Origin of the sequence: Nitrospira lenta, from assembly GCF_900403705.1 — a bacterium.
Classification (GTDB): Bacteria; Nitrospirota; Nitrospiria; order Nitrospirales; family Nitrospiraceae; genus Nitrospira_D; species Nitrospira_D lenta.
The window spans coordinates 402323-517665 of the sequence record NZ_OUNR01000012.1 but is presented as its reverse complement, the minus strand read 5'-3'; the positions used below and the strand labels follow the sequence as shown (position 1 = coordinate 517665).

The 115343-nt window shown below is 57.6% G+C and carries 114 protein-coding genes and 1 tRNA gene (2 of these 115 running past the window's edge); 32 read left to right on the top strand and 83 right to left on the bottom strand.

The features are described 5' to 3' along the window. On the top strand, positions 1–721 hold the end of the coding sequence (locus NITLEN_RS08815; protein ID WP_121989222.1) for an ArnT family glycosyltransferase. Its footprint begins 1103 nt before the window's first position; the window shows 721 of its 1824 coding nt (coding positions 1104–1824); its start codon lies beyond the left edge, outside the window; its stop codon occupies positions 719–721. Positions 722–775: 54 nt separating this feature from the next. Here the strand turns inward: NITLEN_RS08815 and NITLEN_RS08810 are convergent, their stop codons facing one another. The 20 genes from NITLEN_RS08810 to NITLEN_RS08715 all read right to left on the bottom strand — a co-directional run bounded on the left by NITLEN_RS08810 (position 776) and on the right by NITLEN_RS08715 (position 24011). Then, positions 776–1873, bottom strand: coding sequence for a phosphatase PAP2 family protein (locus NITLEN_RS08810; RefSeq protein ID WP_121989221.1), 1098 nt, complete (start codon positions 1871–1873; stop codon positions 776–778). Positions 1874–1903: 30 nt separating this feature from the next. Beyond that, complete coding sequence (locus NITLEN_RS08805; protein WP_342776538.1) at positions 1904–3046, bottom strand: hypothetical protein; 1143 nt, start codon at positions 3044–3046, stop codon at positions 1904–1906. Then, positions 3033–5255, bottom strand: a complete 2223-nt coding sequence (locus NITLEN_RS08800; protein WP_121989220.1) for a M1 family metallopeptidase — start codon at positions 5253–5255, stop codon at positions 3033–3035. Before NITLEN_RS08800 ends, NITLEN_RS08805 begins: the two co-directional genes overlap by 14 nt. 10 nt (positions 5256–5265) lie before the next feature. After that, positions 5266–6051 carry a response regulator gene (locus NITLEN_RS08795; protein ID WP_121989219.1) on the bottom strand — a complete coding sequence of 262 codons (786 nt, stop codon included), beginning with the start codon at positions 6049–6051 and terminating at the stop codon, positions 5266–5268. Positions 6052–6157: 106 nt separating this feature from the next. Next, entirely contained in the window at positions 6158–7093 is a 936-nt protein-coding gene (gene ftsY, locus NITLEN_RS08790) for a signal recognition particle-docking protein FtsY (RefSeq protein ID WP_121989218.1), read from the bottom strand. Between the two features lie 2 nt (positions 7094–7095). Beyond that, positions 7096–7596, bottom strand: a complete 501-nt coding sequence (ybeY, locus tag NITLEN_RS08785) for an rRNA maturation RNase YbeY (protein WP_121989217.1) — start codon at positions 7594–7596, stop codon at positions 7096–7098. Positions 7597–7664: 68 nt separating this feature from the next. Then, positions 7665–8729: a PhoH family protein gene (locus tag NITLEN_RS08780; RefSeq protein WP_121989216.1), complete on the bottom strand. Its 1065-nt coding sequence runs from the start codon at positions 8727–8729 to the stop codon at positions 7665–7667. 84 nt (positions 8730–8813) lie between these two features. Next, positions 8814–9782: an Ig domain-containing protein gene (locus NITLEN_RS08775; protein WP_121989215.1), complete on the bottom strand. Its 969-nt coding sequence runs from the start codon at positions 9780–9782 to the stop codon at positions 8814–8816. Positions 9783–9851: 69 nt separating this feature from the next. Continuing rightward, positions 9852–14186 (bottom strand): pilus assembly protein, encoded by a 4335-nt coding sequence (locus tag NITLEN_RS08770; protein ID WP_181416740.1) that lies wholly within the window; start codon positions 14184–14186, stop codon positions 9852–9854. A gap of 59 nt (positions 14187–14245) precedes the next feature. After that, positions 14246–14605, bottom strand: coding sequence for a hypothetical protein (locus NITLEN_RS08765; protein ID WP_146216146.1), 360 nt, complete (start codon positions 14603–14605; stop codon positions 14246–14248). A gap of 62 nt (positions 14606–14667) precedes the next feature. Next, the gene (locus tag NITLEN_RS08760) at positions 14668–15279 is read right to left on the bottom strand and encodes a pilus assembly PilX N-terminal domain-containing protein (protein ID WP_121989212.1); all 612 of its coding nucleotides are present in this window, start codon (positions 15277–15279) and stop codon (positions 14668–14670) included. Positions 15280–15281: 2 nt separating this feature from the next. Beyond that, positions 15282–16436 carry a PilW family protein gene (locus tag NITLEN_RS08755; protein WP_181416739.1) on the bottom strand — a complete coding sequence of 385 codons (1155 nt, stop codon included), beginning with the start codon at positions 16434–16436 and terminating at the stop codon, positions 15282–15284. Between the two features lie 117 nt (positions 16437–16553). Then, the gene (pilV, locus tag NITLEN_RS08750) at positions 16554–17078 is read right to left on the bottom strand and encodes a type IV pilus modification protein PilV (RefSeq protein WP_181416738.1); all 525 of its coding nucleotides are present in this window, start codon (positions 17076–17078) and stop codon (positions 16554–16556) included. 23 nt (positions 17079–17101) lie between these two features. After that, entirely contained in the window at positions 17102–17617 is a 516-nt protein-coding gene (locus tag NITLEN_RS18545) for a pilus assembly FimT family protein (protein ID WP_121989209.1), read from the bottom strand. Positions 17618–17975: 358 nt separating this feature from the next. Next, positions 17976–19823: a GspE/PulE family protein gene (locus NITLEN_RS08740; protein ID WP_245924418.1), complete on the bottom strand. Its 1848-nt coding sequence runs from the start codon at positions 19821–19823 to the stop codon at positions 17976–17978. After that, positions 19816–21288 (bottom strand): hypothetical protein, encoded by a 1473-nt coding sequence (locus NITLEN_RS08735; RefSeq protein ID WP_121989208.1) that lies wholly within the window; start codon positions 21286–21288, stop codon positions 19816–19818. Before NITLEN_RS08735 ends, NITLEN_RS08740 begins: the two co-directional genes overlap by 8 nt. 27 nt (positions 21289–21315) lie before the next feature. Further along, positions 21316–22056: a PilW family protein gene (locus NITLEN_RS08730; RefSeq protein WP_121989207.1), complete on the bottom strand. Its 741-nt coding sequence runs from the start codon at positions 22054–22056 to the stop codon at positions 21316–21318. After that, a complete protein-coding gene (locus NITLEN_RS08725) occupies positions 22053–22532 on the bottom strand; it encodes a type IV pilus modification PilV family protein (protein WP_121989206.1) in 480 nt (159 codons plus the stop codon). Before NITLEN_RS08725 ends, NITLEN_RS08730 begins: the two co-directional genes overlap by 4 nt. Beyond that, positions 22529–22963, bottom strand: a complete 435-nt coding sequence (locus NITLEN_RS08720; protein ID WP_181416736.1) for a GspH/FimT family pseudopilin — start codon at positions 22961–22963, stop codon at positions 22529–22531. The genes NITLEN_RS08725 and NITLEN_RS08720 overlap by 4 nt, the downstream gene beginning before the upstream one ends. Before the next feature lie 277 nt (positions 22964–23240). Next, positions 23241–24011: a prepilin peptidase gene (locus tag NITLEN_RS08715; protein WP_121989205.1), complete on the bottom strand. Its 771-nt coding sequence runs from the start codon at positions 24009–24011 to the stop codon at positions 23241–23243. Positions 24012–24232: 221 nt separating this feature from the next. Here NITLEN_RS08715 and NITLEN_RS08710 point away from each other — a divergent pair, with 221 nt between their 5' ends. After that, positions 24233–24511, top strand: a complete 279-nt coding sequence (locus tag NITLEN_RS08710; protein ID WP_121989204.1) for a response regulator transcription factor — start codon at positions 24233–24235, stop codon at positions 24509–24511. Here the strand turns inward: NITLEN_RS08710 and rlmB are convergent. From rlmB to alaC, 14 genes are all read right to left on the bottom strand, one after another. Beyond that, on the bottom strand, positions 24508–25287 hold the full coding sequence (rlmB, locus tag NITLEN_RS08705; RefSeq protein ID WP_121989203.1) for a 23S rRNA (guanosine(2251)-2'-O)-methyltransferase RlmB: 780 nt from the start codon (positions 25285–25287) through the stop codon (positions 24508–24510). The genes NITLEN_RS08710 and rlmB overlap by 4 nt on opposite strands. Next, positions 25262–26695 (bottom strand): cysteine--tRNA ligase, encoded by a 1434-nt coding sequence (cysS, locus tag NITLEN_RS08700; RefSeq protein ID WP_121989202.1) that lies wholly within the window; start codon positions 26693–26695, stop codon positions 25262–25264. Before cysS ends, rlmB begins: the two co-directional genes overlap by 26 nt. Positions 26696–26704: 9 nt before the next feature. Further along, positions 26705–27343, bottom strand: coding sequence for a DedA family protein (locus tag NITLEN_RS08695; RefSeq protein ID WP_121989201.1), 639 nt, complete (start codon positions 27341–27343; stop codon positions 26705–26707). A 3-nt stretch (positions 27344–27346) separates the two neighbouring features. Further along, a complete protein-coding gene (surE, locus tag NITLEN_RS08690; protein ID WP_121989200.1) occupies positions 27347–28150 on the bottom strand; it encodes a 5'/3'-nucleotidase SurE in 804 nt (267 codons plus the stop codon). A gap of 120 nt (positions 28151–28270) precedes the next feature. After that, positions 28271–28347 (bottom strand) — tRNA-Pro (locus NITLEN_RS08685). 79 nt (positions 28348–28426) lie between these two features. Next, positions 28427–28777, bottom strand: coding sequence for a MerR family transcriptional regulator (locus NITLEN_RS08680; RefSeq protein WP_121989199.1), 351 nt, complete (start codon positions 28775–28777; stop codon positions 28427–28429). A 43-nt stretch (positions 28778–28820) separates the two neighbouring features. Beyond that, positions 28821–29096, bottom strand: coding sequence for an integration host factor subunit alpha (locus tag NITLEN_RS08675; protein ID WP_121989198.1), 276 nt, complete (start codon positions 29094–29096; stop codon positions 28821–28823). 142 nt (positions 29097–29238) lie between these two features. Beyond that, positions 29239–30888, bottom strand: a complete 1650-nt coding sequence (gene cimA / locus NITLEN_RS08670; protein ID WP_121989197.1) for a citramalate synthase — start codon at positions 30886–30888, stop codon at positions 29239–29241. 64 nt (positions 30889–30952) lie between these two features. Beyond that, entirely contained in the window at positions 30953–32194 is a 1242-nt protein-coding gene (locus NITLEN_RS08665) for an aspartate kinase (protein WP_121989196.1), read from the bottom strand. A gap of 4 nt (positions 32195–32198) precedes the next feature. Further along, a complete protein-coding gene (locus NITLEN_RS18105) occupies positions 32199–32336 on the bottom strand; it encodes a hypothetical protein (RefSeq protein WP_181416735.1) in 138 nt (45 codons plus the stop codon). Between the two features lie 4 nt (positions 32337–32340). After that, a complete protein-coding gene (apgM, locus tag NITLEN_RS08660; protein WP_181416734.1) occupies positions 32341–33552 on the bottom strand; it encodes a 2,3-bisphosphoglycerate-independent phosphoglycerate mutase in 1212 nt (403 codons plus the stop codon). A gap of 13 nt (positions 33553–33565) precedes the next feature. Next, positions 33566–34627, bottom strand: a complete 1062-nt coding sequence (thrC, locus tag NITLEN_RS08655) for a threonine synthase (RefSeq protein WP_121989194.1) — start codon at positions 34625–34627, stop codon at positions 33566–33568. 4 nt (positions 34628–34631) lie between these two features. Continuing rightward, on the bottom strand, positions 34632–35945 hold the full coding sequence (locus tag NITLEN_RS08650; RefSeq protein WP_121989193.1) for a homoserine dehydrogenase: 1314 nt from the start codon (positions 35943–35945) through the stop codon (positions 34632–34634). Further along, the gene (gene alaC / locus NITLEN_RS08645) at positions 35942–37138 is read right to left on the bottom strand and encodes an alanine transaminase (protein ID WP_121989192.1); all 1197 of its coding nucleotides are present in this window, start codon (positions 37136–37138) and stop codon (positions 35942–35944) included. The genes NITLEN_RS08650 and alaC overlap by 4 nt, the downstream gene beginning before the upstream one ends. Before the next feature lie 281 nt (positions 37139–37419). On the opposite strand from alaC, the gene NITLEN_RS08640 reads away from it, so the two are divergent. The 5 genes from NITLEN_RS08640 (at position 37420) to mutS (ending at position 43409) form a co-directional block, all read left to right on the top strand. Then, positions 37420–38133 carry a pyridoxine 5'-phosphate synthase gene (locus tag NITLEN_RS08640; RefSeq protein WP_121989191.1) on the top strand — a complete coding sequence of 238 codons (714 nt, stop codon included), beginning with the start codon at positions 37420–37422 and terminating at the stop codon, positions 38131–38133. A 118-nt stretch (positions 38134–38251) separates the two neighbouring features. Beyond that, on the top strand, positions 38252–39823 hold the full coding sequence (locus tag NITLEN_RS08635) for an NAD(P)H-hydrate dehydratase (RefSeq protein ID WP_245924415.1): 1572 nt from the start codon (positions 38252–38254) through the stop codon (positions 39821–39823). A gap of 55 nt (positions 39824–39878) precedes the next feature. Continuing rightward, positions 39879–40430, top strand: coding sequence for a tRNA (adenosine(37)-N6)-threonylcarbamoyltransferase complex ATPase subunit type 1 TsaE (tsaE, locus tag NITLEN_RS08630; protein ID WP_181416733.1), 552 nt, complete (start codon positions 39879–39881; stop codon positions 40428–40430). After that, a complete protein-coding gene (locus NITLEN_RS08625; protein WP_121989188.1) occupies positions 40427–40765 on the top strand; it encodes a LapA family protein in 339 nt (112 codons plus the stop codon). Before tsaE ends, NITLEN_RS08625 begins: the two co-directional genes overlap by 4 nt. Then, the gene (mutS, locus tag NITLEN_RS08620; RefSeq protein WP_121989187.1) at positions 40758–43409 is read left to right on the top strand and encodes a DNA mismatch repair protein MutS; all 2652 of its coding nucleotides are present in this window, start codon (positions 40758–40760) and stop codon (positions 43407–43409) included. The genes NITLEN_RS08625 and mutS overlap by 8 nt, the downstream gene beginning before the upstream one ends. A 205-nt stretch (positions 43410–43614) precedes the next feature. Here the strand turns inward: mutS and NITLEN_RS08615 are convergent, their stop codons facing one another. From NITLEN_RS08615 to NITLEN_RS08545, 15 genes are all read right to left on the bottom strand, one after another. Next, positions 43615–44286, bottom strand: a complete 672-nt coding sequence (locus tag NITLEN_RS08615; protein ID WP_121989186.1) for a hypothetical protein — start codon at positions 44284–44286, stop codon at positions 43615–43617. 50 nt (positions 44287–44336) lie between these two features. Then, complete coding sequence (locus tag NITLEN_RS08610; RefSeq protein ID WP_121989185.1) at positions 44337–44846, bottom strand: hypothetical protein; 510 nt, start codon at positions 44844–44846, stop codon at positions 44337–44339. A 339-nt stretch (positions 44847–45185) separates the two neighbouring features. Continuing rightward, on the bottom strand, positions 45186–46436 hold the full coding sequence (locus NITLEN_RS08605; RefSeq protein WP_121989184.1) for a M16 family metallopeptidase: 1251 nt from the start codon (positions 46434–46436) through the stop codon (positions 45186–45188). A gap of 5 nt (positions 46437–46441) precedes the next feature. Beyond that, positions 46442–48556 (bottom strand): polyribonucleotide nucleotidyltransferase, encoded by a 2115-nt coding sequence (pnp, locus tag NITLEN_RS08600; RefSeq protein ID WP_121989183.1) that lies wholly within the window; start codon positions 48554–48556, stop codon positions 46442–46444. A 145-nt stretch (positions 48557–48701) separates the two neighbouring features. Continuing rightward, complete coding sequence (gene rpsO, locus NITLEN_RS08595) at positions 48702–48971, bottom strand: 30S ribosomal protein S15 (protein WP_121989182.1); 270 nt, start codon at positions 48969–48971, stop codon at positions 48702–48704. Positions 48972–48992: 21 nt separating this feature from the next. After that, positions 48993–49937 carry a tRNA pseudouridine(55) synthase TruB gene (gene truB, locus NITLEN_RS08590; protein ID WP_121989181.1) on the bottom strand — a complete coding sequence of 315 codons (945 nt, stop codon included), beginning with the start codon at positions 49935–49937 and terminating at the stop codon, positions 48993–48995. Next, the gene (rbfA, locus tag NITLEN_RS08585) at positions 49937–50362 is read right to left on the bottom strand and encodes a 30S ribosome-binding factor RbfA (protein WP_121989180.1); all 426 of its coding nucleotides are present in this window, start codon (positions 50360–50362) and stop codon (positions 49937–49939) included. The genes truB and rbfA overlap by 1 nt, the downstream gene beginning before the upstream one ends. A 62-nt stretch (positions 50363–50424) precedes the next feature. Next, positions 50425–50706 carry a DUF503 domain-containing protein gene (locus tag NITLEN_RS08580; protein ID WP_121989179.1) on the bottom strand — a complete coding sequence of 94 codons (282 nt, stop codon included), beginning with the start codon at positions 50704–50706 and terminating at the stop codon, positions 50425–50427. A gap of 36 nt (positions 50707–50742) precedes the next feature. Next, positions 50743–53316, bottom strand: a complete 2574-nt coding sequence (infB, locus tag NITLEN_RS08575) for a translation initiation factor IF-2 (RefSeq protein WP_121989178.1) — start codon at positions 53314–53316, stop codon at positions 50743–50745. Between the two features lie 24 nt (positions 53317–53340). Continuing rightward, the gene (nusA, locus tag NITLEN_RS08570) at positions 53341–54492 is read right to left on the bottom strand and encodes a transcription termination factor NusA (protein WP_121989177.1); all 1152 of its coding nucleotides are present in this window, start codon (positions 54490–54492) and stop codon (positions 53341–53343) included. 53 nt (positions 54493–54545) lie between these two features. After that, on the bottom strand, positions 54546–55037 hold the full coding sequence (locus tag NITLEN_RS08565; RefSeq protein ID WP_181416731.1) for a ribosome maturation factor RimP: 492 nt from the start codon (positions 55035–55037) through the stop codon (positions 54546–54548). 92 nt (positions 55038–55129) lie between these two features. Continuing rightward, positions 55130–55984: a D-amino-acid transaminase gene (gene dat, locus NITLEN_RS08560; RefSeq protein ID WP_181416730.1), complete on the bottom strand. Its 855-nt coding sequence runs from the start codon at positions 55982–55984 to the stop codon at positions 55130–55132. Positions 55985–55989: 5 nt separating this feature from the next. Further along, positions 55990–56313, bottom strand: a complete 324-nt coding sequence (locus NITLEN_RS08555; protein WP_181416729.1) for a protease inhibitor I42 family protein — start codon at positions 56311–56313, stop codon at positions 55990–55992. A 74-nt stretch (positions 56314–56387) separates the two neighbouring features. Beyond that, positions 56388–56705, bottom strand: a complete 318-nt coding sequence (locus NITLEN_RS08550) for a Rieske (2Fe-2S) protein (protein ID WP_121989174.1) — start codon at positions 56703–56705, stop codon at positions 56388–56390. A gap of 63 nt (positions 56706–56768) precedes the next feature. Further along, the gene (locus NITLEN_RS08545; RefSeq protein WP_181416728.1) at positions 56769–57269 is read right to left on the bottom strand and encodes a DUF192 domain-containing protein; all 501 of its coding nucleotides are present in this window, start codon (positions 57267–57269) and stop codon (positions 56769–56771) included. A gap of 219 nt (positions 57270–57488) precedes the next feature. Between NITLEN_RS08545 and NITLEN_RS08540 the strand changes: the two genes are divergently transcribed. Continuing rightward, positions 57489–57836 (top strand): 4Fe-4S dicluster domain-containing protein, encoded by a 348-nt coding sequence (locus tag NITLEN_RS08540; protein ID WP_121989172.1) that lies wholly within the window; start codon positions 57489–57491, stop codon positions 57834–57836. A 216-nt stretch (positions 57837–58052) separates the two neighbouring features. Then, complete coding sequence (locus NITLEN_RS08535; RefSeq protein ID WP_121989171.1) at positions 58053–58379, top strand: hypothetical protein; 327 nt, start codon at positions 58053–58055, stop codon at positions 58377–58379. Positions 58380–58463: 84 nt separating this feature from the next. Here the strand turns inward: NITLEN_RS08535 and NITLEN_RS08530 are convergent, their stop codons facing one another. From NITLEN_RS08530 to NITLEN_RS08520, 3 genes are all read right to left on the bottom strand, one after another. After that, entirely contained in the window at positions 58464–58940 is a 477-nt protein-coding gene (locus NITLEN_RS08530) for a hypothetical protein (RefSeq protein ID WP_121989170.1), read from the bottom strand. Between the two features lie 264 nt (positions 58941–59204). Beyond that, on the bottom strand, positions 59205–60752 hold the full coding sequence (locus NITLEN_RS08525) for a fused MFS/spermidine synthase (protein ID WP_121989169.1): 1548 nt from the start codon (positions 60750–60752) through the stop codon (positions 59205–59207). Between the two features lie 58 nt (positions 60753–60810). After that, entirely contained in the window at positions 60811–61215 is a 405-nt protein-coding gene (locus NITLEN_RS08520) for a CBS domain-containing protein (protein ID WP_146216145.1), read from the bottom strand. 182 nt (positions 61216–61397) lie between these two features. Between NITLEN_RS08520 and NITLEN_RS08515 the strand changes: the two genes are divergently transcribed. Then, positions 61398–62720 carry a UDP-glucose dehydrogenase family protein gene (locus NITLEN_RS08515; protein ID WP_121989167.1) on the top strand — a complete coding sequence of 441 codons (1323 nt, stop codon included), beginning with the start codon at positions 61398–61400 and terminating at the stop codon, positions 62718–62720. Between the two features lie 18 nt (positions 62721–62738). Here the strand turns inward: NITLEN_RS08515 and NITLEN_RS08510 are convergent, their stop codons facing one another. The 7 genes from NITLEN_RS08510 to NITLEN_RS08480 all read right to left on the bottom strand — a co-directional run bounded on the left by NITLEN_RS08510 (position 62739) and on the right by NITLEN_RS08480 (position 69528). Then, a complete protein-coding gene (locus tag NITLEN_RS08510; RefSeq protein ID WP_121989166.1) occupies positions 62739–63446 on the bottom strand; it encodes a HEAT repeat domain-containing protein in 708 nt (235 codons plus the stop codon). A 38-nt stretch (positions 63447–63484) separates the two neighbouring features. Beyond that, positions 63485–64249, bottom strand: coding sequence for a HEAT repeat domain-containing protein (locus NITLEN_RS08505; protein ID WP_121989165.1), 765 nt, complete (start codon positions 64247–64249; stop codon positions 63485–63487). Beyond that, complete coding sequence (locus NITLEN_RS08500; RefSeq protein WP_121989164.1) at positions 64242–65342, bottom strand: HEAT repeat domain-containing protein; 1101 nt, start codon at positions 65340–65342, stop codon at positions 64242–64244. The genes NITLEN_RS08505 and NITLEN_RS08500 overlap by 8 nt, the downstream gene beginning before the upstream one ends. Positions 65343–65474: 132 nt before the next feature. Beyond that, positions 65475–66557: a HEAT repeat domain-containing protein gene (locus NITLEN_RS08495; protein ID WP_146216144.1), complete on the bottom strand. Its 1083-nt coding sequence runs from the start codon at positions 66555–66557 to the stop codon at positions 65475–65477. Positions 66558–66672: 115 nt separating this feature from the next. Further along, positions 66673–68037, bottom strand: a complete 1365-nt coding sequence (locus NITLEN_RS08490) for a HEAT repeat domain-containing protein (protein ID WP_181416727.1) — start codon at positions 68035–68037, stop codon at positions 66673–66675. A gap of 5 nt (positions 68038–68042) precedes the next feature. Continuing rightward, positions 68043–68498, bottom strand: a complete 456-nt coding sequence (locus tag NITLEN_RS08485) for a hypothetical protein (RefSeq protein WP_146216143.1) — start codon at positions 68496–68498, stop codon at positions 68043–68045. Positions 68499–68505: 7 nt separating this feature from the next. After that, positions 68506–69528 carry an alkaline phosphatase family protein gene (locus NITLEN_RS08480; RefSeq protein WP_181416726.1) on the bottom strand — a complete coding sequence of 341 codons (1023 nt, stop codon included), beginning with the start codon at positions 69526–69528 and terminating at the stop codon, positions 68506–68508. Positions 69529–69599: 71 nt separating this feature from the next. On the opposite strand from NITLEN_RS08480, the gene NITLEN_RS08475 reads away from it, so the two are divergent. From NITLEN_RS08475 to NITLEN_RS08465, 3 genes are read left to right on the top strand one after another with little or no spacing between them, the layout of a single operon-like run. Beyond that, entirely contained in the window at positions 69600–70994 is a 1395-nt protein-coding gene (locus tag NITLEN_RS08475; RefSeq protein WP_146216142.1) for a hypothetical protein, read from the top strand. Between the two features lie 3 nt (positions 70995–70997). Then, complete coding sequence (locus tag NITLEN_RS08470; protein ID WP_121989158.1) at positions 70998–71564, top strand: hypothetical protein; 567 nt, start codon at positions 70998–71000, stop codon at positions 71562–71564. Positions 71565–71615: 51 nt separating this feature from the next. Continuing rightward, positions 71616–72893, top strand: a complete 1278-nt coding sequence (locus NITLEN_RS08465) for a hypothetical protein (RefSeq protein WP_121989157.1) — start codon at positions 71616–71618, stop codon at positions 72891–72893. Here the strand turns inward: NITLEN_RS08465 and NITLEN_RS08460 are convergent. The 3 genes from NITLEN_RS08460 to NITLEN_RS08450 all read right to left on the bottom strand — a co-directional run bounded on the left by NITLEN_RS08460 (position 72890) and on the right by NITLEN_RS08450 (position 75621). Beyond that, on the bottom strand, positions 72890–73756 hold the full coding sequence (locus NITLEN_RS08460) for a hypothetical protein (protein ID WP_121989156.1): 867 nt from the start codon (positions 73754–73756) through the stop codon (positions 72890–72892). The two genes, NITLEN_RS08465 and NITLEN_RS08460, sit on opposite strands and share 4 nt — an antisense overlap. Before the next feature lie 186 nt (positions 73757–73942). Next, on the bottom strand, positions 73943–74782 hold the full coding sequence (locus tag NITLEN_RS08455) for a uroporphyrinogen-III synthase (RefSeq protein WP_121989155.1): 840 nt from the start codon (positions 74780–74782) through the stop codon (positions 73943–73945). Positions 74783–74790: 8 nt separating this feature from the next. Then, positions 74791–75621, bottom strand: coding sequence for a formylglycine-generating enzyme family protein (locus NITLEN_RS08450; protein ID WP_121989154.1), 831 nt, complete (start codon positions 75619–75621; stop codon positions 74791–74793). A gap of 222 nt (positions 75622–75843) precedes the next feature. Between NITLEN_RS08450 and NITLEN_RS08445 the strand changes: the two genes are divergently transcribed. The 3 genes from NITLEN_RS08445 to NITLEN_RS08435 are packed head-to-tail and all read left to right on the top strand — an operon-like array spanning position 75844 to position 78978. Then, positions 75844–76281, top strand: a complete 438-nt coding sequence (locus tag NITLEN_RS08445) for a VOC family protein (protein ID WP_121989153.1) — start codon at positions 75844–75846, stop codon at positions 76279–76281. A 3-nt stretch (positions 76282–76284) separates the two neighbouring features. Next, positions 76285–77916 (top strand): MBL fold metallo-hydrolase, encoded by a 1632-nt coding sequence (locus NITLEN_RS08440; protein ID WP_121989152.1) that lies wholly within the window; start codon positions 76285–76287, stop codon positions 77914–77916. Between the two features lie 39 nt (positions 77917–77955). Next, the gene (locus NITLEN_RS08435) at positions 77956–78978 is read left to right on the top strand and encodes an NAD-dependent epimerase (protein ID WP_121989151.1); all 1023 of its coding nucleotides are present in this window, start codon (positions 77956–77958) and stop codon (positions 78976–78978) included. A 349-nt stretch (positions 78979–79327) separates the two neighbouring features. Here the strand turns inward: NITLEN_RS08435 and NITLEN_RS08425 are convergent, their stop codons facing one another. Together NITLEN_RS08425 and NITLEN_RS08420 are read right to left on the bottom strand one after the other, a co-directional pair. After that, the gene (locus NITLEN_RS08425; protein ID WP_121989149.1) at positions 79328–79879 is read right to left on the bottom strand and encodes a hypothetical protein; all 552 of its coding nucleotides are present in this window, start codon (positions 79877–79879) and stop codon (positions 79328–79330) included. A gap of 188 nt (positions 79880–80067) precedes the next feature. Then, complete coding sequence (locus NITLEN_RS08420; RefSeq protein WP_121989148.1) at positions 80068–80748, bottom strand: HAD family hydrolase; 681 nt, start codon at positions 80746–80748, stop codon at positions 80068–80070. Positions 80749–80940: 192 nt separating this feature from the next. Between NITLEN_RS08420 and NITLEN_RS08415 the strand changes: the two genes are divergently transcribed. Further along, positions 80941–82953, top strand: a complete 2013-nt coding sequence (locus tag NITLEN_RS08415; protein ID WP_121989147.1) for a monovalent cation:proton antiporter family protein — start codon at positions 80941–80943, stop codon at positions 82951–82953. A 71-nt stretch (positions 82954–83024) separates the two neighbouring features. On the opposite strand, the gene NITLEN_RS08410 is transcribed toward NITLEN_RS08415, so the two are convergent. Then, a complete protein-coding gene (locus tag NITLEN_RS08410; protein WP_121989146.1) occupies positions 83025–84113 on the bottom strand; it encodes an aromatic ring-hydroxylating oxygenase subunit alpha in 1089 nt (362 codons plus the stop codon). Between the two features lie 177 nt (positions 84114–84290). On the opposite strand from NITLEN_RS08410, the gene NITLEN_RS08405 reads away from it, so the two are divergent. The 5 genes from NITLEN_RS08405 to NITLEN_RS08385 all read left to right on the top strand — a co-directional run bounded on the left by NITLEN_RS08405 (position 84291) and on the right by NITLEN_RS08385 (position 87681). Further along, positions 84291–84833: a DsrE/DsrF/DrsH-like family protein gene (locus tag NITLEN_RS08405; protein ID WP_245924414.1), complete on the top strand. Its 543-nt coding sequence runs from the start codon at positions 84291–84293 to the stop codon at positions 84831–84833. A gap of 26 nt (positions 84834–84859) precedes the next feature. Further along, positions 84860–85102, top strand: coding sequence for a sulfurtransferase TusA family protein (locus NITLEN_RS08400; RefSeq protein WP_121989145.1), 243 nt, complete (start codon positions 84860–84862; stop codon positions 85100–85102). Between the two features lie 102 nt (positions 85103–85204). After that, entirely contained in the window at positions 85205–86698 is a 1494-nt protein-coding gene (gene ftcD / locus NITLEN_RS08395; RefSeq protein WP_121989144.1) for a glutamate formimidoyltransferase, read from the top strand. A gap of 50 nt (positions 86699–86748) precedes the next feature. Then, positions 86749–86943 (top strand): 30S ribosomal protein S21, encoded by a 195-nt coding sequence (gene rpsU / locus NITLEN_RS08390; protein ID WP_121989143.1) that lies wholly within the window; start codon positions 86749–86751, stop codon positions 86941–86943. A gap of 78 nt (positions 86944–87021) precedes the next feature. Continuing rightward, complete coding sequence (locus NITLEN_RS08385; protein WP_121989142.1) at positions 87022–87681, top strand: endonuclease III domain-containing protein; 660 nt, start codon at positions 87022–87024, stop codon at positions 87679–87681. On the opposite strand, the gene NITLEN_RS08380 is transcribed toward NITLEN_RS08385, so the two are convergent. Next, positions 87678–88097 carry a hypothetical protein gene (locus tag NITLEN_RS08380; protein ID WP_121989141.1) on the bottom strand — a complete coding sequence of 140 codons (420 nt, stop codon included), beginning with the start codon at positions 88095–88097 and terminating at the stop codon, positions 87678–87680. The genes NITLEN_RS08385 and NITLEN_RS08380 overlap by 4 nt on opposite strands. 7 nt (positions 88098–88104) lie before the next feature. After that, positions 88105–88464, bottom strand: a complete 360-nt coding sequence (locus NITLEN_RS08375; RefSeq protein ID WP_121989140.1) for a hypothetical protein — start codon at positions 88462–88464, stop codon at positions 88105–88107. Between the two features lie 119 nt (positions 88465–88583). Between NITLEN_RS08375 and NITLEN_RS08370 the strand changes: the two genes are divergently transcribed. The 4 genes from NITLEN_RS08370 to NITLEN_RS08355 all read left to right on the top strand — a co-directional run bounded on the left by NITLEN_RS08370 (position 88584) and on the right by NITLEN_RS08355 (position 96339). Further along, entirely contained in the window at positions 88584–89015 is a 432-nt protein-coding gene (locus NITLEN_RS08370) for a PGPGW domain-containing protein (RefSeq protein WP_121989139.1), read from the top strand. A 6-nt stretch (positions 89016–89021) separates the two neighbouring features. Continuing rightward, positions 89022–91676 carry a DNA polymerase I gene (polA, locus tag NITLEN_RS08365; protein WP_121989138.1) on the top strand — a complete coding sequence of 885 codons (2655 nt, stop codon included), beginning with the start codon at positions 89022–89024 and terminating at the stop codon, positions 91674–91676. A gap of 23 nt (positions 91677–91699) precedes the next feature. Next, positions 91700–91957: a hypothetical protein gene (locus NITLEN_RS08360; protein WP_121989137.1), complete on the top strand. Its 258-nt coding sequence runs from the start codon at positions 91700–91702 to the stop codon at positions 91955–91957. A 197-nt stretch (positions 91958–92154) separates the two neighbouring features. Next, entirely contained in the window at positions 92155–96339 is a 4185-nt protein-coding gene (locus tag NITLEN_RS08355; protein WP_146216141.1) for an NACHT domain-containing protein, read from the top strand. 21 nt (positions 96340–96360) lie between these two features. On the opposite strand, the gene NITLEN_RS08350 is transcribed toward NITLEN_RS08355, so the two are convergent. From NITLEN_RS08350 to NITLEN_RS08320, 8 genes are all read right to left on the bottom strand, one after another. Further along, a complete protein-coding gene (locus NITLEN_RS08350; RefSeq protein WP_121989135.1) occupies positions 96361–98223 on the bottom strand; it encodes a hypothetical protein in 1863 nt (620 codons plus the stop codon). After that, complete coding sequence (locus NITLEN_RS08345; RefSeq protein WP_121989134.1) at positions 98201–99703, bottom strand: hypothetical protein; 1503 nt, start codon at positions 99701–99703, stop codon at positions 98201–98203. Before NITLEN_RS08345 ends, NITLEN_RS08350 begins: the two co-directional genes overlap by 23 nt. 139 nt (positions 99704–99842) lie before the next feature. Next, positions 99843–100778, bottom strand: coding sequence for a formylglycine-generating enzyme family protein (locus NITLEN_RS08340; RefSeq protein ID WP_245924425.1), 936 nt, complete (start codon positions 100776–100778; stop codon positions 99843–99845). A gap of 28 nt (positions 100779–100806) precedes the next feature. After that, positions 100807–101397, bottom strand: a complete 591-nt coding sequence (locus tag NITLEN_RS08335; protein ID WP_121989133.1) for a hypothetical protein — start codon at positions 101395–101397, stop codon at positions 100807–100809. A gap of 50 nt (positions 101398–101447) precedes the next feature. Beyond that, on the bottom strand, positions 101448–101672 hold the full coding sequence (locus NITLEN_RS18865; protein ID WP_219999418.1) for an MDR/zinc-dependent alcohol dehydrogenase-like family protein: 225 nt from the start codon (positions 101670–101672) through the stop codon (positions 101448–101450). 87 nt (positions 101673–101759) lie between these two features. Further along, positions 101760–101912, bottom strand: coding sequence for a hypothetical protein (locus NITLEN_RS18860; protein WP_219999417.1), 153 nt, complete (start codon positions 101910–101912; stop codon positions 101760–101762). A gap of 85 nt (positions 101913–101997) precedes the next feature. Then, on the bottom strand, positions 101998–102609 hold the full coding sequence (locus tag NITLEN_RS08325) for a YceI family protein (protein WP_121989132.1): 612 nt from the start codon (positions 102607–102609) through the stop codon (positions 101998–102000). Between the two features lie 52 nt (positions 102610–102661). Next, a complete protein-coding gene (locus NITLEN_RS08320) occupies positions 102662–103651 on the bottom strand; it encodes an energy transducer TonB family protein (RefSeq protein ID WP_181416725.1) in 990 nt (329 codons plus the stop codon). A 91-nt stretch (positions 103652–103742) separates the two neighbouring features. On the opposite strand from NITLEN_RS08320, the gene tdh reads away from it, so the two are divergent. After that, the gene (tdh, locus tag NITLEN_RS08315) at positions 103743–104777 is read left to right on the top strand and encodes an L-threonine 3-dehydrogenase (RefSeq protein WP_121989130.1); all 1035 of its coding nucleotides are present in this window, start codon (positions 103743–103745) and stop codon (positions 104775–104777) included. A gap of 7 nt (positions 104778–104784) precedes the next feature. Next, positions 104785–105981 (top strand): glycine C-acetyltransferase, encoded by a 1197-nt coding sequence (locus tag NITLEN_RS08310; RefSeq protein WP_121989129.1) that lies wholly within the window; start codon positions 104785–104787, stop codon positions 105979–105981. On the opposite strand, the gene NITLEN_RS08305 is transcribed toward NITLEN_RS08310, so the two are convergent. From NITLEN_RS08305 to NITLEN_RS08280, 6 genes are all read right to left on the bottom strand, one after another. After that, positions 105965–106672, bottom strand: a complete 708-nt coding sequence (locus NITLEN_RS08305; protein WP_121989128.1) for a CBS domain-containing protein — start codon at positions 106670–106672, stop codon at positions 105965–105967. The two genes, NITLEN_RS08310 and NITLEN_RS08305, sit on opposite strands and share 17 nt — an antisense overlap. A 150-nt stretch (positions 106673–106822) precedes the next feature. Beyond that, entirely contained in the window at positions 106823–107728 is a 906-nt protein-coding gene (locus NITLEN_RS08300; protein ID WP_181416724.1) for an MlaA family lipoprotein, read from the bottom strand. 123 nt (positions 107729–107851) lie between these two features. Further along, positions 107852–108523 (bottom strand): alpha/beta hydrolase, encoded by a 672-nt coding sequence (locus NITLEN_RS08295; RefSeq protein ID WP_245924413.1) that lies wholly within the window; start codon positions 108521–108523, stop codon positions 107852–107854. Positions 108524–108646: 123 nt separating this feature from the next. Further along, complete coding sequence (locus NITLEN_RS08290) at positions 108647–109318, bottom strand: outer membrane protein (RefSeq protein ID WP_121989125.1); 672 nt, start codon at positions 109316–109318, stop codon at positions 108647–108649. A gap of 211 nt (positions 109319–109529) precedes the next feature. After that, a complete protein-coding gene (locus NITLEN_RS08285) occupies positions 109530–109856 on the bottom strand; it encodes a hypothetical protein (RefSeq protein ID WP_121989124.1) in 327 nt (108 codons plus the stop codon). 35 nt (positions 109857–109891) lie between these two features. After that, complete coding sequence (locus tag NITLEN_RS08280; protein ID WP_121989123.1) at positions 109892–110218, bottom strand: hypothetical protein; 327 nt, start codon at positions 110216–110218, stop codon at positions 109892–109894. Between the two features lie 220 nt (positions 110219–110438). Here NITLEN_RS08280 and NITLEN_RS08275 point away from each other — a divergent pair, with 220 nt between their 5' ends. The 4 genes from NITLEN_RS08275 to NITLEN_RS08260 all read left to right on the top strand — a co-directional run bounded on the left by NITLEN_RS08275 (position 110439) and on the right by NITLEN_RS08260 (position 114318). After that, positions 110439–111800 carry an NAD(P)/FAD-dependent oxidoreductase gene (locus NITLEN_RS08275; RefSeq protein WP_146216140.1) on the top strand — a complete coding sequence of 454 codons (1362 nt, stop codon included), beginning with the start codon at positions 110439–110441 and terminating at the stop codon, positions 111798–111800. A gap of 16 nt (positions 111801–111816) precedes the next feature. Continuing rightward, positions 111817–112863, top strand: coding sequence for a chorismate transformation FkbO/Hyg5 family protein (locus NITLEN_RS08270; protein ID WP_121989121.1), 1047 nt, complete (start codon positions 111817–111819; stop codon positions 112861–112863). Positions 112864–112936: 73 nt separating this feature from the next. Further along, on the top strand, positions 112937–113908 hold the full coding sequence (locus tag NITLEN_RS08265; protein WP_121989120.1) for a polysaccharide deacetylase family protein: 972 nt from the start codon (positions 112937–112939) through the stop codon (positions 113906–113908). Next, complete coding sequence (locus NITLEN_RS08260; RefSeq protein WP_121989119.1) at positions 113905–114318, top strand: hypothetical protein; 414 nt, start codon at positions 113905–113907, stop codon at positions 114316–114318. The genes NITLEN_RS08265 and NITLEN_RS08260 overlap by 4 nt, the downstream gene beginning before the upstream one ends. A 150-nt stretch (positions 114319–114468) precedes the next feature. On the opposite strand, the gene NITLEN_RS08255 is transcribed toward NITLEN_RS08260, so the two are convergent. Both NITLEN_RS08255 and fabG read right to left on the bottom strand, forming a co-directional pair. Further along, entirely contained in the window at positions 114469–115224 is a 756-nt protein-coding gene (locus NITLEN_RS08255; RefSeq protein WP_219999416.1) for a glycosyltransferase family 2 protein, read from the bottom strand. Further along, positions 115221–115343: the end of a 3-oxoacyl-ACP reductase FabG gene (gene fabG / locus NITLEN_RS08250; RefSeq protein WP_121989399.1), read on the bottom strand. It continues 603 nt past the right edge of the window; 123 of the gene's 726 nt are visible here — the last part of the coding sequence; the start codon falls outside the window, past its right edge; its stop codon occupies positions 115221–115223. Before fabG ends, NITLEN_RS08255 begins: the two co-directional genes overlap by 4 nt.

Here is a 115343-nt window from a genome sequence, read left to right as displayed (position 1 = left end):
GATGCTGACCGCCTCCTATTGGTCTCGTTGCGTGAGAGAACCGTCGACCAGAGGCGGCAATGCGTCCGTTCATGTCGTGATGTGGCTGGGATTTCTTCTGGCGGGAGCCATGGCCTGCCTGCCTTGGATTTACGACACGATACTGGCGGGCAAACTCACGAAAGAATACCCATTGGCCACGCAGCTCACTCTGGGCAGCGGACCCTATGTCGCCGCCACCGTCCTGCTGGTGGGCATGGGGCTGGTGGGATTGTTCGGTCTGTCTGAAACCAGGCGCGGCGCGGCCTTCTGGGCGGCCGGCGGATCGCTGTTCGGCGTGGTGCTCGTGTTGATGGTCTTCGTCCTGCCGGCGGCAAATCGCTATTTTGTCGCGCCGCAGCAAGAGCTGGCCTACGCGGCCGGATTGAACCTGGCGCCGGGCGAACAACTGATCGCTTACGGAGCAACGCGACCTTCAACAGCCTTTTATGCCAGACGCAAAGTACTCTTCGTGGGGTCGGGTGAAGAAGAGACCCTCCGCCGAGCCCTGGGCCAGCCGGGCCGCACGATGATTCTGCTGCCGGAATCGTTTGTGGACAAACTGCCGGGGGATCTCAAAAACTACCAGCCGATCTTAAAGCGCTACGGCTATCTGCTCTTAGCCAGTGAGCCGATGGTGAACATTCCAGAGGGTCTCCTTCCTCCACCGCCTGCGCTCGAACCCAAGATCTTCGGTCATTGAGAAGACGGAACGGGTGGAGAACACACACCTGCCCATCATTCATGGATCACGGTTTCACAACAGCGGCAGAACACCTCGACCCGCCACGAGGATGGCCAGACTCAGCAGGACCGCTCCGATCAACTCGCACTCTCTGAGCACGGGAATCCAGCAAGATTCTTCCATCGCATTCGGGGCCTGATCTCCGCGGAGCCAGAGCGCGACGCAGAGCAATCCGGTTGACGCCATGACAATGGGTGCCGTGGACATCAGCGATAAGCCAAGCGCCATCGCCAAGATCGGCCCTTGCGTTGAACTTGTTGTCAACGCCACGCGGCTCGGCCACCGCTTGCGGAGGTACGCCACGAAGCCGACCGCGACCAGCAAGGCACCGACCCCGATGAGAAACAGGCTCTCCGGCCCGGACTCGACCGGATACGTCAATGACCAGAAGAGTGCAAAGCCCCAGACCGTTCCGATTGCAGCATGATAGAGAGCGGATTCAACCGACCGAATCCAGTCCTTCCACGGAGCGGCCGCCACCATCCCGCTTACCGTTCCCAATACCCACCCGCCGAACACATCGCTGGGGAAATGCGATCCGCGCAACACACGGCTGAGCGCGACGAATGCCGCGACGCTCATGCACAGAACCGCCAGCGACGGAACGCGGCGGCTCAAGACCACCGCGAGCGCAACGGTCGCCGTCGTATGGCCGGACGGAAACGAGTCAAACCCGGAGGCCAGTGACGGCGCGATGGACCAATCTCCCGATGCAGAGAATTTCGGCCGTGGCCGACCGACAAGATGCTTCACCGTATGAACGAGCACCGTGGCCAGCCCATGCGCCCACAGCGTTTGTACACCGATCGCAAGCCCACGCGAAGCCGGCAACATCCATCCCACAGCCAGCAGGATCGCGCTGACGATCAGCAACTGCCGCCCATCTCCGATCCAGTTGCCGGCATGGCTCACGAACGCCATCCAGGGAACCGTCAGCGTCCCGCCGCCCTCCGGCGTGGTGATCGTACGCAGATAGCGCGCCGTCGGACCGTCGAGCTGGCGCAGGCCCCAAAAGACACAGGCTAGAGCCGCACAGAGACTGGCCAGAGACACGAGCGACGAGACTCGCGGCTCCTGACCCGCAGGAGGAACTGGATCAGCATTATCCATGAGACCGATCACTCGCCACGTATCGCTGCCTTACGGCACCCAATCTGCCAGGAAGACATTGAACTCGCCCGGCTGCTTCGCGTTGCGGTCGGATACCCACACCACGCGTTTGCCGTCCGGCGAGAACATCGGAAAGCTGTTGAACTGTCCGTCGAACGTCAGGCGTTCCAATCCGGCGCCGTCGTCGCCCACGAGATACAGATGAAAGCTGGGCCGGCCGCCCTCGCCGCGAGTTTCAACGTTGGAAGAGAAAATAATCCGCTTTCCGTCCGGGTGGAAAAACGGTGAGAAATTCGATGCGCCGTTCGACGTCACTTGGTACTTGCCGCTGCCGTCGGCATTCATGATGAACAGTTCCAGTTGGCCCGGCTCCACCAGCCGCTGCCCCAGCAACTCTTTGTAGTGCGCGATCTCGGCCGGATCCGTGGGATGGGACGCCCGATAGACAATGCGTTTGCTGTCCGGAGAAAAGAATGCTCCGCCGTCGTAACCGACATCGTCGGTCAAGCGGCGATGGTGAGACCCATCGAGGTCCATGACATAAATATCCAAATCGCCGTCTCTAACTGAGGTCCACACGATGCTCTTGCCGTCCGGCGAGACCGTGGCTTCCGCGTCGTAGCCGGGCGTATTGGTCAGCCGTTGCATCTCTTGCCCGTCGATGCGGGCGGCAAACAGATCATAGTCGTCGAGCGCCCAGCGATAGGGGCCTTCGCGCTTCGGTTTAGGCGGACAGTTCGGCCCGTGCAGATGGGTGGAGGAGTAGAGCACCCGCCGATCGCCCGGAAAGAAGTAGCCGCAGGTCGTGGCGCCCGACCCGGTGCTGACCAGGCGGACACTCTCGCTCTCCAGATCCATCACATACATCTGGTAGCAGCCAAGGGGGATGTCGCCCGGTTTCAGGGTGGCCGCGTAGGTGTCTTTCATCCAGTTGTTGGTCGACTGGAAAATGAGCTTATTCCCCGTGAAGGAAAAATAGGCTTCGGCATTTTGCCGGCCGAAGGTGAGCTGCTTCACATTCTTGAAATGCCGCTCGGCACTACTTGATCCTGACACGGCGGCCTTAGCGGCCGGCGCGCTTTTCGCTCGATCGGCAGTCAGTCCAAGCTGAGGCCACAAGACCATGGTGATCGCAACTACGATCAGACTGCGCATTCGATTACCGCTGTTCATCACGTCGAACCTCCTTCATTCCCTGAAACGCCTGCCACATATCTCGTTGTGTCACGGTGCCTTCGTCGAAGACCACCGCGCTCTGCCATCCATAAAAGAAGAGGAGCCGCGCCACCTTCGCCGCTGCCGCCGGATCCATCGCATACAACAGGGTCACAACCGAACCGGGTGCCTCTGGCCGATGGCAGGATAACAGCACCGCCATGCGCCGGCCTTCGTAGGCGGTTCCGGCAATGCGAAATCCGTCCGGTCCCACTGTCGCCAGATCTCCGCACGCCTTCGCGAGCAACGATTGCACCTGCGCGTGACGGTCTGCCGTCGCCACGACCAACACCGATCCTGACGGAGGCAAGGCCACGATGTCCATCGGCAAGATGGCGGTCGTGCGCTTGGTTGGATCCTGCGCATCTTGCGCCTTGATCCGCGCGACCAGTTCCTTGAACGGCGTTGCACTGTCAGGAAACAGCGGCAGCACCGCTTTTCGCTGATCAGTCACAAACAGATTCAGCACGGGGGCCATTTGCTCCCGCTTCAATCGTTGCAGACTCATGAACTCGGGATCGATCGACACATTCAGCGGCTCAGCCGGCACCACCAACTCGATGTCGCGTTGCTCGGCAGCCAAGGCCACCGGCACCGAGGTTGTCGATCCGTTCATCGCGATGGCCAGCGGTAGAATGAACCGGAACGCCCCGCCTTCCCGAGTGAGTCTGACGCGCAACGTGTACGCCCCTGGCTGCTGCTGACTGGGAGAGGCCGCCGCCTCGACAATGGCGACGGCGGGCGCGCCAGGCCGCTCGATCCATTGCTCAAAGAACCACCGCAACTCTCGTCCACTGGACTGGGTAAAGATCCGTTCGAGATCCCGCCAGTCGGCATGCCGCCCTGAATACTCTGCGATCAACTGCTTCACTGCGCGCCAGAATGCCTCATCGCCAATCTCCATGCGAAGCTGGTGAAACACCATCGCCGCCTTTTGGTAACCGATGGCGTTGTCTTTCTCATCGCTCTTCCGTTGAAACTCGGCGATGGGATAATCCTGCTGCGGAGTCACATAGAGACTGTAGCCTTGCAACATCAATCGCCGCTGCTCGCGCGCTTGCCGATCATCGTGGATTAGCTCATGCCAATAATAATTCGTCAGGTATGTCGTCAGCCCCTCGACCCAATTGCCACTCTCGGGACGATTCCACACCGCATTGCCGATCCAGGAATGGACGATCTCGTGCCCTAAGGCATAGGGCTGAGTATAGTGACGCTTGATGCTGCCGCTCCCCAGCAAGGTAAAGGATGGCATCCCCAAGCCGCTCGCAAAAAAGTTCTCCACCACGGCAAACTGCTCGAAGGGGAACGGCCCCAACAGCGGAACATAGGCGTCAAGATATTTGACGGTCGCATCCAAATATTCGTCCGCCAGCGCCGCATCGTCGGGAAACAGATAGGTCGCCAGCTGAACGGCTTGTCCAGTTGCGCTCTTCCAATCCCGCGTCTTCACCATGAACCGGTTGGCCACCAGCGTAAGCGCTTCGGTGACTCCCGACGTCCAGGTTTGCAGGCTGACGCACGAACCATCAGAGCGGGGCTGTGAGCAATCCTGCTCCGTACCTCCATGCCCCTGACTCACCGTGGTCCATCCACTTGGCATCTCAACCGTCAACGCATAGGATGCGAGCGAGCCGGTCAAATCGGGATACCAGCCTGTTTCGCTGCTCATGTAGACACCCTCCGGACCGATATGCCCGGACGTCTCACTCGGCGTCACGAATCGCAGATGCCGTGGTTCACGCGGCAGATCATCAATGGCTCCGCGATAGCGCCATTCCAGCGTGACCTCTTCATGTCTCTGGTCGGGCAGCGAGACCAGGAGGGAGCGGAGATGGGAATCAATTGCCGCATCGCCCAACGACGTCGGGACAGGTGTCAGGCGCTCTTCTGTCCCCACCCTGGTCACAAGCGCCACCGTCTCAAGACGCAACGATTTGGCTAAGGTGAAGTCCAGCGTCGGCTGAGAACCACCCACCCGCACGACCATCCGATCGATCACGGTCAGCTGGTGCTGGTCAGGGTCGATGCTCGCACGAAGTGCGTGCCGGACAATGGTAGACGGAGACGAAGGGAGTTCGCCGGCCCACCCCTGTGACAGGGGCAGGAACAGCGACAATCCGATGAGACAAGTGATGTAACTGAGGCGCGAGCTTCCGACTGGCATCGGAAGGGTTTTAGCACTCGCGACAGACGAGCACAAGCTGAATGGCGGTCAATAGGCGATCGAGAGCGATGGGCTTGCCCAGTACTTCTTGCGGACCCAGCGACCAGGCTTCTTCCAACATCTCTTCGTTGTGGCTCCCAGTCATGATGATCACGCCACCGGCATACTCTTTCTCCCGGAGCGTTTTCAGGACATCAATCCCGGACAGCCCGGGCATCACCATATCGAGCAACAGCAGATCCGGCGGCGCTTCTTCGACGACTCGCAACGCTTCATATCCATCCTTCACACCCAATGTCCGGTACCCGCGCAGACTGAGGAACTGTACGAGCAAATCGCGCACCAGCGGATCGTCATCGACGACCATCACCGACTCCGCTGTCTCTTGCCCGGCGAACGAGGGAATCGGGGAGACCGGCGTCGAATTGGCCTTGACCGGCATCTGAGACACCCGGTGCACCGCTTCGACCAAAATATCGAGCGACAGCCCGCGCCGGATAAAGTCGGTGACGCGCAGGGAACGGGCCTGATTCTCCTGCACTTCCGTGGCTCCGCCGCCGAGAATAATGACCGGCGCCTCGGGATCGATCGCCCGAATCTCTTTCAAGACCGTCAGTCCGTCTATCTCCGGCATGCGCAGATCGAGCAACGTAATGCGCGGGGTATGTTTGCGAAACAGATTCAGCCCTTCACGCCCGCTGGTCGTGGTGATCACTTGATACCCATGCCGCATGAACACGGCCTGCAGGAGATCACAGTTCATCTGGTCATCGTCGACGATTAAGATCTTGATCATTCGAAATCTCTGCCTCTGACACGGGTGAATGCTATTGGCAACAATATCCAGAGCGGTACGTCATCACCATAGCACAGGGGGTTCGGAGCGAAAAGAAAATGGCGGGTTATGACCGAGCAGCCGGTTGGCCGAATAACGCGGCAATGAAGGCTTCCTGATTGAAGTCCTGCAGATCTTCGACTGCCTCTCCCACACCGATCAAACGGACGGGAAGCTTCAGCTCGTCGGCAATGGCTACCACGATCCCACCGCGCGCCGTCCCATCGAGCTTGGTGAGAACCAGCCCCGTCACGCCGACGACTTCCTTGAACTGTCGCGCTTGCGCTAACGCGTTCTGTCCGACCGTCGCATCCAGCACCAGCAGAATTTCATGCGGCGCCCCTGGCAGCGCCTGGCCGATCACCCGAAGGATCTTCCGCAATTCTTCCATCAAATTAGATTTTGTATGCAGCCGACCGGCCGTATCGATGAGGACCACATCGGCCGCGCGCGCCTTGGCGGCCACGATGCCGTCGAACGCCACGGCCGCCGGATCCGCCCCATGGCGATGCCGGATCACGTCCACACCAACCCGATCCGCCCACACTTGCAACTGATCGATTGCCGCCGCACGAAAGGTATCGCCGGCGACGAGCAGAGGGCGGCGCCCCCCCTGCACCAATCGTTGCGCTATCTTGGCAATGGTCGTCGTTTTCCCGACGCCATTCACCCCGACCATCAACACCACAAAAGGCTTCGGCCCCTTCTCAATCAGCTGTTCCAGCGATGCCCCTTGCACCGGCGCCAGAACATCGTACAGGGTCCGGCTCAACACATTCTGCAAGGCCTCAGAGTTGGCTGCATCCGCTCCTCTGGCATGTTCCCGCACATGGGTCATTAACCGGTCGACCACCCGCACACCCAAGTCTGCCGTGAGCAACGCGGCCTCCAACTCCTCCAGCATCGCCGGATCAGGCGTACGCCCCAAGACTCGATCCAGTGATTGCCGAACGACCTGCCGCGTCTTGCTGAGACCATCACTCAGCCGCTGAAACCATCCCATCGCTACCGTCTCCTCGTCGTCGTTACGCCAGCACGAATCCGACTCACCAGCGGCACTGTCGCTAACGTCGGAATCGGCCGCAGGACTCGTAACACGGCTTGCTCCCGCCGCTTCATGCGGCGCGCCTCCGCGTCGCTCCGCTCATGATCGTAGCCGCAGAGGTGCAATACTCCATGAACCAGTAACCAGGCCAATTCCTCACTAAGAGATCGACCGCCTTCTTTCGCTTGTCGCTGCGCCGTCGGCACCGAGATCACGACATCGCCGAGCAGAGCCGACACCGGGCTGCCCGACTCGCGCATGGCAAACGCCAGGACATCGGTCGTGCGATCCTTCTTCCGATACTGGTGGTTCAACCGGCGCATCCGTGCATCGCCTACCAAATCGATACTGAGCTCTGACTGCTTTTCCCCGACCACGACAAGCACATGCTCTGCCAGACGCTTCAGTGCCGCCTGGCGTACCTTCACGCGAGTCAGCCGCACACGCAAATACACAGTCATTAGCGCAGACTCTTCATGAATGTTGTCGTGAAATAGTAACAATGGATAGACATGAAGAATTCGCGCGGCTAGTGGGATTGGCCTGAGGAGCCTCGAGGCGGTGAACCAGAGGAAGACCACTTATTGGGCCCGGACGGCGATACATGCGGCGCGGCCGGCCCCTTAGACAGCCTGGGATCGCCACCAGTTGCAGACTGATGTCGATCATAGGCCTTGACAATGTCCTGCACCAGTCGATGACGAACCACATCCTTCTCATCGAAATACACGAACGCGATCCCGTCGATATCTCGCAAGATTTCTTTCACTTCGATGAGACCGGACACCCGCTCGGACGGCAGATCGATCTGCGTAATATCTCCGGTCACAACCACCTTGGAATGAAACCCCAATCTGGTGAGGAACATTTTCATCTGTTCCGCCGTGGCATTCTGAGCTTCGTCCAAAATCACGAATGAGTCATTCAGGGTACGCCCACGCATAAACGCCAACGGTGCAATCTCGATATCCCCCCGTTCAATCATGCGATTGGCTCGCTCCATATCCATCATGTCGAACAACGCATCGTAGAGCGGGCGCAAATAGGGATTCACCTTCGCAAACATATCGCCGGGGAGAAAGCCGAGCTTCTCGCCGGCTTCGACTGCAGGCCGCGCCAGAATGATGCGGCTTACTTCTTTCTTCATCAAGGCACTGACCGCCATCGCCATGGCCAGATACGTCTTGCCCGTACCGGCAGGCCCGATCGCAATCACAATATCGTGTGTCTCGATCGCCTCAATGTAGGACTTTTGCGTGGGGGATTTGGGACCAACGAAGCGCTTCTTCGTGACGATCGTCGTGGCGTTGGTCAGCACCTCTTTAATGGAGGCATCCGGTGTCTGACGCAACGCCGTCAGTGCATGCGTCACATCGTCGACTTGAAGCACGAGTCCTTCGTTGGTGAGATTCGCGAGTTCGAAGAGGATTCGTTCAGCTTGGCGAGTCGCGTCTGGAAGACCATCGAGGGTGACTTCTTCACCGCGCGCGGACAGCCGCACGCCGAGATCCTCCTCAATAAGCTTGAGGTGCCGGTCGTGGTGACCAAAGAGGGCGGCAGTGTTAGTGCCTTCTCGTAGTTTTAGTTTACGCACGAATGCAGGGTCGTCTCCCTCCTAGGACATCAGCTAGGCTGATTCTAGCAGAGAGAGAAAAGACGAGACAAGCAGTTCAGTGAATCAGACGCCAGCAGGCTTGGCGGGGGCGGCTTCTCTTGCAAATGTTAAGTCAAATTCTTGATAAGCGACAGAGCCCTGCCCATCCTTTGCAAGCACCTTAACGTGAACAGCACCAACTTGCTCAGCCGATATTGCCCAGATGAGACGACCCGTCGTTTCATCGATGGTCATGCCTGCCGGCGCCTGCTCTAACTGAAATGAAATCTTATCACCGTCCTCATCAACAGCCTTAACAAGATATTCATACCCCCCTGCACCCGGAGGCGCAGGAGGAGTCGAAACGATTTGAGGAGGATGGTTGTTTAACAGAAGGGGCACGGAGCGAAGCGATTTCCCAGTTGCTTCTGAGTCCTGCGGGAGAACCTCTACAACTACAGGCACCCGTGGATTAAGACCCTTGATGGAGAGCGAAGGCTCTTCGCCTTCCTTGATGACCTTATCCTCCTGAAACCATCTATAGGTGAGATCTATCCGATCATGATCGAGATCACTGACCTCAACCTGCGACTCAACTCGTACGCCGTTATCTGCAAGCCGCAACGTCACGGCTGAAATCGTGGGAGCCGTGTTTCCAACAAGTACTCCTGCCGTCCTGTAAGGCTGGCCCTTCTGCACAGAGTCGACAGGAATGATCTCCACACTAACCCGCTGACCTCGCCGAAGCCCTTCCGATGGCAGCGTCGGATTCGTTTGCCCCGCCACAGGAGCTTCATTCACATACCATTGATAATGGTATGTGACCGCTTCTCGCTCTGGGTCCTCCGCTTGAATCTGCACCGAAACAGGAACTGCCAATGATAGCGGGGCATCAAGAATTTTTGCCGAGATCACAACTGGGGGTTGATTTCCCTTTGATTGAGCCGTGGCATAAGGCACATCGCCCGCACTACCACCGCTACAGGCAGCGCCAAGTAAAAGGCTCAGGGCCCCAATCCCTATGATCAATCGCTGTTGACTTTCAGCGCGCATATCTCCTCAATACTTGCTTTCCACACAAGACATTTTCAGCCTCATATTCATGACAAAGCTCACGGCAACTTAGTCCCGCTGATGGATCCAATTAACAAAACGGCTGTAGTTTCCTTCAAGCTCTAGCCCCGTCGACGTAAAAGCTCCCGTAGAGCTTTGGCCTTTCGCGCTACACACCTGTCCACAATGTATGGTCACGGCTGAGAGCAAACCATCGATACTGCCAAACTTGCCGTTTACCACGGTATTTCCACCCGAAGTCGTGGTTCCAATTACTGGCACCGTAGAGGCCGTCCCCGTTCTATAGTACAGCACATAGAGATAGCTTATCCCGTCAGAGGCGCAGAAGTTATTCGTCGGAGCAAAGGTCGGAAAGAAGATCGAGCCGGCAATCAACGTCGGATTGACCACCGACCGCTCAGAGGCATAATTTGTCGCAAGCCCGCTCACTGAATCGATCAACGTCACAGGGCCTGGCAGATTCACCCTCCACCCATCTTTACTCTGTACTAAGCCCATCATGGAGGTCGTGCCCGTCCCGTTAAATGAGGTCACTCCGGGATTCGTGGGGTCCGTGACTTGATTGGTACCCCCGCTGCAAATGAGACAGATGACCGCGTTGGTTACATCGACAAGGTCATCATCGTAACAACTAGTGATGCTGGTTTCCGTGCACGTTCCGCTTAATACCGAATCCTTGATACCAAACAAGCGCTGTATCGTGCTGTCAACTTTGTCTGTATTGCCGAAGTATCGCCCCGTCCCAAAGAGCACCCAGACCTTATCGGCATCATCGACCGCCACCACCGGTGAAGAGGCCGTTGGCCCCATCTCTTTGGTCGTATAACTTGTCGCATCCCAAAATGTATCCAGCACTTCCGTCGGCGCACGATTAGCCCCATTGGCTACCCCCCAACTAGTCGGAACACAAGGAGCAGTAGGACACCCCATAGTCAGGCGATACATCTTCCCTCGCCAAGGCAACGATCCGTCGTGAAGAGTCCGTGCAGCATAGGCGACGTCCGTCCTCCAATCCCCATCTTTATCGACGGCTACGACGTGCCCCATGAAGGATCGATAGGTTCCCACCGGCATTGTCGTCAAACTCCCGCCCACCGCAACTTTCGGCCCGAATTTCAGATCAACGGCGTAGAGGCTGGCAGTTTGCGTTGGAGTGGACGGCAAATCGGCTTGATATCCGTTCGGGCCAGACCCAAAGAGCACATACCATTTCTCATTGGTAGGATCGATTGATGAATTCGTGGTCGGATTCATGCGCGCCACGGCCGGATAACTCGTGGTCAGACCGAGTCCACTATCGGTGAATACCCACAACAGCTTAGGATCCACTTCAGGATTGGTCACATCCAACGCAAAATACGCGCTATAGAAGTTTCGCGAGACCCCACCGATCGTAGCAGTCATCGGAGCAGCACCGGACCCCGATGCGCATTGCCCGCAACTGCCACCCATCCGGAATCCTCCAATGAGAATCGTCCCCCATCCACCAGGATGGTCGGCATCAGGCGTGAAGACACGTGCCTCCGTAATCGTGGGCTTCAGATCCACATAGTACACATGGGTGTAATCTGTCCGAGCCAACCACTGCAACTGCGGTAAGAGCTGGTGTGGAATAAATGACCACAATTCAGCGCCTAAGTTCGGGCCGCTGGAATTGTCCGTCGGATTTTTCGTATACCAGCCATGCTCAACCGTTGAGCCCGTTGCTGGATTATCTCCCTTGTGATAGTAGCCTCCGTTGAACGCATGGAGCATGCCGTCGTTCGCTCCCACATAGACGACCTGCCGTCTTGTGCGATACTTCGTATAGAACGCGGTGTACGTAGAATCTCCATAGGCCAGGTCATAGCGAGATTTAGGCGCGGCGACAACCGTTGGAGTCGAATGGATGGGATCTCCAAGCCTCCAGACTTTGAAGTTCCCGCTTCCAACAGGAACCTCTAACATTCTCGTCCGCAATCCCGTTACTTCATCGCCTCGGATGAAATTAATCAGATTCATGGCATTGCTCGACCCTGAACAAGCATCTCCTGCATATCTGAGATAGTCCCGTAGAGCCGCACAGTTGGCCGGCGTAAAAGCAATTTGCTCGCCGGCATCGACTACCCCATCGTTATCAGGGTCGACCCACGTTAAAATTTTCCGAGAAGCTGATGTTCCTAACGCCAGCTCCTTCCCCGCCTCCCATATCGGCAATATCGTTCGAAGCTCGCCAGTAAATACCGGTGTGGCACTATCCGCGACGCCATCGGAATTCATGTCGACGAACTTATGAACCATCACCTTTTGGTAGTTCGGACTTGTTGGGTCATTGATATACTGGCTCTCGACAATCCGATCGATGTCGTAGGTCAGCACACCATCCTGATTAGTATCTTCGCGGAAGTTTCCGTAGGTATCGACAAACAAGGCATGGGCATACCCCGTCCATTTCACATTCGCGCCAGCCTGACCCACATCGGTCGTGTAAAAATAGGCCTGATAGATGGATCCTTCACCCGTCGAGGATGTCGCCAGCACTGAAATCGACGTACCCGACGCACTTTTACGGATAATCGCTGTAATTGCAGCCATCAGGCGATCTTGCAGATCGTCCACGTTGGAGGACTCAAAATAGTTATCCGGAATTCCGTCGGTTCCAGGCGCGCCCGTCGCGTTGATGACCTTATCCCACTCCGAGGTCACGTCGGGAAGGTTATTTCCATTGGTGTCTTCAAATCCACCAAGCCTTGCCGCATGCATCAGGATTTCACGGCCGGCAATGTTCCCAAAGGCAAAGAAGGTATAGAGCGTCACGTTCTGAAAACCAGGTAGACAGTGGCCGGTTACGCCGAGCACAGCTATTGATCCATCCGCAGCCCCGCTGCAGGGGCGCAAATCATTCGTGTGTGCCCAGTAGGCCACATCGTCCAAATAGTGATTGCCGCTGTTGGCATAATCGGTTTTGTGCTCGCCCAAAAGCGTCGCCGCCGGTGTCGCCTGATTCGTATTACAAGTCCCATTCGGCGCATGAATAGTAGCGTTTCCACCTACACAATGCTGCCCATGTTGTCCATGCGCATAATCCCTGAGCCCAGTTGGGATGTTCGTATCTTGAGTAGGCTCTCCATCTGTGACGAGAATCACAAACGTCTTGCAGCAGGTGACCTGGGTCGATGTCGAAGCCCAAGGCGGCGTATGGTTGCTCCCGAAGAAAAACGGATCGCGACCGCACGCATTGGCGATGTACCCAACCGGGCAGACTTCCGTACCGGTCAGAGCCGAAATCTCCGATGTTCCGATGGAACCAACCCCATTGGTGGCAAAGGCCCCACCATTGGAAATGCCGCCGGAAAAGGCGATGGGGAACACGTAGGATCCGGGGACGTATGTGGAATTGATCTGGGCGACGTATCGAACGGTCTCGTAGAGCGATTCGGAGAGAGGCGTCCAGGTTGAAGGAAACGATTCTTGCACCGCATCAACCATTGCCGCAACGTTGGTATTAAACGTTTCAACCGTACCGCCGCCGAAATCTATCGACTGGCGTGCCCCCACTCCCACGAGCATCCTTGCACCATCGCCGGCCGGCTTGAACTCGAATAAGCCGAATCTCGCCTGAGCGCCGATCTGCTGAATCACGCCGGTCGGTTCAACGCTGTACCCGACCTTTAGTTCATATTTCCTCTGGCTATAGCTGTCTCCACAGTTGGTGTTGAACGTATTGTCATTATCGACACAGAAATAGGCGGCATCGGTCCCAATATAGAGCGTCCCCGGGGTCCCGCCGTAGTCAGCCGAGGGCATCCTGCCGACATAGGTGTTGACCCCGGCACCACCGCCATACGCAATCGAGGCCATCTCCGTATTGATACCGGCTGCTTGCGCCCGAACAGTCTTGAGTGCCGGCGTGCCGTTAGTCGGGCAAGTGCCGTCGGCCGCGCGTGCGACCAAACAATCTCCTCCGATCATTGCTTTTTTCAGCGCATCGAATCGCCTAAATGTTGCCCAGTTCAAAAAATTTCCGTCCCACTGAGTTGTGGTGCAAGCCGTCGCCAGCGCCGCCTTGGTCGCGCTGAATTCAAACCGCGTATCAGTCGTGTCATAGGTGTAACAGGTAAGGGAGTCGAAGTAGCCTGAATACGTAGCGGTATTGGTAAATACTTGATCGGCGACATCCACGCAATCCCCGTCATCATTCCGATCGCACGCGAGGCCGCTCATACTGCCGGAATTATCAAGCAGCAAGATGATGTTCGGAAGGACCTGGTCGCTGACAAACGGAGGGACCGCATAGTATTGATCCATCGTTTGAGCAGAGCCGGTGCTCGCCCCCATCAGAGAAAGAAACCATGCCAACATGGCAATGGCGGCTCCACGAAGTGCAATATTCCGGCGTTTCATGGCATCCTCCATTTTCAACCCCTGCGACGTCTCGTCCAACATTGCGATCCCCAAGATGATTATTCGGGCAAAACCAGCAGCATCCAATCGATTTTGTCAGTCGTTCCCTTTTGAATGTGATATTTCACATCGATATCGACTCTCAAGGCCGCAGGCTGCAACGGATCGCCATGCCGGTCAACGAGCACGGCTTCCGGAGCGAGGCCGACCGTCCGTCCATCGATTTGAAATGTCGTCTCATAAACCGATGTAACTTTCCCAGTCGGATAGCTCGCCGCAGCAGCTGGTAACGGCTCGTCGGCATAGCTCGATGCAGGAGCTGTCACACCTGCAATACTCATCAGCAGCACCCAGCCCCCTATAGCCACCAGATATCGCCGCAGCATCAAAGAACTTCCCTTGCGCTTTGTTACAGTCATGGCTCCTATGCCTCCTCAAATCTGCAAACCACGAATGCTACGCCCGCGCGCGCTCTTAGCCATTATGTATTCCCTCTCTTCTGACACCCGACACCCTTGCTATAGCAGGCAAAGGTTGCGATCACCCGGCTCATAGCTCCAGTCGAGGCATTGGCCGCCACACAATCCACGCGATAGAAAAAATCCCGGACAGATTCTTCTGGATCAGCGATATTACTATCGGCCCGTTGTTTGCCATACAGGAAATCAATATCACCATTCACGATATAGTTATTCACATTCATCGTAAGATTCGGCGCATTGCCGGCTCCGACCGGCACATCGGTACTATTTCGAATTGTTCCGTTTATCTCCTGCGAAAAGACGAGCTTATTGAGCGCAGGCACCGGCCCTAGTGGCGCGATCAAAACCAGCGCGTCGTCGTCCATCTCCGGGTCGTCCATTGTCAACCGAATGGCGCGAACGGCTGTCCCCACACAAGACTCTGCCGCACCGGCCCCCTCCTCGACCACGCGAAGAGAACCGGCCATCGAGTTTTCAAGCCCGCTCATGGTTAACGCAGCCACACCCAGAGAACCGGTGATCAACAGCAATAGCATGACTGTCATGAACGAGGTCCCGCGCTCATTGCTGCACAGCCAGTCTTCTCTCAAAACTTCATGCCAATTCAACATACTTAGAACCTTTGGTTACGGAGTTCGACGGTCCGAGTCAGGATACGACGACGAAACTGGAAATACGCCGCTTGCTGTGCGGGAGTGGTGTTGTCCCCAAGCGCAAAGACACCGGTTGCATGATTGTGATCACTGACAACCGGAATCACGGTGCTGTGCACCGGGGTTGAATTGGCTTCCCCTATACCTTGATCGACTCGGGTTTCGCGGGCCACGATGTTGACTTGCACCAAGCGAATTTTCCTCGGGGTCATATAGGTGCCATAGGGTCCAGCCGTACCGAACCAATTCCGATTGGTAATGAAATCGGCCTGATCGAACTGATTGGACAGATCCAAATCATCCGGGTGCAAGTCGGGAATCGCCGTATTCACCCGAGGATCACAGCCGTCGCAGGCATAGGCCAGCTGAAGATCTTCCACGCCGTCCATGATGGGAATGCAGCCTGAATTTTTCTGGTTACAGTTCGGCGGTCCACCCGGTCCCACCAGCGCGATCGGAACAGCCCCACGCACCAGACATGGCGCAGCCCCCTGGCAAAGGTTCAGCGCGTCAGGCGGAGGAATCACTTGATAGGTAATGCATTGCAACAGATAGACTTGAGCACCCCCACCGAATGCAATGGGCCCGGGAATAGCCGGATTCAGTGTCAGCCCTCCGGCATTCACCGCCTGAATGACCGAACCATAAACTCCTCCGATCGATACCGGCATTCCAAGAAGAGCAGCCGCGCCGCCAGGAATCACGTTGGCCATCGCGGTCGTCGCGTTGGCTGGCATCGGTATATTCGTAATCAATCCGCCTAACCCACCGATAATCCCCCCGGGCGGAAGGAAAACCTGCCAAAGTGGCCCCACAGCCATGATCGAATTCGTCATCGGAACCACCATGGAGATGGTGTCAGATCCGAAGTCTGCCCCTAGAGGATTGTTGTCGCCAGGAATCAGAGCCGCTGCTGTGCCATTGACATGACATCCACCGACAGCAGTTGTTAGCCCTCGCATCCCAAATCCGGCCAGCTTCAGATCTGCCGTGATCATGTCGAGAGCGGTTCGCGCCGTCGCCTGGGTTTGTCCGATCTGTCCGGTAGTACGGGCGCTCTTTTGGCTCACAACAAGCGCGCTGAACCCCGCCGCCACAATAGCAGTGGTCATCATCGTGGCAACCATGACTTCTGTAAGCGTAAAGCCCCTCTGGCCTTGCTCATGCCTACCCAACAATCGTCTCACAAGTACCCCCTGCACTCTCACTTTATACATACCCACTTGGCGCCTCTATTCCGGCTCAATCACTGTCTGAAAGGCCACCGTACGCACACGTTGCGTTGAGGTACGTTCGGTCCATTGAAGCCGCACCGTCACTTGGACGGCACTTGAATCTTTTTGGGCAGGCAACACCGGTAGGACTTGGACGGTGCCCCGTGGATTCAACAAGTTCGAGGCCAAGACCAACGTTCGCCACTGCACACAGTCGCCCTGAATCCCTCTCGTGGCAGGGGGCGTAGGATCGGTCGAGGAGAACGGCAAGGCCGGTCTAGGAGCGGGAATACCACCTGCCAAACAGTTTCCAGCCCCAGCGGTATCCAAATTATTATAGGCCCAAGAATACTGCCGATTGCCTTGAATGCGCTCCATCATGTCCGCTGCAACATTAGTCATGACGGAAAGGTCGTTGGCGTCGACGTTTTTAGTAAACGATATGCCCTGCATGGCTGCCATGCCCATCACTCCCACTCCGAGAATAGCAGCCGAGACGAGCACCTCTACAAGCGTGAACCCCTTTTCGTTGCATGCCTTCATGATGATTTCGCCTGCTCCTTTGTTCATGATGTGGCGTTCAGCACACAGGGGTTGATGGCCTGCCGACACCACGTCACCTTCCCCGAAGGCGCGAGCGAGATCGTATAAATCAGACTGGGATTGCGTACGCTTTGCAACTGAATCGTCTGAACCGCCAAAGGCGACGTGCTTAGTCCTCTTGGCGTATACCCGATCGGATTGACCGGCAACGGCAAGACAAGTTTCACATTGAGAGGAAACGTTTCAGCTCCAAGGGGCGCCGTAAACGTCACCCGATCTTGACCCAATGGAATATTGACCGGCATGGCCACGATCATGGCGTTCCGACTGATGGCAGCAGTGCGAGCCATGAGAAGGCGGTTATACAGCGTCGTGGTCGTTTGATAGAGCTCGTACTTGGCATACATGAATGTCAGATTGGGAACGGCCAGTGCGGCAGCAATTCCAACAATGACGACCACGATCATGATTTCAAGAAGAGTAAATCCTCCTTCTTGTAAACGGATCTTGCTCAGTCTGTTTGGTCTAGAGTGAATCATGGCACCCACAACCGAGCAAGGGGCATGCCGTTACTCAGACACGTTCACCACGGCTTAACCAGTTGATTTATAAATACTTGTTCAGAATAAGCTTGATCCTATGATGGGCGCTTTCGCGCAATGTGCCGACAAATTTTGGCCGGGACTCTCACAATCTCGTGCTCGTCGCTACGATTTGAGGTAGGGAAACTCATGAGCACCCCAACGGTCACTGCATATAGTGATGGCTGATTGAAGGGGCTGGAGATGCGACACATACAGGCCGCCAAAAGAGAGTAATCAGCGATAAGAAGACAACGTGATGATGAGGGATGTGGCCCGTTGGGATAACAGACGCAAAAAGAGCTGACTCGGATTTTTATTTCACGGCCACGGCACGAACTTGCCTATAGGTGGTGGCACCTTCGAAGATTTTCTGAATCCCATGTTGAAGTAGCGTCACCATGCCCTCACGCCTCGCGACGGTGGCCATCTCCGCCGTTCGAGCCCGAGACTGAATACACCGCTTCACCTCGTCGGAACCGACCAGCAATTCATGCAGCGCCATTCGGCCTTTGAATCCACTCTGATTGCACCGCTCGCATCCACGTGCGCGATAGAGATACAGCTCCGGCGAATGCGTGACGCCGACTCGATCCCAGTCAGCCACTCCATAGGCCTGAACCAAGTCGCTAAACTCCTGCCGATCCGGATGGTACGGCTCTTTGCAATGCACACAGAGGCGCTTGCACAATCGTTGCGCCAGTACGCCTAACATCGCATCGGCAAAGTTGAACGCATCGCACCCCATGTCCAACAGACGCGTCACGGTCTCGACGGCACTGTTGGTGTGCAACGTGCTCATGACCAGATGACCAGTCAGCGATGCCTCAATCGCGATATCCGCTGTTTCTTTGTCGCGCATCTCCCCGATCATGATGACATCCGGATCGGCGCGCAGAAACGCCCGCATGGCCGCAGCAAAGGTGAAGCCTATCTTGGGATGCACCTGTACTTGACGGAGCCCCTCCTGGGTCAGCTCGATCGGATCCTCAGCCGTCACAATCTTACGGGCATCGGTATTCACCTGCTTCAACAGAGCATGCAGTGTGGTCGTTTTCCCGGATCCGGTCGGACCTACGCAGAGAAGAATGCCCTGCGGACACTCAGCCAACTCCTTCACGCACTGCAAAACGCCCGGCATAAACTCCATGGCCTCCAGTGGCATCGGTGTTTTTGCGGTCAGGAGTCGCAACGTCACATCTTCGTTCTCGCCTGCTGTAGGAAGCGTCGCCACACGCAACTCAAGGTCTCGATCTTTTGCGAGACGATAGCGAATCTTGCCGTCCTGAGGTTTACGCCGCTCTGCAATATCGAGATTGGCCATGATTTTGATGCGTGACACCACCGCGCGCCTGTAGCCGGAGGGAATCTTCATGTAGGGAAAGCAGATCCCGTCAACACGAAAGCGGACAACGGTGTCACGTCCGGTCGAATAGGGCTCGATATGAATATCCGAAGCCCCCAGCCGATCTGCCTCCGCGATCAATTGGTTAGCCAATCGTACAATAGCGGAATCGTGCTCCGTAATCTGCTGAGCGGTGCCGTCGGTTTCACTCCAAACCTCATGCACAAGTTCGCCGAGAATGTCGGCGATCGCCCCGCGAGCTGACTGCTCAGTGGCCAGAAGCAACCACTTTTCGAGATCGCGCCGCAGTCCAACCACGACTCGAATCGTCAACCGGGGAAACGCCCGCCGGATATCCGGATCTTTATCGAGATCCTGCGGATCCGTCCGCAGAATCTCCACCACCGTTCCTTGCCGCTTGATCGGCACCCAGGCGCTTTTCCGAAGGTACTCAATGCGAAGATTTTTGAGGAGCGCCACCTCTAGGACGGCGCGTTCATCATACGCAAGAAACGGACAGCTATAATACTCGCTGAGCACGGCACCAAAGTCAGACTTGGCAACGTGATGGGTGTCGAGAAGGAGCGCTTCTAGGTCGACGCCTTCCGCCTGTATCGCCTCAAGCGCGGCTTCTGCCTCATCTCGACTGAGCACACCGCGAGTCTCCAACAGCGCAAGGAGACGGCGCTCCCGATCCATGCGAGCAGACGAAGACTTGCGCAACGGACGTTGAACGATCTCAGGGGAAACCACCTCAGAAATTTTTCCGCTTGGACTCTCCATCAGCTCTTTCCCTTTCGCCTCTCCTTCGTCATTCATATCGGACCATCCAGGTCCCGGGCGCTCGCATGACAACCGGAACCCCACGAAACAGTCCTCGCCCCATCTCATGGTCGTACCACAGCTCCAGGGTCATACCAGGACGAGCAGTCGCAATCGTACCTTCCGCCGCTACAGCCCCAAAGACCCGCATGGAGCGATCGAGAGTGATATTCCCGGCGGCATAGAGCACCCCGTTCAAATGAATATCCGAGAGTTGAACGGCAGTCCTGCTCCCAGCCACCCCGTTGCCTGCCGCAGGAGGGCTCAATATAGAGAGGGGCTGCCCAGACCCAGCAGGCCCTGCCACAACATGGCCTTGTACAACAAGGACCGCTTCAAGATAGCCCACGCTCAACCGCACCACCCCAAGATTGTCAGCCCGTGGAGCCTTCTGATCCAGCGTGTCGATAAAGATGAGCCCACGAGCCTCGCCAACACTGCGTGACCGAAGATACTCGTCTGGCAGCACACCATGGCCCGGCTCTACTGCCCCACCCGCATACAGAAGGCCATCCCGATCGATTGCCAAATAGGTGCCATGTTGTTTGGCCAGTTGCTTAAGCTGTTCGTACCCCCAGTGATCTCGCCGCACCCCGGGAGCCGGATACCGATTCGCATGGACATTGAGGGGAAGCACGCCATTACTGCTCTGGCCCGGTGAAAGTTGCATGAGATGAACCGGTCCCCCTATCCACATCGATAGCCATCGGTCTTCGCGATGAGACATATCGCGATAACTCACGGCTGTCACCGGTGCGCTGTCACTCTGTGAGGGGAGGTCTTCTACCCGCTGCACAGCCAGATCACCGCCGACGATCAGATCTCCCCAATGCACCAGCGCGCCTGACTCCGGCGCGATCTGCGGCAGGCCAAGATTTCCTCCAACCTGGATCCCCGCTCGCAGGGCCGGAATTTCAAGAGCGCCAAGTTGTATCGAGACAGCATGTCTCGTGGATGAACTCGCCGTCGTGACCGTCGCGTCTACCGTACAGAGCAACCCGGGCGTGCTCGGTGCATAAACCTTCACCTCTTGCACAGAACCAAGATCCTTCAGAAGTCGAAACATTCCTGCACCTGCATCGTTCAACAGTTGTTGGTCTACACCTCGTGAAGCATCAAGCAGCAGATCAGGGTGATCGACGGTCCCGATAAATTGAGACCGGCCGGCCTGGTCAAAAAATGAGGGGCTTCCATCTGAAGTCGATTGCAGCTTGGTCAGAAGTGCCGCCAATGTCGATGGGCTGGTGTGCGGACTATGAAACCAGGCAATGACCAGATCCTGTGCCGCATCGGCAACAGCCTGGGCCACGGCAACATCGGCTGCGCCCGAGGCACTGGACGCCTCTTGCCCTGCCAGATCGAGCAGCGCCGCGCCCACCAACGCCAGTACCAACGCAAGAATGATGACCCCTAACAGCGCGATCCCCTGTTCAGGTGATGCGTGTGGTTGAACCGTCTTCATGGCCTCTGACTCCTTTCATCAAATGCGCTAGGAGCGCACCGTGACGTCTCGAATAACCTTGGGGTCACCGCCAATCATCGAGAGTTCCACTGCAACACGAATAATCCGGCCGATTCCTGCGCCAGCCTTCCCCCACTCATCCCAGTACGACAAACGCACCGACTGCAAATCGCCGATCAACACTCCGGCGCCTCCATCAATCTGCCGCATCAGCTGCGTACGATCTCGGTCATCAACCCGGGTGTAGTACGCCACCCGATTACGCACCTCGACCGACGCACCCGGAGGATAGGCTCCTCCAACCGGATCACTCAGCAAGAGTTGGCTGCGCTGGCCCGGGCTCCCCAGTCGGTGGGATTCGCACCGACTCATTCCACAAAGCACCACCGTTTTCCCCGCTTCCCACCCACTGCCGCTCTGCACCGGCAACAGGGTTTGACCAGCCACGAGAGGAGCCGTGGTCACCGTCCGCAACCCATGGATGTTGGCGGAAAACTCAAATCGATCAGACCTGGCAACGGCAATGGTCGACGACGAAGCCATGCGGACTTCCTGCTCAAACACTTCCAGCCCCAACCGCATTTCTTGCTGGGCGGCCAGGATGCGTTGCTGTCGAACGGCCTGAGCCTGCACAAGGTTGAACGCCTCCAGACTTCCTGCCAATACCACCGTCCCGATCGCTAGGGCCACCATCAGTTCTGATAAACACACCCCGGACGATGAGATCAGACCTTTCAGCCACGCAGGATATCGACTCGATCCACTCATCGGGATCCTGTAAATGCCGGATTGGCCCGCACGGTTCCCACCTCCACCATCCGCACGGCACCAAGTCCTGGATAGGATGCTGCCGCCCGAATCGTCACCAATCCGGCAGTACCGAGTGGCCCGAGACGGTCCATCGCCACCGTCCATTTCAAAGTCACTCCGTCATGCTCCCACTGGGCCGAATAGATGCCGTCTCCGGCCGAGACATCGGCCCCTTGCCCGTCATCCGCCATCATCACATCCATGCGGCCATCGTGGTCGAGATCATCCTCCAGGAGCGTCTCCCACCGCACGGACCGTTTCGCTTCCAAGCGCCCCTGCGCCAGCACCAACGCCCTCGTCTTCATCACCCCCTGTTGAACCAGCCTGGCAGACACCTGGAGCGCCGCCATCCCGCCCATCACAACAATCATCGAAATACTCATGGCAACCATCGACTCCACCAGACTGAAACCTCCGTCGTGATGCCGCCTCATCGAATCGAGACCCTGCCCGTAAGACTCACGGTGATCGTCCGCGCATGCCCCTGGCCGTTGTGGAATTGTATTGTGGTGGCGGTCGCAGAACGCCCGCTCGGATGGAACACAACATCCGGCCCCGCACTCGGCTCGTCGATCTCGAGCCCTTTGTGCTGATACGACAACTGGTGGTGCGGCACGCGATCGTGACCGACCTCAGCAACGATCGCCTGGCGGTCTTGATCGAACACCAGCCGGACACGGTCTCGCTTCGTGATCGCCCATTGCCTCGCCCAGCGGAGTTCAGATGAGACCTGCTGCGCAAACACGTCAGCCTGCACGCGCGCGTTCAGCAGCATCAGATTGGGAATGGCCAACGCCGACACGAGGCCGACAATCGCCATCGACGTCAGCGCCTCGGTGAGGCTGAAGCCTCTCTCACTCTTCACAACTGATATTCTGTTTGCGCTGCATCGGTTCATACTCAGGGGGCATATCAAGAGCCATACCTACAGCGCACAGCTCTGCATTTCGACATGAGCCGATAGGAGCTGGATACCGATCCCTTTGAAACTCACGGGGAAATCATCGGACAATGGAAGGAAAGTCACACGGTATAGGAATCGAGATATGCCACACGCAGCGCATAGCCGCGTGACCGGGTGGATACACCGAGAAAGGATTAGATACAGAGGAGAGCGAACAGTGTGAATTCAAGAGGTGAGATTAGCCTGCCAATAACCCTTGGTACCACTCCAGAATGGGGGTTCCAAAGAAGAGGGCGCTCACTGCGCCCAGAACCAGGAACGGGCCAAAGGGAATATACTCCTCACGCGTGATCACCCGCGCCGCAAGTAGCGACAGGCCAACGACCGACCCGACCAGAGATCCAACCATGATCGTCAGTAATACCAACTTCCATCCCAGAAATGCCCCGATCATTGCCAACAATTTGATATCCCCGCCGCCCATCCCTTCCTTGCCGAATAGATACGGGCTGGCCCAGGCGAGTATCCACAGAATTCCACCGCCGACCAACAGGCCCAGGAGGCTATTCAGCAATCCCAAGGGCAAGACGGTTGCGGCGCTCACTAGGCCTACAACAATCCCAGGAAAAGTGACCGCATTGGGGATAATCTTATGGGACAAGTCCGTACCCGCCACCACGAGCAAAGCAGAAAACAAGATGGCATAGACCATCGCCACCATCGTAGGCCCGAAGAACCAAAGTAGGGCCAGATACCCAACCATATTCAAGGCTTCTACGACTGGATAGTGGAGCGGAATACTGACGGAACAGGCGCGACATCGACCGGCCAGCATCAGATAGCCCAGAATCGGCACGTTGTCGTACCAAGCAATCGGCTTGGAGCAAGCTGGACAATGGGATCCCGGCCACACAATAGATTCATGGCGAGGCAATCGGTAAATGCACACATTGAGAAAACTCCCAATGAGTGCGCCCAAGAGTCCCACTACGAAATACAGCTGCCACATACCGCGCCAGGCCTCTATTGAAACCGAGAAGAAGCTCAATTTCTCTCTAGCTTGTTACGAATACTCTGGTTTCCGTACTCAGTAACCCTACTAGGGCCATTGTGCTTGCATTTACACTTGTTACGAACGCCTCTATAATTTTCCCCGCATTACATCTGCGGCGCAGACGCGCGAATCCAGTATACCTCAAGCTTCGGCGATTCAAAGGAGAACCGACGATTATGGCCAAAGCAACGACCAAGCCTCGGGTTCGCAAATCCCTTGCAGACCTTGAGCCTCCTCCTCGCAAGAAACGGCCGGAGTCGCTCACCGCACGTGAGCAGGAAATTCTGGAATTGATCTGGGCTGGATTTAAGAATAAGGAAATCGGCACCAAGCTCAAGATCAGCGTGAAAACGGTGGAGGCCCACCGCGCCAACATGATGAAGAAGATGCGGGTATCCAACACCGCCCAACTGCTGAAGAACGCCATTCAAGGCGGCGTGCTGAAGATCCGCTAACGTGGCCGGGTTGGTACGGGCACCGCGCGCTGCCGCACCGCTTCAAAGAGCGTCACCGCCGCAGAAGCTGAGACATTCAGCGACTGCACATGCCCCTTCATCGGAATGCGAATCCGTTCATCGCAATGCTGTAATACGCCGGGACGAATCCCCGCACCCTCTCCCCCAAAAACCAACCCGACAGGGCCTCGAAAATCCACCTCGGTAAACAGCTTCGTCGCCGCCGGATCCAGGCCGTAAATCCACACCCCCGCCGCTTTCAAGGACTCCAACAATCGACTCGTATTCGTCACGCGCGCAACAGGAATATGGTCGATCGCCCCGGCCGACACTTTCGCCACCACCGAAGTCAGCCCAGCCGCCCGCCGCTCGGGAATAAACACGCCATGCACACCAGCGCCCTCGGCAGTACGAAGCACGGCGCCGAGATTATGCGGATCCTCCACACCATCGAGAATCACTAGTAACGGCGGCTCATTCCGTTTGGCAGCGCCGGCAAGAATGGATTCTTCTGTCTGGTAGGCCTTCGCTGCGGCAAAGGCCACAATCCCCTGGTGTCGACCACCGGGAGCCAGCCGATCAAGAGACGCCAGCGGCTGGATATGAACCGGCACATGCAGCGCCCGCGCTAACTGCACTAGCTCGGCAAACTGTTTATCAGTCCGAATCACATGCAGCCGCTGCAACGGCCTGCTACCGGCCTTCAGCGCTTCCCGGACCGCATGGAGACCATAGAGAAGCTCCTGGCTGTCATCGCTTCCATCGGCTGGTGCCATCGGGCTTGTCTTCGATGATGATGCCTTGGGCTGCCAGTTCCGCTCGAATGGCGTCGGCGCGTGCGAAGTCCTTCCGCTTCTTGGCTTCCGTTCGTTCGGCAATTTGTCTCTCAATCTCGACCTCACCCGCAGGGGAACCATGTCCCCCGGTTTCGACGTTGAACAGCCACTGATCTAACTGGAACAATGCCAACACTCGGCCCAGCGATCGAAAGGCCTCTCTGGCCCTGCATCGCGCATCCGTCGACAAACCCTCGGCCAGTAGTTTGTTCAGATCACTGCGCAGTCCCTGCAACGCCGCAAGAGCCACTGGCGTATTAAGATCGTCGTCCATAGCGGACTGAAATGCGGCCGTGCATCGTTCAATTGCTGTATTCAATCCGGCATCTCCTGACGCCTTCCCGCCCGTCTCAGCCAGCCGCGCAAAGAGATCGTAGAACCCATTCACGGTACTCTTCGCTTCTTTCAACGCTTGATCGGAGAAATCCAACGGACCTCGGTATTGTGTCGCCAATAAGAAATACCGCAACATCTCTCCGGTTTCCGCTTCCGGCCACTCCGACTTTTCAAAGATCTCCCGGATGGTGAAGAAGTTCCCCAACGACTTGGACATCTTCTCCTGATTGATCTGCACAAACCCGTTGTGCATCCAATAGCGGGCAAACTCTTTCCCCGTCGCGCCGCACGATTGGGCAATCTCATTCTCATGGTGCGGAAAAATCAGATCCATTCCGCCGCCGTGGATATCGAACGTCTCGCCCAGGTGGCGAATCGCCATGGCGGAACACTCAATGTGCCACCCCGGCCGTCCCTCGCCCCACGGGCTCGGCCATGCCGGCTCGCCAGGCTTGGCGCTTTTCCATAGCGCGAAATCCATCGGATGTCGCTTTCGTTCATCCACACCCACCCGCGCCCCGGATTGGAGATCCTCCATCTTTCGCTTAGACAAACGTCCGTACTCTCCGTATTTGGCAACCTCGAAGTAGACGTCTCCATCCACTTGATAGGCCAAGCCCTTCGCGATCAGGGTTTCGGTCAGCCGGACGATGTCGGCCATATGCTCCGTCGCTTTCGGTTCGATCGTCGCGGGCCGCACGCCCAATCGCTTCATATCATCATAATAGGCCTGAATATATTTCTCCGTGATCGTGTCACAGCCGACACCCTGCTCATTGGCGCGCTTGATGATCTTGTCATCGACGTCTGTGAAATTCTTGGCAAACTCGACACGAAGTCCGGAATACTCCAAATACCGCCGAACCACATCGAACACCAGCGCACTGCGCGCATGACCGATGTGGCAATAGTCATACACCGTCACCCCGCAGACATACATGCGCGCGGTGCCGGGCACGAGCGGCTCAAACGCGTCCTTCTTTCCCGTCAGCGTATTGTAAATCTTGAGCATGCGATCAACCTATGGCTGTGGCGCGCGCCGCTTCGGCCAGTGCGACCAAACGAACAGTCCGATAATGACGACCAGAATCACGCCGATCACAATATCGAACCGATGGAAATAGTCACGCAGCTCTTCCCAGCGCTCTCCCATCTTCAACCCGATATAGGCAAGAAGATAGCACCAGGGCAACGCGCCAAGAAATGTGAACAGCACAAACCGAGGGAAATTCATCCGCGCGATACCGGCCGGTAACGAAATGAACGTACGCACCACCGGAAGCATTCGGCTGAAAAAGACCGCGGCTTCCCCGTATTTCAGGAACCAGCGATCGGCGATATCGAGATCTCGGTGCGACACAAGAAAGTACCGACCATAGCGCTCCACAAACGGGCGCCCCCCCCACACTCCGGCATAGTATGCGGCAATCGACCCGACGACATTCCCAATCGCCCCGGCTAGTGTCACCCCGAGCATCGTGAACTGCCCGGACAAGACCAGATAGCCTGAAAACGGCATAATAATCTCACTGGGCAATGGGATGCAGGCACTCTCCACCGCCATAGTGAACAAAATCCCGGCATAGCCGAATCGGGAAATGCAGGCGATGACAAAGCGGCTCAGCTCACCGATAATCGCTTCAATGAGATCTCCGATCATCAATCACCCCTTCCGTTGTGAAGCCGAACGTGCGCGCGGCTTGGCACGCACCGACTTATCCTGGATCATCGGCTCCCAGGCTCGAAAATGATCAAGCACTGCATAGTTGGTGCAATCCAAGTGAATCGGCGTCACCGACACCCGCCCCTCTTCGAGCGCTTCGTGATCAGCATTCTGGCTCCGGCTCCAGGATACCCGCGTGCCGGCGATCCAGAAATATTTCCTGCCATGCGGATCGAGTTTCTCGATAATGGGATTGTCAAAGCGCCGGCGACTGAGACAGGTCACCCGTACTCCCTTGATGGAGCGCAACGCACGATTCGGCACATTCACATTCAACAACGTTTCATCGGGCAGTCCTTGCTCCAACACGAGCCGAACGATGCGCGCCGCATAGTCGGCGGCAACGGGAAACCGAAAGGTCTCTCGTCCCTCCTGCGACACAGCAATCGATGGAATGCCAAGGATCGCCCCCTCCATCGCCGCAGAGACGGTTCCCGAATAGAGCACGTCGTCCCCAAGATTGACGCCCTTATTGATTCCGGACACCACAATGGCAGGAGGCTTCGGCAGCACTTTCAGCAGCGCCAAGTTCACACAATCCACCGGCGTGCCGTTCACGGAAAATGTGCGCGGCGCCAAGCGATGCAGGCGGAGCGGCTTATGCAATGTCACGGCATGGGCCACAGCAGTACGCTCCCGATCCGGCGCCACCACCCACACTTCACCGATCGCTTTGAGCGCATCGGCCAATATCGTCAGACCAGGCGAATCGATTCCGTCGTCATTCGTGACTAAAATTCGCATGTGCTTCCAGTCATAAAAAAAGCTGCACGCGGCAGCTTTTTCTCCATCCCTGTGGCCGACCGAGGAGCCGCGCCACTATCGCTGCCTCGTGCTCAGCCTCCAAGGGGCCATGGAAAAGATTGGTCGGGGCGGCGGGATTTGAACCCACGACCACTCGCACCCCAAGCGAGTACGCTACCGGGCTGCGCTACGCCCCGACATCTTCTCTGTATGATGATTCGATCTCTATTGTCGCTTGTACAACTCCGGAAAGGCAATGGGGATGTTACGGAAGACTTACGGTGAATGCGCGTCGATAATTTTCACAATGGCCTGGAGATCCCCGCGCAGCTTCTTGGCCAACTCTTGGGGGGTGAGCTTCCGAGAAGCCGCCCGCCCACGCCTGGCCCAATACCGCTTCACTCCTTCCAGCGTGTGCCCTTCTTCATACAGCATCCGCTTAATTTCAAGGACCGTCTCAATGTCCCGGCGAATATACAGACGCTGGTTTCCACGACTCTTCTTCGGGCTCAGGAACTTAAACTCAGACTCCCAAAAACGTAGCACGTAAGCCGGGAGCTTCGTCAGTTGACTCACCTCCCCGATTTTATAAAAAACTTTACTCCCCAGCCTGGGTTCAATCCCCATGACCGGCCCTCATCCTGTGGTCGCGATGCGGGGCTCGCGATAGCTATGAATTGACGTACTTCTTAAAGACTTGGCTTGGGCGGAATGTGACAACGCGACGCGGGGTAATCCCAATTTCTTCTCCTGTGCGAGGATTGCGCCCCTTGCGAGAACCTTTGCTGCGAACGACGAAATTGCCGAACCCCGCAATCTTGACTGATTCCCCTTTTTGCAGCACCGACTTGAGAAGGTTGAGCACAAGTTCAACGATATCGGCCGCCTCATTTTTCGAAATTCCAACCTGCTTGAAGATCTCGTTTGCGATATCAGCCTTTCTCATGCCCCCTCCGTAACCGCTGCGCATTTCCATCACGCAACCTCCGATGAAGCTGCACTCTAAAGACGGAAAGTTCTGCTTAAGTTACGTGAGGTTACGAGTTCTGTCAAGAATAAACATCGGCGGGGATGCGGCAGGAGCTCTGCTATGGCTTCGCCAGAAGCTTGTACTCAATGCTGTCGGCGAGGGCTTGCCAGGTGGCCTCGATGATGTTCTCGGATACTCCGACGGTTCCCCACTTATCTTTATGGTCGCCGGATTCGATCAGCACCCGCACCTTTGACTCCGTGCCTTTATTAGCCGCGAGTACGCGCACTTTGTAATCGAGTAATTTCACTTCTTGCAATTGCGGATAGAATTTTTCCAAGGCCTTACGCAGCGCATGGTCCAGCGCATTCACCGGTCCGGCTCCGACCGCTGCGGTGTGCTCAACCACGCCGCCAACCTTGATCATGACGGTCGCCTCTGAAAGGGGCGCGCCGTCTTCCTGTTTCTTTTCCACAATCACGCGGAATCCCAACAGCTGGAACGCCGGCTTATGAGTTCCCATCGCCTTGCGCATCAGCAGCTCAAACGAACCCTCGGCGCCTTCAAACTGATAGCCTTCGTTTTCACGCGCTTTGAGCGTATCCATCAGCTCTTGCACCTTCGCATGATCCTTTGACAGCTTGATGCCGTAGGCTTCGATCTTGTCTAACAGGCCGCTCCGTCCCGCATAGTCCGACACCAGCACGCGCTGGCGATTCCCCACCCTCGTCGGATCGACGTGCTCATAGGTCAATGCGTTCTTCAGCACCGCATGAATGTGGACGCCGCCTTTGTGGGCAAACGCCGAATCGCCCACATAGGGCTGGTGCTTGTTGGGCATCAAGTTCGCGATTTCCGTGACGAATCCCGACACATCTTTCAAATGACTGAGCCGGTCGCCGAGCGCCGGTCGCCGCATCTTCAACTCGAGATTCGGAATGATGGAACACAGGTTGGCATTTCCGCAGCGCTCACCGATCCCATTGATCGTTCCCTGCACCTGAATGATGCCGGTCTCGATCGCCACCAGTGAGTTCGCCACCGCCATTTCACAATCGTTGTGGGCATGGATGCCCAACGGCACCGTGATTTCCTGGCGCACCACTTCACAGATGGCCCGGATCTCCCACGGCATCGCCCCGCCGTTTGTATCGCAGAGAATGACGCGTTCAGCCCCTGCCTCCACCGCCTTGCGAATCGTATTCAGCGCATACTCCGGATTCGTCTTGTAGCCGTCGAAGAAATGCTCGGCATCGTAAAACACCCGGCGGCCCTTACTTTTCAGATGCGCAATGGAATCGCCGATCAATTCGAGATTTTTCGCCAGTGAGATCCCCAGCGCATCGGTCACGTGCAACGACCAGGTTTTCCCAAACAGCGTGATGGTCTTGGTTTCCGCTGCGAGGAGGGCCTGCAGATTCTGGTCTTTCTGAACGGAATTACTGGCCTTGCGCGTCGATCCAAAGGCAATGACCGAGGCATGCTTGAGCGGGATCGTCTTCATGATCCGGAAAAACTCGATGTCCTTCGGATTGGCGCCCGGCCAGCCGCCCTCAATATAGTGCACGCCCAGTTCGTCTAACTTTTGAGCGACACGAACTTTGTCTTCCGCGGAAAAGCTGACGTCTTCAGCCTGCGCACCGTCGCGAAGCGTCGTATCGTACACTTCCAGCGCGGCGGCGCGGTCGACGGTGAGAACCGGAATGACGACCGGCTCCTCCGGTAGAGTGCGACGAGAAGAACGAGTCTGTGAGGATTTTCGAGCCATTGTTCAAAAGAGTAGCAGGAGTGGGAAGGATCTGTCGAGTCGAGCCGGGACGAACCAGATTCGCTTACTTCGCCGACTGCTCTCCTTGCACAACCCGATCGAGCCCGAACGCGGTGTGTAACGAGCGCATCGCGAGCTCCAAATACTTCTCGGCAATCACGCAGGAAATTTTGATCTCCGAAGTGCTGATCATCATGATATTGACGCCCTCACGGGATAACACCTCGAACATCTTCGCAGCGACACCCGAATGCGAGCGCATGCCCACCCCGATGAGCGAGACTTTGGCAATCGCTTCGGTGATCGCCACGCTTCTGGCCCCGACATCGTTGGCCACCGCTTGTAGCAACGGAGTCGCAGCGCGCAAATCCGCCCGAGGCACAGTGAACGACAAGTCCGTCAACGCATCCTGACTGACGTTCTGAATGATCATATCGACGTTGATGTTGGCCTGGGCCACAGGCCCGAAAATTTTTGCCGCGATGCCGGGCTTGTCGGGCACGCCGACCATTGTGATTTTTGCCTGATTCCGGTCTCCCGTGACTCCGGCCACCGCGACTGCCTCCATATCCGCATCTTCACGTGTCACGAGAGTCCCCTTTCCTTCCTTAAAACTCGAATTCACCTCAACCGGGACGTTGAATTTCGCGGCGAACTCCACTGACCTGGCCTGCAACACCTTGGCGCCGAGACTGGCCATTTCCAACATTTCTTCGTATGAAATCTTGTCGATCCGCCGCGCCGCTGGCACCACATTGGGATCTGAGGTGTAGACCCCATCCACATCGGTAAAGATGACGCATCGATCGGCTTTCAACGCCGCAGCCAACGCTACCGCAGACAGATCCGATCCGCCGCGTCCCAGCGTCGTGACATCCGACTGTTCGTTGATTCCCTGAAACCCCGCCACCACGGGAATGATACCTTTTGCCAACGCTTCGCGAAGCCGGTCGGCTGAAACCCGTGCAATCCTGGCCTTGGTATGGACACTGTTGGTGATAATGCCGACTTGCCGTCCCGTATAGGACCGGGCATTCAGTCCGCGACTACGAAGATCCATCGCCAAGAGCGCCACGGTCACACGCTCACCCGTGGACAGCAACATGTCCATTTCACGATCATCGGGCGTGGCGGACGCCTCATGCGCAAGCTTGATCAATCGATCCGTCTCACCGCTCATCGCAGACAACACGACGACCACCTGGTCTCCGGCACGATGCGACTGCGCGACCCGCTCTGCGACCCGATGGATGCGTTCAATCGTACCGACCGACGTCCCGCCGTATTTCTGAACCAGTAACGCCACCGACTTACCCCTTGGCAAACAGCTTACATACAAACTGATTGGCCTCACGGACTGGCGCCGGCACATCCGTCTCGGTCACCCGATGGATCCATTCAATCGTACCAACCGACGTCCCGCCGTATTTCTGAACAATCAACGCCACTGACTTACCCTTTGGCAAACAGCTTGATCACAAACTTGCTGGCATCACGGACCGGCGCCTTGGAGGCCTGCGCATCAGCCTCGGTGAATCGACGACCTCCTGAGGCTCCATCCGTGCCTGGCCCCTCGCCAAACACCGCGAACGCCTGGCCCTGCACCCCTTCACCGTGATCGCACAACGCAAGAAATCGATATGGGCCTTGCTTCTCAAGCCCTTTCAGGATCGGTCCGACGAGGTCCCGGTCAAACTCTTCGATGGCCCGCACGGTCGCATTCACATCGCTGCCATGCACCACTTCATCAGGCAAGGAAGCATGGACATAGACAAAGTCCTTCTTGGCAAACTCATCGAGTACCGTCGCGGCCATCGCCTTAAAGGGTTCGTCGCCAATTTCTGGAGCATCCGACGCGTCCAACCCGGCACACAGCCCGACTCCCCGATGGACCGCACTGGAGGCCACGACCGCACCGGTCACCTGAAATCGTTCAGCCAGACTGGGCCACGGGATGGCTCGTCCTTCTCCCCATAACCAGATACAATTGGCCGGATTTTTCCCCGATGCTAATCGCTCCGCATTGACCGGATGATCGCGCAAAATGAGATGGGACGCTTCCATCAGCTCTCGCAGAATATTTGCGCCGTCTCCTGTCGGAAGCGCATCCCCGATCACGCGACCTCTCACCGACTGTGGATCGACACACACGGCCCGCGGCTTGCCTTTCATCCACACCATGACATGACGATGGCCCGTACCGGGGTAGAACTGCATTGTCTCAGAGCCCAGCTGCTCGTTGATCGCCTCGATCAATTCGCGCGCCTCATCAGTTTCGATGAGACCAGCCGTCGCATCGTCCAGCACGACATGTGCGCTTAACTTCTTGATGTCTGCGCCGACTTTTCCGCCTTCCGGCTTCACCGTGACCATCGTACAGCGATAGACCACGTCTTGCTCCGTCACAGAGACACCGAGACTCGCGGCTTCGAGCGGACCGGGACCTTGATAGTACTTCTTGGGGTCGTACCCGAGAATCGCGGTCCCGTTAAGACCGCTGCCATGACGATTCCCCTCCGCGGGATTCGTAACCAACCCGAGTTCGCCGATCCGTGCCAATCGATCAAGATGAGGCGTGGCAGCCGCCTGAAGCGGCGTGCGTCCCCCCAATGCATCCTGCGCATGACCCGCTAACCCGCCAGCATGGAGAATCAGATACTTCATTGAGATCAGACCCTCATCGTGCATTTAATAACCGGGCAACATCCGAAGATATCGCCTTGACAGTCAACGGCGGTTTGGACACGCTGATCGCCGTATCGGCATCTTTCAATCCATGCCCGGTCAGCGTACACACCACCGTCTCCCCTTCCCGCAATTTGCCCGCGCGGCCCAGCTTCGTGACACCGGCCACCGATGCGGCGGACGCCGGCTCACAGAACACCCCTTCCGTCGCCGCCACGAGCGTATAGGCTTGAAGAATTTCTTCATCGGTGACCAGATCAATCGCCCCGGATGATTCCTCTACTGCGGTCGACGCCGCGGCCCAGCTCGCCGGATTCCCGATTCGAATCGCGGTGGCAATCGTTTGCGGCTCTTCAACCACCCGGCCCAATACCATCGGGGCGGCTCCCGCCGCCTGAAATCCCATCATGCGCGGCAATTTGGTCGTCTGATTCGCGGCCCGATATTCTCGATAACCTTTCCAATAAGCCGTGATGTTCCCGGCATTCCCGACCGGCAGCACGTGAAGATGCGGCGCATCCCCCAACTGATCACACACTTCAAACGCGGCCGTCTTTTGGCCTTCGATTCGAAAGGGATTAATGGAGTTGACCAGCTCAATATGGTGCGCGGCCGAAAGATCTTTGACGATCGTGAGCGCCTGGTCGAAATTGCCTTCGATCTGGATAACCGTCGCCTGGTGCATCATGGCTTGCGACAGTTTCCCGAGCGCAATTTTACCCGCTGGGATCAGCACATAGACGGCCAGCCCGGCCCGGGCGCCATAGGCAGCGGCGGACGCGGAGGTATTGCCGGTCGAGGCGCACATGACCGCGCGCGCCCCCTGCTCCACCGCCTTCGAGATCGCCATCGTCATCCCGCGATCTTTGAATGAACCGGTGGGATTCGCGCCCTCGAATTTCAAGTAGAGATCGACGCCCGGGGCAATAGCCTTCGCCAAACGTTCCGCGCGAATGAGCGGCGTATTGCCCTCTCCCAAGCTGATGATCGGCGTCGCCCCCGTCACCGGAAGAAACTTTCGATATTCCTCAATAATGCCGCGCCAACGAGCCATCCGACTACTCATCCTTCCCTTCCACGCGGATCAGCGTGGCGGGCTCAGAAATAAAAGCCTGGCGATTGATCTCACACATCGCCTTCTGCACATCCCGCTCCTTCGCCATATGTGTCTTGATGACCACCGGAACCGTCTGTCCTTCGCGACGGCCCTGCTGGAGCATCGACGAGATACTGATCTCACAGCGGCCCAGTTCTCCGGCAATCTGCGCCAACACACCCGGTCGATCTAGCACCATAAATCGAAGATAGTAGAGCGAGCTGATTTCGTCCATGGGCTTGAGACGGATCGGCCGGCGCTGGTCTTGCTGAAACGAAGCCGGCGGAACCAGCCCGGCGGCGCCCTTCAGCACATTGCGCCCGATTGCAATCACGTCGCTCACCACCGCACTGCCGGTCGGCAGCGAGCCTGCGCCTCGGCCATGGAGGATCACGTCGCCCACCGCATCACCGACGAGATGGATCGCATTGTAGACCCCCTCAACTTTGGCGATCGGCGAATCGGACGGCACCATGGTCGGATGCACCCGCGCTTCAACAGCTCCGTTATGAAGCTTCGCGATCCCCAAGAGCTTGATCGTATAACCAAACTCCCTCGCGTACGCGATGTCCTGCTCCGTGATATTGGTGATCCCCTCGGTATAGATTTCTTTGAAATTGATCGGCGTTCCAAACGCCAGATTCGCCAGAATGGCAAGCTTGTGGGCCGAGTCAATTCCGGCCACATCAAACGTGGGATCCGCTTCCGCATATCCAGCTTGCTGAGCCTCTTTGAGCACCGCGTCGAAACTGTGCCCCTCTCGCGTCATCCGGGAGAGAATATAATTCGACGTCCCGTTGATAATGCCGTAGATCGATTCGATACGATTCGCCGCCAGTCCTTCGGTCAACGCCCGAATGATCGGAATGCCACCGCCCACACTGGCTTCGAAGCCAAGATCCACATGCTGCGACTCCGCCGCCGCGAAAATTTCTTCTCCGTGCAATGCCAAGAGCGCTTTGTTGGCCGTGACCACATGTTTGCCGGCCGCAATGGCGTCGAGCATCACGCGCTTGGCAAAATCGTACCCGCCGACCAGCTCAATGACGATATCGATCGCCGGATCGGCAAGAATCTGTTTCACATCCGTCGTCAATACGCCAGGCGGCACCGCCACTCCGCGATCGCGGGTGATGTCGAGATCGGCGATCCGCAGCAGCTCGACCGGAACGCCGACCCGCCGACGGATCAGAGCCGCGTTTTCGAACAAGACTTTCGCGACGCCGGTTCCAACGGTACCGAATCCGATCAAGCCGACACCGATGCGGGTTTTCATTCCTCTGACCCTTCGAGCTTCAACACCTTCTTGATCCCCCGAACCGCCTGCCTGGTTCGATGTTCGTTCTCGACCAGCCCGAATCGCACATACTCATCGCCCCCCTCACCGAATCCGATCCCGGGGGAGACCGCCACCTTCGCTTCACGCAACAACAACTTCGAGAACTCCAACGACCCCATGTGCCGATAGGCCTGCGGAATCTGCGCCCACACAAACATCGTCGCCAGCGGTTTGGTCACCTGCCACCCGATCCGGTTCAAGCCTCCTACCAGCACATCCCGTCGTTTCTGATAGCGTGATACGGTCTCTTTAACGCAGTCCTGAGGCCCATTCAACGCGATGACACTGGCAATCTGGACCGGCTGAAAAATACCGTAATCGAGATAGCTCTTGATCTTGGCTAAGGCTCCGACCACTTCTCGATTGCCGACACAAAATCCCACGCGCCATCCGGGCATGTTGTAGGCCTTTGACAGCGTATAAAACTCGACTCCGACATCCTTCGCGCCTGGGACCTGGAGAAAACTCGGCGCCTTATAGCCATCAAACACCAGGTCGGCATAGGCCAGATCGTGAATGACGATTACATTGTGTTCTTTGGCAAACGCGACAATCTTCTTAAAAAACGAGATGTCGACCACGGCAGTCGTGGGGTTGTGCGGGAAGTTGATGACCAGGATCTTCGGACGCGGCATCGTCTGCCGATAGACCCGTTGCAAGTCTTCGAAAAAATCGCTGTCCTGCCGCAGTTCGATCCCACGGACCTCGCCCCCGGCAATGATGAAGCTGTACATATGGATGGGGTACGTCGGCGTGGGCGTGAGGACCACGTCACCGGGACCGATCATCGCCAACGCAAGATGAGCCAGCCCTTCCTTCGAGCCGATCGTCACAATCGCTTCGGTCTCAGGATCTAACTCGACATTGTAGTTTCGCTTGTACCAGCCGCAAATTGCGTGACGCAGCTTCGTGATGCCACGCGACGCCGAGTAGCGATGATTCTTACTTTTGCGGGCGGCTTCAATCAGCTTGTCGACAATGTGGGGCGGAGTCGGCTGGTCGGGATTGCCCATCCCGAAATCGATGACATCCTCTCCGCGTTGACGAGCTTCTAACTTGAGGCTCTGCACCTGAGCAAATACATATGGCGGAAGTCGCTGTAGCCGATAAAACCCATCACCCAAACCCATGACGGTCCTCTACCTCTTAAAATTCTGGTCTCCTTCGAGCTGCTCCTCAGTGAATAGAGGAATGAACAGGCTGGAAGAAGCGCCTATTCTAATTGAGGGCCTCTGTCGAGTCAATTTACCTTGTGATTCTGTGGGGTTCGGTTTCAGCAAACATTCAAGCCTCACACGGAGCGGCTCACACCTGTCAACCTTGCTCCATCCCTCGCCATCTGCTATTAATGCGTCACGTTTCCCCCGTCACTCATTCCTTTCCTGTAGGTCTCACGCAGGCTGGAGGTGTCATGGCCAGACTGGGCGTCAATATTGACCATATCGCGACTCTTCGCCAAGCCCGTGGCGGGACCGATCCGGATCCCTTAGCCGCAGCGGTCCTCGTGGAACTCGCCGGAGCCGATGGCCTCGTCGTACACTTACGCGAAGATCGACGACACATTCAGGACCGCGACCTCACGCTCTTGCGGGAGATCGTCCGGACCAAGCTGGATCTGGAAATGGCCGCCGATGACGCCATGGTCAAGATCGCCCTGACCGTAAAACCAGACTTGGTCACCCTGGTCCCGGAAAAACGGCAGGAGCTCACAACCGAGGGCGGCCTGGATGTAGCCGGGTTAAAAGAGCGTATACAAACCACCGTTGCCATGCTGCACGATGCCGGGATCCCCGTCAGTCTCTTTATCGAACCGGACCTCAACCAGATCAAAGCGGCGCACAAGATTGCAGCCGACTTCGTCGAGCTCCACACCGGGCGCTATGCCAATGCCACCAAGTCGAAAGAGGCCGATGCGGAATTCGAGGCCATCACCCAAGCCGCCAAGCTCGCCTACAAGCTCGGCATGGGTGTCAACGCCGGACACGGCCTCAATTATCGCAATGTCGCGCGCCTGACCCATATTCCGGAAATCGTGGAGTACAACATCGGGCACAGTATCATCGCCCGCGCCGTCCTCGTCGGCCTCGACCAGGCAGTCAAAGAAATGAAAGCGCTGCTCAGCTAGCCTGCCTGTTGACGCCGTTCACTGTCACTCGAGCCGTCAACGATCTCATGACGCCACACGTATCGATCCCATCGCGCCAGGCGCTGCCAGTCTCACCGCAACTGTGCGGGGCTATGAGATGAAGTACCCCGCAATGAGGCTTATCGTCACCGCCGCACAAATGCAGGCGCTGGACCGCCGGACGATCGAGGAAGCCGGCGTGCCCGGCACGATGTTGATGGAACGGGCCGGAGCCGGTGTCGTCACCAGCCTTGAGCAACAGCTCGGCCCCCTGCGTGGGAAACTCATCACAATTCTCTGCGGGAAAGGCAATAACGGCGGCGATGGATTCGTCGTGGCGCGCCTGCTGCACAAGCAACGGGCCAAGGTCCACGTGTTCACCTTGGCTCCGGCCGCGGATCTGAGCCGCGACGCTGCACGCATGTACCGGCAACTTATCCGGACCGCCGGCAAAGCGATCGTGAAACCGTTTTCCTCAACCAGTCAGCTTCAGACAATACTCAGCGACAGCGACGCAATCATCGACGCCTTATTAGGAACAGGCCTGGCCACGCCGGTTACAGGACGATATGCAGAAGCTATCGACGGCATCAATCAGGCACAGCGCCTGACCGTGGCCGTGGATCTGCCCTCCGGCATCCACGCCGATACCGGCGCAGTATTAGGCCGCGCCGTGAAGGCTGATCTGACCGTAACCTTCGGACTGCCAAAGCTGGGCCTATTCCAGAATCAAGGTATCGATCACGCCGGACGTGTGGAGATTGTCGACATCGGAATTCCACCAGCCTATGTCGATGCCGTGGAAAGCCGGATTCGATTGATCACCGCCCCGTTTGTTCGGACCGTCGTACCTCCCCGTCGCCTCTCCAGTCACAAAGGCACGTTCGGCCATGCCGGCATCATCGCTGGATCAGTCGGCAAGACCGGGGCGGCCGCGATGGCGGCACAAGCGGCCTTGCGAATAGGGGCCGGGTTGGTAACCGTGGCCATCCCGGCGAGCGTCAACGATGTCCTGGAGGCCAAGCTCTTGGAAGTCATGACGATCCCGATGCCTGAGACCACCGCGCGCACATTGTCCCGCGCTGCGCTGGACCGGCTGAAAGACTTCATCAACACGAGAACAGCGGTCGCGATCGGTCCGGGACTCTCAACCCATCCTGAAACTGTTGCGCTAGTGCAAGCGCTTGTCCGGCAACTGGATCGACCGAGCGTCCTTGATGCCGATGCATTGAATGCACTGGCCGGTCGCGCCGCGCTCTTAGCCGAATGTGCAATTCCTCCCATTCTGACGCCGCATCCCGGCGAAATGGCCAGGCTAGTGACCAAATCCTCGGCTCAATCGGTCAACGAGGACCGGATCGGCACGGCCACACGCTTTGCCCAAGCACATCGCTGCTACCTCGTGCTCAAAGGGGCCAGAACCGTGATTGCCGGACCTGACGGCATGGCAGCCATTTGTCCCACCGGTAATCCCGGCATGGCCACGGCTGGAACCGGCGATGTCTTAACCGGTATGATCACAGGATTACTCGCCCAGGGAGTCGCCTCATGGGAGGCCGCGTGCGCCGCTACCTATGTGCACGGACTTGCCGGGGACCTGGCTGCCGAAACAATCGGGCAAACCAGTTTAATCGCCAGAGATATCATTGACCATATTCCTTATGCGCTCACGAACATCGGCTCAGCGTAACCAGCCCACGACTGCCGTACCTCGGAAGGCCCGCACAGCCACACAGCCACGTCCTGTGTCGCCTGCGCTCTGGACGGTGCCGCTTCCCTCGCGCATTGCCACAGAAGCATTTGGCCGGATCATCGGGCAATCACTGGCGGGCGGCGAAACGCTGGCTCTCTCCGGAGAACTCGGCGCCGGGAAGACGGCTCTCGTGCGTGGAATTGCCGCAGGCCTGGGCATGCCGCCGAATCAGGTGACCAGCCCGACCTTCGTCTTGATCCACGAATACGCGGGACGGCTTCCGCTCATTCATGTGGATCTCTACCGACTCCGGAGCGCGGCGGAAGCCGAGGGGATCGGGCTGCAAGAATACTTTCAGGGGAACATCGTCACAGCGATCGAATGGGCCGATAAGTTTCCGGACTTATTGCCGAGTGATCGATTTGAACTCACACTGCAGCACAACACACCCACGACGAGAACTGCGCGGATGATCGCCCATGGGCCACGCGCCGGCACATTGTTCGCCGCCCTCAAACAGGCCGTTCGACAACATCGGCGCGCGGCTGCATCCACATCATCGCCCAAAATCTCCACCCGGAGAGGGAGACCCCGCACATCATGATTCGGCTCATCCTTGTCGGTATTCTGCTGCTTCTCTCCCTGGCGTTCTTTCTCCAGAATCAGGAGCAGGAAGTCACCTTGCGGTACTTCTTCGGTTTACTGGAAGCCTCTACCCCGATCTACAAACCGATCCTCACGGCCTTCGCTGTCGGCCTGCTCGTGTCAGGCATTCTGTTATTCCCCCCGTGGGTGCGCAGCCGAATCGACCTCCGGCGAAAAACCAAGGCACTGCAAGATGCCGAAGTGGATCTGGAGCGTGCACGCCAATCACTTGAAAAATTAACCGGCCGTTCGAATTCGACCACCGAGCCCGCGCGAGATCTCGTCGATGAGTGAGCACGACGCCAGTCCGCTGATGCGGCAATACCGGGAGATCAAGCGCGGCTACGAACATGCCATCTTGTTTTTCCGGGTGGGCGATTTCTACGAAATGTTTTATCAGGATGCGCAGGAAGCGTCGCGCATTCTTTCTATCGCCCTGACCTCGCGCGATAAGAACAGTCCGAATCCAGTCCCGCTCTGCGGCGTGCCATACCACGCCGCGACCGGCTATATCGCCAAACTGCTGAAGGCCGGACGCACGGTCGCCCTATGCGAGCAGGTCGAGGACCCTAAGCTCGCCAAAGGGCTGGTACGCCGCGAAGTCGTCCGGCTATACACGCCAGGCACACTCGTCGAAACCGAGTTTCTTTCTCCGGTCGAATCAAACTTTCTCGCAGCAGTTGCCATCAGTCCAACGGCAAAGCCACAACCCGTGATCGGATTGGCAATGCTCGAAGTCTCCACCGGAGAATTCTGGATTGCCGAATTTCAGGGGGATCAGGCTCAGACGCAAACGTTGGATGAGCTGGCCCGCCTGGACCCCCGTGAAATTCTGTTTGCGCCGACGGCCAGACGGGAAGACCGTACCTGGCTCGATCAGATGAAAGGCATCCGTCTGTGCGAGCGTGACCCATCGACGTTTGAACCGGAACGAGCCGCTCGCCTACTGCAAGAACAGTTTCACGTTCACTCGCTGGATGTATTCGGTTGTCAGGGTCTGACGATGGGAATCGGCGCGGCCGGCGCAGTCCTGAGCTACTTCCGCGACACCCAACCAACAGCGCCGCTGGATTACATTCGTCGTCCGCGCGTCCGTCGAGTCTCGGACGCAATGCATTTGGACAGCGTCACCATTCGCAATCTTGAACTGCTCAAACCGATGGGGGCGTTAGACGATAGTCTCAGCGGGAAACCTGCCACACTGCTTTCCGTGCTTGATCGAACCGTCACCGCCATGGGCAGCCGCCTGCTTCGCCAATGGTTAGTCCGGCCACTGATTCAGAGTGATTCAATCCAAGCCCGACTCGATGCCGTCGGAGAATTGAAAGACCGGATTGCGGCACGCGTGGCCTTGCGCGCAGCACTCAGAACGGTACAGGACCTTTCACGCCTGAGCGGCCGCATCGTTCTAGGCGTGGCTGGCCCCCGTGAACTTCTGGCGTTGAAGGACTCCCTCGCCGCCCTTCCTGAAATCGCCACACAGCTGGCTTCACTCGTAAGCCTCCATCTCACCGAAGCACGCGAAGCATGGGATGACGGGCGCGATCTCGCCGCCCTGATTGAACAGGCGCTTCAACCGGAGGCGCCGATGTCGCTTCGCGATGGAGGCGTGATCCGCGACGGATACCACGCTGACGTGGACGAACTGCGAAAAGTCAACACCGAAGGCAAACACTGGATTGCCGCATTGGAGGCAAAAGAACGGGAACGGACCGGCATCGAATCCCTGAAAGTACGTTACAATCAGGTATTCGGCTATTACATCGAGATCACCAAGGCGAACTTGGCCCGCGTGCCGGCGGACTTTATCCGCAAGCAAACACTGGTCAACGCCGAACGGTTCATGACCCCCGAGTTGAAAGAACTTGAAGAGCGCGTGACAGGCGCCGAAGTGAAGCTGTTGGCTCTGGAACAGGAGCTGTTTGCGCAACTGCGTGCCACACTCGCTGGCCATGCCGGCCGCCTGCAAGAGATGGCCGGGAAACTTGCCTTGATCGATGTCCTGGCCGGGCTGGCTGAAACCGCCGCATTGAATCAATATACGAAACCCGTCATCAACGATGGCGGGTTGATTGACATTCGAGGCGGCCGGCATCCCGTCGTGGAGCGGCTGACTGAAGAGATGACCTTCGTACCGAATGATACGGTACTGAATCTGGACTCACAGCGCCTTCAGATCCTGACAGGACCGAATATGGCAGGGAAAAGCACGTTTCTTCGCCAGGTCGCCTTGATTGTGCTGCTCGCGCAAATCGGCAGTTTCGTCCCGGCTACTGCGGCGACGATCGGCGTAGTCGATCGGATCTTCACCCGCGTCGGAGCCTCAGATAATCTAGCCAGCGGTCACAGCACCTTCATGGTAGAGATGGTGGAAACCGCCACGATCCTTCACAGCGCGACCGTGCGGAGTTTGATCCTGCTTGATGAAATCGGCCGAGGCACTAGCACCTATGATGGACTCAGTATTGCCTGGGCCGTCGCGGAATACATCCACGATCGCAGGACGCTCGGAGCGCGGACGTTGTTCGCCACGCATTATCATGAGATGACCCAATTAGAACAACAGCGCGACGGGATCAAGAATTTCCGAGTGGCGGTGCAGGAGCGTGACGGCGACGTGGTTTTCCTCCGAAAAATTGTTGCCGGAGGAGCGGACCGCAGCTACGGCATCTACGTCGCGAAATTAGCAGGGCTTCCGCCATCCGTCATCACCAGAGCCCAAGATGTTCTTGTGCAGCTGGAGCGACCGGAAGCGGCTCAGATCGCAGAGTCAGATCTCCGTACAGAGCCTGCTGCCGCACCGTTGCCACAACCGCATCCCCTCGTCGAGGAGGTTCGACAGATCGATTTATTTTCAATGACGCCTCTGGACGCTCTCAACCGGCTTGCAGACCTACAGCGAAAAGTAACGCCTTCGTCTAAAGACGCCCCGCTCTGATCTGTTCTGAACATCTCACCTCCCGGATGCGATTTTCTCGAAACAGAATAGGGCCTCGACCAGGCGGTGAATCTCATCCTCATTGCCCTAAGGTTACCTCTCGGGAAAAATAGAATGAGGAAGTTATGGTACGTCGATGAATAAAATGAAAAAGGCGGCCGCCCCGTGAAGAGCGACCGCCTTTTCTTATGAACAGAGACCTAAATTAGTGTCCGCTGCTTGGCAAGTTGTACTTGGCTTCCCAAGGGATCAAACCGCCATACGTATGTCCACCAGGGATCATCACATCGTAGAGCTGCGGAATGCTGGCTCCATCCGGAGACTTCGGCGAAGTGTTGAGCTGTTGCATCGCTGCGGCACAACTGGCATCAGCTAAGCTTTTTTGCTCACACTCTTTCAAACGGAGCGCAGAGATAGGCCGAGTCTTGTCAGGAGTACCGGCGTTCTCCTGAAGCTTCTTCACGGACGAGATCACACGATGATTCTGTTCGGTCTCCGTGACGACAAACTCGACCAGATCAGTCGTGCTGCCAGGAGGCACTTCTTTTGCTGCCGCTGGTCCAGAGTGCGGACGGCCCATTTTCTTCAACTCTTCCCATGCACCCTTATCAGCGTAGAACTTGAGGTTCTTGCCTGGGTGAACCTTCTGCCAGAACAAACCGCTCTCAGCGTTACCGCCGAATACCGCGACATTGATCCATACCGCCTCATCGTAGGGATCGAGAATAATCACCCGCCCCTGCAATGTGGTGGGCTTGCTGAGATCACCCCACTCAAATCGCTCTTGAAATGCTTCGATGGCCAGTGCGCTGGAAGCCATGCCGACTACCAGGGCAACAGCTGCCATCACGGCCCCGCCTTGCTTCTGAAGCTTCATAATCGAATCCTCCTTCAACAACATGAAAGAATAAAGCGTAATGAAATCGATTACTTAAGAACCTTGAATCCTGTAATGGTCCGACCATCCAGGGTCACTTCCATGGCCACGAGTTCCTGCGCAGCCTTGATGATCTGATCCATCAACGCTTTGTCCTTCACCGACAAACGCACCGTCGTAGCAGCATGATACCAGCCGGCATAGGCATTATTTTTATCGGTCCCGCCGACAAATCCCCAACCGCAGCAGGTAACCAAAGGATCCGGAGGCTTGACATCCATCATGGTTGATGAACGGCCAGCCGGGGTTCCTGAAGCAGGATCACCCGTGTTCCAATACTGAATACCGAACAGCAACTCACTATCAGGATTGTCAGCCCACTGAGACCACACGCGGCCCTGAAGCGTCTTGGCGGCATCGCCCTTCATGACTTTTCCACCGACCACGTCGGTAGCAGGACCACCTCCAGCTGGAGCATCGGCGGCTACGGCAAATCCGGCCGGTAGCAAGCCAGCCACTGAGAACACTGCAACGGCGGCTAGAACTAAGACCCTCTTCATACCTAGTCCCTCCTTCATAAAAAATAAAAACGACAACCCAATGAACTTTCACTTTGAAAGCGATGAATGCGTCTGCTACCGAATGACCAGCGGTCACTACGCTGAGAAAAAGTGTTCGGCTGGCCCCTTCTCTTTTTCTCTTTCGCGGTTGTTCCCCGTTTAAAATTTCAGGTTCACTAGACCGGCGCAATCGTACTGAAACGGTCAATTAGTGTCAAGAAAATGTTTACCTCTCTAATAAAATTTTAATCCACAGATAAATAATCAATAAAACAATACGTTACATAAAATAACCAAGCCAGTTTGCACGGCCTTCACCGCAGCTCTATTAAAAAATTCTCATCTCGAAAGCTGGAGTTGGCGCGCAGACAAAGGCCCAAGGCCCGTGACCGCCATTGCCTGTTCGTCGAGAAGTTCCTGTGCGACTCGCTCCATCTGCTTGGAGGTCACGGCATCGATGGCCCGCGTCATGTCATCGAGTGACGTGCGCTTGCCTTTGATCATTTCGTCCTTGGCCAGCTTGTTCATCCGACTATGCGAACTCTCCAGGCTGAGCATCAGACTACCCTTCATTTGATCCTTCGTTCGCTTCAACTCATCCCGAGTAATGCTGTTGGCAGCCATGCGGCGAATCTCCCGACGAATGACATCAAGCACCCGCTCGACTTCTTTCTGGCGCGTTCCCGCATACACAGTAATGGTCCCGCCGTCTGAATAGCCGGAGAGAAAAGAATAGATCGAATAGGCAAGCCCCCGCTTTTCCCTGACTTCCTGAAACAGACGTGAACTTACGCTCCCGCCCAGTACGCTGTTCAAGACATAAGCCGCGTATCGGTCAGGATGGCCGGCTGAAATTCCCTTCATGCCGATGCAAAGATGGACCTGCTCTAGCTGCTTCCGCTGCATCACCACGCCACCGAGAAGATCCGGCGCACGGCGCACATGAGACTGCTGCGATGACGGACGACGACGGCCGAACTCACGCGCAATGGTCCGCTCCAGCGCGCGCTGGTCAAAACTTCCCGCCACTGCGACGACAATCTCCTGGGGCTGATACCGCGCGTCGACATAGTCGAGAAGATCCTGCCGCCGCAATGCTCCGATCGTCGTGGCCCGCCCAAGTATCGGACGACCCAACGGATGACGGCCCATGACCTGGCCCGTATGGAGCTCCTGGACAAGATCCTCCGGATCATCCTGCACCATGCGGATTTCTTCCAGCACAACCTGTTTTTCTTTTTCAATATCCTTCGGAGCGAATTTGGAGCGATGCAAGAGATCGGAAAGCAGGTCGAGGGCCTTCGGCAGATGCTGGTCGAGAACTTTCACATAGAACGTGGTGGTCTCACGCGTGGTAAAGGCGTTCATCTCGCCGCCCAGTGCATCAATCTCGCGGGAGATATCGGTAGCCGACCGGCTGGTCGTCCCCTTGAAAAACATGTGTTCGATGAAGTGAGAATATCCGGCTTGCGCCGGCTGTTCATCACGCGAACCGGCATTGACCCAAATGCCGACGGTGACTGACTTGAGAGTGGGGATCCGCTCGGTCACCAAGCGGACCCCGTTCTCCAGAATGAGTTTACGATACACGAGGCTTACTCGGCCGCTGGTTCCTGTGAGCCCCCTGTCGGCGCTGGCATGGTCTCTTTCCGGCTCAACCGGATCTTGCCCTGCCGGTCGATCTCCAAGACCTTCACCATAATCTGATCGCCTTCTGCGACTTCGTCGGCAACGGCTTTCACACGATGGTGCGCCAACTGAGAAATGTGCACCAGGCCATCGGTGCCTGGCAACACTTCGACGAATGCGCCGAAGTCCATAATCTTGCGAACCGTACCCATATAAATCTTGCCGATTTCAACTTCCTCGGTCAGCCGGTTGATCATATCCTTCGCCTTCTGCAGCGAGGCCTCGTCGGCAGATGCAATGGTGACAATGCCAGTGTCTTCGATATTGATCTTGACGCCGCAATCAGCCTGGATGGCGCGGATGGTTTTCCCGCCCTGACCGATAATGTCACGGATCTTATCCTGCTTAACCTTGACCGTATAGATACGCGGAGCAAATGGCGAGAGGTTCGTACGATGCGTGGTCAACGCTGAGGCCATCCGCTCAAGGATATGAATGCGTCCAGAACGGGCCTGTTCCAGCGCCTGCTGCATCAAGGCCATCGTGATCCCGCCGATCTTGATGTCCATCTGCAAGGCCGTCACGCCATTCTTCGTTCCGCAGACTTTAAAGTCCATATCGCCCAAATGATCTTCGAGGCCAAGGATATCGGAGAGAATGATGACTCCATCCCCTTCCTTAATCAGGCCCATCGCGATACCCGCCACCGGCTCCTTGATGGGAATGCCGGCATCCAGCATCGCCAGGGTGCCGCCGCAGACGGTCGCCATCGACGATGATCCGTTGGACTCCAGAATTTCAGAGACGATGCGGAGCGTATAGGGAAACACGTCTTTCCCGGGAATGACCGGTTTCAGCGCCCGCTCTGCCAAGGCCCCGTGACCAACCTCGCGCCGACCCGGCGTCCGAAGCGGCCGCGCCTCGCCGACACTGAATGGCGGGAAATTGTAATGCAGCATGAAGGTACGGGTGTACTCGCCTTCCAGCGCATCGATACGCTGCTCGTCATCCGTCGTCCCCAACGTCACGACTGCAAGACTCTGTGTTTCGCCGCGCGTGAAAATGGCGGACCCGTGCGCGCGAGGCAAGGCCCCGACTTCGCAGGTGATCGGCCGGATATCCGCCGGGCCGCGCCCGTCAGCCCGTGAGCGCTTTTCGAGAATCATGTTCCGGACTTCGGTGTATTCCAATCCGTGGAAGACGATCTTGACGTGGCGCTCGGTAGTGGGCACATCGGGATTCTTGAGTTTTTCGACGGCCTCGGCCATGACTTGATCCAACCGCTCCTGACGCGCGGCCTTGTTCGGGATCATGATCGCATCGCGAATCGGCTGCGCGACCATCGCCTTCACTTTGGCAGCCAGGGCCGGATCGATCGCTTCGACTTTCACTTCGCGCTTTTTGCTCCCGACCAGCTTGGCCAGCTCGGAAATCTTTGCGACGATTTTCTTAATCTCGGCATGGGCCAAGGCCAATGCTTCCAGCATCGTGGCCTCGGGCAATTCATTGGCACCCGCTTCGACCATCATGATGGCATCCGCCGTACCAGCCACCACCAAATGGAGATCGCTGACCTCCAAGGTCTCCAGATCGGGATTCACGACAAATTGGCCATTTACCCGGCCAATCTTCACGCCGGCTACCGGTCCCGCGAACGGGATATTCGAAATCGATAAGGCCGCGGAGGCCGCTGTAATGCCGACCACATCGGTCGCGCCAGTTTTATCTGCGGACAAGACGGAGGCAATGACCTGAGTTTCAAAGTAGTAGCCTTCGGGGAAGAGCGGGCGCAGCGGGCGATCGATCAAGCGGCTGGTCAGGACTTCCTTTTCAGCCGGACGCCCCTCACGCTTGAAATATCCTCCCGGGATCTTTCCAGCGGCATAGGCTTTTTCAATATAATCGACGGTGAGGGGTAGAAAATCGATACCGGGCTTGGCGTTCTGTGACGCTACCGCCGTCGCCAATATGACCGTGTCCCCGTACGTGGCCCAAATCGAGCCGTCGGCCTGCTTGGCCACTCGACCGGTTTCAAGCCGCAAGGTGCGACCTGCAATCTCCAATTCAACAACGTGTACCATCTATGGTGTCCTCCAGGTTGGGTCCCACAGATGCCCACAGAGATACGCTCGCACGCGAGCGCATCTCCGTGTTCACCTGTGTGACATACGTTCCGCGCTGTCGCACTCCCTGTGCGACAGCGGCTTGCGTCCGTCTCTCTTCCGACTACTTGCGAATACCGAGTCGTTCAATGACTGCGCGATAGCGCGCTTCATCGACGCCACGCAGATAGTCGAGCAACCGACGCCGCCGTCCGACCAGCTGCAAGAGACCACGCCGTGAATGGTGATCCTTCTTGTGCAGCTTGAAATGCTCGGTCAAATAGGTAATCCGGTTGGTCAGCACCGCGATCTGAACTTCGGGAGAGCCCGAATCCGTATCGTGCTGGCGATACTGCTTGATCAACTCTGTTTTTGCTTCCTTCAACAAGGCCATGACTCGTACTCCTCCTGCCCTTTAATTGAGTGATTCACTGTCCACTAACACTTTGTCAATTCTGACCGACCCTTTACCCTGCCCGTCATACGTCCCAATCGCCAACAGCCGTCCCTGCTCATCCTTCAAGCGAAGGGGCGACAAGGTTGGCGGCAGATCCTGCGGCAGCCCAATTGGCGCTCCGTGCAACACGCGCGTGGCTTGCTCCGTCGTCACCGTCACGAGCGGAAGCTGCGCCAACACCTGATCCAGCGTCAGCAGAACGGATTCCATCGACCCGATCGCCACATGAGCGGCAATCTGCTCGACGGTCAGCGCCTGCTCCACCGCCAGCGATCCGACGCGCGTACGTTCGAGCGACAACAGATGTCCGCCGACGCCCAGCGCCTGCCCCATATCGGTGCACAGCGTACGAATATATGTCCCCTTCGAACACACGACTCGCAAGGCAATGTCACGTCCGTCGACGGCCGTCACTTCGAGCTCATGAATGACGATGTCCCGCTCTGCCCGCTCAACGGTTTCGCCTGCACGCGCCGACTTATACAACGGTCGCCCGGCCACCTTCACCGCCGAATACATCGGGGGCATTTGCTTTTGCGGCCCGCGAAATCGAGCGACCACGCCGTTAAGAGCGTCAGCACTCACGCCCGCTGTGTCAACCCGCTGAAGCACCGTTCCGGTCGCGTCTTGCGTATCCGTTGTTTCGCCCAACCGCAAGACCGCACGATACTCTTTGTCCCAACCCACCAGATATTCCGCGACGCGCGTGGCCTTCCCGATCAGTAACGGCAATACCCCTGTCGCCGCGGGATCCAGCGTGCCAGCATGGCCGACCTTGATTCCGCCCAACAGGCCGCGCACTTTCGCCACGACGTCATGAGACGTCCACCCGGCCTCTTTGTTGACGATGAGCACGCCATCGCCCACACGAGTCTGTTGCCGCCCGCCCGTCACCAGCGCCATCACTTGGTTCTCATCGGAGGAATAATCAACTCCGCCGGACCTGACGTGCCATCGGCCGTGTCTTGGGCCGTCTCATGCGGCTGCAACTCATCGAGCAGTTTCATCACTCGGTCGCCGCGCGGGCCCGTCTCATCTCGCTTGAACACGATCTCCGGCAAATAGCGCAGCGCCAATCGCCGGCCCAGCTCGGCACGAACAAAGCCACTGGCCTTCGACAATCCGGCGAACACATCGCGCTCAGCCTGCTCTTTCTCCATTGTCGTAACGAAGATATAGGCGATCCGTAAATCCGCCGTCAGTTCGACATCGGTCACCGTGACCGACCGCACGCGCGGATCCTTGATCTTGCGCATCAAGATATCTGCCACTTCCATACGAATCTGATCGGCCACTCGGTCTGATCGTTTATATGTGGCTTTGGACATCGCCCACCTGTCGCACGCTCGCCATTCCTGCCTGATTCTTCCTGCTCTCACCCGCATGCGCGCTACAATAGCTCCCGATGCACACGGACCAGTTCAATGGTTGGCATACTCTTGATGACGTTGAGCGCCTGCTCCATAACCTGCTCGGCATGACTCCCGTCATTCGCCACACAGGCCATCCCGAGCACCGCTTTTTGCCAGAGGTCTTGCCCGTCCACTTCGGCGATGGAGAGGTTGAACTTGCCGCGCAAGCGATCCTTCACGCTATGCAGAACCTGTCGCTTATCCTTGAGCGACTGACTCTCCGGAATCCACAGCTCGACGGTGCAGACGCCTACAACCATCCCAGTCACGCACACCACACCGACCGGCTCTGCGACTTAGAGCTTCCCCGCGATCTTATCGATCGTATAGGCCTCGATCACGTCGCCGGCCTTGATGTCATTAAAGTTCTCGATGCTGATACCGCACTCGTATCCCTGCTGAACTTCGCGTACGTCATCCTTGAACCGGCGCAGCGATCCGAGGCGTCCTTCGAAGACCACCACGTTGTCGCGAATCAGTCGGACACCCACCGCCGCTCGAGAAATCGTGCCATCGACGACGTAGGAACCGGCCACGACACCGGCCTTGGGAATCGTGAACACCTGGCGCACTTCCGCCCGGCCCAACGACCGCTCTTTGAGCGTGGGATCAAGCAACCCTTCCATTGCCGCTTTAATGTCGGACAGCGCTTCATAAATAATCGTGTACAAACGAACGTCGACCCCTTGTTGCTCAGCTAGATTCGCAGCCTTCGGTTCAGGGCGGACGTTGAATCCGATAATAATCGCGCGCGAGGCAGCGGCCAGGAGCACATCGGACTCCGTAATTCCACCGACGCCGTTGTGAATAACCCGGATCCTGACGGCAGGCGTGGGAAGCTTTTCAACTGCCGCAGCCAGCGCCTCGGATGAACCTTGCACATCCGCCTTAATGACAATGGCGAGTTCCTTGGCGGACCCCTCTTTAATTCTGGCAAAGAGATCGTCGAGCGAGACTTTCGTCTGACCCGCGAGATCCGCCGAGCGCTGCTTCTGCGCCCGCTCATCGGCAATTTCTCGCGCCACTCGCTCGTCGGAAACCACTTGGAAGACATCGCCAGCGGAAGGCACGCCAGGCAACCCAATCACCTCAACGGGGATCGACGGTGTCGCCTGCTGCGTCTTGACGCCCCGGTCGTTGAGGAGCGCACGGACGCGGCCACTGAATGTTCCGACAACAAACACATCGCCCACCTTGAGGGTGCCGTTCTGCACTAAGACCGTTGCAACAGGGCCACGGCCCCGCTCCAGCTTGGCTTCCACAACCGTTCCCTTGGCCTGACGGTGAGGATCGGCCTTCAGCTCCAGCACTTCCGACTGCAACAAAATCATTTCCAGTAACGTATCAAGACCGGTCTTCTGCTTGGCGGACACCTCCACCATGATGGTGTCGCCACCCCAAGCCTCTGAAATCAATCCGTACTCGGACAGCGCATTCCGCACCCGGTCCGGGTTGGCCTCGGGCTTGTCGATCTTATTCATGGCCACAATCAGCGGCACCCCGGCGGCCTTTGCGTGGTTGATGGCTTCGATGGTCTGCGGCATCACACCGTCGTCAGCAGCCACCACGAGAATGACGATGTCCGTCACCTTCGCTCCACGCGACCGCATCGCGGTAAAGGCTTCATGGCCTGGCGTATCCAGGAATGTGACCTGCTTCCCATGGACCGAGACGGTATAGGCACCGATGTGCTGCGTAATCCCGCCCGCTTCGCCCTCGGCCACCTTCGTTTGCCTGATCGCATCCAGGAGAGAGGTTTTCCCGTGGTCGACATGGCCCATGATGGTGACGACCGGAGGCCTGGGCTCCAGGCGCTCATCGCCTTCCCCCGCTTGCACCACAGCCTCCAGGAGTTCATCGCCGGCCTTCTCGACGGAGATTTCCACTTTGACGCCGGCTTCCTCGGCAATCATCGAGGCCACATCCATATTCATCGGCTGATTGAAGGTGAGCATCTGCCCCATCTCCATCAGCTTTCGCACAATGTCTGCCGGACGCTGCCCGATCAGCTCCGCAAATTCTTTGACTGTCGTCCCCAGCGTAACCTTAACGCTCTTTCTGCGCGGCTTGGTAATTTCAGATGGAGCGCTATGATGGAGGTGCCGAGAGCGATCATCGCGGCGCGGCACAGTCGGAATGGCACGAAGATCCTGCCACCGTGCGGCATCTTCACGATGCTTCACATCCGGCTCTTCCTTGGGCCGACCGGTCTTTTTGGCCTTCTTGAGTTTTTCCTTGAGCCCTTCCGCTTCAATCGCCTCAAGCGCCTGGCTCTTCTTTTTAGCTGCGAGCGCTTCCGGCGTCAGCACAGCTCCTGGCGCAGCGCCAGGCAAAACGGCCGCGGGCTTGACCACAACCTTCTCGACCGGAGCAGGCGGAGGCTGCGCGAGGATCGTTCCGATTTCCGGCAACTCCGGCAAGACCACAGGTGGAGGAGGAGGCGGTTCACTCACCACCGGATGCGCAACAGGCGGTGCCGCCACGGCGGATGGCTCAGCCTCACTCGGCGGGGGAGCGACCAGAGCACTGGCCTCAACCGGCTCATCGTCCTTCTTGCGCTTGATGAGAATGCGCCGCTTGTCCGCCTTTGCCGGCTCCTCAACAATTGCCGCCTTTGACGCCTTGGCGCCGTGCCCACTCTCGTGCTTTACCTCGGTGTCACGTGTTTTTCCGACCACATCGTCGCCTGACGCCTTCCCACTCGCCTTGGCCCCTTTGGCTTTCTGGCTGAGTTTGTCCAGAGCTTTTTGCACCGTGTCGTCATCGAGCGCACTGCTGTGAGAGGCGACAGGCACACCCATCTTCTTGAGTTCAGGGATGAGGTCTTTATTCTCCATCCCCAGCTTCTTCGCTAATTCATAGACACGCATTGCAGACACTGGTTGAACTCGATTCTAGTTCGATTCGTTTTCTTCAGCCCTGGCGGCTTGCCGGGCCTCTTCCTGCAATCGCTGCGCTTCAGCCTCATCGGCCATCGCCGCTTTAATTTCCTTGTCGCGCTCTACTTTTTCTTTTTCGTACTCCGTCGCGCTGATGATATCGATCTTCCACCCGGTCAACCGAGCCGCCAACCGCACGTTCTGCCCGTTCTTCCCGATTGCCAACGACAGCTGTGAATCAGCCACCACGACCAGCGCCGACTTCTTCTCGTCGTCGATGCCGACTTTTTCAATCGTGGCCGGATTCAGCGCCTCCGCAATAAACACGCGCGGGTCCTGCGTCCAGGTGATGATATCAATCTTCTCGCCGCGCAACTCACGAACTACCGCCTGCACACGCGATCCCTTAATACCGACACAGGCGCCGACCGGATCCACCGCCTTCTCACGCGAGGTGACCGCGATCTTCGTGCGATCGCCAGGCTCTCTGACGATCGACTTGATCTCCACGATCTTTTCCATGACTTCCGGCACTTCCAACTCAAACAGCTTCGAGACGAATTGGGGATGGCTCCGCGTCAGAATGACCTGCACATCTTTCGGCGTCCGACGGACTTCCAACAGCATCGCCTTGACCCGGTCGCCACGCCGATACGTCTCGCGTGGGATCTGCTCCTGAATCGGCAAGACGGCTTCGGTCTTACCAAGATCTACCAGATAATTCCGGCGTTCCATGCCGAGGATAATGCCATTGACGAGGTCGCCCTGCCTGGTCGAGTATTCTTTCTGAACGGCTTCCCACTCGGCTTCGCGCACCTTTTGAAAAATAACCTGCTTCGCCGTCTGCGCCGCGATCCGACCGAGCTCGTCCATTTCGATGAGCGAGCCGATCTCGTCTCCCACTTCCGCTTCACTATCAAGTTGGCGCGCTTCCTGAAGCGAGATTTCCGCCTTCGGATTGCTCACGTGATCGACGATCGTCTTCTTCGAGACTACGGAAATCTCGCCGGTCTTGGAGTCGATCTCGACTTGAATGTTCTCCGCCTGCCCGAAGCGCTTTTTGGCGGCAGTCTGGAGAGCGGACTCGATGGCCCCAATAACGCGGGATTTGTCGATGCCTTTCTGGCGTCCAATCTCATCGATGACTGCGATTAATTCTCGGTTCATAAATTTAGACTCCTGCTCGACCGTGCGGGACTGCAACCACTCCTGGCCATCGACTACATCTCAATCACTAGCCGGGCCTCCGCGATAGAGTGGCGATCCAGTTTCACTGTGTCCGTCGTGGCGGCTTTCGACGCGATCGACAAAACGACCAAGTCCTCATCCGCCTCCACCAATTCTCCGATAATACGCCATTGGCCGTCACGCGGCTGCTTCAGCTTGACGCTCACCCGCTTCCCGACCGCACGCTGATAGTCTTGGAGCCGCTTGAACGGGCGGTCAAGCCCGGGTGATGACACTTCTAGCGTATAGGTATGTGGAAATGGATCGGCAACATCCAGTGCGGGACCTACGGCCAAATGGGCCCGCTCACAATCAGAAACGGTCACACCGCCTGGCTTGTCGATCAGCACTCGGACAACGGATCGGGAACCTTGCCCGACACACACCACGTCCACTAATTCCAACCCTAGTGTCCAGAGAATCGGAGAAAGAATGTCCTGAATCCGATCAATGGAAGACCGGGATCCATGCTCCGGAATGCTCAACGCGATATCCTCTGACACTGCGTACATCTGCCCAAACAAAAAAGTGGGCCTGAGCCCACTTCCAGCGACGGCACATTAACATGGCCCCCCCCTCAAAGCAAGGGGGATTCCCCCGTCAAGGCCGCCCAGCGAGAGGCCAGCGCCTTTACAACCGGCCCAGGTCGACCGGTGCCGATCGTCCGCCCATCCACCTGAACCACCGCGAGGACTTCCACGGTCGTCCCGGTGAGAAACACTTCATCGGCGGTATAGAGAGACTCCACCGTCAGGAACTCTTCGCGTATCGGAATCCCAGCAGCCCTTGCCAACTCCAAAACGACCGTGCGGGTCACCCCTGAGAGAATGCGCGGGCCTTCAGGAGCAGTCACCACGGCTCCCGATTGAACCACCATCACATTACTCACCGACCCTTCCGTGACCAGCCCCTCTTTCACCAGGATGGCCTCAAACACGCCGGCCCGCTTGGCCTCTTCCCGAGCCAATACATTCGCCAATAAATTCACACTCTTAATGTCACAACGCCCCCAGCGCAAATCCTCACAGGTCTTGGTAATGACGCCGGTCTCTCTGGTCTTCGCCGGAAACGAGGCCAGCTCACGAATCGTCATCACCACTGTCGGAGCCACGTTTGGCGGAAACACGTGATCTCTCGCCGCGACCCCGCGGGTAATCTGGAGATAGACCTTCGCTTCAGCATATCCAGCCGCCCGAATACCCTGCTGAATCCATTCGGTCCACTGCGCTCTCGTATAGGGCTGAATCAGACTCAGTTCATGCGCACTACGGTCAAGCCGGTTGAGGTGCGCATCCAACTCAAAGGGGCGGCCGCGATAGGTCCTGATGACTTCATACACGCCGTCGCCGAACTGGAACCCACGATCTTCGATCGGTACGGTGGCCTCATGCCAGGGAAGGAATCGCCCATTGATAAATGCAATATCCGGCACGACAATTAGCCTTTCCCAACCGGTGCGACCTGGATCAGAAATACCCGACGATCTTCCGACGTGAATTTCCACCCCATGCGTTTCTCAAACAGTATTTCATGAGCCCCAGGCAGCATCCCCTGAAATTCGAACGTGCGCTGACCATTTTCAACCGCGTTATTACTGGCGATTCGGAGAAACTGATCATCCACAAGGGTCAACGCCTTGGTGTTGTAGCTCGGAACCCATTGCTCACCGCGGGTACGGTCTTCCCACAAATGAATAGTAAATACCTGCCCGATGACGGCTTCGATGGTACGCCTCTCTTGCCCTTCCGAGGGACCCGCCATATCCTGTCCTACACTATTCATGACTGCCCATCAGCGCCATAGGCCACCGCCCCCTCAATCCACCTCGATGCCTTTTATGCCTTTCGACGGGGGCCGATAAAAATATCGCCTCCCTCGACACGAACGTCGTAACTCCCGATACAATACCCACCGCCGTCGGTTCCCTGCCCACTTCGAATATCGAACGCCAGATCGTGCCAGGGACAGGCCACCACATATCCTTTCAAACGACCTTCGTTCAGCGGCCCACCTTCATGCGGACACAGATTATGAATCGCGAAGAACTTGCCGTCGACATTGAACAAGGCAATCGCCTTGTCATTGACCTTGACGACTTTCGATTGCCCTGGAGCGACCTCGTTCAATCCTGCGACTCGTTGGAACCCCTCCATATCCGTCCCCTAATTATTTTCCAGAAACTGCACCGCGTATGCCCTCACCAGCACAGCACGCAGCTACATCCGAAGGAAATACTTCAACTCGTCCCCATTCGCAACCCCAAACCGTTTGATCAATCCAGGTTCCGTTTGTAACACATATCGCGCTGGCTCCGGCGGCGGACCGAAGAACGGACAGGGGTCCTTTTCGCAGGGACTCGCTCCCTCAACAGTATGCACCACATGATGGCTCTCATCCACCCAGATCATATCCACCGGAAATCGAAACTCCTTGGTCCGAACCCGATGGAGCCCGTTGGACTCAAAGATATAGAGCATCCCCGTGTTGGGCGGCAACTGCTCACGGAACGCAAGCCCGAACAGCAGCTTTTCCGGCGTCTCTGCAACTTCCGCTTCGATCGTTTCGCCACGAGGGAAGGTCACCACAATGACATCGGTGTCCTTCTGCGGCACCAGAAACATGGACACGCTCATTAAGAGAATCGCCAGCAGGATCATCATGATGATCCGCTTTTTTTTCTGCTCTCGATCGCTCCCTTGAGACTGCGTCAAACCCATAACGTTCGCCTTCGGTGTCAATAAATATTCGCACGCCTGACTGGGTCTCATGGGCCATATTCCCGTGAATTCTAGGCCTTCTGACCGGAAGCCATTCTGTTGACTTAGAAAAGAATCACAGAATAGAATGGCCTCCACACAGCGCACGCACTATGGTCGGGGCGGCGCGATCTTGTCAATATTGTTTGTTGTCTCAGAAGTGAGAAGGAGGCGTGGGTCATGGCACTGCTGATTACCGACGAATGCATTTCCTGTGGGGCTTGCCTGCCTGAATGTCCCAACGAGGCGATTTTCGAAACCCGGAGCGATGCGGAGGGCAAGGGCCATCACGTTGGCGACGGTCAGGGCGTAGGGGACAACATCTACATCATCACCCACGATCGCTGCACGGAATGCGTCGGGCACTTCGATGAACCACAGTGCGCAGCGGTCTGCCCGGTCGACAATTGCTGCATCTCCGATCCGGCCTATCCTGAGACAACGGACGTCTTAATGGAAAAGGCCAAAACGTTGAACCCTGACAAGGCCATCGACAAGAGCAAGATCTGGAGCGGCGTCCGGAACTGATCTCTCGTTGCTTGCGAGCCAATCTGATAAAAGGCCTCGTCCTCTCAAGGGGGGACGAGGCCTTCTTATTCCATCCAGCTATTTCTCGATTCATCACCCTATTTATCCCCATCCATACATCTGGAAATTGTGATCGTTCCGAGCGTAGAGTAGTCGTGTAGCCAGGGTCCTTTCCTCGGCTATCAGCCTCTCACTCACACCCTTGGAGGTGTCGTCATGCGCCAGCTCTGGTTACTGAGCACCCTAGCCCTCACACTCTTTACCCCCAACATCAGCAGTGCCAGCACAAGCGAGCTCGGGACGATCATTGAAAGTTTTATCGTCCATCACTTTCCTGACGCTACCAGCCATATCTGGATTGTCAACGGTACGGAATGGGACGGAGATGAAATGGTCGTAGACATTCGCACCATGGTCCTTGAGAAGCAGATGCCTGCACCGGTTGAAAACCGGTACCTACTGCTCATCCGAGAGGGAAAACTGGCTGCAGCTCAACGCGTGCCGCTTGAGGATGGTGCGGACTGCCTGCGTGAAGAAACCTAACTGTGCGGATACAAATCAGTAAAACAAAACGGCCTCCGGGGAAGATCCCCGGAGGCCGTTTCACGAATCGATGGTCGATGCAAATTACTTCAGCATCACCAATTTGCCACCGACATGCGCCGGATGGAGCTGACAGCGATACTGAAGAACGTTGCCCGCCGCATAAAACAGATCGCTCGTCGGCACACCGATATACTTGGTCTCTCCAGGCTTGAGCACCAAGGTCGTGTTCAAGGTCCAGGGACCGGACTGGTTCACAGCAGCCGTGAGTTGAAAGCCATGGTCTGCAGTCGAATTGTTCGTCACTTTCAAAAGCACTGGGGCTCCAGCGCGATTTTTGAAGTCAATCACCGTCGTCGGCGGATACCAGGTCTTCATATTGCCAATTTCGATGGCATAGAATGACGCATCCACGTCAAGTTCCTTGAATGGCTGGCCTACGACCGATCCCGTTTCGAGATCGCCGATCTCAACGCCACCGGCTTGGAGTGCGAATGCAGCCGAGGCTCCAGCGACGCTCAACCCGAGGCCAAAGAGGACCGATAACATCGTCTTGCCCATGACCTACCTCCTTAAAAAGAAGAAGAGATGTGATTAGGTTGGTAAATAACTTCCGCCAAGCTCTGATAGCCTTGACTGATCCGATGCCGTCCGACACTCACACATACACCCTATGCCAACATGTGCTACATCACGAGGCGCAACTTATAGCATAGGGCTCAAAATGGAAGCAAGCAGCTTCTCTGGATAGAACGCAACGATGGCTCTATTTGCAATTCGCTTGAAAGCTTAAATAAATTCGATGCTTATATAAGATTTCTCTGTCTACCGTGCGTCCGGCGCATCTTTCCCTATCAGAACATCATAGGGAGCGAAATCGTCGGTCAATTCAAATCCCATTGGCCATGGATCAGTCCGATGAGAAGCAAGCAACGCAACGGCCTCGCCGGGCAGCTGTCGATTCATAGCCATCGCTGTCACTTTTTCGATGAAGGCTTCATGGCCATGCTCCGTGACCGGACTTCCTGCAAAAAAAATCAAATTCTCCGCTTTGGTCTGGCCGCTCTTCCACGGCCCTTTAACCGCAAATGTTTCAATCACAGGAAACTCCCGGCGCATTGTTTGGACGACAGCCGCCGCTCGTGCGTTATCGAGCTCTTCTCCGGATGACGCTAAATTCAACGCCACCACTCCATCCGGCTTCAGATGCGTTCGCACCGCCGCATAGAATTCCTTTGTGGTCAGATGAAATGGAATCATGTGACGGGCAAAGGCATCGATCCAAATTACATCGTAGAGGTGATCGGTGGTATTCAGGAACGCCCGCCCGTCCTTAACCCGCACATGGTGATTGGCTGGAGGACGATACTCAAAGTAGTCCTCGGCCATCCGCACCACGACCGGATCGAACTCGATGATGTCCATCTCCAGATCAGGCCAATAGTGCGCCAGCCACTTGGCCAGCGAGCCACCGCCATGGCCCAAAATCAATCCACGGCGCGGCTGATCGACCAACGCCAATGATGCAACCATGAGCTGGCTGTAGGGCAGAAACAACGGAAGCGGATCGGCCTTCCACATCACTGCATGAAAGGTACGATCAAGCACGAGATACCGAAACAACTGGTCATCCCGCACCCGCACTTGCTGATAGGGACTATCCTCCTGATGAACCGGCGGATTCAATTTCTGAATAGGATGGAGTGCCAGTGCGACAAATAGACCACTGCACGCCACCCCGAATAATTTCCCGATTAATCCCACCTTGGCTCCGCGCCAAAGCCACAATAGCCCCAGCGCGACTTGAATGGTTCCCAGCCACGCCACGAGCGCCTGGCTCCCAATCCACGAAAGGAGAAAGAACGCAGTCCCCCAGGTCCCAATCAAACTCCCTACGGTTGACAAGGCAATCATGCGGCCCGTGTGACGCCCTAAATGCCCCATATCAGAGACGGCCAACCGCAACATCGCCGGCAAAACTCCGCTCAATCCAAACGCAGGCGGTGCCAGAAGGATCGTGGCGGCCAGGCACGGGCCCCACCGTGGATCCTGTATCCAGGCATCCACTTGAAAGAGAATCGGTTGGCTGGCCCAGGCAACGAGAAAAGTCCAGGACCCTGAAAAGAGCAGCAGCCCCGCGAGTACGCTTCCCCCCGCATACCGATCCGATGCCCATCCACCGAAGGCATAGCCGCTGCTCATCGCAGCAAGAATGACTCCGATCAGCGCACCCCAGACGAACAAGGAATTCCCAAAAACAGGCGCGAGCAAACGGCTGCCGAGAATTTCAAGCGCCATCACGACCGCTCCGGTGATCAGCGCGGTGGAAAGGAGGAACGCACGCGAGATTGGAGGACTTCCTTCAGCAGTCATGCAAGAGGCAGCACAGGTAGGTGTCGACCAGGACTAAGGAGGCAAAACCCCGCGAGAATCATTGAGGGCCCCAATTCTTGAAATACAGCAGCAGATCTCTTACGGAAAGAATTCCAGCCACTTCTCCGCCTTCGACGACCGCCAGATGACGAATACCAGCGCGCGCCATCACGTCGCTAGCCTCATGGGCCGAAGCCGTAATATCGATGGTAATCAGCGGGGCGCTCATGACCGACCGCACAAGAATGTCGGCGGGGACCAGAGACTCCGCCAGGACTTTCCGAACCAGATCCGCCTCACTAATAATCCCAATGTAGCAGATGCCTTCCCGAACCAGGAGCGCCCCGACTTTTGCCACGCGCATTTGTTGCGCAGCATCGCAGGCGGTCGCATTCGGGGAAATCGTTTGGGCGGACGACCGCATCATCACGGCAAGCGGACGCTGCATCCCTAGAGCAGTCACGGCAACAATACTCCATCTCGGTAAACGTATCGGATTCTACTCAACCAATTTTCCAAGAGTCAACGCCGAGAAATCGACCGTGAAGACTAAGTAGCTGATTTTAGCCATTCCATTGCCCACCGTTTGATCCGTTGCTATACTTTGCTCCACCAATACCCTAGCTACCAAGGAGAAATCATCTCATGCATATCAGCGTCATCGGAACCGGTTACGTCGGCCTTGTCACAGGAGCCTGCTTCGCAGAGTTCGGGGTCAACGTCACCTGCATGGATAACGATGCCCGTCGGGTTGAGAAGCTGGAAAAGGGAGAGGTGCCATTTTTCGAGCCGGGCATCACTGAATTGGTGGCCAAAGGAATCAAAGAGGGCCGGCTGAGCTTCACCACAGATGTCGTCAAAGCTGTCGATAAAGCGTTGGTCATCTTTATTGCCGTGGGCACTCCTCCGAAGAGCGATGGATCCGCTGACCTATCCTTTGTGGAGGAAGTCGGCCGTGGCATCGCCACACACATGACCGGCTATAAAGTGATCGTCACCAAATCGACCGTCCCCGTCGGAACCGGCGAGCGACTCCGGGAAGTCATCCGAAAGCACCAGACGAAACCGATTAATTTTGACATCGTCTCCAACCCTGAATTCTTGCGCGAAGGATCCGCGATTGAAGATTTCATGCGTCCGAACCGCGTGGTGCTCGGCGCCGACAGCGATCAAGCCGCAGCCATCATGAAAGATCTCTATCGGCCGCTCTACCTGCTTGAAACGCCCTTTGTCGTCACCGACGTCCCCACAGCGGAAATGATCAAGTACGCCTCAAACGCCTTTCTCGCCGTCAAGATTTCGTTCATCAACGAGATGGCCACGGTCTGTGAACGCGTCGGCGCGGACGTGCAACTGGTTTCCAAGGGCATGGGGCTGGATCATCGAATCGGCGGCAAGTTTCTCCACGCAGGGCCTGGATTCGGTGGGTCCTGCTTCCCCAAGGACCTCGCGGCACTGGTCCAGACCGGTGAGCGCGTGGGCTACCCATTCCAAATTGCGGGTGCAGCCGCCAAAGTGAACTACGAGCAGCACCTCCGAATGGTTGCGAAAATCCGCGAAGCGTGCGGCGGGCTCGCCGGGAAAACCCTCGGGGTGCTCGGACTGTCGTTCAAGCCAAATACGAATGATATGCGGGAGGCCCCGTCTCTGACGATCCTGAAAGAACTTATGAAGGAAGGCGCCACCGTGCGTGCCTACGACCCGGTGTCGATGGAAGAAGCCACCAAGCTCATCCCCGGAATGATTCCATGCAAAGAAACCTACGATGTGGCTGAGAACGCCGACGGGCTCATCATCATGACCGAGTGGAATCAGTTCCGGAACCTTGATTTCGAGCGGCTCAAACAGTCCATGCGGCAGAGGCTGCTGCTGGATCTGCGCAATGTCTACGACTCCGACCGTGTGACGGGACACGGGTTCCGCCACGTATCGGTCGGTCGTCCCACCAGAGAGCCGCGGCCTGCCTAGGCCGCGGTCGGCGGCAGTTTAGGTCAAGCGGGGCAATTCAGCGCCGGTCTCCTGCTTGGCCTTCGGCTTATAGCCCATCCGATCCAGCACTTTCATAATCCGGGTCTTCAACCGATCGTCGGCATCCGTCAACGCTGTCGCCAACGGTTCCACCGCAGGTTTGCCGATCTTCCGAATAATTTCCGTCGCCGATTGCCGGATTTCATCCTCTTCAGACACCAGCAACGGCACCAATGAGGACACCGAAATCCCGCCGAGCTTGATCAGCGAATCATAGGCGCGCTGCCGCACATCACCGACCTCATCCACCAAGGCTTCCACCAGAGGCGTCACCGCGCGGCTGTCCTTAAGCTCGCCCAGGACTTCCGCCGCATACTTCCGATTGAGCCAGTGCGGATCCTTGAGATCCAGCAACATGGCATCGGCTTTGGCCGCATTCGGATCTTTCGAACGAATCCGGAAACTCTTCGCGACGCGCTTGCCACCCTCTTCCACAACCCGGATAGTCGCTCCGTCACCGACCTTGAGCTTCTTGAGATCTTCAAGCGCCTCTTCGGCGACTTCCAGGACCACCGTCTTGCCATCGTAGGCGAGCAATTCAACTTCGAGCTGCTTGGCCTCGGGGTTGATCGCCACCACCCGCTCCGTCACCAGGTTGAAGCCGTCTTTCTTTTCCCCGCCCTTCGGACCGATCTGAATCAACTTTACCGGTGCTTCATCAGCCATAACGTATGTCCTTCTTCTCTAAAAAGGTAGATGAGTCGTTACTGTTTCGCTGTCCAACCCAAGCTCGCAAGTACACCTTCGACGGTTTCTTGCACCATCGTATTTTCATCTTCCAGTAGCGGCAAGAGCGGCTGAATCGCCTCCTTCGCCCCGAGCCGCGCCAGCGATTCCGCCGCATTCCGTCTGACCAGCCAATCTTCGTCCTGCAATGATTCGATTAACGGACCGACTCCGCGGTGATCCCCGATCTTTCCCAATGCCTCTGCCGCATGGCGCCGCACCATCCAATTATTGCCCAAGAGTCCGTCAATCAACGCATCCACCGCGCGTGCATCGCCGATTTTTTTCAACACGCGGGCAACATCTTCCCGCAGGGTATTGTCGCCCAGTACATCGACCAGCCCGGGAACTGCACGCGCATCACCGATTCGCTCCAGCGCCCAGACCGCCGCCGTCCGCACGGCACCATCTTTATCCTTGAGTGCCTTCACGAGCGGCTCAACCGCGCGCGGGTCTTTGAGTTTGCCCAGCCCGGATGCGGCCTGCTCTCGAATCGCCCACTCATCGTCCTGCAGGGCCTCCAAAAGCGCCTCCACTACGGAGGGCCCGATCCGCACCACCGCCGTCGTCGCGGCCTCTCGAATGACCACATCTTCATCGGCCATCAACCCGATCAAACGCGGCACGGCGTCGGACCCCATCTGCCCGAGACTCGCGATCGCGTGATCGCGCAACGCTTCATTCTCATCACGCAATGCTGAAATGAGGAGATCAATCCGATCAGATTCTGTCTCGTTACTCATCCTCGTGATTCCCTTCCTGACCTGTGATATCGGTTCCGCCTAAGGCTTCGAGTTTATCAGCGATCAGCCCGGCATTATAAGCCACCAACCCATCGCGGTCCGTCCGCAGCCGATCAAAGAGCTCCTTGTGGGGACGCAACACTTCCACATCCTTAATCTTGGCCAGCGCCTCCATGGCATACACCCGGAGCGGCCGGATCGGAATCGCTTCCAGATAGAGTTGCGTCGGACGGGCGTCGCCGATCAATCCCAGCGCCTTGATCGCCAACTCCTTCACGCCGGTATCCTTGTCGCGCTCCAGCCGCCGCATCAACGGTTCAACCGCCCGCACATCCGCAATCTTTCCCAGCAAGTCGGCCGCCGCTTCACGCACCAGCCAATCGTCATCTTCAAGATATTCGATTAAAATTTCCACGCTCGGCCGCCCGATGCCCAAGAGATAGATCACCGTCGACATCCGCGCTTCTTCGCGTTCACTCGCCCCTTCCACATCCCGAAGCGCGTTGAATGTCTCGTCGATCCGCTCACGAATCGCGCTCAGCTTTTTCAACGTGCTGACCGCAATATCCTGAACCGCCGGCTGCCCCATCGCATCAATGAACGCATCGATAGAGCGGGGATCCAGAAGCTGATCGAGCATCAACGCGGCCGTCACCTGTGCCGATGGATCCGGGTGCTTCAACATATCGCACAGCGGAATGACCGCCGTCGGAATGGCCCCGACCAGATGCGTCATCAGCTGGCGCGCTTCGCCTTCTTGATATTTGGGAAGCAACGCCACTAGAGCCGCAGCGGTGTCGGTATCGAGCACCCCGGCCATCTGCTCTAACGCATTAGCGCCCGCCTTCCGCACCACTTCATCTTCGTCTTCCAGGAGACCGACCAGCGCCACGCCGGCCTGCGGATCTTTGATGCGCGACAACATTGCCGCCACTTCTTTTTTCAGCTCAGGCGTCCCGGTCCGAAGCGCTTCGACCAGCGCTTGCACGGCGCGGGGTCCGCCGGCCACACAGGCCGCCGTCGCCCGCATGCGCCGCCAATCCTCTTCATGGACCAGCTCCGAGACCAGCGTTTCGATCGTTTCCTTGGACATTTATACTTTCAATAGAACCATCGGACACATCATGAATACGGACGCGCTCTATTACGGGACAAGGCGGACTTCTTCGTACGTTGAGTCTCGGCACGACGCGAGAACGCCTGTGGTAGACTTTTTAGCATCCGTCTAGACACGCCCAGCTCGCCAGCCGGCCAACGCCAACGTTTCCTTCACGTGATAGCGCATATTCTCATCGGGATGACCGGTCAACAGTGGAATGAGGAACGGCACCACTTTCGATCCGAATTTCGCTAAGGCCGCCGCCGCCTCAGCCCTCGTGAATGTCGGCTCCAACGCAGCCACCAGCGCGGGAACCGCGGCGTCATCGCCGATCATGCCCAAGGCCCGGGCGGCCGCGGCCTGGGTGATGACCTCTTCGTTCCATTGATCGCCGCAGCCGGCAACCGCCCGCGTTACATCCGGCGGACAGGTACCTGCGACCACGGCAATGAGCACCGGCACCGCCCGCCGGTCACCGATACGTCCCAATGCTTCAACCGCCAGGGTGCGCAATCCCGGCTCCCGCATTGCGGTGAACAAAAACTCGACCGCTAGCGGATCGCCGATTTCACCCAGAGCCCGCACCGTATCTTCTCGAACAGCGGAATCCCGGTCATTGAACAGCAGCGCAAGAAGCGGCTCAACTGCACGGGGCGATTTCGTTTTGCCGAGCGACTCCACCGCGTGGAGTCGAACCAGCCACTCGGTGTGCTGCAACGCCTCCAGCAACGAAGGGATCGCGGCTTCCCCGATCGAAGCCAGGGCGGTCGCGACTTCTTCCCGCACAGCTTTGACTTTATCTTGCAACAGCGGGATCAACGGCTCCACCGCCGCCATATTTTTCACACGCCCCAAGGCCTTCGCCGCATGCATGCGCACGATCCAATCGGCGCTCCGCAACGCGGCCACCAATGGCTCATACACCCGTTCGTCGGCGATCGAGGCGAGAATTCCAGAGGCCGCTTCCTGTACCGATAATTCGCGGGCGACGAGACAGGCGCCTAGGGCCTCTACGGAGGGCGCGCCGATTGCCGTCAGTGCCCCGATCGCCGCTTCCCGCACAGCACGATCAGTATCGCGAAGAATCGCGACTAACGGTTGAACCGCGCGCGGGTCCTTGAAGGTCCCGAGCAAGCCGGCGGCTTCCTCGCGAATAGCCCAATCCTCGTCTTTGAGGGCTGCAATCTGCTCTGCCACGGGATCCCCCACTCTGGACCTCCTGAATCGAGCCGATAACCCTAGCACACGGTTTTTTATAGGGTCAACGGAACCTGCACGCCACTGGCGAGGATAGGGAGGAAGGACGACCGCAGTTCCCGAAGCACTAGCTAGACTTGGCGACGTCGCCTGACGGCCCGAACCGGCCGGTATCGCCCAACGGCCGATCGACGCGGAGATTGTCCGCCTTGCTGGAGCTGATCTGCACTTCTTCCGCAGGAGGCGACCAGCCCAGCGTTTCCAATGTTTCCAGGACGATCAACCGGAGCGCATCTTTGGCCGTCAGTCGAACGGATGCATAGGACAGCACCCGCTCGCCCTCGGCTTCCACTTCGGACGCCTTTGGGTCATAGAGAAACGCAATCAACGGTTCAATGGCCGTGTCCCCGATCACGGTGAGGGCTTGAGCGGCCTTTTCTCGCAACACGCCATCCTTCAACAACATAATGAGATCGGGAATGACTGAGGGATCGCGGAACTGCCCGAGGGCCGTGGCCGCCGCTTCCTTGATGAAGGCATCTTCGCTCACAATACAACCCGGCGTCGGAGTGCCCTCTTGCTTGATGCCCTTTCCCTTCAAGGCATCCAAGACGGCCGGCAAGGCCCGCGGATCGCCGATCATGCCGAGGGACGCAATCGCATGCCGCTTGACGACGCCGTCTTTCATGGCTTCTAACAGGGCATCGATGGCTCGCGAGTCGCCGATCATGCCTAAGGCAATCGTGGCATCCTCACGAACGGCCCGATCCGGATCTTTCAACGTGGCAATCAACGCATCGACGACATTGGCATCGCGAACCCACGTCCGGCCGATTTGATAGTCGGTGGTCATCCCGCCCAGTGCCCGGGCTGCATGGCACCGCACGACGAAATCCTTGTCTTTCAGCGCCTCGACCAGCGGGTTGACCGACGCCTGCCCGATACAGATGAGTGCAGTCCCGGCAGTTTCACGTACGATCTTTGATGAATCCCGGAACAGCTTGATCAACCCCGGAACGGCCTTCGCGTCGCGAATCTTCCCCAGGGCTTCAGCCGCAGCGCTCTTCACCGCACCATCGCGATCGCGACAGACGGCAATGAGAGCATCGACCGCCGACTCGTCACGAATCTCTCCGCAGGTCTTTGCCGCATGTTCCCGAACCCGCCACCGTTCATCTTTCAACGCCGCGATCATGCGATCGACAACCGTCGGGCCCATCTTCGCCGTCGCCTCGACAGCCTGATTGCGCACTTCCATGATGGAATCGTTGAACAGACCGACCAGCGCCTCCAGCGCCTTCGGCCCGCCGATCTTTGCCACGGCACACCCGGCATAGGCCCGCACGGACCAGAAATCGTCACCGCAGGCGCTCACCAGAGGGTCGATGGTCTTGGGATCGCCGAGTTCGGCCAGGGCTTTCGCCGCCTCCTCACGCGTCGCATCATCGACATCTTCGAGCGCTTCCAACAAATCTTCTAGAGATTGCGTCATAGTAGTTATGGCTTCTGTTCGTAATACTGATCGCGCTGCCCCCCGTGGGGATACGTCCGTTTGCACTTGATCACCAGCGTCTGAGTGCCGCGGCCCTCGACACATTGATCCAGGGCCTTCGAAAACTCCACCATCCCGGAGAGATTCACGGCGAAGGGGAAATCGAACGTGAAGGCGATGAATTTGTATTTGCCCGGCTTGAGCTGCAATTCCCGTCGTTCGGACGTCTTCGGCGCATCCAGCGAATCCGGATCAGAGTGATAGATGGATGGCGTCGCGCCCGGGACTTGCCACCACGAGGCCGGCACCAACTGCGTTGCGTCGATTGTGATGGGATGCTCCCTGAGATGAGCCGGCGGCGGGCCGGCTTGCCCACTCAGCGGCCAGGCGCACACCAGCACTCCGAACATCGCCGCCCCTGCGAGGGCGACACCCCATTGACGAGAAAATCGTGTCCTCATAATCGCCCTATTGTTTCTTGGACGAGGCCGCGACCGGCGCGACCGCCGCCGATTGAAAAATTTCTTCGACCGCTTTGCTGTCCCATTCCGTATGGGTCTCAAGTCCGAGCATGCGCATGACCGTCGCTCCGGTATCGATGATCGAGACCGGCTGGTGGATGACCTGCCCATGCTTGATCCCTACTCCTGACGCAATCCACGGCACCATCGGAGTACCCGCCGTAGTAGCCGCTTCACCGCTCAGATCCGTCCCGGGGCCGCTGAGCGCCGTGACCAACACCGTGGTCCGGTTGGAGAGGCCATGCTCTTTGAAGACATCCAACACAGACTTCATCGCACTATCCACTGCCTGCAACGCCTGGCGGTACTCCTTGGAATTCCACCCGTGCGCCACCCCGGCCCGGCCGGCTTCCGGTAAATGCACGACCAACAGATGGGGAACCGAGAGAATCGCATGGCCATAGCCGGAGCCGCTCGTGGCTTTCTGGAAGTACTGCCGAATATAGGACACGATCTTCTCGGAACGGCACTCAGGGCGCAATGCGCCGCATAACTGATAGTCGGTGTACACCTCCGGCCTCGCCAGCTGGTAGAGCGACTCGTCCATATAGAAAATGGCGCTGTCGCGGCCGCCGCTTAAGTCCAGGTAGTCGAACATGCTGGGGGAGCGCGGATAGCCGCGGCTGAATTCGAATACGTTCCAGGTGATGCCGTGCTTTTCGACCGGCATTCCGGTCACAATCGATGCCATCGTCGGCAACCGCAAGGCCGGATTGACCCCTGTGGCGGACCAGGTGACCGCGCCGTCTTTCACCAGTTTACTAATAACCGGCATCGCACCGCCCTTGAGCGAATCCTGGCCAAATCCCTCAAGAACAAACAAAATGACATGCTCAGAATCCCCCTGGACCGGCTCCCTCGCTTGAGGTGTCGACGAGGCATAGGCGCCTCCGGCCCCTCCCAAGATCTCAAGCCCCAGCATAGAGAGACCGACAACGACCGTAAGCAAATAGCGAGATAAACGGTTCATAGACATACGTCGTTTCCTTTCACCCAGTAAGGGGATGCGTACCTTAGCACGCGAATTTTCTGGAAGGCAAGATGGCTGCAGAAGGCGCGGATCGCCTGGCGAAACGGGTTGCCCGGTGTTATGCTGAATTCGTCCGGTCCGCCAGAATTGCGTCAGCTAACGGGGGCCTGGTGCGTCAGTCCTCTTTTATGGAGAGGGTGAAGGCAATGCCGGCTCAGTCAGGACAACAAGCCATCCCCCCGGTCTCGCAGCAGCGTCCTCACATCGTACTGTCCGCACTACTCCTCATCGCAACCCAGCTCTCGATGGCACTCCCTGCACAAGCTGAAATCCGCGTGGTCACGGCTCAGGGTGAGTATCGGATGGGAGACCGCGACACCCGCGAGGACGCGATCCGAATGGCCACGGAATCGGCCAAACGAACCGCGCTCGAACAGGTAGCGACCTATCTCGAAAGCATCACGGTCGTAGACGGCATGGATGTCACCAAGGATGAGATCCGGACCTATACCGCTGGCCTCGTCCTCGTCCTGGATCAGCAAACCAATACGACGATTGACGGGGACGCCATTGTCGTCAAGGTCGATCTAGTCGCCCAAGTCGATACCGAAGAAGTCGGTCATGCGATTGCCGCGCTCCGCGAGAACGAAGACGCGCGGGTCCAGCTGGCGGCATTGAAACAAGAAAACGAACAGCTCCAGCAGGAACTCGAGGCCGCGAACCTGGCCCTGGCAAATGCTTCAACACCCGATCAAACGCAACAAGCATTTCAACAACGGCAAGAAATTCTCAATCGCGTTCAGTCGAATGCGATGGTCTCGCAGGCCTGGACCGACTGGGTGATTGTCTCGCCGGCCGTCTATCCCTACCCCTGGATCGGCCTGGCGCAGACGCATGCGCTTTTAAATGTCGCCCGGGGCCTCTATCCAAACAGCCCTCACGTAGCCGTCGCCCAACAAGTCATCACGACCAGACAGCCACCGACGCCGCCTCAACCACCGATTCCGCCGACGCCCGGCAATGCTCCGTCCCATATGCCGACTCATCAGATTGTTCCCGGCCCCGGATCTCCGGGCGTGCCGCGCACCCTGAATGAAATCACCCATGCCACCCCAACCGCACCGCCAATCAGCAACCAGCCAGGATCCCACAACTTGACTGACGTACACCAACTCAATCCGTTCCTGGCGCCCTCGGCAAACCAACAGCTCCCGCCGCACGCAGCCACGCGTATGCAACAATTCCTGCGGCAGAATGGCAATTTCAGCCAAGCGCCTGGTCTCAATTCCGGCAGTCAGCCCCCCATCGGCCGACACCTTCCCCCGACCATCAACCAGATCCATCCGCCCACATCTCTTCAAGTCCCGCGGGTCCCCTACCAGGTTGCGCCGCCGCGCGCCTCTGGGGGAGGTGGGGGAGGACACCACGGGGGTGGAGGAGGGGGACATGGGGCACGAGGAAAGTAATCCATGATGCGTACAATCGGAAACATCCTGATCGGACTGAGCTTTGGGAGCACGGCACTTCTCCTCCCTCTTCCTAGCACGGCGGCCGAGCCGAACGAGGTCAACACTCGCGCAGAGCGATCATTCGATCAACTCAAGCGGCACCAAGAGCCACAGAGACCGGCTCAATCAGCCAGGGAAATCCACTCGCTCGCTGAAAACAATCCTGACTCCTATTCCTCAGATCGCTATTGGGTCGGCAAAGGCCACGGTGATTTAGCGAAGGGCAAGATCATCTGTCAGCGCGTCTCGGAACTCTCGGCACGGACCGACTTGGCGAAACAAATCCGTGTGATGGTGAAGGAGCACATGGTCGACCGTGTCCGAGAGCGGACAGGCCGGGAGCCCGAACAGGATATTGAGCTGACCCGTGAGGAGCTGGTCCAAGAATACCTGCTGGGGGTGAAGATCATCGATCGCCAGATCGACGAAGAGCATAAAATCTGTACGGCCACCGCCGTGATGCTCAAGAGTCCTCTTCAGCCGAGGCACGCGCCAGACCTCGATTCAGTCCCTCCCGCATCCCAATAAATGCGAACCTCGTTGCACTTCCGCTTCCACTTGCGGTAGATACCTCTTCCCATGCCGAACGAGAATAACTTCCAGCACGACGAGCTCTCGCGAAAGAGCCCCGGCGAACGATTGACGGCCACCGAACTGACCGGCGGCGCGCTACCTGAATCTCCAGCCTGGTTCGAGAGCATGGCCGACTACGGCACGGCGCTCTCACAAGCGCGCGTTCGCGCCATCGTGTTTCTCCATGGCTCGATCCACGGCAGCGATGTGTTCGGCATGCAACGGCTGGACGAAGTCGGCGGGTTGAAACGCGGCTATTCGCGCGGCGTCTCGGGTGTCGATGCCCTGCTTTCAGCCATGCGGGAAGGAGGAAACGGAATCCCGATCCTCTCGGGAGGGCTCAAGCCTCCGTTTTTGAACGATGCGGCGACCGGAAAGATCGTTGATGGACAAGTCGGCGAGGCCGGCAACTTCACCAATGCCTACGTGGCGCTCTTTCAGCAAGCCATCAACAAGCGCCTCCCTCAACCGATCGCCTGCCAGCGCCTACTCTGGGCCTCAGAACATCACCATCTAGGCCGTGCGGCAGCCGCTGTCCGCTTACTCCATGAACTACACACCCTCTGCGAGACGCAGAAACTGGGCAAGGAAGACCGGATCCTCGTGCAGGCCCACGGACAGGCGGGGTTAGTGCTTGCCCTGGCCTCAAATCTGCTCTGCCCAAGCCCTATTACGAAACGGCCGAAGCTCCTGGGCTTACTAACCGCCTTTGCCGATCAATACAACCAAGCCGACCTGGCCGCCACCGCTCGACGCATCGAACCCCTCCTCGCTGACCATTCCTTGCTGAACGGCGCCACCCTCGATGTCGTCACCATGGGCACCCCGGTACGATACGGATGGGACCTCTCAGGAATGGGGCGCCTGTTGCACATCGTCAATCACCGGAATCTCAGAACGGATGGCAAGACCTGGCTTTCCAAAATGGAACTGCCCCAAGTCACGATGGAAATGCCCATCGCCTGGGGCGGAGACTATGTCCAGCAGTTGGCCGTCGCAGGAAGCGATGCCGTCCCGGCGACGGAAGCAGCAAAAACCGTCAACAAAACTATATGGGAAATGGTCGAGCCCTACGATGGGTTCGAACGCTGGTTGGAGTGCGCCCGCCGCGCCGTACGGTTCCCCAGCGAAGGTAGTTGCCTGCTGGTCGACTACAAAGACTGCACGAACTCCACGAATGTCCAAGAGCACTACTACGGTCACGCCGCCTACACGCGATTAAACGCCATGCTCTTCAACACGTCCGAGATCCTTCGATCCCTCTACAAAGACGCCGGGCGCTAACCCTCTCTCAGTTGCACCGCCAGGGGCTCCCACGAAAAGATGCCGTCCAAATAGGCGTGGCCATTCGGGGTCATCGCGACCAGCTCGATGCTTTCATACACGCTGATCGTCGTGCCGCTGCCGGCCGACGCCGACACTTGCATCGTCAACGCCGCGCTCGGCGCCGGTGATGGAATGTCGTGATGGGTCCGCATTTGCGATGGTGCCGCCAGGACGTTCACGAATACCGCCGGCGGCGCTTGACGAAACTCACCGTCGTAGGTCACCCAGAGCCGGGCCGTGGCCGAGACATGGGCATACCATTCGTCACCCACGGCATTAGCTTCGACCCAATTAAAGAGCGTATTCAGCCGCGACATGATCGAAACGGTCGTCGGTTCCAACGAGGCCGGAACCCCCAGCTGCGTGACATACCCAACATGCACATAGCCCAGCGTGTCCCACATTGAGGCATTGGCCCCGACCCGCGCATGGGCTGATTTGTTCGGCATCCCATGCTCCACATAGTGAGGATTCGCACTCAGGCGCAGATACGTGAAGTCTTCGAAAGAACGAATCTGGTCCAGTTTACGGAGCGTTTCATCGCGGCCACCGAACCCGATCGTATTGGGCGCCGACACACTGTCCGCACCGGTAAAAATAAGCTTACTCCAGCCGATCGGCGCAATGCAGGCGGCGCCGGCGGTTCCATTCAGCCTTTCGAGCACCGCCACGCGAGTCTTGATATCGTTGAACACCGATTCGGCGCCCTCTTTCGTTCCACGAACCCGCTCAACCAGCAACGTCTTTTCGAGTTTGCGTTGTTCCTCCAGCTGCCACACGTACGAAGCCGTCTGTTTGTCCAGGTCAAACGCTGTTGCCATCGCATCCCCCTTTTCATAGAACACCCTCTGTGTGAAAACCGAATTCCGCGGAGATCCGCAAGAAAAGTGCCGGGCAGAACCCCGCGAAAGATGGCGATTGCAAAAGACCGCACGAAGCGATCTATCCATCCGGTGCACAGGTTTGAACGAGAGGGAGAATGACCTGGATGAGGATCGACGAGGCGATTAGCGATGCTTAGCGGCGAGCAGCGGAGCAATCTGTTCAGATAATTCCTTCACCAACACACCCATCTTTCCATGCGACGGCTCAAAGTCCACAGGAAGGTCGTAGTGCCGAAGCCGTTCGCTGGCGGTCGGACCGATGGAGGCGATGACGATCCCCTTACAAGCTTCTCTAAACAGAGGGACTTTGCCCTCCTGTTCAAGCAGCTGCATCACCTGATCGATCTGCGCCGCATTCGTGATCAGCATCACGGAGATATCGCCGGCAACCACGTCTGCCAAGACCAGCCTGAGCGGAGTCAGATCTTCCGGAAGTCCCCACTTGTAGACCGGGACGGGAAACACATCGGCGCCGCGGACTCTCAACGCCTCCAGAAAGTCAGGATTGGAACTGCCATATTCCTGCACCGCCACACGCAGCCCTTTGACCGGGCGATATTCATCGAGCGTCGACACGACATCGACCCACGTATTGGGCTCTGGAACAACGAGTGCGGGCGTGATCCCCAGCGCTTTCAACGCCGCCACCGGCTTCGGTCCGCGCGCAACAACGGCCGTTTGTTTGACCCCGACCATGATGGACGACATGGGATGGCGGGCTTTGAGAATGTCGAATAACGCCGTCGTCCCGACGCCGGTCATGAGCACCAGCACATCGACCTGGCCTTCGATGAGCCGAACTCCAAATCGCAGGGCAGTGGGATTATCTTGAATAGGAAGTTCACGGAGGGCGGGGGCCACCGATGGGCGGCCCCCGTATCGTTCAATGAGCCGGGTCATTTCCACGGCCATCCGGCTTTCAAATGCGGCGACGGTAATGCCTGACAACCCCTTCTCACTCATCGGCCACGCTACTTTGTCCCTGCATCCATGGCACAACGGAACCCGGTCGATTCGTTACGGATGGTCGGGTCGCTGTCCACCCGGGTGAAGATGCGGACGGTCGGCGTTTCGTTCTGCCAGCCTGACCCGCGAAGCACGCGTTTGGTCCCGGACTCAGGACCCGTGGGATTTTTCGCCGGACTCTTCTCGTAATACTTGGCGTCGTACCAGTCGTTCACCCATTCCCAGACGTTGCCCGCCACGTCATAGACGCCGAAGGGGCTTTTCCCAAGCTCATAGCTTCCCACCGGCATGAGGGTCTTTTCACCGATCCACTTCTGGTTGAAGTTCAGATGCTTGTTGGTCGGCTCGACATTGCCCCAGGGGAAGCGACGATCGGCAGTCCCCTTGGCCGCCTTCTCCCATTCTGCTTCGGTCGGCAATCGTTTGCCGGCCCACTGGCAATAGGCGTTCGCATCGGCCCAGTCCACATTGACGACGGGCCGGTCGGCGAGCGACTCGGTAATGGTATCGCCCTGCCAGAGATTTCTCGTGGGGTTCGTGGGATTCTGCGGAATACGGTGATTGGTCGCTTTGACGAACTCAAGATAACGGCCGTTAGTCAGTTCAAATTTGTCGATATAGAAATTGTTCACGAATATGTCATGGCGAGGATATTCATCCCGTCCTCCGTCACGATCACCATCCGGGACCCCCATCGGGAATGGGCCTTCAGGTATCAAGACCATCGGGGCGCCATCTTTTCCCTTCGTGTCCTTCTCAAGCCCTCCGGCCACTGTGACCGCCGGCGCTGCAACCAGAACGAGCCCCATAAGCACCATAGAACGTAGAGCATTCATGCCACGATACTCCTTTGTGCAACGATCAATGCGTCATGGTATCACAGCCACACCGCCTTCCACAGGGGCAGAATTTTCGCGATGGATGGTGGACCGCAATACCCTGGGCCACTGCGCCCGCTCCGACACGCAGGAGCAGAATTTCCGTTGACGGGTGAGGCAATGCCTCCCTACTATATGGTCGTTTCAGGTCGATTGATTTGTGAGAACAGGATCGGCTCCATGTCTCTTCCGCTCCATCGAGGACTCCGGCATCTGGCCCTTCGGGTGACCGACCTCCCCACGTCTCGCCGATTCTACGAAGAGTTGCTCGGCATGAAGGTCGTCTGGGAGCCGGATGCCGACAATGTCTACTTCAGTTCAGGGCACGACAATCTGGCGCTCCATCAAATTCCCCAAAACGAACTCAGCGCCTATCGCCCACCCCAGGGCCAATTGCTGGACCACGTCGGCGTGATACTCGACAATCCCCAAACCGTCGACCGGATGTTTACAGAAATTTCTCCGAAGATTGCTCGGCTCGGCGGAACGATCGTCAAACAGCCGAAGCAACACCGGGACGGCAGTTACTCATTTTATTTTTCAGACCCCGACGGCAACGTGATTCAGGCCCTCTACGAACCCACGATCAGCAAGCTCCGCTGGGAAACCGGGACATAGATCATGAGCAGCGTATGGGACCGGCTTCCACGGCAACAATATGTGAGCCTCGCCCCCTGGTGTTGGGTGCAATTGGAAAGCGGAGAAGCGCCCGGTCCGTTCCCCTTCGTGGCCGGCATCGCGCCTGAAGTCGTGGCCAGTCTGCACGAAGCCCATAGTCTATTGTCGAGCTCCATCGATACGGCCATCAGCGACGTGTTCTCGAAGCGCGCCCCGCTGGACGATGCCGATCGGCAGCGGCGGCTGGAAGATGCTTATGCGGAACTGGTGAACTCTCGCCCGTATTTGAAGCAACATATCCGCTGCGGGCGGAAACCCGACGGCACGTTTCAGTGGGAGTTTCCAACCGATCCGACGAAATCAGCGACCGTCACCAACGGCGGCCTGCGCATTTTCCATTCGGTCAAACGGCAGGCCATTCCCATCGGATTCGATCAGCGCCTCCTCGGCCCGGCAGTGGGCAAAGTCCTCGGCATGTTGGACGGCACGCATCAAACCGAAGAAATCAAAACGGTCGTCATGGCCGCACCGCGCGAAGCCCAGCCGCTCTTACTCAAGCTGATTGAGTCCCTGCACCAATACGAGTGCCTGCTCGGCACCGCCCAGCCGACCGTCCGGCAGCGCTGGCTCGACGCCGTGCAGGACCGGGATCTCGTGCATCTCGGACATGCGGCGCTGCTCTACCGCCAGCAATCGCAGATGCTGCTCTTCGATCCCTGGCTGCTCCCCTGGTTTGCGGAATCGTCGGTGCCGTCGTTGTGGGGCGCGTTGCTGCCGAAACCGGCCGCCGTATTTCTCACGCACGACCACGACGATCACGTGGACCCACGGACACTCCTGCATCTTCCCAAAGAAACGCCGATCGTCGTGCCCAGCCGGCGCAACCGCAAGAAACTGCACTACGATTATCTCGGACTCTTACGCGAGATGGGCTTCGGACGAGTGGTTGAACTGGCGCACGGCGAACGCTGGGACTTCGACGGCGGATCTGTCGTGTCGGTGCCGTTTTATGGAGAAGACCCCTGCGATCTCGAAATGCCAAGAAACTGCTATCTGATCCACGACCGCGGGCAAAATATCCTCGTGCATGCCGACAGCGGCCCTACGAACAACGGCCGTTCCGCGCTCAAGGAACAGATCATTCAGCAACTGGTCGAGAAATACGGACCGATCTCGCTCGTGCTCGCATCACAGCAACAACTGCTGGAGGTGCGGAGTTATGCCGCCCATGCCTCGCTGTCTCATCCCGGGAAGTGGCTGGACGTGGGTGAAAACGGCTACCTCACCAATGCCTATCTGTCAGATCTCTGCGCCGCAGCCCAAGCCAAACTCTTTGTCTCCTATGCGACCGGAGGAGCGGACTGGTATCCGGACCACCTCTCGTTCATGTTCAGTCAACGAAATCCTGCCAGAACGGCGCTGCTCACGGCGCATTGGGAACGTCCGGAAAAACTGAAAGACCTTCTCGACGCTCAGGGTTGCGGGTATCATTACGCTCGAGCGCTCGACATCTATCGGGCCAACCAGGACGGTCATGTGGAAGTGGTCTCGTCAGGGGAATCCTTGACACCGCTGGCCTTACACCGTCTGGACCACGGCGATCCCCCGTTCATGAAGTCAGGCGGACGGGCATAAGCACCATCGTGTTAACCACATGTGAAGGAGTGCACGCGAATGGCTGGAGCACCATCCCCAATTCTTGTCACCGGCGTAGCCGGATTCATCGGTTTCCACGTGGCCCAGCGCTTACTGGCGCGCGGCGAACAGGTCATCGGCCTGGATATCGTCAATGACTACTACGATGTCCGCTTGAAGGAAGCACGGCTGGCCCAACTGGCCAATGCCAGCGGCCATCGCTTTCTCAAGTTGAATCTGGCCGACCGAGCAGGGATGAAGGCGCTCTTTGCCGATCACGGAATCAAACGCGTGGTGCATCTGGCCGCCCAGGCCGGCGTCCGCTACTCGCTGATCAACCCCCACGCCTATACCGAGAGCAACATCGAAGGCTTCATGAACATCTTGGAAGGATGCCGGCACGCCAAGGTCGACCATCTGGTATACGCCTCCTCCAGTTCCGTCTACGGCGGGAACACCCATATGCCGTTCTCGATCCACGACAACGTGGACCATCCGGTTTCCCTCTATGCCGCGAGCAAGAAGGCCAATGAGCTGATGGCCCATTGCTACGCGCATCTCTATCGCATCCCCTGCACCGGCCTGCGCTTCTTTACCGTCTATGGCCCCTGGGGACGCCCGGACATGGCTCTGTTCATTTTCACCAAGGCGATTCTGGAAGGAAAACCGATCGAGGTCTTCAACCACGGCAAGATGAGGCGCGATTTCACTTACGTGGACGACATCGTCGAGGGGATCATTCGCACCCTCGATCACCCGGCGACGCCGAATCCGTCGTGGAATGGCGAACAACCGGACCCCGGCACCAGTTCCGCTCCGGCGCGCGTCTATAACATCGGCAACCATCAGCCGGTCGAATTGCTGCATTTCATCGAAGTCTTGGAGAATGCTCTCGGCAAGAAGGCGGAAAAGAAGCTCATGCCCCTGCAGCCCGGCGATGTGCCGGCGACCTATGCGGACATTGACGACCTGGCCAATGATGTGGGGTTCAAACCATCGACACCGATCGAGGAAGGTATCCCTCGATTTGTGAAGTGGTATCGCGAATACTACAAGGCATAAGCCGTTCGATTGTCTGAACAGCCTGTTCGCCCTCGATCCCATCAGCCACGAGCCCTATGGCGCGACGCCGGTTCAAGGATAGGCCGCGCTGAAGACGCTCGTGCACTCTATCGGCGGCACCCTGCGGAAAATCACTATTCCACGCACAGAAAACACACATCTCCCACAACCGAGCAGCGGTCCTGTTTCATGTACAGGGAATCGGGAAAAACGGGAAGCCTGTCGAAGTGAAGGGGGGAAGGGGATTGATCTGTTCGAATTCAATGAAGCCGGCGAGATCCAGACCTTCTGGGCCTACGAGGATCCCGCCATCGTCTTGGCTCAATTGCGTAGCGAAGCCGCCCCGCGCTTACTGGCAGCCGACGGGAATAAACCCTGACCCAAAGATTCTTGCCAACGCGGAATACCGAGTTTGATCATAGAAAGAATAACTGGCACCTCGCTGGTTCTGTCCACTCAGGTCACTGCCGTAGGACGGATCAGAACCAAAGAAAACTCCGCCTCTGGTCTTCTCATTCAACCGGACCCATTCCCAAAACATCCCGCAGATGTCGCCGTGATTTCCTGTTGTTGAGGCATGCCAGTCCTTGGCCCAATCCGGCACATTCTGTGTTCCGTTGGCAGGCCCATATCCCTGAGACACAGGAGCCTGGTAGGGCGGATTGCCGATCGTGCGGGGAATAAGGGGCATGTTCTCCAATGAGGGAACCACCGACAATGGTTTCAGCGGCATTGCCCGGCAGCCGGGTTTTTCTTTATTCGTATAGACCAGTGTTCCATCGGCTTGCGGACATTCCCACGTATGTGACGGTTCCGACGGAGGCGGGGTATCGCTGTGCGCGGGACTCACAGCAGTCAACGCGACCAGCGTCATGACGAAAAATATTTGGTTCACACCCATGGAGCACCTCCGGAAAAAATTATGACCGTGCACCGGACACTCTTCAGCACCACGATGCGAGCCGCGCTCGTACTAGCGACAGCCTACGCAATGGAGGTCACGAGAGTCTATGCCGCTTTGGAGGGGGAAAGGCAGAGCAGGAGCGGGTTTCCCGCGATCAAGTGCGCAAGATTGAACAGCCGGCGCACTCAGGAAAACTGCCGAAGCAGTATGCCGGGATCGACCGCAACCAACGACGGCAGGACTCGATCCGCCTCACGCAATTCATCGGCCTGGTAGGTCGTCGCCAATCCGAGCACGGACATTCCGGCGGCCCGAGCCGCTCGAATACCCGCCTTTGAATCTTCAATGACCAAACACTCATCAGGCCTCAAGAGAGGCCGCACGCCGTCGTTCAATCGCGTCAAGGTCAAGAGATAGATGGCAGGGTCGGGCTTCCCGACCGGACAATCGTCAGCCGACACGATACGTTCAAAGGCCCGTTCGATCGCGGTCCCGTGCAGCGCCCGGTCAATCTGTTCGCGACGGCCGCCGGAAGCGACCGCCAGACGGCACAACGGCCTGGCGGCTTGCACAAACTCAATCACACCGGGAAAGAGCGCCGGCTTCTGCGCAGCCGGATGGCATCGAAACAACTCGGCCTTGCGGTCCTGAATCTGCCTAACCAACTCGGCATCACTCTGGCCCTCACGTGCCGCTATGAGGAGCGCGGTGCAGCTCCGTTCATCCATCCCGAGATAGGTCCCGTAATACTCCGTTGTGGACAGGGCGAGGCCGAATTCGTGGAGCGCCTGACAGAAACACTCCACATGGACCGTCTCATCATCCGCGAGGACTCCGTTAAAATCGAACAGGATGGCGCGAATCATTCAGCTTCTTCTCCTGACATCCCGGACCACTCTACCCACCTCGACGCAGCCCGACAAGAAGCTTTACCTTGTTCGGGACCCTCCGCTGAGGTATTCTCCGCTCTATACCATGGGAATCGTGAGGCGCGATGTGAACGGGATGAGCCGATCTCCCCGCCTGACTCTTCACACTCATTCCTGGCAGGCTTTCGTATGACCGACTACAGCGTCCTCAGCAATCTGCTCGTCATCTTCACGGTGTCCATTGCCGTCGTGTTCGTCTTTCATCAATTCAGGCTCCCGTCCATTGCGGGATTTCTGGTGGCCGGCGCACTGATCGGTCCCCACGGGTTCAATCTGATCTCCGACTCCAGTACCGTTCAAGTGCTGGCGGAAATCGGCGTCGTCCTGTTGCTCTTTACCATCGGCATTGAATTCTCGCTCGTACAGCTGGCGTCGCTGAAGCGCCTGCTCTTCATTGCCGCGCCGATTCAAGTCGGAGGCGTGATCGCCATCGTCTGGGGCGGAGCGATGCTCGCCGGGGTGCCCTGGCAACAAGGCATCTTCTGGGGCTTCCTCATCTCCCTCAGCAGCACCGCTATCGTCTTGAAAGCTCTCGCGGCAAACGGCGAAAGCGAGTCCCTACACGGACGCGCGGCCATCGGCATTCTCGTCTTCCAAGACCTGGCCGTGGTCCCGATGATCCTCCTCGCGCCGATTCTGTCCAGTCCCAGTGAAGGAGCGGCGCTCTCCATTCTGCTCACGCTCGGAAAATCCGTGGTGGTCGTCGGTCTCGTCGTGGCTGCCGCCTGGTATCTCGTACCGAAGCTGCTGGAACACATTGTCCGCAGCCGCAGCCGCGAGTTGTTCCTGCTCACGATCATCGTCCTGTGCCTCGGCATCGCCTGGCTGACGGCGCTCGGCGGCCTGTCGCTAGCCCTCGGCGCCTTCATCGCCGGGCTCGTCATTTCAGAGTCGGAATTCAGCCACCAGGCCATGGCCGAAGTCCTGCCGTTTCGCGACAGCTTCAACAGCCTGTTCTTCGTGTCCATCGGCATCTTAATGGACTGGCGGATCCTGCTGGAATATCCCGCCGTGGTGACCGGCCTCCTCGCCGCCATCCTCGTGATCAAATTTGTGACCGGGGCCGGAGCCGTCCTGGCCGTCGCCGCCCCCCCGCGTTCCGCCGTGATGGCCGGCGTGGCCCTCGCGCAGGTCGGCGAATTCAGTTTCATCCTCGCGCAAGTTGGACAAGAGAACAAATTGCTGACCGGCGTGCCCTATCAAATATTCCTGGCGGTGTCGGTGTGTTCGATGATTATTACTCCGTTCCTCATGCAATGGTCCCCGCACCTCGCCCGCCGGGCTGAAGCGATGCAGCGGCTCCGCCACTGGTTCCCCGGTCGAACGACCGCCCACGTCTTGGAAACGGAAGGGCGGCATCTCCGGATCAAGGATCACGTGATCATCGTGGGATACGGGCTGAACGGGCGAAACCTCGCGCGGGTGCTGAGCGAAACGGAAGTGCCGTATATCGCGCTGGATCTCGACGGCGATACCGTCCAACGGGAAACCACGCATGGACTCCCGCTGTACTACGGCGATGCGACGAACCCGAACGTGCTCCGCCATGTGAAGATCGAAGATGCGCGCGTGTTGGTCGTGGCGATTTCCGATCCCTTCATGGCCCGGCGCACCGTACAGGTGGCCAGAGGGTTGAACCCGAAACTCCACATCGTCGTGCGGACCCGCTACCTGCGGGAACTGGAAGAACTCCATCAGCTCGGCGCCGATGACGTGGTGCCGGAAGAATTTGAGACGTCGATTGAAATCTTCGCGCTGGTGCTCCGCACCTACAATATGCCGCAGGAATTCGTCATGCGGAAGGCCGAGCAGGTGCGCCGGGAAGGGTACGCCCTGTTACGCCGGAGCGATTTGCCGGAACTGGCCCATCATCTTCGCGGGGGAACCCTCAGCGATGTGGAGGTAGAAACCTGCCGGATTGAAGAAGCCTCACCGGCAGCCGGCAAACTGCTTTCCCAACTGTCCCTGCGACCACGGACCGGAGCCTCGGTCATTGCCTGGACCAGAGCGGGAGTGACCGAGTCAAACCCGTCGGAAAAAACCAAACTGCTCCCCGGCGATATTGTGGTGTTACTTGGCTCCCGTGATCAGATCCGCCGGGCAATGGAGTTAATCCTGCCGTCTGAATCCAAAGAACAGTAGCGCCCGCCCGCTGATCTCACTGTCTTCCATCGGATATTGAGCGTGAGGCCCTCTCCGAACGACGGAAACAATCAGCTGCGCCAGCGCAGTGTGACCGGGCCTTTGAGCGGATGATCGAGCGGTTGTCCGGTCTGAAGCGATGCGACATGAGCCGCTTTCAACTTGTGATACCACTTGGCCTGCTGATCAGCATCGCCGACCAGGCGGAACGGCGGCTTGTGCTTGAGCCCGATTGACTGGCGGTCCATCGCCACTTTGTCCTGGGCCAGAAAGCCCTTAGCGAAATACTTGAAAATCGATGAGCCGAACGGCAACCAACGGAAGACGTTCCATGCCGCGCAGAAGTCCATGCGGGTTTCATGTTCCGTAATCGGCGTCATCAGGACCCTGATCGAGACCCACAGCGATCCGCACTGGATCAATTCATACCGCTGATTCGGCAGCACGAAGTCGATCGTGGTGGTGAGCTCTCCCCCGGAAACCCACTTCAATAATTGATACGGCGGGCTATTCTTCGACGGCGCATGGCCGATCATCCGGAATCCGTTTGGGATCGGTTCAAACGTCTTGGCCTTGTCGTGCTGGCTGGCGGGCTTCCGCCACAAACTGCTCTGATGCACATAGGGGCCATGCGCCGGATCCATCAATCCCACCACGCCGTCATCAAGCGTACTGGACAACATCTGCGAATGCTGGAACATCAGATAGGGACTGGATGGAAGCGGATGCCGCATCAGCGGAGGGATCGGCCGGTCCGGATAGCGGCTGTCGCCCATGTAGACCCAGAGATAACCGTCCTGGTCCTGACAGGGATAGGAGGTGACGCAGATTTTCTTGGGGTCGATCGGGGAATCGCTTACGAGGGACGGAATCGCCGCGCACCGTCCGTCGGTTTCAAACTGCCAGCCGTGATAGTAACACTCCACCCGATCGCCCTCCATCCGCCCGAAGGACAGGGGCATCCCCCGATGGGGACACAGATCGAGCATCGCGGAGACACGGCCGTCTTTGGTGCGACAGAGCAAAATCGGCGTACTGAGCAGCGTCACGCCCTTCATGGTGCCAGGGGCCACCTCAGAACTGGTCGCAGCCGCATACCAGAAGCCCAACAGCGGCGGACTGCGTAACGGTGCGGGGTCTTGTTCGAGAACGGTGCTCATGCCGTTATAGTATCCTGCATCATGCAAAAAAACATACGGGCGGGACTATAGCCAGCCCCACGGGTGCGGTCAAGCGCGTCGCCTTGACAAGAAAAAGATACGGAGACTATAGTCAAATCGCCGCGAAAACAGCGGACATTCGCACCGCACAGTCCTATCGCGCAAATTGAGGTACCCATGCAGATGACGCAGCAGATGCCACAAATCGAACCCTCCGCCACGCTGGCGCAGTTGCAGGAATCGAAACCTGACCGGGTGACGATTGTCCTTTTAAGCGGCGACTTGGATCGCGCAATGGCCGCCTTCATCATTGCCACCGGTGCGGCCGCCATGGGCATGCAGGTCACCGTTTTCTTCACCTTCTGGGGCTTGAATACGATCCGCAAGAAAGGGGCGGCCAGTTCGGCCAAGGACTGGCTGCGCCGCATATTCGGCATGCTGAACAAGGGAGGAGCCGACAATCTCCCGCTCTCACGATTCCACTTCGGCGGACTCGGCACCAGCATGATGAAACTCGTGATGAAGCAGAACCGAATGCCGGGGGTGCCCGAGCTGATGGAGACGGCGCTGGATCTGGGCGTGCGGTTCATTGCCTGCACCACGACGATGGGCCTGATGGGCATTACCAAGGACACGTTAATCGACGGAATCGATCAATTCGCCGGGGTCACGACCTATCTGGCCGAAGCCAAACAGGGTAGCGTCAACCTCTTCATATAACTTGTTCACAGACGGAGATACCGACGATGCAGGCTGATGTGAAACTCGACACACTCGGATATTTTTGCCCCATGCCGATTATTCTGACTTCGAAGAAGATCAAGGAACTCACCCTCGGGCAGGTGCTCGAAGTGGTGTCCGACGACGAGGGGATCAAGAAAGACATGCCCGCCTGGTGCGACACGACGGGACATCAACTGGTCGGCATGGAAGAAGAACAGGCCGCCTCTGGCCGGATCTACAAAACCTTCGTCAAGAAAACCAAGTAACGCCGGAGCAGCTTCCTTCGTTGAGGTCAAAGACAAGCCGGAGGGAACTCAGATAGTCCCTCCGGCTTTTTTGTTCTCATCTACTCATCTAATAGAGATCCAATGCCGAAGATCGTCGAGTGCATCCCCAATTTCAGCGAAGGCCGGAATCCCGCTACGATCCAAGCGCTGCTCGCGGCGGTGGAATCGATCCCGGGCATCCGCCTGCTAGATCGAACCAGCGACCCCGATCACCATCGGTCCGTGCTGACCTTTGCAGGCGATCCCGATGCGGTTCTAGAAGCGGCGTTTCACGCAATACAGATCGCAACACAGCTGATCGATCTGCGCCGCCATACGGGAGTCCATCCACGTATCGGAGCGACCGATGTCGTTCCCTTTGTTCCGCTCCAGGGGGTAACGATGGAGGACTGTATTCAACTCGCCCGCCGGCTCGGCAAACGGGTAGGAGGTGAACTGAACATCCCGGTGTTTCTCTATGAACAAGCGGCCGGCCATCCAAACCGGACAAGGTTGGAAGCAATCAGACAGGGAGGGCTGTCCGGGCTGGAGACGCGCATGGCAGCCGACCGAAATTGGCAGCCAGACTTCGGCCCATCTCGTCTCCATGAACGCGCAGGGGCCATTGTCATCGGCGCCAGGCAACCACTGATTGCTTTCAATGTGAATCTGAAGACGGCCGATCTCACTATCGCGAAGACGATTGCTCAGACAATCAGGCAGTCCAATGGCGGTCTGCCTTGCGTGAAAGCCATCGGGGTGCCATTGGCCAGTCGCGGAATGGTGCAGATCTCCATGAATCTCACCGATTACCGCGTCACCTCGATGGACACAGCCTTCCACACGATTCAAACCGAGGCAGCCAAGGCCGGTGTAGAGATAGCCGAAAGCGAACTGATCGGGCTCGTGCCGCAAGCTGCCTTGAATCAGGCCGCTGCGACGCTCTTACATCTCGGGCGCTTCGACCCCACACAAATTCTTGAGACGAGGCTAGCAGGCGCTCATGCCGCTCAACCCGATCCAGGGTCTGAACCAACCCTCAGCGAATTTCTTCGCACGGTATCGGCAGCCACACCGACACCGGCCGGTGGTGCGGTCGCGGCGCTGGCGGGAGCCCTCGCGGCATCATTGGGCACCATGGGAGCTCGAATCGGGAAGCAGACGGAGCCCGAGCAATCGCTCAACAGCCTCAGTCAAAGACTCGCTGACTTGATGCGGGATGACTGCGAGGCCTATGAAGCGGTCTCACGCGCCCGACGTCTCCCTGTAGATCACGCAGACCGTCCCCTGTTTCTCGCAACGGCACTTGAGAAGGCCACAGAGGTTCCGCTCAAAATCGCGGAGCTTGCCTGCGAGGCAGGACACATCATTACAACCGTGCGAGCGGTTCTGTCGCAAGCCGTGCAATCAGATGCAACTGTTGGAATTATCTTGGCTATCGCCGCGACAGAAGCCGGTCTGCATACAGCCAAAACAAATGTAAAATTGCAACGTAATCAGCAGGTTAATGCAGATCAGATACAACGAATCGCCAAGATCGCCAACAGCCTTGAGGAACTCAAGGGGCTATGTTACACTCCGCCGCCTAGTACGTAGTGTCATGGGTGCAGCCAGGCACGGCCTGAGAAAGTTGAAAGTCGGACCGGATGGAAATTAAAGTTTTCAATAACAACGTTGAAAAAGCTCTGAAGGTTGCCAAGAAGAAGCTGGCAGGCGAAGGTTTGTTCCGCGAACTGAAGCGTCGCCGTTTCTACGAAAAGCCGAGCGTCAGGAAAAAAGCGAAGCTGCGCGAAGCTCAGCGCCGCCGTCAGAAGTGGTTGTCCAAGCGGAAGCCTGAGTAGCTGACAGCCTCGGGCTGAGCTTTCCTCGTGCTCTCTCCTCGGTCAGCGTGCTCTTCCACTCTACGCTAGTCGGACCAGATGCGTCAGGACCAGATCCATGCCGCCATCAGGATCGTCAGGCGAGAGATCCGTCAATGGCAGGAACCGGTCGTGGGGGTCGTCGCGCGAGAATCGAACCGCGATCCGTTCCGCATTCTGATTTCCTGCCTCCTCAGTCTCCGCACCAAAGACAAAACCACCGGGGAAGCCAGCGAGCGGCTGTTTGCCCTCGCGTATGAACCCGCCACCATGCTGGCGCTTCCACTCAAGGCCATTGAACAGGCCATTTATCCGGTCTGCTTCTACCGGACAAAAGCCAAATCCATTCACAAAATTTGTCAGCGGATCCTCGGAACCTACGATGGAGTCGTGCCCGATTCCATCGATGAACTGGTCACGCTCTCAGGGGTAGGGCGGAAGACGGCGAACCTGGTTGTCACGGTCGGCTACGGCAAGCCAGGCATCTGTGTGGATATCCACGTGCACCGGATCAGCAACCGCTGGGGCTACATCAAAACCGAAGCACCTGACGAGAGCGAAGAAGCATTGCGCCGGAAACTCCCCCCGCAATACTGGATTACCTTTAACGACCTGCTGGTACCCTTCGGACAGAACCTCTGCCAACCAGTCTCTCCCTGGTGCAGCAAGTGCAAACTGACAGAGTATTGCGATCGGGTGGGAGTAGAGAAATCCCGCTAAATAAACAACTTCGTTTCGGCTTCGGCGGTCAGACTCAAAATGGCGGGGAGCCCTAAGACCTCATCGACGTTCGCCTCAACCGCTTTTCCGTCAACGCCCATATATTCCAGGCCGGCGCTGCAGGCGATCAGGCGAAACTGGCCGACATGCTTGGCATCCTGAAACATTTCGGAAATCTTCGGAACCTTCTTCTCTTTCAGCAGACGGCTGACTTCCTCGGCAGAGTCCGCATACTCCGGCGGAAAGTCGATCTGGTCGATCTTTCCTTCGGCCAACTTCTTGATCGTCCAGAACAACAACACAACAATCACATCTTTGCCCATCGCGGCAGCGGTCATGCCGAGCGTCGCGACTTGATGCAGCTTATCGTAGGTAGCGTTATGCGCGAAGATGACGAATTTGGGCTTCTTGGACATGGTGCCGTTACTTCTTGGCGCGTGCCTTCACGCTATTGATGTAGTCGGCTATGGCCGCGTCGACTTCGGCAGGCACCAACGGCCGGTCGTGGGTTTCGCTTTCATCGACGAGATACTTGTCCTGATCCTTTTCCTGCCGGACCACGACCGTATTTTCCGGAGTCACTTCAATCAGCATAAACCATTCTTTCGCGCCCTGGGTGATGACCACTTCTTTTCCCAGCCCTTTTTTCGTGATCTCAACCTGGAGATCGTCTTTTCCCTCGGCCAGTGCAACTCTAGGAACCGCGCACAGCACCACTCCGAGCACTGCCAAGCAGGCCGAGAACACCAGCAGTCGCCAGGTCATGAGAGCCCGCATACCCATAAAGGATTCACTTCCTCCGATAACACTGCCGCCATTATATGACGCCGTCCGTTGCGAGGTAAACCAGGCGCGCCTGGCCCTTCCGGTTGAGAGGATTCCCATGCTAGGATCTCCCCCGCATGGATGCCTTTCTCGCAACGGTTACACAATATGTCCCGGTCCACGTGCTCATCTGGCTGACCGTCTGCTCACTGGTCGGATTTATCGGTACCCTGATTGCCATTCCATTCATTATGGTGCGGCTCCCAGCCGATTATTTCGACACGCGCACACCACGGCACTGGATGAAGAATTATAACCCGATCATTCGATTGACCGGGCTGATCGTCAAGAATGTGGTCGGCGCCGTGTTTCTGCTGGCCGGTCTCGCCATGCTGTTTCTTCCCGGCCAGGGAATCCTGACCATGCTCATCGGTATCTCGCTCCTTGATTTTCCAGGCAAACGGAAGCTGGAGGCAAAAATCGTCGGTCAACGCACCGTGTTGCAGGCCCTCAATGCCATGCGCGCCAAGTTCGACAAACCACCCCTGACCCTCGCGCCCGATTCGTAAACGGCCATGACGACTGACTCCAGCCGCAAGACGCTCTATCTGATCGACGGGAGCGCCTATATCTATCGCGCCTTCTTCGCCCTCCCCGCCCTAAATAATTCCAAAGGCCTCCAGACGAACGCGGTTTATGGCTTCATGACCACGCTGCTGAAGATCCTGCGCGAACGGAAACCAGACGGCATCGTCGTCGCATTCGATGAGCGCGGGCCGACGCTGCGGCAGCAGGAGTTCAAAGAGTACAAAGCCCAGCGCCCCCCGATGCCCGACGGCATGAGCGCCCAAATCCCCTACATCCATCGAGTCGTAGCAGCCTTGAACATTCCTGCGGTCAAGCAGGCCGGCTACGAAGCCGACGATCTGATCGGCACGCTGGCGCAAAAGGCGGAACACGCCGGCGATGACGTCGTGATCGTCACCGGCGACAAGGACATGCTGCAGCTCATCACGCCGCACGTGCGTATCTATGACCCCGTGAAGGACAAATGGTCCGGCGAACCCGAGTGTGTCGAAAAGTTCGGCGTCGAACCGGCGCGGGTGATCGAGATCATGGGACTTATGGGCGATGCCTCGGACAACATCCCCGGCGTCAAAGGCATCGGTGAAAAAACCGCGATTAAGCTCATCGCGCAGTTCGGCACGATCGACGAATTACTCCGCCGCGTCGAGGAAGTCACCCCGCCCCGCATCAAGGCAATGCTGATCGAACAGGCCGACAACGCCCGGCTCAGCCGCAAGCTGGCAACCATCGACGTCAACAGCCCGGTCGAATTCGACGCGGAAGCCTTCCGGGTCAAGCCGCCGCATCAGGATCAACTAACCGACCTGCTCCGCGAACTGGAATTTACGGCGTTGCTGAAGACCCTTCAACCGGCAGCCAAGCCTGCTGAGACTCCGGCGGCGGCACTCACAATCATACAAGACGAGCCTTCCGCAGAACGATTTGTCGCAAAACTTCCCGCAGGAAGTCCCCTCGCCGTGCAATGTCTGCTCTCGGGCGGATCCAGCATCAGAGCCGACGTACTCGGATTCGCGCTGTCGTCGGGAGGACAGACCGCCTTCTTCCCGCTCGATGTACACACCTACATGCGCCCGATCACGACGCTGCTACAGGACCAGTCGCGCACCAAAGTCGTGCATGATCTGAAAGCCACGCTGCTCGCCTTCCATCGCATCGGCGTCACCATTGCCGGCCCCTATCTCGACACGATGGTCGCGGACTATCTGCTCAACCCCAACCGGCGCGACCACAGCCTTGCGACCATTGCACTGGAGGCCGTCGGCCACCGCCTAGGCGAATCCCACTCCGAGGCCAAGGCGCCGCAGTCGCTCTTCGACGAAGATACCGGCTCGCGCGACGAGGCAGCCGAACAAGCCATGGTGCTGGCCCAGCTGGCGCCGGTCATGCTTGAGCGATTGACCGCCCAAGGCAGCCTGAAACTGTTTCATGACATTGAAATGCCGCTTGTGCCGGTGCTGGCCGAGATCGAACGAAACGGCTTCCTGCTCGACGTCGAGGGCCTGACAGTCTTGAGCAAGGAATTGGAACACGAACTCGACAAGATGATGGGGACCATCGCCGGTCTGGCGGGCGGCGAATTCAACATCAATTCACCGAAACAACTGGCCGTCGTGCTTTTCGAGAAACTCGGCCTCAAGCCGGGCCGCAAAACCAAGACCGGTTATTCGACCGACGAAGACACGCTCACCCAGCTCGCCACCCAGCATGATTTGCCGGCGCAGATCCTGACCTATCGCAGCCTCAGCAAACTCAAATCGACCTACGTCGATGCACTGCCCGAATTGGTGAATCCCGATACGAAGCGGCTCCACACGTCGTTGAATCAAACCGTCGCCGCCACCGGCCGGCTGTCATCGACCGACCCCAATCTCCAGAACATCCCCGTGAAGGGCGACTACGGCCTGCGCATTCGAGAGGCCTTCATCGCACCCAAGGCCCACACCCTGCTCTGCGCCGACTATAGTCAGATCGAACCGCGCATCCTCGCGCATCTGTCGCAGGATCCACGATTGCTCCAAGTGTTCGAGAAGGGCGAAGATATCCATATGGCCACCGCCATGGATATTTTTCATCTCCCCGCGTCGCAGATCACCCGCGAGATGCGGCGGGCGGCCAAGAGCGTCGTCTTCGGCATCGTGTACGGCATCAGCCCCTTCGGCCTCTCGCAGAACATCGGCGTCCCGCAGGCGGAAGCGAAGAAGTACATCGAAACCTATTTTGAAAAGTATGCGGGCGTGCGGGCCTTGATGGATCGGAATATCGCCGAAGGCAAAGAGAAAGGCTTCACCACCACCATCCTGGGGCGGCGGCGGCCGATTCCTGAATTACAGAGCGGCGACCCCGTGCAGCGCGGCTTCGGCGAACGCATGGCGGTGAACAGTCCCATCCAGGGTTCCGCCGCCGACCTGATCAAAGTGGCGATGATCAACGTGAGTAAAGCGCTTCATCACGAGATGCCCCACACAAAGATGATCCTCCAGGTCCACGACGAATTGATCTTCGAAGTGCCTGAGAAGGAACTGGACGAAGCCAAACGGCTGGTGAAACACGAGATGGAAGGTGTGGGCAAACAGCTGCACCTCTCCGTCCCGCTCAAAGTCGATCTCGGCACCGGCCACAACTGGCGCGCCGCGCATCCCTAACAATAACCTCCGTGAGGTGACCTATGCAGAACGTACGACTTTCACTAGCGTGGCTGATCGCGGGCGTGAGCCTTGGCGCATTGGGACTTCTGATGCTCATGGGGCAACCGTTCACCGCGAAGGCGCAAGAGCCGAAGCGGTTTCAGTACCAAATCGTCGAGGTACTTCCCGATACGCAGACTATGCAAACGAAGCTGAACGAATTTGGATCAAACGGATGGGAACTGATCGCAGTCTCGATGGGAAACATGACGGAGCCGAGGCTGATTTTTAAGAAGTGAAAACCGTCGGTAAGGGCAACGCGGCGGCTGAAACAAACCGATGGAAGAAATGGGGGAAAACTAAAACTCCCCGACCCGCTCAACGTCCATCTCAGCACTGGCCTCAGCGCATCCGATGCTTTATAAAGCCCATTTGAGAAGAGAAGCACCTCATACTACACACACCTTCGGTATCTTCAAGGTAAGAAGGTAAGGATGTGAGCAATATCCGTTTTAACTGGGAACGGTTTTGGCATCCAAGGGGATCCAGCCTCAATCTCACCGATGGAGGCTACCTGCCTGATCCGCATTCGCAAACTGGGAGATTTGCGAATCCACAGATTCTTTCTCTCTCGAAAATCCATGAGTCGAAGGCACTTGTCTTACTTGGCGATCCTGGGATGGGCAAGTCAACCGTTCTCGCTGACGAAGAATTGCTATTGAAATCCACACCACGTGACCCAACTGATAGACATTTGTTCATAAACCTTCGGTCTTACCAAACCGAAACACGGGTAATTGCCGATACGTTCGATAGTCCCATCCTCAAGGACTGGCTAACAGGCACGCACACCCTACATCTTTTCCTGGATAGCTTGGACGAGGGATTACTGTCCGTTAAAGTTCTAGCTTCGCTCTTAGCAGACCAACTTAAGAGACTGCCGTCCGATCGATTAAGACTCAGAATAGCGTGTAGGACAATCGAATGGCCAAGCCTTCTTGAGGAGGGACTAGCAGAGTGGTTGGGCCAGGAGGCGGTGCAGTATTACGTGCTGGCTCCCTTGAGAAAAGCCGATGTCGAAGAATCAGCCAGAGCCAGCGGTTTGGATGTCAAAGCCTTCCTCAACCAAGTCGAATCTTCAGGAGCGGTCCCCTTTGCTATAAAGCCCGTCACTTTGAAGTTCTTGCTCATGCTTTCCCAAAAGCAGGGGGGTCTTCCCTCCTCACAGATTGAATTGTATTTGGCAGGATGTCGCGAGTTAGTTGCGGAGAAAAGTAAAAGTCGTATTGCTGCAAGGGAAGCTGGACAGCTAAGCCCGGATCAACGATTGGCTGTGGCTGCTCGCATTGCAGCATGTATGGTTTTCGGCAATCGAAATGCGATCTATTCTGGCATGGATCTACCAGAGTCATCTGATGAAGACATGCTTCTTCGTGATCTGTCAGGAGGCTACGAAACAGATAACGGTGCGCGGTTCACAATAACAGAAAAAGAGATTCGAGAGACACTTAGCACCGGTCTATTTTCAACTCGAGGTCTCAATCGTATTGGTTGGGGGCATCAGACATATGCGGAATTTCTCGCTGCATGGCATCTCAAGAAGCACGACGTTTCAGTCGCTCAGATCAAAAGCCTAATCATTCATCCCGATGATTCTAGCGAGAAGACCATTCCCCAATTGGGCGAGACGGCTGCATGGCTGGCAGGGATGATCTCAGAGATATTCGAGAGCATCGTACAAACTGAACCAGATCTGCTCTTAAGGAGTGAAGTAGCCACTGGAGACTCGCAGCAGCGGGCTGCTTTGGTCGAAGCATTGTTACAGCTTTTTGAGGGAGAAACGACCTTCGACCGCGATAGTGAGCACTACCAGAACTTGTCCCATCCTGGATTAGCAAACCAACTTCTCCCCTACATCGTCGATAAGACAAAAGGATTCATTGTCCGACGAGTTGCGATTGATATTACGGAGTCCTGCAACGTCCAAAGCCTCAACGAAGCCTTTTTAGCCGTAGTTCTTGATCCGTCAGACAGCCTAGATATCCGAGTACAGGCCGCATATGCGATTGGCAGGATAGGGGACGACGCAACAAGAAAAAGGCTCAAACCATTGGTCGCTGTAGATACTTCTGATGATGTTCGTGATGAACTTAAAGGCTGCGTTCTTAGAGCACTCTGGCCCTTCCACATTACAGCTGCAGAGCTATTCGCCCATCTGAAGGAGCCAAGAAGTGAAGGGTTTGTAGGTGCTTACCGATTCTTCCTGTCGTCTGAGCTTGCCACAAACCTGACTCCAGAGGATCTAGTCTCAGCCCTCCAATTCATCAGCAATCTGTCACAGCCTCGGCATGAAATGGATACGTCCCTTGAGTCACTGATGGACAGCATCGTGATGAAAGCATGGGAAAACCTTAATGAGCCAGGAGTGACTGACGCACTCGCAAAATTTGTGGCGTCGAGGTTGAAGCATCACGATGCCCTGATAAGAGGCAAACTTGTCAAAACAGGCCATCTCACTTTTCTCCAAGATGAGGACAAGAGACGGCGGTTGCTTAAGGAGGTTCTTTCGGTCACTGCAGAGGATCCCAATAGCGAGGCTACCTGGATCGTCTTTACGGACACACCAATCGTGAGGTCAGAGGATTTCTATTGGCTCATCTCATTCCTTGACACAAATCCGGGGAGTGCAATTCAGAGCATCGTCGTTGATCTCCTTTCGAGGTTGTTCGATCGTTCCCCAGAACACCTTGACGCAATTTATACCGCTGGCAATAAGCACCCACTAGTTGCGAGTAAATTCAATTGGGTTTGGGAGCCGATACTTTTAGATTCCGCGCATGTTCAACAACTAAAGGCCCGACATGAAAAAGAGGAGGCATGGCAGAGGCGAAGAGATAAACCTCCGCTCAGTCCATCCCCAGCTGAAAGACTGGCTAGAGCCCTTGAAGAATGTGAGGGTTGCAACCCGTCCGCGTGGTGGAGCGTTACTCGCGAATTGACCCTGGAACCAACCAGCACGAACTATAGTTATGGTTTCGAATGGAATGTAATGAAGCTCCCGGGCTGGGTATCGGCCGACGAAGCGACCCGAGAAAGAATCGCTCACGTGGCAGAGAAGTATATTCAATCTGGCGTTCCCCCTACATCCAATTGGCTTGGGACAGGACAATGGAGTTGGTCGGTAATGTCGCAGTGGAGCGCCGTAGCTTTACTCCAAAATGTTAGGCCCATGGTCATGCAAAACTTGTTGCCTGATCAGATTGAGAAGTGGTGCCCGATTATTCTTGCCTTCCCATTTCTAGATAATGACAGCGACCGATCCGTTAAGGAGGAATTGCTCACGCTGGCCCACCGCAAATCTCCACACGCCGTGCTTGATACAGCAAAGGTTTTAATAGAAAAGGAAATTGAACAGGGAGAGACGATACACATTGCGAAAGAACTGAATGGAATCTGGGACGAGCGGATAGGAAACTTACTTCTACAATATGCCAAGAGCAACGAGACCAAGCCAAAATCTATGGGTTCTTTGCTCAGCGTATTGTTTGCTCATGACAACTTGGGAGCACAGTCATTTGCGACCTCTTTGATTTCGGTACCGCCACCAACGGCCGATCCAGAAAGAGCGCGGGCAGTTGCCGCAGCGCAAACCCTAATACTCGATACAAAAGACGCCGGTTGGTCGATAGTGTGGCCAGCAATGCAAGCGGATGAAGATTTTGGCAAGCAAATCATTCTTGGAGTGTGCTCTGATTACGCATCAATTGGGCCCAGGCTAAATGAAGATCAACTCGCAGATCTTTACGTGTGGCTCACACACCGATTCGATTCGCCGAACCATCCAAGTGGCAGAGCCCACTGGGTTGGGCCTTCTGAGCATATCGATATGTGGCGAAATGCCATTATCCTGCTCTTAACACATCGGGGAAGCTCCCGGGCATGTGATGCAATCAAAAGACTTCAGCGAGAACTTCCTGAGCTGGAGTGGCTCAAATGGGTGCTCGTGGATGCGCAAACAGAGGCTCGTAGGGCCACATGGGTCCCACCTCGACCGCATGAAATTATTAAGCTCACGGCTGACCGTAAGTTTTGTTTGATCCAGAGCGGAGACCAGCTACTAGAGTTGCTGATTGAGTCCTTGGAACGGTTTCAATCTCTGCTACAGGGAGAAACACCAGAAGCCCCATATCTTTGGGATAACGTTTCCAAGTCTGACTCTAGGCCCAAAGATGAAAATATGTTCTCCGATTACGTAAAAATCTTTCTCGAAAAAGATTTGAAAACGAAAGGCATCATTCTAAACAGAGAAGTCCGCATTCATAGAGGGCAAAGAACCGATATTCATGTTGACGCGATTACTCAGGCTGCTCCAGGGGAGCCCTATGATTCGATCACTGTCATCATCGAATGCAAAGGATGCTGGAACCCTGGTTTGTATGATGCGATGAAGGATCAACTGGCAGAGATGTACCTAAAAAATAACCACTGCCAACATGGTCTCTACTTGGTGGGGTGGTTTAATTGTGTGAACTGGTCTGCTCAGGATGGTCGGAAAGGACAAGCTGAAAGACTCTGTCCCAAGATTGATGACACGAGACAGACGTTAGCCGCCTCCGCTTTGGAGCTCTCAAATAGTCCAATCAGAATAAGGTCTGTTGTGCTTGATGCTTCTCTTCACTAAAGAGCTGCCTTGCTATGCTGATCACTCGACCTCCGGCAACGCTCCGTACACCGACTCCACCACGTTCTTCATCTCTTCGTCTGACACCGGGATGTTGTAAATCTCTTCACCGGCTTCTTGCATCGATTTCAGATCGAGCATCGCGCCCGGTACGAGGTCTTCCCCTTTGCCAAGTTGGCCTTTGACGGCATAGAGTACCCAGCGAGGGCCTTCGAGTGAGAGCACGAGGTATGACATGTCCGCTGCGGCGAGGATGGTGTGCGCGCCGAGATGCGCCATGGTGCCATAGCTGAGGACCAGGCCGCCCGCGAATTGGAAACCCGCCGGCAAAATGACGGCTTTCGCCGACTGATAGTATCCCTGCCAGGCTGCTGCACCCACGGTTGCGGCGGTGCCGCCAATCAATGTCGTTCCAGCGATGACGTTGCCCATGAAATAGGTCGAGGCCATGCCGGTTTCCCCCGCCACCCGCAAGGTGCCAGCTGACGCGGCTTCCACTGTGCCCGCCACCACGCCGAATGTGCCGCCGCCGACTGCCACACCGGCGGCCGCGAGCGGGACGCCGACATACTGCACCGTCTTCCCCGCTGCATAGCCCGCCCCCTTGATCGTCACGCCGACCGCTTTGCTCGCAGCCCGCTCGCTCAGACCCATTGCTGATCCGGCTCCGGCCACGGTTCCGGCGACGAGATTCGACCCGGTGAAGTCGAGCACGCTATATAAGGATGCCACGGCGGCGGTGGCGGACGGCGCGACCAAATCATAGCCGGACTTGGAGGTATTCCAGACGACTTCCACCGCGATAGCCGTCATCGCCATCCCTTCGCGTATGGCCACCAGCGTGGGATAGGCCAGTGCGTTAACACTGATGTAGCCGACCGACGCAGCCGAGATCTTGCCGATCGGTTCGATCGCCACATCCCAGAAGAGGCCTTGAAGTACCCATCGCAAGGAACGCAACGTGGCGAGGCTGATACCTGAAGTTCGGTAGTCCGAAATCTCTCGCTTGGCTTCGCTGAACGAATGTCGAACGTCTTCGCCGTAGGTTGAAACGGTCTTGCCCGCCAGATCGGTCATGGCCTTGGACCAGCGGCGGCGGCGTTCGCTCTCTTCGTCGAGCATGCCGGAGAGGTCCAGCTCGCGAATGTTGTCACCCACGGCCTTGGCCCGAGCCTTGGCATTGGCGGAGACCGCCGCATAGCCTTTGGTAAACCGCTCACGGGCAAACGCCAGCGCCTCCGACGAACGCGCCGTGCCGCCCTTCGAGAGTTCGTGCGCCTGTTCGAGCGACTGCCGGACAATCCGTTTGCCTTCTTCGTTCATCTGTTGCGAGACCGTCTCTCCACGGTGGGACGACTCCTCAATCATCGCGATGCCCAGCCGGTCCATATCGGCGGCGGTCTCTTTGGATAAGTCCCAAGACTTCCCGACGATGCCTGTGGCATCCGCCCAGGAACGTGATGCCAGCAGCCTGCTGTTCTCGCGCGTGGCTTTGGTGATCTCATCTGCAACCGTGCCCGTCGCCTGGTGAATCCCCTCGGCCATGTGGTAACTGAGCGTGGTGCCTTCCGCTAGAATCGTCACGGACTCTTTGGCTTTGGAGATCGCCAGCAGAAAGGCCTGCCGCGCGCGGAGACCCATGAGTGAGCCGGCAAGTTCCCAGGCGCTGGGGCCTGCCGGGATCAACCGGATGGAAGTTTGCGGCACATTGAAGGCGCCGTTGTTGTAGAGCGACACGTGGCCTTCAACGACCAGCTTCTTCGTGTGCTTGAGCGGATCATCGGCGGGATCGGCCGTGGCACAGCTGCCCAGAGCCATCGCCAGGAGCAGCAGCGCCACAAACGCGTGCACGCGATTCAGCTTATTCTGGAGTGCATGGGCCATCGGTGTCCCTCACGTCACAGGGGAGTTGTTGCAGCACATCACGAATCTGCTTCGGATCCTCAGACAAAACTTTGACCGTGACCCCGTCCGTCGACTGCAACTGCTTCAGATTGATGACGGTCCCGACCGGAAGATCGCCGGCCGATGAGTCGGCTTGTCCCGACTTGGATTTCAACCGTCCCGTCGCTTTCACGATGAGCAGCTTAGGACCTTCCCATGCCAGCAGAATGGCCACATCCTCCACGCCCATGAAGAGATGCGCGGGCAGAGCCGAGAGGGCGTTATAGCCGAGCACCACGCCGGAGGAGGCCTGGTTGATCGCCACCTTCGTCGCACCGGCTAACGCATCGTAGGCCACAAACCCGACATATTTGCCCGTATCGAACGTGATGAGCGCCGCCGCCTCTCCGACCGTCGCCGTCGGGCCCGCGGTCGTAAAGGCCACCTGATTGACGGCCCCGAACATGGTGCCGCCCGCCGCGGTCGCAGGGATCGATCCAATCGAGAGAATCGCCAGGCTTGCCAACAGCCCGCTTTCGACCGTGGGCGAAATCAATTTCACACCGGTCTTGCCCGTGTAAAACAACGTCATGCCGGCGGCTTGAATGGTGCGGCCCGTCACAATGGAGGTTGCTGCAACCGGAAGAAACACGGCGCCGGTCGCGGCACCGGTTCCTTTCGCGCTGGTGCGCACGATGGTCTTTGCAGCAGGCGCCAGGCCTCCATGGTACAACGCCTTGAGATAACCCTGGAGGATCGGGCCGAGCGCGCGCAGGGCATTCGACTGCTCACCGGACCGCTCATACTCCGCTCGAAAATCACGGCCGGCTCGCTCGAACGCGGCCTCCCACGACACCTGGATCCGCCCCGAGAAATTCTCGCGAACGACTGTGGTGATGTCCAAGATATTGCTGAAGTCCTGTTTCAGCGACGCGAATTCACGCCCCGGAAGAGCCAGGAGCGCCGCGCGATCCTGCTCGGTGCGTTTGCCGAGCGAAAGATTCCCTTGAATGAATGCGTCCCAGGCCTCGCCGAAGTGCCCGGTGGCATAGGTCCATTCCGCTTTGGTCATGAACTTTGTCCGGTCGAGAATCTCACCGCTGCGTTCCGTGCCGGATTGCACCAGCGACTTCCCTCTCTCATACGATCGTTGAAGATCCGGTCCGAGCCCGGCCTTGTACTCGGACGAGTGGATCGCCATGCGGTGTGACGCTTCCTGCATCGCGGCCCGGGACGAGCGGATGGATTTCTCTTTGGCGTACTCCAGGGATTTCCTGCTGGAAGTGATGACGTACCAGCCTTCGTCATACAACATCCGATGGCCGCGAAGATTGGCCGAGGTCAGAGGGATCACGTCTTCGAGAGTCTGGCTTTGCGGAGATTCGGAGATACTAGTGGATTGATCGGATGCGCAGCCGGACCAGGTCAGGCAGAGCGCGAAGGACAGGATGAGTGCCGGCAACCTTCTCAACGCAACCATGGCGCATTCTCCAGACGGTGAATGAGGATGGCTAACAACATGAAGCCGGCGAACTGTACCTGAGTCGGTGAAGCGAGTCGAGAGGGAGGCCGAAGAGATGTTCGGGCAATCCCGGACATCTCTTCGGACAGGGTGACACTTAGGGGGTTACGATCGGCTGCGCCGGCGCGGTCTCCGGTGCGTCGCCGGCTTTCGCATCGCGGGCGCAGCGGACGCCCATCCAGTTCATCGAGGTCTTGGGGTCGGTTCCGTTACGTTGTGAGACGCGCACGCTCGGCGTGCTGTCGATCCAGCCTCCGCCACGGAAGGCTTTCTGCGAGCCCTTGTCGGGCCCCTTGGGATTTTTGTCCGGCGCTGTCTTGTAGTAATCCTTGTCGTACCAGTCGGACACCCACTCAGCCACATTGCCGGCCATTTGAAACACGCCATAGGGACTCGCGGCGTTGTCGTACTTGAATACGGAGATGATCGGGGGATAGAGCAAGAGCCGCTCCGGACGATCGCGGACCGGACCCGACAGGCCGGTGCGGCCGAAATTGGCTCGCGACAGACCGGCCATTTCGTTACCCCAAGGATAAATCCGCGTATCGGTCTCGCCCCGCGCCGCCTTTTCCCACTCCGCTTCGGTCGGCAGGCGCTTCCCGGCCCACTTACAATACTCGTCGGCTTCGTACCAGGTCACATGCATGATGGGATGCGACACCATGGTCTCTTGAAAGTTACCGCCGTCGAATTTCCAGTCCACCTGAGGCGGGCGATTGGTCGCCAGGACGAATTTCAAATATTGCACCGTCGTCACTTCGTATTTGTCGATCTCGTACGCATCGAGATAGACCGAGCGCTGCGGCATCTCCACCAGATAGGCGTTCTTATCCGTTTTCTTGTCGCTGCCCATCGTGAACGGTCCCGCCTGAATACGAACCATCTCGTCATAGGCCGGCAGCTTGATGCGCTCGGCGGCGAGCTTGCGTCCCTCGGCAGTCCATTCCTGCTTCACATCGCCCACATCCAGCGACCAGGCGACCCCGGAGGTTCCCAACAACCCCGCCATCACGAGCCCCGTCATCCCACCCATGCGTTTCAAAATCCGGCCTCCTTGCATGCTACATCCCCTGTTCTTTCTTCTCCGGCTCCGCGCCTTTATTGAAATCTTCCAACGGCTGAAAGTTCAGCGGGAGCTGGAACAGATAATCTGTCACCGTCCGTAACTTCACATGCTGGTATTCCACGATCCAACTTCCGTCCTTCTTCGCCAGCTTCATCGGGAAATGAATATCGGTCGCCAGCCACTGATAATAGACTTCGGTGCGCTCCCCATGCTTGGTCACGACTTCGTAGAGGATGGTGGGATGGCCTTCCCGGGCTTCCTGGCCGATTTCTTCCCGCGACACCTCGCCATCCAACTTCTCCGTCACCCACAAATCCTGATCCGCGCTGTAGGGGATAGTCTTAAAATGCTTCATCCGCGACAGCAACATCCATACAACTTGCTTGTCTTTCCGCACGATGCTGACGTTCACCGGCCCCATCGTATGGTGCTCGATGCGCCACATGTTGTCGCGGTAATAGATGTTGGCTTTGCTCGTGCGGCCGTCGATCTTAGTGATCCGATCGGCCGTAAACTCCAACGCCCAGGCGGCGCCGCAGAAACCGATCCCCAGGGTGATGATCAACGCTGTCAGTATTCGACGCATAGCCGCCCAATCTACCTAATCTGCATGAGCGAATGCTAGATGGTACGGGATCAGATCGTAAGGACGGCGGCGCCTTGAAACGATCCGGCTTTGAGGGCTTGCAACGCCTGATTGGCTTCCGACAAGGGAAAACGGACGGTGCGGGGCTTGATCGGAATGGCAGCCGCCTCACGGAGGAGGTCAATCCCGTCTTGCCTGGTATTGGCCGTGACACTTCGAAGGATCCGCTCACCGAAGAGCTCACGGGTGTAGGTCAGCGACGGAATCGGCGACATGTGGATACCGGCCAGCGCCAACGTGCCGCCCCGTTCGAGCGCGCGTAGCGCAGGAGGCAGCAGCAGGCGCTTTCCATCGGTCAGTTCTCACTCAATGACATGCAGATCCGTGCAACAGACCGCGCAGACATGCACCTTCACCAGCACCTCGTCCGGCCCCGGAAGGGGCATAGGAATGTCGCGAAGCTGCAACGGACTGCCCGCCACATCTCCGATATGGTCGAGGACCATTGCCTTCATACAGGCTCCGATGGGTCATGGCTGGTGAGTGGCCCGGCCGCCTCACTGAGTGAGGCGGCCGGGATCTGAGAAGGGCGGGAAACGGCTACGGCTTCTTGGCCTTGATACACTCGATGTCGAGGCGGATGCTCACGTCGTCGCCGACGACAAACCCGCCGGTGTCGAGCGTCTTATTCCAGACCATGCCGAAGTCCTTGCGATTCACTTTTCCCTCGGCGGTAAATCCCCCGCGGGTGTTCCCCCAGGGATCTTTGGTCACGCCGTTAAATGTTCCGACTAAGGTGATCTCTTTCGTCACGCCATGGAGCGTCAGGTCCCCGAGCGCCGTGTAGCCCTCGCCGGTCTTCTTGTAACTTTTCATCTTGTAGGTCATCGTCGGAAACTTTTCGACATCGAAGAAATCCGCGTTCCGAAGATGCGCGTCACGCTTCTCCTGGTTGGTGTTGACCGACGCCGTGTTGATCGTCGCTTCGATCGTCTTGAACTGGTGCGCCTCCGCATCCATTTCCACGACCCCACTGTAATCCATGAAGCGCCCTGCCGTTTTTGAAACCACCATGTGGGCAACACGGAATTCAATGATGGAATGGTCGGGATCCAAGTCCCATCGCGCCATTTCAGCCCCAGCCCCCACCGGCCACCCGGCCAGTAACACCGCACACAAGACACCGGCTTTCACACAGGTCCGTTGATACATGTACCCTCCATGAGATGAATTACCCCAGCACGCTGACTCACCTTCCATTCCATCATTTTTTAGACAACCCGGCCTCAGGCGCACCGGCCGGGCTGTTCACAATCGACTGCACCTCTCGGGCTCCGGTCTTCGCCCCCGTTCGCATCCGCACATGCACATCGACGGCTTCCGTCTCCAGATTGTCCGGGAACGGAGGAAAGGGCTGCGCATGGACCACCGCATAAATCCCCGCCTCATCGACTTCCCGCGCGCCGGACCCTTGTTCAATCTGGATCAACTGCACACGCCCGCTGGGGTAAAGCCGGAACTTCACCCGCACCGTCTCGCTCGTCGGCGCATGGCGGATGTGGCGGACCGTACGGCTCCAGCTGCGGCTCACCAAATAACTGATCTGCTGCCAGTAGGCCTTGCCCTGTCCCGGCGCCGGCATCGGGAGCAAATCTTCTTCGACCACCAGCCCGCCTGAGATCGGCAAGGCATCCGGCTGGGCTTCCTCTTGCACCGACTCTACGCCCGGCGACTCTTCCGAACTCGGCAGCGGGGTATCGCTGCCTTCATTCGCCGCCTCCTGCTTTCCCATCGTGACATACACGACACGCGTGAGCACCCGCTCGAACTTGTCTTTCTTCACGCGGGCGATCGTCACTTGAATTCTGGCGGCCTTGGGAGGAACCGAGAGTTTCCCCGACGGGATCGGCTCCATCGTGGCCTCCCCCTTCATCACCATGTCGCCGTCGTCAGACTCCAATGCGACGACGTGCCGCTGAAACAGCACCGACTCGCAGATCGCCACCAGTGGAGCGCCGCCTCGGGCGACCCCGCCGACGGCAATCGACAGATCGAACGGCTTCCCCGGCTGTATGTCGCCGGACGCATCGGCCGTCTCCAGGTCAATTTTTATCCAGCGCGTTCCGGATGGCGCGAGAGAGGCTTCTGACGGGGAGCCTGCCGCCGGACTGACCGACACGACAGTGAGCGGAAGAAGACAGAGACCGAGAACGCCGGCCAGCAAGGCAAGAGGACTGGGCACCGGGTGGTACATAAAAATCATCCTACTCAGCCACGGGATTGAGTGCAACCCGTTTTTTCACCCAACACGTGCCTCCTTCATAGGGTTACGTTAGAATGCACCTATGCGTGCGCTGGTGAAAACTTCCGCCGGTCCCGGGTTGACCGCCATGACCTGTCCGGATCCCGCCGCCGGACCCACCGATGTCATTGTGAAGGTCACGGCGACCTCGCTCTGCGGCACGGATGCCCATATCTACAACTGGGATCCTTGGGCGCATAGCCGCATTCATCCGCCCCGCATCATCGGCCATGAAATGTGCGGCGAGGTCGTCGAAATCGGCCGCGATGTCACGCGGGTCAAGATCGGCGACTATGTCGCCGCCGAATCGCACATTACCTGCGGCCAATGTTTTCAATGCCGTACCGGCCAGGCGCACGTCTGCCGGAACTATCGCATCCTCGGAGTCGATCGCGACGGTTCATTCGCCGAGTACATCGCCCTGCCCGACAATGTGCTCTGGAACACATCGTCGTCCATACCACCGGAATTCGCCTCGGTTCAGGAACCGCTCGGCAATGCGGTCGATGCCGCCCTTGCGGAAGACCTGACCGGCCACACCGTCCTGATCACCGGCTGCGGACCGACCGGACTGTTCTCCGCCGCTGTCGCCAGAACCGCCGGCGCAGCGACGATCATTGCCACGGATGTGAGTGACTATCGCCTCGGCCTGGCCAAACAGGTCGGCGCGGACTATATACTGAACGCCAAAACCGAGACTCCCGCGCAGATCGCGGCCGCGATTCGCGAGATCACCGCCGGAGAAGGCGTCGATGCCTCGCTGGAAATGTCCGGTCATCCCAGCGCCTTGCACCAGGCGTTTGGCGCGGTCAAAAACGGCGGACGGGTGACCCTCTTCGGCATTCCGACTGGGCCAATCTCGTTCGATCTGGCCAATGAAATTATCTTCAAAGGGATTCGCGTGCACGGGATTACGGGCCGACGCCTCTTCAGCACGTGGTATCGCCTGGCCGGGCTCTTCAAAGCAGGGCTCAACATCAAGCCGATCGTTACGCATACCTTCCCGATGAGCGACTACGCCCGGGGATTTGAGTTGATCAATTCCGGCCAGTGCGGCAAAGTCGTCTTATTTCCCTGATCCAACCATGGCGTACCAGTCACTCAAGACGGTGCTCGCACAACAACTCGCCGACATTCGCGCAGCCGGTCTCGAGAAGCAGGAACGACAACTCCTCGGCCCGCAAGGGACCGATATCCGCGTGGCGCAAGGCTCGGCGCTGAACCTCTGCGCGAACAACTACCTGGGCCTCGCCAATCACCCGGATATCCTAAAGGCCGCCGCCACCGGACTCACCGAGCACGGATACGGCATGGCGTCCGTGCGATTCATCTGCGGCACCCAGGATCTGCACATTGAGCTGGAACAGGCGATCAGCACTTTCCTGGGTACAGAGAACACGATCCTCTACAGCTCCTGTTTCGACGCCAACGGCGGCTTGTTTGAAGTGCTGCTCAATGAAGAGGATGCCGTCATCAGCGACGCGCTGAATCATGCCAGCGTGATCGACGGCATTCGCCTCTGTAAGGCGAAACGCCTTCGATATGCCCATGCCGACATGGCTGAGTTGGAAACCCGACTACAGGAATCGCGCGGGAATCGGCTGCGCCTGATCGCCACGGACGGGGTGTTTTCCATGGATGGGGATCTCGCCAAACTCGATCAGATCGTCCAGCTGGCCGATCGCTACGACGCCATCGTCATGGTCGACGACAGTCATGCCACCGGGGTGCTGGGTCCGAACGGGCGCGGAACGCCCGCGCATTTCGGGGTGGTCGATCGAGTGGATATCGTGACGAGCACGCTCGGGAAAAGCCTCGGCGGTGCGGCCGGAGGATTCACCTCGGGACGGGCGGAAATCGTCGAACTCCTGCGTCAGCGCTCGCGTCCATATCTATTCTCCAACGCCCTGCCTCCCGTCATCGCCGCCGCCGCATTGCAGGCGGTGACGCTGGTCGCGCAAGGCGATGCCTTACGGACTCGACTGCAGGACAACGCCGCGTTCTTTCGTTCGCAGTTGACTGCGCTTGGATTCCGTCTCGTCCCAGGCAATCACCCCATTATTCCGGTGATGCTGGGTGACGCCACACTCGCCACCAGCATGGCTGATCGCCTCCTGCGGGAAGGCGTCTACGTGGTCGGCTTCAGTTTTCCGGTCGTGCCGAAGGGCCAAGCGCGCATCCGCGTGCAGATGTCCGCCGCGCATACGAGAGCGCAATTAGAGCATGCCATCTCGGCCTTCGCGAAAGTCGGTCGGGAGATAGGGATTATCGGGTCGGGGTAAACGAAGGAGATGCCGGGCTCGGATCTCCATGAGGGGACGGCGGCGCGACCGGATTGGGCTTGCCTGATCGGCTGGATTCGGTTGCGTACAGCGACACCATGGGGGTCGAACTCCACGGATTCCAGTGCCCGGCCGCGATCAGAGAAATCGCGGCGACGATCGCCGCCAGCGCAATCGTCGCGCCGATCCAGCGAGCGTGCTGACGGATCTCTTGTTGGACGCCATAGAGCGCCCGCCTAAACGTGCGACGTTTCACCATCGGGACCATCGCCGTCGATCGAACCAGCGCGGCCTCGAAAGACCCCGAACCGCCAGCAATTTCGGTGAGGTTCCAGGCGGCCAAGCCGGCCACATTTCCCTCGCCGTCAATCAATGGAACCTGTCGCACTCGACTCTGCGCCAGCAAGCGGAGCAGGTGTTCATCGGACGCGTCGGCAGCCGCCGTCACCACCGGCGCGGTCATAATGCGGCCCATCGTAATTGACCGGGGATCAAGTCCATGGGCCACGACTCGCGTCGTCAAATCCCGATCAGTGACGATTCCCACCGGGCGATGGCGCTGCACAACGATCACGACCCCGACTTTCCGCCAATGCATGATCCGCGCAACGTCATAGACCGACACCTCCGGCGGCGCCAGGTGGACGGCTGCGGGAAAACCTGGGCTCTGGCTCAAGGCAGGGGTATTCATAAGAGCAATGCCGCCATGCGGGTTGACTCGCAAGGCCTGCCTGTTCTTGTCGGAGAATTGCCGAAAAACTGAAGGGTAGGAGGAGCAGCGCCGGCCGCGCGCACCTAGCCGGCGGCAGAGAACGGAGCAGTTCCGCGTGGTTGTTCGCGATTATTCGCGAATCGCCTTGGCCCGCTGCTGAAGGTAGGCGTTGCGCACCGCAGCATACAGATCTAGCGTGGCTTCTTCGACACCCTGGTACTTTTCCAGGTTCAATGAACGGTCATTCACGATTTCAAATACCCGGCTGCCGAGCTGCACGACCGAACTCGTCATGCGATTCTTATGGGCGATCACCGATGGGACTCCCTTGACTTCAATGATCGGCGCCACCAGCCAGTTGATCGGGTTCAGCGCGATATCCCCGAGAAACCCGAATAGATCGCGCACCGTGAACGGCGGCAACAGCGGAATCATGAGATAGGGACCGGGGCCCACACCATAAAACCCGAGCGTCTGGCCGGTGTCTTCTTCGGGCGTTTTCAGATCGAGATGTTGGGCCACATCAAAGAGCCCGCCAACCCCCGCCGTGGTATTGACCAGAAATCGGCCCATCTCAATGCCCGCGCCCTTCGCTTTGCCTTGAAAAATATTATTGAAAAATCTGGGCGGGAACCGGAGGTTGTAGAAAAAGTTGCTGATCCCGATCTGGACCGGATTCGGCATCACAAAATTGTAGCCCTGCGCCACCGGCTTCAAGATCCAGCGATCGACCTGTCGATTGAATTCGAAAACCTTCGTATTGAGCGGCTCCCACGGATCGTATTCTTCAATGCCGTCTTCGCCGGACTTCGCGAAGGGATCGAAGAGATCATCGGACGACTTCTCCGTGGCATCAGAGACCTGCGCCGAAGCTCCCGCTGCATCCGCGAGCAACACCGGCGGCGTGGGCGGCTCAAGCTGAGCGATCGGCGAGCCGGTTCGGCCGGCACAGCCCGGCAGCCATAACATCGCCATTACCATGAGCACGCCGAGCCCCATCGCTCGCTGATCGGTCGTTCCGTTTGTTCGCTTCATCGTCATTCGTTATGCCTCGTGTCAGCTGCCCTGGGCCCGGACAAGTGCAATGCCCGGCGCACTGTACCAAATATGCGGCCCAATCACCAAATGCATATTTCAGGAAGGCCACTCTCTGTCCGGCTAGGCGGAACTCGCGCCGCGAATAAAATCAGCGAACCGGCGGAAGTACGCACTCCCACCGACTTGGTAGGTGGTGTTGTGATCCGCGCCGGCTATCCCATACCACCATTTCGGCGGCTTGGCGGCATCAAACACCTGGCGGCCGAACTCAATCGGAATAATATCGTCCCGATCGCCATGGATCATGAGCGTGGGAAGAGACAGCCGCGGAAGACGGTCAATGAGCTTGAATTCCGCCCCGAGCAGCCAATGCACCGGCAACCCGCCATAGTGGTATTGTGCGACGGCGGCAATCGACGGGAACGCCGATTCCAGAATCAATCCGGCCGCCGGCTTTCGCGAGACAAGATCGGTTGCGACGGCAGTGCCCAACGATCGGCCGAACACGACCAGCCGCTCCGGTCGAATCTGCCGCACCCTGGTCAGATAGTCGTAGGCGCCGATGGCATCGTGATAGAGCCCGTCTTCTGACGGCTTCCCCTGGCTGCGGCCATACCCGCGATAGTCGAAAATGAAAATCGACAATCCGAGCCGATAGAGCTCCCGAAGGTTTTCAAGACGGTGGATCACGCTTCCGGCGTTGCCATGACACCAGAGCAGCACGGCGGCATCCGCGCGCGCTTCGGCGTACCAGCCGAAGAGTTTGGTGCCGTCAGCCGACGAAAACCACACATCTTCCAGCGGAAGACCACTCGCGCCTCTCCAATCGCGGTCTTCCCACGGGTCAGGGTGATAGACGAAGAATTGATCGAGGATGCTGATAGAGACCTCGATAGAACGATGTTCGTTCTGTGACTAAAACGACCAGCCGATGCCGCCCGACACAATGTGGGTTTGAAAATCGAGCTTTACTTTGGAGTGGCTGGCCCCTTCACTATCAAAACTATACTTCGTTCCAAAGTATTTGTACTCGCCAAACACAAACAGTCGCTTTGTCACGAATGCTTTGATGCCGCCTAAGAACTGATAGGCGAAGGCCATATCGCCAGAAGTTCCCGTGAGTGCCAGATTGCCGTGTTGAATCAACGCATCATAGAGCACTCCTATTGAGGTGCCTCCACCGACCCCGATATACGGCTGAACCATCTCGCCCGGATACCGCAGCATGACGTTGTACATCGTATTCACCGCAATCAGGTTCCCTTGCGCCTGAGTAGTCCCCGATCCGGACGTGATGCGCGGAGCCCGCACGCTGCCCCCAAGACCGAACGCTTCAATTTCTCCGCCAAGAATTTTGTTGGTAAACCACGGATAGGCTTCGAATTTAATGCCGGCTCCGAAGGTGCCGCGGATATCGGTCCGCGGAACACCTGCGCCGCCAACGGTGAGGTCTTTGTCCTGCGGAAAAAAACCCATCGCATGGCCACTCAAATAAAGATCAACCTTCTTCTCCGGCGGCTTCTGAGAAGCCGGATCGCCAAGCCCTTCAGCCCATACGCTATTTGGACTCATTGCAACCAGAAGCATGAGTATGAGCCCGCGGCACCCTAAACTCATCATAGTTGATAGCTTCGACCAATACGGAGGTCTACGAGAGGGGAAATACTCACCTCTGAGTATCTCTCAGATTTGTTGAACTGGCGAGGATAAGGCAACTCAGCAGGCATACGGTACATGTCGCAGCGAGAAAAGAATGCGGGGCACCTTCCTAATCGATGGCGCCCCCGCAAAACAGTGACTACTTGGGAGCAACACCCACTCCTTGCACCTTAAAGACTAACCCGTTACCGACCGGAGTCCAGAACCACCGTTCGGAAATCACGACATCGGTAAGACGCGTGCCTCCTGACTTCGCCACTGCCGTATTGAGTGCTGATTGGAACCGGTCGTTCTGATTGATCGGGATAAATCCCATGAGCATGAACCCGCCACTATGTCCTTCGGATATTCCCGTTGACCTCTCATTGGCGCCAATTGGCTCTGACGGCATCCGTAGTTGCGTGGAATGGCACGCGGCATTCGTCAATAAAAGAAGCAGGCCAAGAATAAAGAACCCTCGTTTCATAGAAGCCTCCTCGTTGAACAAAAACTTGCAAATTGCTATTTGTTTGCGACGGCTGTTCCTTCAACTTTGAATATAAATCCGTTCAGAACTCCTCCCCAAAACCACCGTTCTGAAATCTCGACATCCGTCAGCCTATTTCCTCCGCCGTTTTGCACGGCCTCTAAGTAGGCACGCTCAAAGCGACCGTTTTGCATGATTGGGATATACCCGAAGAGCAGGATCCCAACCGCCGACCCCTCGGTGTGGCCCAACGCTTTCTCGCTGGCCCCCACTGCGGCTGAAGGGAGCTTCACCTGAGATGACACGCAGGCGGTGGTAGAAAACAGAAGCAGTGCGCCTAGTACCATGGAACCGACTCTCATGGAGCCCTCCTTGCGAATGATGATTTCGTCCCCTGAACCACTTAGGAACACTGTTACTTCGGAGCGGAAACAAGTACCATGCGCTTGGAACCTGGTCAAGACATGAAAGACCTACACTCTTGTCAACGAGACGGGAACATTATGCGCCCCACAACTAGCCATGGCTGAACCGCTTGGGTATACTCCGCGCAGATCGTTTTCTCGCTGAAGGAGCGCTTCTTTGGGTCACACGACGATGAAATCTGAGTTGACACCCGTCACCTGCGACGTGCTGGTCGTCGGCGGCGGGCCGGCCGGCTCCACGATCTCCACCCTGCTAGTCGAACAGGGCTGGACGGTGCACATTCTAGAAAAAGACCCTTACCCACGTTTCCACATCGGGGAGTCGCTCCTGCCTCAATCGCTTCCCATCTTGAAACAACTGGGAGTGCTTGCCGACGTCGAGCGCATCGGCATCATCAAATACGGCGCCGAGATGATTTCGCACCGCTACGGGCGCGCGCAGATGTTCTATTTCTCCAAGGCGTTCGACGAATCCCAACCCTATGCGTTCGAAGTGAAGCGGTCCGAGTTCGATGCCATTCTCTTGAAGAACGCAATCGCCAAAGGCGTGACGGTCCACGAAGGCGTCAAAGCCCAGCGCGTCGAATTTCGCCCCGGGCAGACCTCATTAGTCCATACGGAGGATCGCGACGGCCGGCCACGAACCTGGGACGCAAAGTTTGTCGTCGACGCCAGCGGCCGGGACACGTTTCTCTCGAACCAGCTCGGCGGCAAGCGCCGTAGTCCGGACCATAGCAGCGCGGCGATCTTCGGCCACTTCGAGGGGGTCGAGAGGCTTCCCGGCAAGGACGAAGGCAATATCACCGCCGGTTGGTTGGATGACGGCTGGTGCTGGCTGATTCCGTTCAAGGATGGCACCACCAGCGTCGGCGTTGTCTGCCATCCGGACTATATTAAGTCGAGAACCGCTCCGCTCGATCAATTTCTCTTGGATACCCTTCGCCAATCGCCTCCGATCGCTCGACGCATGGAACAGGCCAAGCCCCTGACGCAAACCTATGCCGCCGCGAACTTTTCCTATCGGCGTGACACCATGTCAGGCGACGGCTATCTCATGGTCGGCGACGCCTTCGCCTTCATTGACCCGGTCTTCTCCAGCGGCGTTCACCTGGCCCTCAATAGCGGCACGCGGGGCGCCACCGTCGTCGACGCCTATCTTCGCCAGTCACCGGACTATGCCGCACGCCTCCAGGAATTTGAGCGCATGGTCCGCCGCGGCATCAAAACCTTTTCCTGGTTTATCCATCGATTCAACCAGCCGGCTTTTCAGTCGCTGTTTGTCTCAACCAACCGGCCACCGAAAATCGAACGGGCGGTACTGTCTTTGCTGGCCGGGGATGTGTTCGCTCAATCCCAAACGCGCATCCCTCTTTTCTGTTTTAAAGTTGTGTACTACGCCGTTTTCGTATTGAATTGGAAAGAAAATTGGGCCGTGGCCCGCCGCCGCAAGCAGGGCCCCAGAACGACTGTCACTGAAGTCAAAGATTACGCCGTGAACCAGGTCAACGCGTCACGCTAGGTATCAGGAAATAGATATGGGACAGCGCGCCATACCGCGACCTCTGAGATCGCATCAGCCGTTGCTCGAAGCCGCCCCCCATCTGCGGATGGACTATATCGAATCCGCCCATCTGTCGCGGTGGCTCGCCGCCTCCGCCACCCATCCCCTAGCCATTGTGTCCTTTGGCGCGCCGGTTCCCGCATCCATCTCCTGCCCGGTCATCACGCTGGACCTTCCACAGCTGGGCAACCACGCGGACCTGGAAGTGTGGACCAGCGACCAGCCGGTGACCGTTCACAGACGGAATGAATTGGTTGCCGCGACGAGCGGGAATATGCTGGCCAGCATGGTTCAACTTGAAGAGGAACCCGGCGAAGGATTGCGCGAGACGACGGAACGGGCCTACCGTCGCCTCCTGCATCACATCCAGGAATTAGGCTATCCGTATCTGTGGCGCGCCTGGAATTTCTTTCCCGGCATCAACGAAGACGAGGACGGCCTCGAACGCTACCGCCAGTTTTGCATCGGACGGTATCAGGCGCTTGACGGAACGCTGCAAGGATTCCCCGAGTCGCTTCCGGCTGGAACAGCCGTCGGCACCAAATCCGGTCCGCTCCAGCTCTATGTGCTTGCGGGAACTCATCCGGCCATCCATCTCGGCAATCCCCGTCAAGTCCATGCCTATGAATACCCGGACCACTACGGTCCCCGCAGCCCGTCGTTTGCGCGCGCCACGCTCCTCCAATCGGATCTCCACGCGCAACTGCTCATCTCCGGCACGGCCAGCATCGTGGGACATGAGAGCCGCCACATCGGCCACCCTGAAACGCAGATACTGGAAACCGTCGACAACCTGCATGCCTTGTTAGCCCATGCCGACGACATAGCGGGAACGACGCACAGCCGGCCCGCCGCCCGCGGTCGGTATAAGGTCTACGTCCGCGAACCCAATCATCTCGACGCCATCCAGCGAGCCCTCGATATTCCCCTGTTCGCGTCGAGCCAGATCGTCTATCTTCAGGGGGATCTCTGCCGCAAGGAACTGCTGGTTGAAATCGAAGGGGTGGTCACCACAGACTGAGCCGCGCCATGTCTCCATACCAATCCTCACAGCCCGCGACCCAAGCACTCACCCCGCCCCAGGCAGGTCTGTAATGGGCTGGACTGACCCCTCCCGACAAGCCGGCCCGCCGATCACCGGACAAGGGACCGGACGAACCGCAAAGCCGGTCAAGCAGTTTTACTTCACCATCGATTGCGACTGGGTTCCCGGTTCGCATGTCGGATTGGCGTCGCTCCTGGACGGCTGCGATCGGTTTCACATCAAAGCGACGATTTTCTTCGCCGGCCGCTTCGCCGAAACCTATCCGGACCTCGTCCGCGAGTGCCTCCAGCGCGGGCACCAGCTCGGCACCCACGGATGGGCGCACGGAGGGCTGGAGGAAGACGAGGACTTCCGTATCGCGCCCTACGAGCAGCAACGGCAATGGATCCGGCGGGCAACGGATGCCGTGGAGAAGGCCTCCGGCGTCAGGCCCGTCGTATTCCGGGCGCCGAATCTGTGGATCAGCGAAACGACGCTGCGGGTCCTCGAAGAAGAAGGCTATCGCTACGACTCGTCCGTTCCCGCCAGGCGATTCGACATGGGACTCGGCCGTGTCCACTATCTCAAATATTTCAGCGCTCCCCGAGACCCATACCGTCCATCCCGTAGCAACCTCAATCGTCCCGGCGACAGCGCCATCGTGGAAGTGCCGCCATCGTCCTGTCTGTTTCCGATCAATCTGGCCACCCTGCGCACGGTCGGCCTCGGAACATTCCGGCATATGATCCGATGGATCGGAGCGCGCTCGCGCCATCTCGTGTTCTACTGCCACCCGGGCGAATTCGTGCGGGCCGCCGAACAAACGTTTCCCCAATCCATGTCCACATGGAATCAGAAGAGAATGAGCCCGGGCAACTTGATTTTCGTGGACGAGTTGCTCGCGCACATTCACGAGGCCGGCTATATCGCGACCAGAATGACCGATACGGCCGCACGGCAGCTTGACTTGATGCCGTCAGCCATACTAAGAGCAAGAGGGCTGCAATCAGAATCCATCTATCGAGAGGAGGGACAGCGATGAATCGAATCCTATCCGCGGTCGTCATGGCCTGCTTGACGATCGTCGTCATCACCGGCTGCCGGGGAGCCGGACAAGTCTACAACGTCAAAGAGGCACCCGTGGCGACCGCTACCGGGAAAGAACTCACGATGGAACAGGTTCAGAAAGCCATTGTGGAAGCCGGACTGAGCTTACGATGGATCATGACTCCCGACAAGCCAGGCCATATTCTCGGGACCCAAAACGCCCGCAGCCATACTGCGGTCGTCGACATCGACTACACCACCAAGTCGTACAGCATCACCTACAAAGACAGCGTCAATCTCAAATACAATGCGGACAAGCAGACGATCCACGAAGCCTATATCGGCTGGGTTCGGAATCTCGATAACGCCATCAAGGGCCGCCTGATGGCCGCCTCCGCCCCGTAATCGCCTCATTCGCCGTCGAGGGGGCCCGGGGTAAACCCGGGCCTCGTTTCGCCGCCCTCTGCCCCGCTCGCCATCGTGATAACCCGCGTTCACTCAGAGCATTCGTGTCGCGGGCGAACAGCGGCCTGCCCAGATCCACGCGTGTTGCTCTTACGCCGACAGCCCGCCGCGAAAAACACACCACAGCCCGCCGAGAGGCAATCCCTTCGAAAGAATCTTCCAGGCCACCATCCGGGTGATCTTGACGATATCCAGCACGGGACGAAAATGGCTGGGACAGGGCCCCGATCGCGGCCGCACCGTAATCGAAATATTCCGGATACTCAGAGCCTGCCTGGCAGCCTCGATCAGAATCTCGCTCTCGAATACGAAGCTGCGTGATCGCTCATGCGAAATGTCGATCGCCCGAAGCAACGCGGCGGGATAGAGGCGAAATCCCGACTGACTATCCTCAATCGGGGTTCCGGCTGCCAACCCGATCCAGAAATCCGCCACGCGATTCGCGCCGTATCGCCAAAATGTCGCCTTCCGCTGATCGCGATGGCGCGCACCGATGAGGAAGGCCTGTGGACCATTCTGGAAGGAGGTGAGGAACAACGGAATTTCCTCGGGAGCATGCTGCCCGTCGGCATCGAGCGTAATCACGCCCTCAGCTCTCTGCTCCAGGGCATACTGAAATCCCTTCCAGAGACTGCCCGCCTTTCCAAGATTGGTTTCGTTCCTGAGCAGAGTCACATCAAGGCCAGCCAGCGCCTCGGCCGTGCCATCCGTTGAACCGTCGTCTACGACGATCACGTTGGCGCAGTGCTGTCTGGCGCGCAGAGCCACATCGCGAACCGTGTGGGCTTCGTTATACGCAGGAATGAGAACCCAGTAGGATTGGGCGAGTTCGGACAGGTCCGTCACGCCATGCCTCCGTTGATGCCGATGACCTGACCCGTGATATATCCGGCTTGCTCGGACACGAGAAACGAGACGAGCGCCGCAACTTCTTCCGGCGTCCCCACTCGTTTCATCGGCACCAT

Excerpts from the sequence above, each read along its gene's own strand:
- NITLEN_RS08810 (WP_121989221.1), bottom strand. The coding sequence starts at position 1,873 with ATGGATAATGCTGATCCAGTTCCTCCTGCGGGTCAGGAGCCGCGAGTC.
- NITLEN_RS08805 (WP_342776538.1), bottom strand. The coding sequence starts at position 3,046 with ATGAACAGCGGTAATCGAATGCGCAGTCTGATCGTAGTTGCGATCACC.
- NITLEN_RS08800 (WP_121989220.1), bottom strand. The coding sequence starts at position 5,255 with ATGCCAGTCGGAAGCTCGCGCCTCAGTTACATCACTTGTCTCATCGGA.
- NITLEN_RS08795 (WP_121989219.1), bottom strand. The coding sequence starts at position 6,051 with ATGATCAAGATCTTAATCGTCGACGATGACCAGATGAACTGTGATCTC.
- ftsY (WP_121989218.1), bottom strand. The coding sequence starts at position 7,093 with ATGGGATGGTTTCAGCGGCTGAGTGATGGTCTCAGCAAGACGCGGCAG.
- ybeY (WP_121989217.1), bottom strand. The coding sequence starts at position 7,596 with ATGACTGTGTATTTGCGTGTGCGGCTGACTCGCGTGAAGGTACGCCAG.
- NITLEN_RS08775 (WP_121989215.1), bottom strand. The coding sequence starts at position 9,782 with ATGCGCGCTGAAAGTCAACAGCGATTGATCATAGGGATTGGGGCCCTG.
- NITLEN_RS08770 (WP_181416740.1), bottom strand. The coding sequence starts at position 14,186 with ATGAAACGCCGGAATATTGCACTTCGTGGAGCCGCCATTGCCATGTTG.
- NITLEN_RS08765 (WP_146216146.1), bottom strand. The coding sequence starts at position 14,605 with ATGACTGTAACAAAGCGCAAGGGAAGTTCTTTGATGCTGCGGCGATAT.
- NITLEN_RS08760 (WP_121989212.1), bottom strand. The coding sequence starts at position 15,279 with ATGTTGAATTGGCATGAAGTTTTGAGAGAAGACTGGCTGTGCAGCAAT.
- NITLEN_RS08755 (WP_181416739.1), bottom strand. The coding sequence starts at position 16,436 with ATGATGACCACTGCTATTGTGGCGGCGGGGTTCAGCGCGCTTGTTGTG.
- pilV (WP_181416738.1), bottom strand. The coding sequence starts at position 17,078 with ATGAAGGCATGCAACGAAAAGGGGTTCACGCTTGTAGAGGTGCTCGTC.
- NITLEN_RS18545 (WP_121989209.1), bottom strand. The coding sequence starts at position 17,617 with ATGATTCACTCTAGACCAAACAGACTGAGCAAGATCCGTTTACAAGAA.
- NITLEN_RS08740 (WP_245924418.1), bottom strand. The coding sequence starts at position 19,823 with ATGAATGACGAAGGAGAGGCGAAAGGGAAAGAGCTGATGGAGAGTCCA.
- NITLEN_RS08735 (WP_121989208.1), bottom strand. The coding sequence starts at position 21,288 with ATGAAGACGGTTCAACCACACGCATCACCTGAACAGGGGATCGCGCTG.
- NITLEN_RS08730 (WP_121989207.1), bottom strand. The coding sequence starts at position 22,056 with ATGAGTGGATCGAGTCGATATCCTGCGTGGCTGAAAGGTCTGATCTCA.
- NITLEN_RS08725 (WP_121989206.1), bottom strand. The coding sequence starts at position 22,532 with ATGAGGCGGCATCACGACGGAGGTTTCAGTCTGGTGGAGTCGATGGTT.
- NITLEN_RS08715 (WP_121989205.1), bottom strand. The coding sequence starts at position 24,011 with ATGTGGCAGCTGTATTTCGTAGTGGGACTCTTGGGCGCACTCATTGGG.
- NITLEN_RS08710 (WP_121989204.1), top strand. The coding sequence starts at position 24,233 with ATGGCCAAAGCAACGACCAAGCCTCGGGTTCGCAAATCCCTTGCAGAC.
- rlmB (WP_121989203.1), bottom strand. The coding sequence starts at position 25,287 with ATGGCACCAGCCGATGGAAGCGATGACAGCCAGGAGCTTCTCTATGGT.
- cysS (WP_121989202.1), bottom strand. The coding sequence starts at position 26,695 with ATGCTCAAGATTTACAATACGCTGACGGGAAAGAAGGACGCGTTTGAG.
- NITLEN_RS08695 (WP_121989201.1), bottom strand. The coding sequence starts at position 27,343 with ATGATCGGAGATCTCATTGAAGCGATTATCGGTGAGCTGAGCCGCTTT.
- surE (WP_121989200.1), bottom strand. The coding sequence starts at position 28,150 with ATGCGAATTTTAGTCACGAATGACGACGGAATCGATTCGCCTGGTCTG.
- NITLEN_RS08680 (WP_121989199.1), bottom strand. The coding sequence starts at position 28,777 with ATGGGGATTGAACCCAGGCTGGGGAGTAAAGTTTTTTATAAAATCGGG.
- NITLEN_RS08675 (WP_121989198.1), bottom strand. The coding sequence starts at position 29,096 with ATGAGAAAGGCTGATATCGCAAACGAGATCTTCAAGCAGGTTGGAATT.
- cimA (WP_121989197.1), bottom strand. The coding sequence starts at position 30,888 with ATGGCTCGAAAATCCTCACAGACTCGTTCTTCTCGTCGCACTCTACCG.
- apgM (WP_181416734.1), bottom strand. The coding sequence starts at position 33,552 with ATGAAGTATCTGATTCTCCATGCTGGCGGGTTAGCGGGTCATGCGCAG.
- thrC (WP_121989194.1), bottom strand. The coding sequence starts at position 34,627 with ATGGCTCGTTGGCGCGGCATTATTGAGGAATATCGAAAGTTTCTTCCG.
- NITLEN_RS08650 (WP_121989193.1), bottom strand. The coding sequence starts at position 35,945 with ATGAAAACCCGCATCGGTGTCGGCTTGATCGGATTCGGTACCGTTGGA.
- alaC (WP_121989192.1), bottom strand. The coding sequence starts at position 37,138 with ATGGGTTTGGGTGATGGGTTTTATCGGCTACAGCGACTTCCGCCATAT.
- NITLEN_RS08640 (WP_121989191.1), top strand. The coding sequence starts at position 37,420 with ATGGCCAGACTGGGCGTCAATATTGACCATATCGCGACTCTTCGCCAA.
- NITLEN_RS08635 (WP_245924415.1), top strand. The coding sequence starts at position 38,252 with ATGAAGTACCCCGCAATGAGGCTTATCGTCACCGCCGCACAAATGCAG.
- NITLEN_RS08625 (WP_121989188.1), top strand. The coding sequence starts at position 40,427 with ATGATTCGGCTCATCCTTGTCGGTATTCTGCTGCTTCTCTCCCTGGCG.
- mutS (WP_121989187.1), top strand. The coding sequence starts at position 40,758 with ATGAGTGAGCACGACGCCAGTCCGCTGATGCGGCAATACCGGGAGATC.
- NITLEN_RS08615 (WP_121989186.1), bottom strand. The coding sequence starts at position 44,286 with ATGAAGCTTCAGAAGCAAGGCGGGGCCGTGATGGCAGCTGTTGCCCTG.
- NITLEN_RS08610 (WP_121989185.1), bottom strand. The coding sequence starts at position 44,846 with ATGAAGAGGGTCTTAGTTCTAGCCGCCGTTGCAGTGTTCTCAGTGGCT.
- pnp (WP_121989183.1), bottom strand. The coding sequence starts at position 48,556 with ATGGTACACGTTGTTGAATTGGAGATTGCAGGTCGCACCTTGCGGCTT.
- rpsO (WP_121989182.1), bottom strand. The coding sequence starts at position 48,971 with ATGGCCTTGTTGAAGGAAGCAAAAACAGAGTTGATCAAGCAGTATCGC.
- truB (WP_121989181.1), bottom strand. The coding sequence starts at position 49,937 with ATGGCGCTGGTGACGGGCGGGCGGCAACAGACTCGTGTGGGCGATGGC.
- rbfA (WP_121989180.1), bottom strand. The coding sequence starts at position 50,362 with ATGTCCAAAGCCACATATAAACGATCAGACCGAGTGGCCGATCAGATT.
- NITLEN_RS08580 (WP_121989179.1), bottom strand. The coding sequence starts at position 50,706 with ATGGTTGTAGGCGTCTGCACCGTCGAGCTGTGGATTCCGGAGAGTCAG.
- infB (WP_121989178.1), bottom strand. The coding sequence starts at position 53,316 with ATGCGTGTCTATGAATTAGCGAAGAAGCTGGGGATGGAGAATAAAGAC.
- nusA (WP_121989177.1), bottom strand. The coding sequence starts at position 54,492 with ATGAACCGAGAATTAATCGCAGTCATCGATGAGATTGGACGCCAGAAA.
- NITLEN_RS08555 (WP_181416729.1), bottom strand. The coding sequence starts at position 56,313 with ATGGCGGGTCCCTCGGAAGGGCAAGAGAGGCGTACCATCGAAGCCGTC.
- NITLEN_RS08550 (WP_121989174.1), bottom strand. The coding sequence starts at position 56,705 with ATGGAGGGGTTCCAACGAGTCGCAGGATTGAACGAGGTCGCTCCAGGG.
- NITLEN_RS08545 (WP_181416728.1), bottom strand. The coding sequence starts at position 57,269 with ATGGGTTTGACGCAGTCTCAAGGGAGCGATCGAGAGCAGAAAAAAAAG.
- NITLEN_RS08540 (WP_121989172.1), top strand. The coding sequence starts at position 57,489 with ATGGCACTGCTGATTACCGACGAATGCATTTCCTGTGGGGCTTGCCTG.
- NITLEN_RS08535 (WP_121989171.1), top strand. The coding sequence starts at position 58,053 with ATGCGCCAGCTCTGGTTACTGAGCACCCTAGCCCTCACACTCTTTACC.
- NITLEN_RS08530 (WP_121989170.1), bottom strand. The coding sequence starts at position 58,940 with ATGGGCAAGACGATGTTATCGGTCCTCTTTGGCCTCGGGTTGAGCGTC.
- NITLEN_RS08525 (WP_121989169.1), bottom strand. The coding sequence starts at position 60,752 with ATGACTGCTGAAGGAAGTCCTCCAATCTCGCGTGCGTTCCTCCTTTCC.
- NITLEN_RS08515 (WP_121989167.1), top strand. The coding sequence starts at position 61,398 with ATGCATATCAGCGTCATCGGAACCGGTTACGTCGGCCTTGTCACAGGA.
- NITLEN_RS08510 (WP_121989166.1), bottom strand. The coding sequence starts at position 63,446 with ATGGCTGATGAAGCACCGGTAAAGTTGATTCAGATCGGTCCGAAGGGC.
- NITLEN_RS08505 (WP_121989165.1), bottom strand. The coding sequence starts at position 64,249 with ATGAGTAACGAGACAGAATCTGATCGGATTGATCTCCTCATTTCAGCA.
- NITLEN_RS08500 (WP_121989164.1), bottom strand. The coding sequence starts at position 65,342 with ATGTCCAAGGAAACGATCGAAACGCTGGTCTCGGAGCTGGTCCATGAA.
- NITLEN_RS08490 (WP_181416727.1), bottom strand. The coding sequence starts at position 68,037 with ATGACGCAATCTCTAGAAGATTTGTTGGAAGCGCTCGAAGATGTCGAT.
- NITLEN_RS08485 (WP_146216143.1), bottom strand. The coding sequence starts at position 68,498 with ATGAGGACACGATTTTCTCGTCAATGGGGTGTCGCCCTCGCAGGGGCG.
- NITLEN_RS08480 (WP_181416726.1), bottom strand. The coding sequence starts at position 69,528 with ATGAACCGTTTATCTCGCTATTTGCTTACGGTCGTTGTCGGTCTCTCT.
- NITLEN_RS08475 (WP_146216142.1), top strand. The coding sequence starts at position 69,600 with ATGGCTGCAGAAGGCGCGGATCGCCTGGCGAAACGGGTTGCCCGGTGT.
- NITLEN_RS08470 (WP_121989158.1), top strand. The coding sequence starts at position 70,998 with ATGATGCGTACAATCGGAAACATCCTGATCGGACTGAGCTTTGGGAGC.
- NITLEN_RS08465 (WP_121989157.1), top strand. The coding sequence starts at position 71,616 with ATGCCGAACGAGAATAACTTCCAGCACGACGAGCTCTCGCGAAAGAGC.
- NITLEN_RS08460 (WP_121989156.1), bottom strand. The coding sequence starts at position 73,756 with ATGGCAACAGCGTTTGACCTGGACAAACAGACGGCTTCGTACGTGTGG.
- NITLEN_RS08455 (WP_121989155.1), bottom strand. The coding sequence starts at position 74,782 with ATGAGTGAGAAGGGGTTGTCAGGCATTACCGTCGCCGCATTTGAAAGC.
- NITLEN_RS08450 (WP_121989154.1), bottom strand. The coding sequence starts at position 75,621 with ATGAATGCTCTACGTTCTATGGTGCTTATGGGGCTCGTTCTGGTTGCA.
- NITLEN_RS08445 (WP_121989153.1), top strand. The coding sequence starts at position 75,844 with ATGTCTCTTCCGCTCCATCGAGGACTCCGGCATCTGGCCCTTCGGGTG.
- NITLEN_RS08440 (WP_121989152.1), top strand. The coding sequence starts at position 76,285 with ATGAGCAGCGTATGGGACCGGCTTCCACGGCAACAATATGTGAGCCTC.
- NITLEN_RS08435 (WP_121989151.1), top strand. The coding sequence starts at position 77,956 with ATGGCTGGAGCACCATCCCCAATTCTTGTCACCGGCGTAGCCGGATTC.
- NITLEN_RS08425 (WP_121989149.1), bottom strand. The coding sequence starts at position 79,879 with ATGGGTGTGAACCAAATATTTTTCGTCATGACGCTGGTCGCGTTGACT.
- NITLEN_RS08420 (WP_121989148.1), bottom strand. The coding sequence starts at position 80,748 with ATGATTCGCGCCATCCTGTTCGATTTTAACGGAGTCCTCGCGGATGAT.
- NITLEN_RS08415 (WP_121989147.1), top strand. The coding sequence starts at position 80,941 with ATGACCGACTACAGCGTCCTCAGCAATCTGCTCGTCATCTTCACGGTG.
- NITLEN_RS08410 (WP_121989146.1), bottom strand. The coding sequence starts at position 84,113 with ATGAGCACCGTTCTCGAACAAGACCCCGCACCGTTACGCAGTCCGCCG.
- NITLEN_RS08405 (WP_245924414.1), top strand. The coding sequence starts at position 84,291 with ATGCAGATGACGCAGCAGATGCCACAAATCGAACCCTCCGCCACGCTG.
- NITLEN_RS08400 (WP_121989145.1), top strand. The coding sequence starts at position 84,860 with ATGCAGGCTGATGTGAAACTCGACACACTCGGATATTTTTGCCCCATG.
- ftcD (WP_121989144.1), top strand. The coding sequence starts at position 85,205 with ATGCCGAAGATCGTCGAGTGCATCCCCAATTTCAGCGAAGGCCGGAAT.
- rpsU (WP_121989143.1), top strand. The coding sequence starts at position 86,749 with ATGGAAATTAAAGTTTTCAATAACAACGTTGAAAAAGCTCTGAAGGTT.
- NITLEN_RS08385 (WP_121989142.1), top strand. The coding sequence starts at position 87,022 with ATGCGTCAGGACCAGATCCATGCCGCCATCAGGATCGTCAGGCGAGAG.
- NITLEN_RS08380 (WP_121989141.1), bottom strand. The coding sequence starts at position 88,097 with ATGTCCAAGAAGCCCAAATTCGTCATCTTCGCGCATAACGCTACCTAC.
- NITLEN_RS08375 (WP_121989140.1), bottom strand. The coding sequence starts at position 88,464 with ATGGGTATGCGGGCTCTCATGACCTGGCGACTGCTGGTGTTCTCGGCC.
- NITLEN_RS08370 (WP_121989139.1), top strand. The coding sequence starts at position 88,584 with ATGGATGCCTTTCTCGCAACGGTTACACAATATGTCCCGGTCCACGTG.
- polA (WP_121989138.1), top strand. The coding sequence starts at position 89,022 with ATGACGACTGACTCCAGCCGCAAGACGCTCTATCTGATCGACGGGAGC.
- NITLEN_RS08360 (WP_121989137.1), top strand. The coding sequence starts at position 91,700 with ATGCAGAACGTACGACTTTCACTAGCGTGGCTGATCGCGGGCGTGAGC.
- NITLEN_RS08350 (WP_121989135.1), bottom strand. The coding sequence starts at position 98,223 with ATGGCCCATGCACTCCAGAATAAGCTGAATCGCGTGCACGCGTTTGTG.
- NITLEN_RS08345 (WP_121989134.1), bottom strand. The coding sequence starts at position 99,703 with ATGGTTGCGTTGAGAAGGTTGCCGGCACTCATCCTGTCCTTCGCGCTC.
- NITLEN_RS08340 (WP_245924425.1), bottom strand. The coding sequence starts at position 100,778 with ATGGGTGGGATGACGGGGCTCGTGATGGCGGGGTTGTTGGGAACCTCC.
- NITLEN_RS08335 (WP_121989133.1), bottom strand. The coding sequence starts at position 101,397 with ATGCGTCGAATACTGACAGCGTTGATCATCACCCTGGGGATCGGTTTC.
- NITLEN_RS18865 (WP_219999418.1), bottom strand. The coding sequence starts at position 101,672 with ATGTCGCCGATTCCGTCGCTGACCTACACCCGTGAGCTCTTCGGTGAG.
- NITLEN_RS18860 (WP_219999417.1), bottom strand. The coding sequence starts at position 101,912 with ATGAAGGCAATGGTCCTCGACCATATCGGAGATGTGGCGGGCAGTCCG.
- NITLEN_RS08325 (WP_121989132.1), bottom strand. The coding sequence starts at position 102,609 with ATGTATCAACGGACCTGTGTGAAAGCCGGTGTCTTGTGTGCGGTGTTA.
- NITLEN_RS08320 (WP_181416725.1), bottom strand. The coding sequence starts at position 103,651 with ATGTACCACCCGGTGCCCAGTCCTCTTGCCTTGCTGGCCGGCGTTCTC.
- tdh (WP_121989130.1), top strand. The coding sequence starts at position 103,743 with ATGCGTGCGCTGGTGAAAACTTCCGCCGGTCCCGGGTTGACCGCCATG.
- NITLEN_RS08310 (WP_121989129.1), top strand. The coding sequence starts at position 104,785 with ATGGCGTACCAGTCACTCAAGACGGTGCTCGCACAACAACTCGCCGAC.
- NITLEN_RS08305 (WP_121989128.1), bottom strand. The coding sequence starts at position 106,672 with ATGAATACCCCTGCCTTGAGCCAGAGCCCAGGTTTTCCCGCAGCCGTC.
- NITLEN_RS08300 (WP_181416724.1), bottom strand. The coding sequence starts at position 107,728 with ATGAAGCGAACAAACGGAACGACCGATCAGCGAGCGATGGGGCTCGGC.
- NITLEN_RS08290 (WP_121989125.1), bottom strand. The coding sequence starts at position 109,318 with ATGCTTCTGGTTGCAATGAGTCCAAATAGCGTATGGGCTGAAGGGCTT.
- NITLEN_RS08285 (WP_121989124.1), bottom strand. The coding sequence starts at position 109,856 with ATGAAACGAGGGTTCTTTATTCTTGGCCTGCTTCTTTTATTGACGAAT.
- NITLEN_RS08280 (WP_121989123.1), bottom strand. The coding sequence starts at position 110,218 with ATGAGAGTCGGTTCCATGGTACTAGGCGCACTGCTTCTGTTTTCTACC.
- NITLEN_RS08270 (WP_121989121.1), top strand. The coding sequence starts at position 111,817 with ATGGGACAGCGCGCCATACCGCGACCTCTGAGATCGCATCAGCCGTTG.
- NITLEN_RS08265 (WP_121989120.1), top strand. The coding sequence starts at position 112,937 with ATGGGCTGGACTGACCCCTCCCGACAAGCCGGCCCGCCGATCACCGGA.
- NITLEN_RS08260 (WP_121989119.1), top strand. The coding sequence starts at position 113,905 with ATGAATCGAATCCTATCCGCGGTCGTCATGGCCTGCTTGACGATCGTC.